107 protein-coding genes, 1 tRNA gene, 4 pseudogenes and 2 riboswitches (2 of these 114 cut by a window edge) are annotated in these 113,531 nt (G+C 67.0%); of the genes and pseudogenes, 78 read left to right on the forward strand and 34 right to left on the reverse strand.

Annotated elements, in window-relative coordinates; translation table 11 throughout:
* The 4 genes in view from ACVWZN_RS07420 to ACVWZN_RS07435 are tightly spaced (at most 53 nt apart) and all read left to right on the forward strand, a layout consistent with a single transcriptional unit that may run on beyond the window.
* Positions 1-242, forward strand: the 3' end of a protein-coding gene (locus ACVWZN_RS07420) for a YggS family pyridoxal phosphate-dependent enzyme (protein ID WP_456953249.1). 451 nt of this gene lie to the left of the window's left edge; only the last 242 of its 693 coding nucleotides appear in the window; its start codon lies beyond the left edge, outside the window; the stop codon is at positions 240-242.
* Positions 243-245: 3 nt separating this feature from the next.
* Positions 246-521, forward strand: coding sequence for a hypothetical protein (locus ACVWZN_RS07425; protein ID WP_027083341.1), 276 nt, complete (start codon positions 246-248; stop codon positions 519-521).
* 53 nt (positions 522-574) lie between these two features.
* Positions 575-1,405 (forward strand): pyrroline-5-carboxylate reductase, encoded by an 831-nt coding sequence (gene proC, locus ACVWZN_RS07430; protein ID WP_456953250.1) that lies wholly within the window; start codon positions 575-577, stop codon positions 1,403-1,405.
* A gap of 8 nt (positions 1,406-1,413) precedes the next feature.
* On the forward strand, positions 1,414-1,875 hold the full coding sequence (locus ACVWZN_RS07435; protein WP_456953251.1) for a DUF4426 domain-containing protein: 462 nt from the start codon (positions 1,414-1,416) through the stop codon (positions 1,873-1,875).
* Between the two features lie 3 nt (positions 1,876-1,878).
* Here ACVWZN_RS07435 and ACVWZN_RS07440 read toward each other — a convergent pair whose 3' ends face one another.
* Entirely contained in the window at positions 1,879-2,685 is an 807-nt protein-coding gene (locus ACVWZN_RS07440; protein WP_456953252.1) for an ABC transporter substrate-binding protein, read from the reverse strand.
* On the reverse strand, positions 2,682-3,284 hold the full coding sequence (gene pdxH, locus ACVWZN_RS07445; protein ID WP_456953253.1) for a pyridoxamine 5'-phosphate oxidase: 603 nt from the start codon (positions 3,282-3,284) through the stop codon (positions 2,682-2,684). The genes ACVWZN_RS07440 and pdxH overlap by 4 nt, the downstream gene beginning before the upstream one ends.
* A gap of 17 nt (positions 3,285-3,301) precedes the next feature.
* Between pdxH and ACVWZN_RS07450 the strand changes: the two genes are divergently transcribed.
* From ACVWZN_RS07450 to hemE, 5 genes and pseudogenes are all read left to right on the forward strand, one after another.
* Positions 3,302-4,147, forward strand: coding sequence for a kinase (locus ACVWZN_RS07450; protein ID WP_456953254.1), 846 nt, complete (start codon positions 3,302-3,304; stop codon positions 4,145-4,147).
* Positions 4,144-4,620: pseudogene (locus ACVWZN_RS07455) on the forward strand (shikimate kinase); the annotation flags it as partial. The gene ACVWZN_RS07450 and the pseudogene ACVWZN_RS07455, both read left to right, overlap by 4 nt.
* Before the next feature lie 12 nt (positions 4,621-4,632).
* Positions 4,633-5,772 carry a 3-dehydroquinate synthase gene (gene aroB, locus ACVWZN_RS07460; protein ID WP_456954732.1) on the forward strand — a complete coding sequence of 380 codons (1,140 nt, stop codon included), beginning with the start codon at positions 4,633-4,635 and terminating at the stop codon, positions 5,770-5,772.
* Positions 5,773-5,898: 126 nt separating this feature from the next.
* On the forward strand, positions 5,899-6,150 hold the full coding sequence (locus tag ACVWZN_RS07465; RefSeq protein ID WP_027083336.1) for a WGR domain-containing protein: 252 nt from the start codon (positions 5,899-5,901) through the stop codon (positions 6,148-6,150).
* 196 nt (positions 6,151-6,346) lie between these two features.
* Positions 6,347-7,423 (forward strand): uroporphyrinogen decarboxylase, encoded by a 1,077-nt coding sequence (gene hemE / locus ACVWZN_RS07470; RefSeq protein WP_456953255.1) that lies wholly within the window; start codon positions 6,347-6,349, stop codon positions 7,421-7,423.
* On the opposite strand, the gene ACVWZN_RS07475 is transcribed toward hemE, so the two are convergent.
* Complete coding sequence (locus ACVWZN_RS07475) at positions 7,410-7,829, reverse strand: hypothetical protein (RefSeq protein ID WP_456953256.1); 420 nt, start codon at positions 7,827-7,829, stop codon at positions 7,410-7,412. The two genes, hemE and ACVWZN_RS07475, sit on opposite strands and share 14 nt — an antisense overlap.
* Positions 7,826-11,353, reverse strand: a complete 3,528-nt coding sequence (locus ACVWZN_RS07480; protein ID WP_456953257.1) for a two-component regulator propeller domain-containing protein — start codon at positions 11,351-11,353, stop codon at positions 7,826-7,828. Before ACVWZN_RS07480 ends, ACVWZN_RS07475 begins: the two co-directional genes overlap by 4 nt.
* A 136-nt stretch (positions 11,354-11,489) precedes the next feature.
* Between ACVWZN_RS07480 and ACVWZN_RS07485 the strand changes: the two genes are divergently transcribed.
* The 3 genes from ACVWZN_RS07485 to ACVWZN_RS07495 are packed head-to-tail and all read left to right on the forward strand — an operon-like array spanning position 11,490 to position 13,224.
* The gene (locus tag ACVWZN_RS07485; protein ID WP_456954733.1) at positions 11,490-12,098 is read left to right on the forward strand and encodes a YceI family protein; all 609 of its coding nucleotides are present in this window, start codon (positions 11,490-11,492) and stop codon (positions 12,096-12,098) included.
* Positions 12,095-12,676, forward strand: a complete 582-nt coding sequence (locus ACVWZN_RS07490; protein ID WP_027083332.1) for a cytochrome b — start codon at positions 12,095-12,097, stop codon at positions 12,674-12,676. The genes ACVWZN_RS07485 and ACVWZN_RS07490 overlap by 4 nt, the downstream gene beginning before the upstream one ends.
* The gene (locus ACVWZN_RS07495; protein ID WP_456953258.1) at positions 12,673-13,224 is read left to right on the forward strand and encodes a YceI family protein; all 552 of its coding nucleotides are present in this window, start codon (positions 12,673-12,675) and stop codon (positions 13,222-13,224) included. The genes ACVWZN_RS07490 and ACVWZN_RS07495 overlap by 4 nt, the downstream gene beginning before the upstream one ends.
* 164 nt (positions 13,225-13,388) lie before the next feature.
* Here the strand turns inward: ACVWZN_RS07495 and ACVWZN_RS07500 are convergent, their stop codons facing one another.
* Entirely contained in the window at positions 13,389-13,619 is a 231-nt protein-coding gene (locus tag ACVWZN_RS07500; RefSeq protein WP_456953259.1) for a glutaredoxin family protein, read from the reverse strand.
* A gap of 85 nt (positions 13,620-13,704) precedes the next feature.
* On the opposite strand from ACVWZN_RS07500, the gene ACVWZN_RS07505 reads away from it, so the two are divergent.
* Positions 13,705-15,087 (forward strand): L-serine ammonia-lyase, encoded by a 1,383-nt coding sequence (locus ACVWZN_RS07505; protein ID WP_456953260.1) that lies wholly within the window; start codon positions 13,705-13,707, stop codon positions 15,085-15,087.
* Between the two features lie 90 nt (positions 15,088-15,177).
* On the forward strand, positions 15,178-18,240 hold the full coding sequence (locus ACVWZN_RS07510) for a diguanylate cyclase (RefSeq protein WP_456953261.1): 3,063 nt from the start codon (positions 15,178-15,180) through the stop codon (positions 18,238-18,240).
* Here ACVWZN_RS07510 and ACVWZN_RS07515 read toward each other — a convergent pair whose 3' ends face one another.
* Genes ACVWZN_RS07515 through metX form a run of 3 tightly spaced genes read right to left on the reverse strand, consistent with a single transcriptional unit; the run spans position 18,241 to position 21,556 of the window.
* A complete protein-coding gene (locus tag ACVWZN_RS07515) occupies positions 18,241-19,335 on the reverse strand; it encodes a homoserine dehydrogenase (protein ID WP_456953262.1) in 1,095 nt (364 codons plus the stop codon). It lies immediately after the preceding gene.
* Positions 19,335-20,531, reverse strand: coding sequence for a cystathionine gamma-synthase (metB, locus tag ACVWZN_RS07520; RefSeq protein WP_456953263.1), 1,197 nt, complete (start codon positions 20,529-20,531; stop codon positions 19,335-19,337). Before metB ends, ACVWZN_RS07515 begins: the two co-directional genes overlap by 1 nt.
* Positions 20,528-21,556, reverse strand: coding sequence for a homoserine O-succinyltransferase MetX (gene metX / locus ACVWZN_RS07525; protein WP_456953264.1), 1,029 nt, complete (start codon positions 21,554-21,556; stop codon positions 20,528-20,530). The genes metB and metX overlap by 4 nt, the downstream gene beginning before the upstream one ends.
* Before the next feature lie 65 nt (positions 21,557-21,621).
* Positions 21,622-21,722: riboswitch (SAM riboswitch) on the reverse strand.
* Positions 21,723-21,829: 107 nt separating this feature from the next.
* Here metX and ACVWZN_RS07530 point away from each other — a divergent pair.
* Together ACVWZN_RS07530 and ACVWZN_RS07535 are read left to right on the forward strand one after the other, a co-directional pair.
* Positions 21,830-22,927 (forward strand): phytase, encoded by a 1,098-nt coding sequence (locus tag ACVWZN_RS07530; RefSeq protein WP_456953265.1) that lies wholly within the window; start codon positions 21,830-21,832, stop codon positions 22,925-22,927.
* Positions 22,924-23,841 carry a peptidoglycan DD-metalloendopeptidase family protein gene (locus tag ACVWZN_RS07535; protein WP_456953266.1) on the forward strand — a complete coding sequence of 306 codons (918 nt, stop codon included), beginning with the start codon at positions 22,924-22,926 and terminating at the stop codon, positions 23,839-23,841. The genes ACVWZN_RS07530 and ACVWZN_RS07535 overlap by 4 nt, the downstream gene beginning before the upstream one ends.
* Here ACVWZN_RS07535 and ACVWZN_RS07540 read toward each other — a convergent pair whose 3' ends face one another.
* Positions 23,842-24,930: an HDOD domain-containing protein gene (locus tag ACVWZN_RS07540; RefSeq protein ID WP_027083324.1), complete on the reverse strand. Its 1,089-nt coding sequence runs from the start codon at positions 24,928-24,930 to the stop codon at positions 23,842-23,844. It abuts the gene before it with no gap.
* Between the two features lie 183 nt (positions 24,931-25,113).
* Here ACVWZN_RS07540 and ACVWZN_RS07545 point away from each other — a divergent pair, with 183 nt between their 5' ends.
* From ACVWZN_RS07545 to ACVWZN_RS07560, 4 genes are all read left to right on the forward strand, one after another.
* Complete coding sequence (locus ACVWZN_RS07545) at positions 25,114-26,718, forward strand: peptide chain release factor 3 (protein WP_456953267.1); 1,605 nt, start codon at positions 25,114-25,116, stop codon at positions 26,716-26,718.
* Positions 26,719-26,824: 106 nt separating this feature from the next.
* Complete coding sequence (trhA, locus tag ACVWZN_RS07550) at positions 26,825-27,445, forward strand: PAQR family membrane homeostasis protein TrhA (RefSeq protein WP_456954734.1); 621 nt, start codon at positions 26,825-26,827, stop codon at positions 27,443-27,445.
* 73 nt (positions 27,446-27,518) lie between these two features.
* Complete coding sequence (locus tag ACVWZN_RS07555) at positions 27,519-27,947, forward strand: hypothetical protein (RefSeq protein WP_456953268.1); 429 nt, start codon at positions 27,519-27,521, stop codon at positions 27,945-27,947.
* A gap of 4 nt (positions 27,948-27,951) precedes the next feature.
* Complete coding sequence (locus tag ACVWZN_RS07560) at positions 27,952-29,934, forward strand: AsmA family protein (RefSeq protein ID WP_456953269.1); 1,983 nt, start codon at positions 27,952-27,954, stop codon at positions 29,932-29,934.
* Here the strand turns inward: ACVWZN_RS07560 and ACVWZN_RS07565 are convergent.
* Both ACVWZN_RS07565 and mtgA read right to left on the reverse strand, forming a co-directional pair.
* Positions 29,931-30,881 carry a glycosyltransferase family 2 protein gene (locus ACVWZN_RS07565; protein WP_456953270.1) on the reverse strand — a complete coding sequence of 317 codons (951 nt, stop codon included), beginning with the start codon at positions 30,879-30,881 and terminating at the stop codon, positions 29,931-29,933. The two genes, ACVWZN_RS07560 and ACVWZN_RS07565, sit on opposite strands and share 4 nt — an antisense overlap.
* 30 nt (positions 30,882-30,911) lie before the next feature.
* Complete coding sequence (mtgA, locus tag ACVWZN_RS07570; protein WP_456953271.1) at positions 30,912-31,637, reverse strand: monofunctional biosynthetic peptidoglycan transglycosylase; 726 nt, start codon at positions 31,635-31,637, stop codon at positions 30,912-30,914.
* A 74-nt stretch (positions 31,638-31,711) separates the two neighbouring features.
* On the opposite strand from mtgA, the gene hslO reads away from it, so the two are divergent.
* From hslO to ACVWZN_RS07585, 3 genes are all read left to right on the forward strand, one after another.
* Entirely contained in the window at positions 31,712-32,620 is a 909-nt protein-coding gene (hslO, locus tag ACVWZN_RS07575; protein WP_456953272.1) for an Hsp33 family molecular chaperone HslO, read from the forward strand.
* A gap of 104 nt (positions 32,621-32,724) precedes the next feature.
* Entirely contained in the window at positions 32,725-33,555 is an 831-nt protein-coding gene (locus tag ACVWZN_RS07580; protein ID WP_456953273.1) for an XOO1806 family protein, read from the forward strand.
* A gap of 228 nt (positions 33,556-33,783) precedes the next feature.
* Positions 33,784-36,693, forward strand: coding sequence for a TonB-dependent receptor plug domain-containing protein (locus tag ACVWZN_RS07585; protein ID WP_456953274.1), 2,910 nt, complete (start codon positions 33,784-33,786; stop codon positions 36,691-36,693).
* A gap of 90 nt (positions 36,694-36,783) precedes the next feature.
* On the opposite strand, the gene ACVWZN_RS07590 is transcribed toward ACVWZN_RS07585, so the two are convergent.
* From ACVWZN_RS07590 to ACVWZN_RS07600, 3 genes are all read right to left on the reverse strand, one after another.
* Entirely contained in the window at positions 36,784-38,217 is a 1,434-nt protein-coding gene (locus tag ACVWZN_RS07590) for a sulfotransferase (RefSeq protein ID WP_456953275.1), read from the reverse strand.
* 156 nt (positions 38,218-38,373) lie between these two features.
* Complete coding sequence (locus ACVWZN_RS07595) at positions 38,374-40,173, reverse strand: phosphoenolpyruvate carboxykinase (GTP) (RefSeq protein ID WP_456953276.1); 1,800 nt, start codon at positions 40,171-40,173, stop codon at positions 38,374-38,376.
* Positions 40,174-40,217: 44 nt separating this feature from the next.
* Positions 40,218-40,802 (reverse strand): TetR/AcrR family transcriptional regulator, encoded by a 585-nt coding sequence (locus ACVWZN_RS07600; RefSeq protein WP_027083314.1) that lies wholly within the window; start codon positions 40,800-40,802, stop codon positions 40,218-40,220.
* Positions 40,803-41,008: 206 nt separating this feature from the next.
* On the opposite strand from ACVWZN_RS07600, the gene ACVWZN_RS07605 reads away from it, so the two are divergent.
* The gene (locus ACVWZN_RS07605; RefSeq protein WP_456953277.1) at positions 41,009-43,483 is read left to right on the forward strand and encodes an acyl-CoA dehydrogenase; all 2,475 of its coding nucleotides are present in this window, start codon (positions 41,009-41,011) and stop codon (positions 43,481-43,483) included.
* Between the two features lie 66 nt (positions 43,484-43,549).
* The gene (locus ACVWZN_RS07610; RefSeq protein WP_456953278.1) at positions 43,550-44,023 is read left to right on the forward strand and encodes a hotdog fold domain-containing protein; all 474 of its coding nucleotides are present in this window, start codon (positions 43,550-43,552) and stop codon (positions 44,021-44,023) included.
* Between the two features lie 3 nt (positions 44,024-44,026).
* Here ACVWZN_RS07610 and ACVWZN_RS07615 read toward each other — a convergent pair whose 3' ends face one another.
* Together ACVWZN_RS07615 and ACVWZN_RS07620 are read right to left on the reverse strand one after the other, a co-directional pair.
* Positions 44,027-44,881: a metallophosphoesterase gene (locus ACVWZN_RS07615; RefSeq protein WP_456953279.1), complete on the reverse strand. Its 855-nt coding sequence runs from the start codon at positions 44,879-44,881 to the stop codon at positions 44,027-44,029.
* Positions 44,878-46,185 (reverse strand): NTP/NDP exchange transporter, encoded by a 1,308-nt coding sequence (locus ACVWZN_RS07620; protein ID WP_456953280.1) that lies wholly within the window; start codon positions 46,183-46,185, stop codon positions 44,878-44,880. Before ACVWZN_RS07620 ends, ACVWZN_RS07615 begins: the two co-directional genes overlap by 4 nt.
* A 109-nt stretch (positions 46,186-46,294) precedes the next feature.
* On the opposite strand from ACVWZN_RS07620, the gene ACVWZN_RS07625 reads away from it, so the two are divergent.
* A complete protein-coding gene (locus ACVWZN_RS07625; RefSeq protein WP_456954735.1) occupies positions 46,295-47,890 on the forward strand; it encodes a GMC family oxidoreductase in 1,596 nt (531 codons plus the stop codon).
* 218 nt (positions 47,891-48,108) lie between these two features.
* Entirely contained in the window at positions 48,109-49,464 is a 1,356-nt protein-coding gene (locus ACVWZN_RS07630; protein ID WP_456953281.1) for a serine hydrolase domain-containing protein, read from the forward strand.
* Between the two features lie 696 nt (positions 49,465-50,160).
* Here ACVWZN_RS07630 and ACVWZN_RS07635 read toward each other — a convergent pair.
* The 6 genes from ACVWZN_RS07635 to ACVWZN_RS07660 form a co-directional block, all read right to left on the reverse strand.
* Entirely contained in the window at positions 50,161-50,703 is a 543-nt protein-coding gene (locus ACVWZN_RS07635; protein WP_051235230.1) for a histone H1-like repetitive region-containing protein, read from the reverse strand.
* Positions 50,704-51,570: 867 nt separating this feature from the next.
* On the reverse strand, positions 51,571-51,963 hold the full coding sequence (gene gcvH / locus ACVWZN_RS07640) for a glycine cleavage system protein GcvH (RefSeq protein WP_027083307.1): 393 nt from the start codon (positions 51,961-51,963) through the stop codon (positions 51,571-51,573).
* Positions 51,964-52,073: 110 nt separating this feature from the next.
* Entirely contained in the window at positions 52,074-53,177 is a 1,104-nt protein-coding gene (gene gcvT, locus ACVWZN_RS07645; RefSeq protein ID WP_456953282.1) for a glycine cleavage system aminomethyltransferase GcvT, read from the reverse strand.
* 75 nt (positions 53,178-53,252) lie between these two features.
* The gene (locus tag ACVWZN_RS07650; protein ID WP_456953283.1) at positions 53,253-53,693 is read right to left on the reverse strand and encodes an NfeD family protein; all 441 of its coding nucleotides are present in this window, start codon (positions 53,691-53,693) and stop codon (positions 53,253-53,255) included.
* Positions 53,694-53,703: 10 nt separating this feature from the next.
* The gene (locus tag ACVWZN_RS07655) at positions 53,704-54,648 is read right to left on the reverse strand and encodes an SPFH domain-containing protein (RefSeq protein ID WP_456953284.1); all 945 of its coding nucleotides are present in this window, start codon (positions 54,646-54,648) and stop codon (positions 53,704-53,706) included.
* A 129-nt stretch (positions 54,649-54,777) separates the two neighbouring features.
* Positions 54,778-55,752, reverse strand: coding sequence for an aldo/keto reductase (locus ACVWZN_RS07660; protein WP_456953285.1), 975 nt, complete (start codon positions 55,750-55,752; stop codon positions 54,778-54,780).
* A gap of 287 nt (positions 55,753-56,039) precedes the next feature.
* Between ACVWZN_RS07660 and ACVWZN_RS07665 the strand changes: the two genes are divergently transcribed.
* From ACVWZN_RS07665 to ACVWZN_RS07725, 13 genes are all read left to right on the forward strand, one after another.
* Complete coding sequence (locus ACVWZN_RS07665; protein WP_456953286.1) at positions 56,040-56,603, forward strand: TMEM165/GDT1 family protein; 564 nt, start codon at positions 56,040-56,042, stop codon at positions 56,601-56,603.
* An 86-nt stretch (positions 56,604-56,689) separates the two neighbouring features.
* Positions 56,690-57,967, forward strand: a complete 1,278-nt coding sequence (locus ACVWZN_RS07670; RefSeq protein WP_456953287.1) for a nucleoside permease — start codon at positions 56,690-56,692, stop codon at positions 57,965-57,967.
* Positions 57,968-57,976: 9 nt separating this feature from the next.
* The gene (locus ACVWZN_RS07675; RefSeq protein ID WP_456953288.1) at positions 57,977-58,954 is read left to right on the forward strand and encodes a ribokinase; all 978 of its coding nucleotides are present in this window, start codon (positions 57,977-57,979) and stop codon (positions 58,952-58,954) included.
* Positions 58,955-58,975: 21 nt separating this feature from the next.
* Positions 58,976-59,968: a tRNA dihydrouridine synthase DusB gene (dusB, locus tag ACVWZN_RS07680; RefSeq protein WP_456953289.1), complete on the forward strand. Its 993-nt coding sequence runs from the start codon at positions 58,976-58,978 to the stop codon at positions 59,966-59,968.
* A 55-nt stretch (positions 59,969-60,023) separates the two neighbouring features.
* Positions 60,024-60,863: a class I SAM-dependent methyltransferase gene (locus ACVWZN_RS07685; protein WP_456953290.1), complete on the forward strand. Its 840-nt coding sequence runs from the start codon at positions 60,024-60,026 to the stop codon at positions 60,861-60,863.
* A gap of 107 nt (positions 60,864-60,970) precedes the next feature.
* Positions 60,971-62,182, forward strand: a complete 1,212-nt coding sequence (metK, locus tag ACVWZN_RS07690; RefSeq protein WP_456953291.1) for a methionine adenosyltransferase — start codon at positions 60,971-60,973, stop codon at positions 62,180-62,182.
* A 223-nt stretch (positions 62,183-62,405) separates the two neighbouring features.
* Positions 62,406-64,004, forward strand: a complete 1,599-nt coding sequence (locus ACVWZN_RS07695; protein ID WP_456953292.1) for an SDR family NAD(P)-dependent oxidoreductase — start codon at positions 62,406-62,408, stop codon at positions 64,002-64,004.
* Between the two features lie 55 nt (positions 64,005-64,059).
* Positions 64,060-64,157, forward strand: a riboswitch (S-adenosyl-L-homocysteine riboswitch).
* 43 nt (positions 64,158-64,200) lie between these two features.
* Positions 64,201-65,631, forward strand: coding sequence for an adenosylhomocysteinase (ahcY, locus tag ACVWZN_RS07700; RefSeq protein ID WP_456953293.1), 1,431 nt, complete (start codon positions 64,201-64,203; stop codon positions 65,629-65,631).
* Positions 65,632-65,909: 278 nt separating this feature from the next.
* The gene (locus ACVWZN_RS07705) at positions 65,910-66,602 is read left to right on the forward strand and encodes a hypothetical protein (RefSeq protein ID WP_456953294.1); all 693 of its coding nucleotides are present in this window, start codon (positions 65,910-65,912) and stop codon (positions 66,600-66,602) included.
* A gap of 87 nt (positions 66,603-66,689) precedes the next feature.
* Positions 66,690-67,511 (forward strand): methylenetetrahydrofolate reductase [NAD(P)H], encoded by an 822-nt coding sequence (metF, locus tag ACVWZN_RS07710; protein WP_456953295.1) that lies wholly within the window; start codon positions 66,690-66,692, stop codon positions 67,509-67,511.
* Between the two features lie 118 nt (positions 67,512-67,629).
* Entirely contained in the window at positions 67,630-68,259 is a 630-nt protein-coding gene (locus ACVWZN_RS07715; RefSeq protein WP_456953296.1) for a hypothetical protein, read from the forward strand.
* Positions 68,260-68,305: 46 nt separating this feature from the next.
* Positions 68,306-68,932, forward strand: a complete 627-nt coding sequence (locus tag ACVWZN_RS07720; RefSeq protein WP_456953297.1) for a hypothetical protein — start codon at positions 68,306-68,308, stop codon at positions 68,930-68,932.
* Between the two features lie 55 nt (positions 68,933-68,987).
* The gene (locus ACVWZN_RS07725) at positions 68,988-69,905 is read left to right on the forward strand and encodes a branched-chain amino acid transaminase (RefSeq protein WP_027083291.1); all 918 of its coding nucleotides are present in this window, start codon (positions 68,988-68,990) and stop codon (positions 69,903-69,905) included.
* Positions 69,906-69,941: 36 nt separating this feature from the next.
* On the opposite strand, the pseudogene ACVWZN_RS07730 reads toward ACVWZN_RS07725, so the two are convergent.
* The 7 genes and pseudogenes from ACVWZN_RS07730 to ACVWZN_RS07760 form a co-directional block, all read right to left on the reverse strand.
* Positions 69,942-70,781, reverse strand: a pseudogene (locus ACVWZN_RS07730) (sensor histidine kinase); the annotation flags it as partial.
* A gap of 308 nt (positions 70,782-71,089) precedes the next feature.
* Positions 71,090-71,270, reverse strand: a pseudogene (locus ACVWZN_RS07735) (two-component sensor histidine kinase); the annotation flags it as partial.
* Positions 71,271-71,352: 82 nt separating this feature from the next.
* Complete coding sequence (locus ACVWZN_RS07740) at positions 71,353-72,036, reverse strand: response regulator transcription factor (RefSeq protein ID WP_027083289.1); 684 nt, start codon at positions 72,034-72,036, stop codon at positions 71,353-71,355.
* A 305-nt stretch (positions 72,037-72,341) separates the two neighbouring features.
* Positions 72,342-73,250 (reverse strand): 30S ribosomal protein S6--L-glutamate ligase, encoded by a 909-nt coding sequence (rimK, locus tag ACVWZN_RS07745; RefSeq protein ID WP_456953298.1) that lies wholly within the window; start codon positions 73,248-73,250, stop codon positions 72,342-72,344.
* On the reverse strand, positions 73,247-73,711 hold the full coding sequence (locus ACVWZN_RS07750) for an ATP-dependent zinc protease family protein (RefSeq protein WP_456953299.1): 465 nt from the start codon (positions 73,709-73,711) through the stop codon (positions 73,247-73,249). Before ACVWZN_RS07750 ends, rimK begins: the two co-directional genes overlap by 4 nt.
* Positions 73,712-73,773: 62 nt before the next feature.
* A tRNA-Gly gene (locus tag ACVWZN_RS07755) sits at positions 73,774-73,847 on the reverse strand.
* A 55-nt stretch (positions 73,848-73,902) separates the two neighbouring features.
* Complete coding sequence (locus ACVWZN_RS07760; RefSeq protein WP_456953300.1) at positions 73,903-75,792, reverse strand: autotransporter domain-containing protein; 1,890 nt, start codon at positions 75,790-75,792, stop codon at positions 73,903-73,905.
* A 154-nt stretch (positions 75,793-75,946) separates the two neighbouring features.
* Here ACVWZN_RS07760 and thiS point away from each other — a divergent pair, with 154 nt between their 5' ends.
* The 9 genes from thiS to ACVWZN_RS07805 all read left to right on the forward strand — a co-directional run bounded on the left by thiS (position 75,947) and on the right by ACVWZN_RS07805 (position 82,965).
* Complete coding sequence (thiS, locus tag ACVWZN_RS07765; protein WP_456953301.1) at positions 75,947-76,159, forward strand: sulfur carrier protein ThiS; 213 nt, start codon at positions 75,947-75,949, stop codon at positions 76,157-76,159.
* A 252-nt stretch (positions 76,160-76,411) separates the two neighbouring features.
* Positions 76,412-77,206 carry a thiazole synthase gene (locus ACVWZN_RS07770; RefSeq protein WP_456953302.1) on the forward strand — a complete coding sequence of 265 codons (795 nt, stop codon included), beginning with the start codon at positions 76,412-76,414 and terminating at the stop codon, positions 77,204-77,206.
* Complete coding sequence (gene trmB / locus ACVWZN_RS07775) at positions 77,206-77,928, forward strand: tRNA (guanosine(46)-N7)-methyltransferase TrmB (RefSeq protein ID WP_456953303.1); 723 nt, start codon at positions 77,206-77,208, stop codon at positions 77,926-77,928. Before ACVWZN_RS07770 ends, trmB begins: the two co-directional genes overlap by 1 nt.
* Positions 77,929-77,996: 68 nt before the next feature.
* Positions 77,997-79,838 (forward strand): SLC13 family permease, encoded by a 1,842-nt coding sequence (locus ACVWZN_RS07780; RefSeq protein ID WP_456953304.1) that lies wholly within the window; start codon positions 77,997-77,999, stop codon positions 79,836-79,838.
* A gap of 109 nt (positions 79,839-79,947) precedes the next feature.
* Positions 79,948-80,370, forward strand: coding sequence for a YciI family protein (locus ACVWZN_RS07785; RefSeq protein WP_456953305.1), 423 nt, complete (start codon positions 79,948-79,950; stop codon positions 80,368-80,370).
* A gap of 34 nt (positions 80,371-80,404) precedes the next feature.
* Complete coding sequence (locus tag ACVWZN_RS07790; RefSeq protein WP_456953306.1) at positions 80,405-80,827, forward strand: VOC family protein; 423 nt, start codon at positions 80,405-80,407, stop codon at positions 80,825-80,827.
* A 10-nt stretch (positions 80,828-80,837) separates the two neighbouring features.
* Entirely contained in the window at positions 80,838-81,260 is a 423-nt protein-coding gene (locus tag ACVWZN_RS07795; protein WP_456953307.1) for a VOC family protein, read from the forward strand.
* Positions 81,257-82,537, forward strand: coding sequence for an RNA polymerase sigma factor (locus tag ACVWZN_RS07800; protein WP_456953308.1), 1,281 nt, complete (start codon positions 81,257-81,259; stop codon positions 82,535-82,537). Before ACVWZN_RS07795 ends, ACVWZN_RS07800 begins: the two co-directional genes overlap by 4 nt.
* Before the next feature lie 53 nt (positions 82,538-82,590).
* Positions 82,591-82,965 (forward strand): YciI family protein, encoded by a 375-nt coding sequence (locus ACVWZN_RS07805; RefSeq protein WP_456953309.1) that lies wholly within the window; start codon positions 82,591-82,593, stop codon positions 82,963-82,965.
* Here ACVWZN_RS07805 and ACVWZN_RS07810 read toward each other — a convergent pair.
* Positions 82,962-83,291 carry a Rieske (2Fe-2S) protein gene (locus ACVWZN_RS07810; RefSeq protein ID WP_456953310.1) on the reverse strand — a complete coding sequence of 110 codons (330 nt, stop codon included), beginning with the start codon at positions 83,289-83,291 and terminating at the stop codon, positions 82,962-82,964. The two genes, ACVWZN_RS07805 and ACVWZN_RS07810, sit on opposite strands and share 4 nt — an antisense overlap.
* Positions 83,292-83,367: 76 nt before the next feature.
* Here ACVWZN_RS07810 and ACVWZN_RS07815 point away from each other — a divergent pair, with 76 nt between their 5' ends.
* The 6 genes from ACVWZN_RS07815 (at position 83,368) to ACVWZN_RS07840 (ending at position 89,215) form a co-directional block, all read left to right on the forward strand.
* On the forward strand, positions 83,368-83,673 hold the full coding sequence (locus tag ACVWZN_RS07815; protein ID WP_051235221.1) for a hypothetical protein: 306 nt from the start codon (positions 83,368-83,370) through the stop codon (positions 83,671-83,673).
* Between the two features lie 2 nt (positions 83,674-83,675).
* Complete coding sequence (locus ACVWZN_RS07820; protein WP_456953311.1) at positions 83,676-84,386, forward strand: fumarylacetoacetate hydrolase family protein; 711 nt, start codon at positions 83,676-83,678, stop codon at positions 84,384-84,386.
* A 16-nt stretch (positions 84,387-84,402) separates the two neighbouring features.
* Entirely contained in the window at positions 84,403-84,819 is a 417-nt protein-coding gene (gene mscL, locus ACVWZN_RS07825; RefSeq protein WP_027083275.1) for a large-conductance mechanosensitive channel protein MscL, read from the forward strand.
* A gap of 75 nt (positions 84,820-84,894) precedes the next feature.
* Positions 84,895-86,325: a M28 family peptidase gene (locus ACVWZN_RS07830; RefSeq protein ID WP_456953312.1), complete on the forward strand. Its 1,431-nt coding sequence runs from the start codon at positions 84,895-84,897 to the stop codon at positions 86,323-86,325.
* 61 nt (positions 86,326-86,386) lie between these two features.
* Entirely contained in the window at positions 86,387-88,126 is a 1,740-nt protein-coding gene (locus ACVWZN_RS07835; protein ID WP_456953313.1) for an EAL domain-containing protein, read from the forward strand.
* A 66-nt stretch (positions 88,127-88,192) separates the two neighbouring features.
* Positions 88,193-89,215, forward strand: coding sequence for a sensor domain-containing diguanylate cyclase (locus ACVWZN_RS07840; protein WP_456953314.1), 1,023 nt, complete (start codon positions 88,193-88,195; stop codon positions 89,213-89,215).
* Here ACVWZN_RS07840 and ACVWZN_RS07845 read toward each other — a convergent pair.
* The 4 genes from ACVWZN_RS07845 to flgA all read right to left on the reverse strand — a co-directional run bounded on the left by ACVWZN_RS07845 (position 89,204) and on the right by flgA (position 92,046).
* Positions 89,204-90,400, reverse strand: a complete 1,197-nt coding sequence (locus ACVWZN_RS07845; RefSeq protein ID WP_456953315.1) for an ATP-binding protein — start codon at positions 90,398-90,400, stop codon at positions 89,204-89,206. The genes ACVWZN_RS07840 and ACVWZN_RS07845 overlap by 12 nt on opposite strands.
* Before the next feature lie 50 nt (positions 90,401-90,450).
* Positions 90,451-90,819, reverse strand: coding sequence for a flagellar protein FlgN (locus ACVWZN_RS07850; RefSeq protein WP_051235215.1), 369 nt, complete (start codon positions 90,817-90,819; stop codon positions 90,451-90,453).
* A 3-nt stretch (positions 90,820-90,822) separates the two neighbouring features.
* Entirely contained in the window at positions 90,823-91,137 is a 315-nt protein-coding gene (gene flgM / locus ACVWZN_RS07855) for a flagellar biosynthesis anti-sigma factor FlgM (protein ID WP_027083271.1), read from the reverse strand.
* A 99-nt stretch (positions 91,138-91,236) separates the two neighbouring features.
* Entirely contained in the window at positions 91,237-92,046 is an 810-nt protein-coding gene (flgA, locus tag ACVWZN_RS07860) for a flagellar basal body P-ring formation chaperone FlgA (protein ID WP_456953316.1), read from the reverse strand.
* Between flgA and ACVWZN_RS07865 the strand changes: the two genes are divergently transcribed.
* The 23 genes and pseudogenes from ACVWZN_RS07865 to ACVWZN_RS07975 form a co-directional block, all read left to right on the forward strand.
* Positions 92,014-92,958: a chemotaxis protein gene (locus ACVWZN_RS07865; RefSeq protein WP_456953317.1), complete on the forward strand. Its 945-nt coding sequence runs from the start codon at positions 92,014-92,016 to the stop codon at positions 92,956-92,958. The genes flgA and ACVWZN_RS07865 overlap by 33 nt on opposite strands.
* A 697-nt stretch (positions 92,959-93,655) precedes the next feature.
* The gene (gene flgB / locus ACVWZN_RS07870; protein WP_027083268.1) at positions 93,656-94,024 is read left to right on the forward strand and encodes a flagellar basal body rod protein FlgB; all 369 of its coding nucleotides are present in this window, start codon (positions 93,656-93,658) and stop codon (positions 94,022-94,024) included.
* Positions 94,025-94,034: 10 nt separating this feature from the next.
* Complete coding sequence (flgC, locus tag ACVWZN_RS07875) at positions 94,035-94,442, forward strand: flagellar basal body rod protein FlgC (RefSeq protein ID WP_027083267.1); 408 nt, start codon at positions 94,035-94,037, stop codon at positions 94,440-94,442.
* A gap of 19 nt (positions 94,443-94,461) precedes the next feature.
* Positions 94,462-95,118, forward strand: coding sequence for a flagellar hook capping FlgD N-terminal domain-containing protein (locus ACVWZN_RS07880; protein ID WP_027083266.1), 657 nt, complete (start codon positions 94,462-94,464; stop codon positions 95,116-95,118).
* Between the two features lie 36 nt (positions 95,119-95,154).
* Positions 95,155-96,378 (forward strand): flagellar hook protein FlgE, encoded by a 1,224-nt coding sequence (gene flgE / locus ACVWZN_RS07885; RefSeq protein ID WP_456953318.1) that lies wholly within the window; start codon positions 95,155-95,157, stop codon positions 96,376-96,378.
* A gap of 815 nt (positions 96,379-97,193) precedes the next feature.
* Positions 97,194-97,940 (forward strand): flagellar basal body rod protein FlgF, encoded by a 747-nt coding sequence (locus ACVWZN_RS07890; RefSeq protein ID WP_027083264.1) that lies wholly within the window; start codon positions 97,194-97,196, stop codon positions 97,938-97,940.
* Between the two features lie 12 nt (positions 97,941-97,952).
* Positions 97,953-98,738 carry a flagellar basal-body rod protein FlgG gene (flgG, locus tag ACVWZN_RS07895; protein WP_027083263.1) on the forward strand — a complete coding sequence of 262 codons (786 nt, stop codon included), beginning with the start codon at positions 97,953-97,955 and terminating at the stop codon, positions 98,736-98,738.
* An 8-nt stretch (positions 98,739-98,746) separates the two neighbouring features.
* On the forward strand, positions 98,747-99,520 hold the full coding sequence (locus tag ACVWZN_RS07900) for a flagellar basal body L-ring protein FlgH (RefSeq protein WP_456953319.1): 774 nt from the start codon (positions 98,747-98,749) through the stop codon (positions 99,518-99,520).
* Between the two features lie 175 nt (positions 99,521-99,695).
* Positions 99,696-100,793, forward strand: a complete 1,098-nt coding sequence (locus ACVWZN_RS07905) for a flagellar basal body P-ring protein FlgI (RefSeq protein WP_456954736.1) — start codon at positions 99,696-99,698, stop codon at positions 100,791-100,793.
* A gap of 191 nt (positions 100,794-100,984) precedes the next feature.
* Positions 100,985-101,905 (forward strand): annotated as a pseudogene (gene flgJ, locus ACVWZN_RS07910) (flagellar assembly peptidoglycan hydrolase FlgJ); the annotation flags it as partial.
* Positions 101,906-101,911: 6 nt separating this feature from the next.
* The gene (flgK, locus tag ACVWZN_RS07915) at positions 101,912-103,786 is read left to right on the forward strand and encodes a flagellar hook-associated protein FlgK (protein ID WP_456953320.1); all 1,875 of its coding nucleotides are present in this window, start codon (positions 101,912-101,914) and stop codon (positions 103,784-103,786) included.
* A gap of 17 nt (positions 103,787-103,803) precedes the next feature.
* Positions 103,804-104,994, forward strand: a complete 1,191-nt coding sequence (gene flgL / locus ACVWZN_RS07920; RefSeq protein ID WP_456953321.1) for a flagellar hook-associated protein FlgL — start codon at positions 103,804-103,806, stop codon at positions 104,992-104,994.
* A 63-nt stretch (positions 104,995-105,057) separates the two neighbouring features.
* Entirely contained in the window at positions 105,058-105,813 is a 756-nt protein-coding gene (locus ACVWZN_RS07925) for a flagellar brake protein (RefSeq protein WP_036142039.1), read from the forward strand.
* Positions 105,814-106,272: 459 nt separating this feature from the next.
* On the forward strand, positions 106,273-107,418 hold the full coding sequence (locus tag ACVWZN_RS07930) for a flagellin (protein WP_456953322.1): 1,146 nt from the start codon (positions 106,273-106,275) through the stop codon (positions 107,416-107,418).
* Between the two features lie 65 nt (positions 107,419-107,483).
* Positions 107,484-107,795 carry a flagellar protein FlaG gene (locus ACVWZN_RS07935; protein WP_456953323.1) on the forward strand — a complete coding sequence of 104 codons (312 nt, stop codon included), beginning with the start codon at positions 107,484-107,486 and terminating at the stop codon, positions 107,793-107,795.
* An 82-nt stretch (positions 107,796-107,877) separates the two neighbouring features.
* Positions 107,878-109,209 (forward strand): flagellar filament capping protein FliD, encoded by a 1,332-nt coding sequence (gene fliD, locus ACVWZN_RS07940; RefSeq protein WP_456953324.1) that lies wholly within the window; start codon positions 107,878-107,880, stop codon positions 109,207-109,209.
* A 20-nt stretch (positions 109,210-109,229) separates the two neighbouring features.
* On the forward strand, positions 109,230-109,616 hold the full coding sequence (fliS, locus tag ACVWZN_RS07945; RefSeq protein ID WP_456953325.1) for a flagellar export chaperone FliS: 387 nt from the start codon (positions 109,230-109,232) through the stop codon (positions 109,614-109,616).
* On the forward strand, positions 109,613-109,897 hold the full coding sequence (locus ACVWZN_RS07950) for a hypothetical protein (RefSeq protein ID WP_456953326.1): 285 nt from the start codon (positions 109,613-109,615) through the stop codon (positions 109,895-109,897). Before fliS ends, ACVWZN_RS07950 begins: the two co-directional genes overlap by 4 nt.
* On the forward strand, positions 109,894-110,460 hold the full coding sequence (locus tag ACVWZN_RS07955; RefSeq protein WP_456953327.1) for a PilZ domain-containing protein: 567 nt from the start codon (positions 109,894-109,896) through the stop codon (positions 110,458-110,460). The genes ACVWZN_RS07950 and ACVWZN_RS07955 overlap by 4 nt, the downstream gene beginning before the upstream one ends.
* A 69-nt stretch (positions 110,461-110,529) precedes the next feature.
* Complete coding sequence (locus ACVWZN_RS07960; RefSeq protein ID WP_456953328.1) at positions 110,530-111,186, forward strand: response regulator; 657 nt, start codon at positions 110,530-110,532, stop codon at positions 111,184-111,186.
* Between the two features lie 240 nt (positions 111,187-111,426).
* Positions 111,427-112,836 (forward strand): RNA polymerase factor sigma-54, encoded by a 1,410-nt coding sequence (rpoN, locus tag ACVWZN_RS07965; RefSeq protein WP_456953329.1) that lies wholly within the window; start codon positions 111,427-111,429, stop codon positions 112,834-112,836.
* A gap of 13 nt (positions 112,837-112,849) precedes the next feature.
* Entirely contained in the window at positions 112,850-113,248 is a 399-nt protein-coding gene (locus tag ACVWZN_RS07970; protein WP_027083252.1) for a response regulator, read from the forward strand.
* A protein-coding gene (locus ACVWZN_RS07975) for a sigma-54 dependent transcriptional regulator (RefSeq protein ID WP_456953330.1) crosses the window boundary here: on the forward strand, positions 113,245-113,531 show its 5' portion. The gene runs 1,174 nt beyond the window's last position; 287 of the gene's 1,461 nt are visible here — the first part of the coding sequence; its start codon is at positions 113,245-113,247; its stop codon lies beyond the right edge, outside the window. The genes ACVWZN_RS07970 and ACVWZN_RS07975 overlap by 4 nt, the downstream gene beginning before the upstream one ends.

Consider the following 113,531-nt stretch of genomic DNA (forward strand, 5'->3'; position numbering starts at 1 on the left):
CGCAACCGCGGCTCGCGCTTCGCGGCCTGATGATCATTCCGACGCCACATCCGGACCCGGAAGCACGCCGTCCGGCGTTCCGCACCGCCCGCGAACTGTTCGACGCGTTGCGGGCCAAGCATCCGTCGGTCGATACGCTGTCGATGGGCATGAGCGACGACTACACGCTCGCGATCGCCGAAGGGGCCACCATGGTGCGCGTGGGCTCCGCGCTGTTCGGCGCCCGTCCGACGAAGGCCTGATCCATGACGCACAAGCTGCACCGCATCGTCGTTACGTTCTGGATCGCCGCGGCGTTCGGCGGTGTCGGTCTGCTGGTGCTGATCGCCGCGATCACCGCCGCGTCGATCGGCTTCGGCCAGTGCGGCCCGAGTGCGGTCGACGCGATGGAACCGGGTTGCCGGGCCGGCGCGCGCCTGCTGATGATCGCGTTCGGGATGCTGTCGATCGCGCTGGTGTTCGGCGCGGTCAGCCTGACGATGCTATGGCGCGAACGCCGCCACCGCCGGCAGATGCAGTGATGCGCGCGCATTGCGCCGGCTATCCTGCCGTGGCCCACGAACCGGAGTCGCCGATGACGCACGCGTCCGAAACGCAAACGATCGCCTTCATCGGCGGCGGCAACATGGCGCGCAGCCTGATCGGCGGACTGTTCGCGCAGGGCCGTGACCCGAAGACGATTCGCGTCGCGGAGCCGGTCGATGCGTTGCGTGATGCGCTTGCCCGCGATTTCGGTGTGCATGCCGTCGCCGATGCGAAGGATGCGGTCGACGGCGCATCGACCTGGCTGCTCGCGGTGAAGCCGCAGGTGATGCGCACCGTCTGCGATTCGGTGGCGCACGTCGCTGCGTCGAATCCGTTGGTGATCTCGATCGCCGCTGGGATCAGCGCATCGCAGCTCGACCGCTGGCTCGGCGGCGGACGCGCGATCGTACGCGCGATGCCGAACACGCCGTCGCTGATCGGCCAGGGCGTCACCGGCCTGTTCGCGACGGACGCCGTGTCGCCCGAGCAGCGCGACACCGCCTCCGCCCTGCTCCGCACCGGTGGGCCGACCACGTGGATCGACGACGAATCGCTGATGGACGCGGTGACCGCGGTATCCGGCAGCGGCCCGGCTTACGTGTTTCTACTCGCCGAGGCGATGCAGGCCGCGGCTGAGCGGCAGGGTTTACCGAAGGAAACCGCCGCGCTTCTCGTTCGCCAGACGATTGCCGGCGCGGCCGCGATGCTCGCGCAGCCCGGCGAAACACCGGACGTGCTTCGCGCCCGCGTGACGTCGCCCAACGGCACCACACAGGCGGCGGTCGAGACGCTGCAGGCCGGCGGTTTCGATGCGCTGCTCGACCGCGCGATCGAACGCGCCACCGAACGCGGCCGCGAACTCTCCGCGGCGAACGATTGAGCGACGCCATGCGTAACACAGCTCTCGCCATCGCCCTTCTCGCACTCGCCGCGTGCAGCAGCGACGCACCGCCTGTGACCGCAGCGGCCTCGAGCGCGCCGCAGGAAGCCGAAGCGCGTGTCGGCGACGTCGTCGTGCATGCGAGCGTCGTGCAGACGTCGACGCTCGACGAAGCGGTCGCACGCGAATACGGGCTCGAGCGATCGGATCGCTCCGCGATGCTGCTGGTCAGCGCTCGTGACGCCAAGGGCGACGCACCGTCGTCGAAGGTCGACATCAGCGCGACGGTCGCGCCCGTCGGCGGTGTGGCGCAGCCGATCGATCTGCGCGAAGTGCGCGTCGGCGATCTCGTCGACCACGTCGGCACGGTCGATATCGCGCCACCAGAAGCGCTGAAGTTCGACGTGACCGTGCGCTACGGCAGCGCGACGTCGACGATGTCGTTCACGCGCGACGTCTTTCCGCGCTGACGATCAGGCGCGTTTCGCCGCCCAAGCCTGCACGATGCGCTGGATCTCGCGCACGCCATCCGTGAGCGCGGCGGGGCCGGGCTGAAGAATCAGCGGCGACTTGATCTCGTGCAGTTCGCCGTCGCGCACCGCCGGCACGTCCTGCCAGCCGGGCCGTGCGACGACCCGCTCGGGCCGGAACTTCTTGCCACACCACGAGCCGATGATGATCTCCGGCGCGGCATCGATGATCTCGCGGTCGTCCGCGATGATGCGGTTCTTCGCGAGCGATTCGACCGATCGCGCCGGCAGCAGGTCGATGCCGCCCGCGATGTCGATGAGCTCCGCCACCCAGCGGATGCCGGTGATGATCGGCTCGGCCCACTCTTCGAAATAGACCTTCGGCCGGACCGGTAGCGCACGACCCGCGGCACGGATGTCATCGAGGTCGCGCGCCAGCGAATCGGCATACGCACTCGCGCGATCGCCCACGCCCACCAGCGCGCCGAGCCGGCGAATGTAGTCGAGGATGCCGTCGACGCTGCGATGATTGCTGATCCACACCTCCACGCCGCGACGGATCAGCTCCGCAGCAATATCAGCCTGGATGTCCGAGAACCCGACGACGAAATCCGGCGACAGCGCAAGGATCTCGTCGATCTTCGCACTGGTGAACGCGCTGACCTTCGGCTTCTCCTTGCGCGCTTTCGGCGGCCGCACGGTGAAGCCGCTGATGCCGACGATGCGCTCGTCCTCACCCAGCGCGTACAGCGTTTCGGTCGGTTCTTCGGTCAGGCAGACGATACGGCGCGGACCGCTGCGCACCGTCACGGATAGAGCATCCGCTTGCTCCAGTCGCCGGCGACGTCGCGCTCGTAGAACCAGCGCTCGTGCAGGCGGTACTGCGCGCCGTACCAGAACTCGATGCGGCGCGGCTTGACGCGGAAGCCCGTCCAGCCAGCGGGACGCGGCACGTCGCGGCCGGAGAATTCGCGCTCGACCTGTTGCAGGCGCCCTTCGAACGCTTCGACCGAATCCAGCGTGTCCGATTGCAGCGACGCCCACGCGCCGAGCTGGCTGCCCCGCGCGCGCGAAGCGAAATAGGTATCGGCTTCCTCATCGGCAACGATCGAGACGTCGCCCTCGATCCGCACCTGCACGCCGTTGCGCAGCCGCGGCCAGTGGAACAGCAGCGCCGCCTGCGGGTTGGCCTGCAGTTCGCGGCCCTTGCGGCCTTCGACATGCGTGTAGAACACGAAGCCGCGCGCGTCGTGCGCCTTCAGCAGCACCATGCGCACCGATGGGCGCGCATCGAGCGCGGCGGTCGCCAGCGACATTGCCGTGGGATCGGGCTCGCCGGCCTCCGCGGCCTGCACGAACAGGCGTTCGAAGGTGGCGAGGGCTTCGGCAAGCAGGGCATGCGTTTCCATGGCGCTATTGTGCGGGCATGGCCCATGCGCTGCACGTCGACGGACCGGACCCCGCATTCGTCGAGCGGCTGCTCGATGTGGCGCTCGCATCGCGGGATCGCCTGTTCGCGATCGCGGGCTTGCAGGGCAGCGGTAAGTCGACGCTGGCGGCGCGGATGGTCGACCTCGCGGCGTCGCGCGGACTGCGTGTCGTCGCGTTGTCGCTGGACGACTTCTATCTCGACCGGCCGCAGCGCCTCGCCCTCGCCCGTGATGTGCACCCGCTGCTGGCCACGCGCGGGCCGCCGGGCACGCATGACGTGGAGTTGATGATCGAGACGTTGGATGCGCTTCGTGACGGCCGCGCCGTACGCGTGCCGCGCTTCGACAAGCTCACCGATCGGCGACTGCCGGAAAGCGACTGGCCGCATGTCGACCGTTGCGACCTCGCCATCGTCGAGGGCTGGTGCCTCAAGGTTCCGGCGGAGGATTCGACCACGCTCGCGACGCCACTGAATGCAGTGGAACGGGACGAGGATGCGGACGGCACGTGGCGCGAGTACTGCAACGACGCGCTCGGCCGTGACTATCCGAAGCTGTGGTCGCGGCTGCCGCATCTGCTCTGGCTGGCACCGCCGAGCTTCGATGTCGTGCCCGAATGGCGCTGGCAGCAGGAGTGCGCGTTGCGCGACGCACGGCCGGACGTCGGGGGCATGAGCCGCAGCGAGATCGACCGCTTCGTGCAGTTGTTCGAACGCACGAGCCGCCGGGCCATTGCAACCTTGCCCGGCATCGCGCAACACGTCGTCCATCTCGACGCGCAACGACGCCCCGACCCGGACGACGTCGCCAGGCTGCGGCCTCCGCCTACAATCGACGCATGAACCGTTCGCGCAACTGGGTGCTGGTCGGTCCGACCGGTGCAGGCAAATCGACCGTGGGCGCGCTGTTCGCGGCGCGACGCGGGCTGCGTTTCGTCGACCTGGACGCGCTGATCGAAGCGCAGGCTGGACGCCGCGTTGCCGAGATCTTCGCAACCGACGGAGAGGCCGCGTTCCGCCAGCTCGAATCGAGCGCGCTCGCAGACGCACTAACGAACGATGGCGTGGTCATCGCGACGGGCGGCGGCGTGGTGCTCGACGAAGCGAACCGTCGCCGCATGCGCGAGTCGGCGAGGGTCGTGCATCTACATGCCGAGATCGCGTCGCAGCTTGATCGTCTTCGCGATGCGACCGACCGTCCGTTGCTTGCGCGTGCCGACCGTGACGAAGTGCTGCGCGACATGGCCGCACGTCGCACCCCGCTGTATGCCGGGATCGCGGACCTGCGTATCGACACGGCATTGCTGGATGCGGACGAAGTCGCCGAGTTGCTGCATGCAAGCGCACCGGTCACCGCAAGCGACACCGCGCCGCGCCACGTCGACGTCGAGAGTCCACGCGGCCCCTACCCCATCCACATCGGCGCCGGCCTGCTCGCAGACGGCGCCGCGCTCGCGTCGGCCATCCGCGGCCGGCACGTGCTCGTCGTTACCGATGCAAACGTAGCGCGGCTCTACCTGCCGGTGCTCGATGCAACGCTGCGACGCATCCGGCCCGACGCGCACATCGCAACGCTCGTACTGCCGCCGGGTGAATCGGAAAAGACGCTGGACCGCTGGCGCGAGGCGATCGACGCTCTGGCGAAGTTAGGGGCGACGCGCGATGCCACAGTCGTGGCGCTGGGCGGCGGCGTGATCGGCGATCTCGCCGGCTTCGCCGCCGCGTGCTGGATGCGCGGCGTCGACGTGGTGCAGCTGCCGACGACACTGCTGGCGATGGTCGACTCGTCCGTGGGCGGCAAGACGGCGGTCGACCTGCCGGCCGGCAAGAACCTCGTCGGCGCGTTCCATCCGCCGTCGGCCGTGATCGCCGATACGTCCACGCTGGCGACGCTACCAACGCGCGAGTTGCGCGCAGGACTCGCCGAGGTCGTGAAGTACGGCGCGATCTTCGACGCCGGCTTCCTCGACTGGATCGAAGCGCGCGTCGATCTGCTTCTGTCGGGTGACGCGACGGCGACAGCCGAGGCCGTCGAACGCTCGTGCCGCTACAAGGCCAAGGTGGTCGCCCGCGACCCGTTCGAGCGCGGCGACCGTGCGCTGCTCAACTTCGGCCACACCTTCGGCCACGCGATCGAGACCGAGCAGGGCTACGCGGGCGCGGCCGGCGGTCTGGTGCACGGGGAAGCCGTTGCGGTCGGGATGGTGCTCGCGGCGCGGTTGTCGGCAGCGCTCGGGCGCGCGCCTCTCGCCGATGCGGAACGCCTTGAGCGCCTGCTGGCGTCCCTGGGGCTCCCGACCCGCATCCCGGCCGGGCTCGAACCGCCCGCCCTGCTCGATCGCATGCGTCTGGACAAGAAGGCCGACGCCGCCGGGCTGCGCTTCATCCTCTGGGACGGCGCCGGCCACGGACGGATCGTGCGCGACGTGCCGGATGCCGAGGTGCTGGACGTCCTCGCCGCCGGCTAACCGGACCGTCGCTCGCGCATGGCGAACGCTCGCCATGCGGCTCCGCCCGACGGCCGGGGACGAACCAAAGCGACGTATTCATCCCGTCGGAGCCGAATATCCGGCCGCGCGGCTACAATTCCGCCGATGCGATTGCTCCTGCAACAACGCCCTGAAGGCCGCGAAGCGCCGCGCTTCGTCCAGCTCATGCTCCAGGCCGACCTGCTCGGCGGGTGGACGCTCGTGCGCGAGACCGGCCAGATCGGCGGCAAGAGCACCGTGCGCCGCGAGCAGTACCTCGACCAGCAGTCGGCGATCGCCGCGCTCGAAAATGCACGCGACACCCAGATCAAGCGCGGTTTCCAGTTGATGTTTGCCGAGGGCGCGGCTCCGCGCTGACGGGCTGCATCCGGGCGGGCAGCCGACACGGTGCGCCCGCACGTTCGGTCGGACAGGACAGTCCGAACCGGAAATGCATCGCCGCGAAGGCAGCGTCGATCGGCAGGATGCGACGTCTCGCGTCGCGGCCACGACGGACGCACCCGCTTTACCGTCCCTGTTCCGCCCGACCTTTCCGACTCGAAGCGACGTTTCCATGACCTACGCCCCGCTCCAGAACGATCGCTTCCTCCGCGCGCTGCGCCGCGAATCGGTTGATCGCACGCCCGTGTGGCTGATGCGACAGGCTGGTCGCTACCTCCCGGAATACCGCTCGACCCGCGCCCGCGCTGGCAGCTTCCTCGCGATGGCGAAGAACCCGGAGCTTGCGTGTGAAGTGACACTGCAGCCGCTCGAGCGCTTCCCGCTCGACGCCGCGATCCTCTTCTCCGACATCCTCACCGTGCCGGATGCGATGGGCCTCGGGCTGTACTTCGTCGAAGGCGAAGGCCCGAAGTTCGAGCGCCCGGTGCGCACCGCGGACGACATCGCCAAGCTCGCGGTGCCCGACGTCGGCACCGAATTGCGCTACGTCACCGACGCGGTATCGCTGATCCGTCGCGAGCTCGGCGGCCGCGTTCCGCTGATCGGCTTTTCCGGCAGCCCATGGACGCTGGCCTGCTACATGGTCGAAGGCGGCGGCAGCAAGGACTTCGCGCGGGTCAAGGCGCTCGCGCTGAACGATCCGGCGGCGATGCACCGCCTGCTCGACGTCACCACCGATGCGGTCATCGCCTACCTCGATGCGCAGCGCATCGCCGGCGCGCAGGCACTGCAGGTGTTCGACACCTGGGGCGGCGTGCTATCGCCGGCCATGTATCGCGAGTTCTCGCTGCGTTACCTCGAACGCATCGCCGGCGAACTGCCGCGCGGTGAAGGCGAGGACGCCGCGCCGCTGATCCTGTTCGGCAAGGGCAATGGCGCGTATCTGGAAGACCTCGCCGCGACCGGTGCGGAAGGAGTCGGCGTCGACTGGACCGTGGACCTCTGTGACGCCGCGCGTCGCACGGGTGGCCGCGTCGCGCTACAGGGCAACCTCGATCCGGTGACGTTGTATGCGTCGCCCGACGCGATCCGCGGCGAAGTCGGTCGCGCGCTCGACGCGTACAAGGCCGGCAACGGCGGCTCGCGCGAAGGGCATGTCTTCAATCTCGGTCATGGCATGTCGCCCGACATGAATCCCGAACACGTCGCCGTTCTGGTCGACGCCGTGCACGAGCTCAGCGCGCGCTGAGCAGGCGGACGTAGGGCCAGAACACCAGAGCGCAGCCGACGACGAACAGCGCCAGCGACGCGACCTGCGCGCGGCGCCATGTCGAGAGGAACGTCATCGGCACGCCGGACGCCTGCATGCGGCGGTGTCCGACCTGCGCGGTGAGGACACTGGCCAGTATGGCGACGACGACCAGCGCTACGGCAATCAGCGCGCGGTGGTGCGGGCGCGCCATCGTCAACAACACGTAGCCCACGGCGCCGATCGCGAAGATTGGCAGCAACGCGACCACGGGATTCGGGCCGGCGCGCTCGATCAGCAGCAGCGCATCGCCGTCGAGTCGGCCTCGCGCGCGCGTGATCAGCGCGGTGACCAGCAGCACGCTGGCGAACCACGCGCATAGCCCGATGAGTTGTGTCGTGGTCATGCTGGAATCCCCCTACCCACGCGAGCCAGCGCCGACGCGAGCATCGCGCCGGTAACAGGTTTGCGTACGAAATCGTCGAAGCCGGCATCGCGTGCGCGCGGCTCCGACTCTGCGTCGGCGCGCGCGGTGACCGCGACCAACGGCGCGGTGAACCCATGTGCGCGCAGCTGCCGCGCGAGCGCGAAGCCATCGAGACCCGGAAGATCGAGGTCGAGCAGGCCGACATCGAACGTCGCGACGCGCGCTTCGGTCAGTGCGGCGAGGCCGTGCGGCACGTGCAGGACGCGATGGCCCTGTGCACGCAGAAGGCCGGCGACGACATCGGCAACGATCGGGTCGTCCTCGACCAGCAGGATCGACAGCGCACGCGCCGGCGCGGTGATCGACGTCGCTTCCGGTGCATCGTCCGGCAGCGCTGCTTCCTGCAACGGCAGGTCGAGGTGGAATGTCGACCCGACGCCGGGCGTGCTTTCCAATCCGATTCGCCCGCCCATCGCTTCCGCGAGTTCCGTGCTGATCGCCAGCCCGAGCCCGCTGCCCCCGTAGCGCGCGGTCGTGCGTGCACCATCGGCCTGCTGGAAACGACGGAACAGCTTCGCGCTCTGCTCGGCCGACAGGCCGGGGCCGGTATCGATCACGCTGAAACGCAGGCCGGCGTCGAGTCGCTCGACACGCAACGTCACACCGCCACGTTCGGTGAACTTCTCGGCGTTACCGAGCAGGTTCAACAGGATCTGACGCAGACGGTTGCAGTCGCCCCGTACGCCGCGCGGCACGTCGTCGGCGATGTCGAGTGCGAACGTGCGATCGCGTCGACGCACCAGCGGGCCGACCAGCGACGCCACGTCGTGCAGCACGCGGTGCAGGTCGAACGGCGCGTCGTCGAGTTCGAGTCGGCCCGACTCGATACGCGCGAGGTCGAGTGCGTCGTTGAGCAGCCGCAGGAGGTGTTCGCCGGCGCCACGGATTGCACCGACATAACCGCGCTGCGTACCGTCGAGCGGTGTGTCGAGCAGCAGTTCGGTCATGCCGAGCACGCCCGTCATCGGCGTGCGGACCTCGTGACCGAACGTCGCGAGGAAGCGTGTCTTCGCAGTCGACGATTCTTCCGCCAGCATGCGCTCGTGCTCCATGCGATCGAGCTCATGGCGGCGACGCAGGCGCGCGCGGTAAGTGATCGCGAATGCGACCAGTGCGACGACACCGAGCAGCACGAACACCCCACGCGCGAGCCACGTCTGCCACCACGGCGGACGCACGACGAAGGCGATGTCGCGCGGCGCGGACCAGACCTGGTCGGCGGTGCGCGCGATGATCCGCAGCCGGTAATCGCCCGGCGGAAGCTGCGAGAACACGCGTTCGCCATCGGCGCCTACATCAACCCAGCCGCGGTCGAAACCGAACAGGCGGAAGCGGTAGCCGTTCGCGCCGGCGTTGTTGAACGCCATCAGGCGCGCACGCACGCGCAGGTCGCGGTCGTCGTGCGCGATGCGGATTCGGCTGTTCGGATCGAGCGCAACGCGGCTGCCGCCGTGGTTCACATCGACGACTTCGAGCTGCAAACGCGGCGCGCGCGTTTCGGGCCGGACGACGGCGGGATCGAACACGACCAGACCTTCCGGCGAGCCCACGAGGATGCGGCCATCGCCGGGACGCGCGATCGGCGCACCGGCGAATTCCTGACTGGGCAATCCGTCGTGCACGCCGTAGACGCGCGTGCGGCGCGCGACGGGATCGACACGCACCAGGCCGCGCACTGTCGTCGCCCAGATGTGACCCGCGGTGTCGACCACCAGCCCGCTCGGCGCGATGCGTGGAAAACCGACGTCCGCGCCCAGCGTGTCGACGCGCACGAGGCGCGCACCGTCGACGCGGTAGTGCTCGACCGCACCGAAGCGCGCGAGCCACGGCTCGCCGGCCGCATCGAACGCTACGCCGTGTACTTCCGATGAGTCGACGCCTGCGACCGGCACGGCTTTCATGCTCGCGCTGTCGATCGAATACAAACCGGCCGACGCCGTGATCCACACGTCGCCCTTCGGCGTGCGAACCAGCCCGTTGACCGTCGTGCCGCGCCCGAGGCCGCGGCCGTCGCCCGGCGCCAGCGTCGCGCGAACACGGCCGTCGGGTTCGCGCGCCTGCACGCCGCCCTCGCCTGCGGTCCAGATCAGGCCGTCGTCGCCCTGCAGCAGCGACGGCGCTTCGCCCGGCAACGCGCCGTCGTGCATGGCCGCGGCCCAGCGCTGGATCGCATGCGTCGCCGGCTCGATTCGCGCGATTCCGTCGTAATAGGTGACCCAAACGCGCCCGTCGCGGTCCTCGATCACGCCGTTGAGGATGACGCCCTGCGCGACATCGCCGAACACGTGCTGGACGGCGCCGGTCTCGCTGTCGAAACGATCGAGCACGCCACCGCTGCCGACCAGCCAGATGGAACCGTCGCGCGATGGCGCAATGCCGTTGACCTGCGCGTTCGCCAGCGACTTCGGATCATCCAGCCGACGCGCGAGCACCGAGAACTGGCGCCAGCGCGGCGGCAGGTACCAGAGCCCGTTCGTATTGCTGGCGAACCAAAGGCCGCCTTCGTGATCTTCGCGCGCGTCGACCCATGCGGGCCGCACCAGGCCCTGCGATGCTGCGCTGTACAACGCGACCGGCGCGACCGCGCTTTCTCCTTCGACCCCGAGTCCCTGCGGAATGTCGAACCAGTGCGTGCCCGCGCGATCGCGCAGAAGCATCTGCAGCAGCTGGCCACCCGTCGATGTCCATGTCGGCGCGACGATCCGGCCCCGCGCATCACGTTCGACAAGCCCATGCGGCGTACCGATCCACAGGCCGCCGTCGCGATCGGGCGTCATGCCATTGATGACGGGCGACGGCAGCGACGATGCATCGTCGCGCTCGAAGTCGCGGCCGGTCCATCGCGCAATGCCATTGCTCGTGCCGACCCAGAGCGTGGAGCGCTGCACGACGAGTTTGTGGATGTCCGGCGCCGGCAGGCTGCGCGCATTGCCCGGCACCGGCATGAAACGTTCGATGCGGCCGTCGTGCAGGCGATGCAGGCCAGCGTCCGCGGTGCCGAACCAGACGCTGCCGTCGGGCGTGGATTCGATCGCCCATATCTCGACGCCGCCGACGTTCGGCGTGCGTCGGTCGTACCAGGTAAAGTGCTCCCGCGAGGCGTCGAGCATGGCGAGCCCGGCCGTGCGCGTGCCGATCCAGACGCGGTCCTGCGCATCGACATGCACCGCCCAGACGAAGTTGTCGTGCAGGCCCTGTTCGACGCGCCAGACGCGGAAACCCACGCCGTCGAAGCGCGCGAGTCCGTCGCTCGTCGCGATCCACAGATAACCGGCGCGGTCCTGCGCGATGCCATTAATGCGGTTCGACGGCAGCCCATCGGCGACGGTGTACTGCCGCGGTCGCGGTGTTTCAGGCAGTCCCGCCTGCGCGGCGCCGGTCCATAGCGTCGCCGTAATCCCGACGAGCAGGCCCGCGGCCACGGTGATCCATCCAGTGCGCATCCTGCATCTCCCCGGCATCCCCGGCCGTAAGGCTCCACGATCACGCCCGCGCGGGCAACCGGCGTGGAACATCCCGTTGCGCCGGCCTCCACGGCCGCTCACGCGCCGCGTGCCTAGAATCGTCGCGACACCGAGGATCGCCATGCACCGTCGCCTGCTGCTTGCCGTGCTGTTCGTGCCGACGCTCGCGTCCGCCGAGCAGTTCGCGATCGATCCCGTGCATACGCGCGTGATGGTGGCCGCGTCGCACGCCGGTTTCTCGCAGGCGATCGGCGTGGCATCGGACGCGACGGGTCGCGTCGATTTCGACGACGGCTGGTCGAACGCGAAAGTCGACGTGACCGTGCCGCTGCGCAAGCTCGACTACGGCGACCCGGGCTGGACACGCGCCGTGCAGGGCCTGCTCGATACCGACAAATTCGCCGACGCGCACTTCGTCTCCGATCACGTAACGCCGCGCGACGCCACGCATGCCGAGATCTGCGGAACGCTCAAGCTGCACGGCGTGTCCAAACCGCTGTGCATGGACGCGACGCTCAACGCGCTGAAGCGCCACCCGATGCCGCCGTTCCGACGCACCGCCGGATTCTCCGCAACCGCGAAGCTCGATCGCTTCGACTACGGCATCGAGAAGTGGCCAACGGTGATCGGCCGCGATATCGAACTGCGCATCGAGATCGAAGCCAGCCGCGGTATCGGCGCGCCTTCCACCGACACGAAACCTGACGAGACCCCAACCCCATGAGTCGAACGCCGTCGCTGTTGCCCGAACGCTGGGGCGCGGTCAGCCAGCTGTTTCATTGGACCTGCGCCGCGCTGATCATCGCGCTCGGCTCGATCGGCCTGTACATGACGGAGCTGACCAGCCCGCTGTCGAAGATCCGCATCTATGCGCTGCACAAGTCGCTGGGCCTGACGCTGCTCGGACTCGTGCTGCTGCGCCTGCTATGGCGCTGGACGCACAAAGTGCCCGGCCCGATTCCCGGCACCGCGCGCCATCTCAAACTGGCTGCCGACGGCATGCACGGTGTGCTGTACGCAATGATGATCGCGATGCCGCTCACCGGATGGCTGATCAATTCGACGTCCGGTTATCCGCTGAAGTGGTTCGGTCTGGTCAGCGTGCCGGCGATCGCTTCGAAGAGCGAGCCGCTCAACGCGATCGCGAAAAACCTGCACGAATACGGATTCTGGCTGCTGGTCGTGCTCGTGTGCGGGCATGTACTCGCCGCGCTCTACCACCACATCTTCCTGCGCGACTCGACGCTGCATCGCATGATCCCGTCGCGTCGCCGCACCACGCTTCCGGAGAACCACCCATGATCCGTTCGCTCGCACTGTGCGCCGCGCTGCTACTACCGGGCGCAGTCCTCGCCGCCGACTACGTGCAGGCGCCGGGTTCCACGCTCACGTTCGCAACGCAGTACGACGGCGAAGCAGTCGCCGGCCGTTTCCCGGTGTTTGCCACGCATCTGCGTTTCGATCCGGCGAAGCCCGACGGCTCGCGGCTCGACGTCGTGATTCCGCTCGGCGCCACAACCATCGCCGACAAGGATCGCGACACCACGCTGCGCAGCCCGGACTTCCTGGACGTCGCCAAATTCCCGCAGGCGCGTTTCACGTCGACGAAATTCCGCGCGCTGGGCGGCGGTCGCTTCGCCGCGGATGGACAACTCGCGCTGCGCGGCGTCACGCGCCCGGTCACGCTGGTCTTTACCTGGACGCCCGGTGCGCAGCCGGTATTGAACGGCAGCGCGACGGTGAAGCGTTTGGACTTCGGCATCGGCGGTGGTGACTGGGCAAAGCCGACCCTCATCCCGAACGAGGTTCGGGTGAATACGAAGGTCGTGTTCTCGCCTGCGGCAAAATAGCGGGATCAAGCCAGCAAGGATGCTGACGATGCATGTTCCGAATCGAAGTCCCATGCGCCGTCGTCTGCGACGTGGGCGTGTCGCCGTCCGCATTCTGCTTCTGGCTGCGGTGACAGCACTGCTCTCGATGGCGGCATCGCGCGGCGGCGGCTGAACTGAAGTCGCTAGCGTCCGACCAACGCCGTCACCGCGGCCACGTCGAACGGCCAATCGAGCTCGGTTCCCGCGTCCGAATCGCGCAGCACCGGCACGCGCGCGCCGTACTCGGCTTCCAGCGCATCGTCGTCATCGATGAAGACGCTTTCGAAGTCGGGCAGGCGCGCGGCGGCGAGCACCTCGAGCGCGAGGTCGCAGAGGTGGCAGTCGTCGCGCTGGAAAAGGATGAACCGGCTCATTCGGATGCGCTGCAGTACGGAAATGCCGTGGGCGGTACGGCCGTAGAATAGCGGTCTCCCCTTATCGCACTGCGCTGGAGCCACGGTGGCCGTCAGCACCTTCGACCTGTTCAAGATCGGCATCGGGCCGAGTTCGTCGCATACCGTCGGGCCGATGCGGGCGGCGGCGCGCTTCGTCGAGCGCTGGCTGGTCGAGAACGGCGAGCTGCAGCGCACGGCGCGCGTTCGGGCGGAAGTGTTCGGGTCGCTGGCGCTGACCGGCCGAGGGCATGGGACCGACAAGGCGGTGCTGATGGGCCTCGAAGGCCATTGGCCGAACCAGATCGACCCGGACGTCATCCCGGCGGCGCTGGAACGCATACGCGCGACCAAGCGCATCCTGCTGCACGGCCAGCACGAGATCGGCTTCGACGAGAAGCACGACCTCATCATGAACAAGCGCCAGAAGCTGCCGTTCCACACCAACGGCATGCGCTTCACCGCGTACGACGCGCAGGGCGAAGTGATCGCGACGCGCGATTACTACTCGGTGGGCGGCGGCTTCGTCGTCAACCAGGACGAGGCCGCGGAAGACCGCATCGTCGCCGACGAAACGGACCTGCCGTATCCGTTCTCGACCGGCGACGAACTGCTCGCGCAGTGCGAGCGCACCGGCATGTCGATCGCGCAGCTGATGTTGGCGAACGAGCAGGTCTGGCGCTCGCCGACCGAGATCGAAGCCGCGCTCGATGAGATCTGGGCGGCGATGCAGAGCTGCGTGGCGCGCGGCATTCGCGAGAGCGGCACGCTGCCGGGCGGCCTGCATGTCGCGCGTCGTGCTCCGGCGCTGCATGCGGAGTTGTCGGGCAAGCCGGAAGCAGCGATGCGCGACCCGCTCACCACGCTCGACTGGGTGAACCTCTACGCGCTCGCGGTGAACGAGGAAAACGCAGCCGGTGGTCGCGTGGTCACGGCACCTACGAACGGCGCGGCCGGCATCATCCCGTCGGTGCTGCACTACTACGACCGCTTCATTCCCGGCGCGAACATCGCCGGCGTGCGCACCTTCCTGCTGACGGCGTCGGCAGTCGGCATCCTCTACAAGGAAAACGCGTCGATTAGCGGCGCGGAAGTCGGCTGCCAGGGTGAGGTCGGCGTGGCGTGTTCGATGGCTGCCGCTGGCCTGACCGCCGCGCTCGGGGCGACGCCTGGCCAGATCGAGAACGCGGCCGAGATCGGCATGGAGCACAACCTTGGCCTGACCTGCGACCCGATCGGCGGACTGGTGCAGATCCCGTGCATCGAGCGCAACGCGATGGGCGCGGTGAAGGCGATCAACGCCAGCCGCATGGCGATGCGCGGCGACGGCAAGCACAAGGTCTCGCTGGACAAGGTCATCAAGACCATGCGCGAAACCGGCCGCGACATGCAGGACAAGTACAAGGAAACCAGCCGCGGCGGCCTCGCGGTCAACGTGATCGAGTGCTGAGAAACGCGACGCACGTCGCCCTCAGCCCTGCGCGGGCGTGCCGATAAGACCTCTAGCGGGATGCCCGCCCGAGGGGAAACGGCCGTCGTAATGCGCCTTCTCACGCTTCTTCTGCTGATGATCGGCCTGGTCTTCGCGCCGGCCGCGGGCGCGCTCGAACCGGGCAAGGCGTTCCATCACTACGTCCGCGATGACTGGTCGATCCAGCAGGGGCTGCCGCAGATCAGCGTGCTGGCGCTGACGCAGGACCGCACCGGTTACCTGTGGGTCGGCACGCAGTCCGGCCTCGCCCGCTTCGACGGCATCGAATTCCACGTCTACACGCCCGACAACACGCCCGGCCTGCCCGGCCCGTGGATCCGCGCGCTGCTGACCGGCCGCGACGGCCGCGTCTGGATCGGCACCTACAAGGGCCTGTCGGTCTACGACGGCCACGGCTTCACCGCCATCCCCGCACCGAACGGCGCGCCGCAGCTCGACATCACGGGCCTCGCGACCGACGCGCAGGGCGGCATCTGGGTGACGTCGATGTCGGGCGTGTTCCGCGTGATCCGCGACCGGCTCGAACCCGTCGCGGGTGCGCCGCAACCGGCGCAGGCGCCGCTGCCGCGCGACGACGGCCTATGGGTCGGCGGTCGCGGCGCCGTCTGGCATCGCCTGCCGACCAGCCGGTGGGAACGCCTCGCCCTGCCCGATTCGGCATCGGATGCGCAGGTCAATCGGCTGATCGCGTCGCAGGGGTCGCTATGGGCGGCGACGTCGCGCGGCCTGTTCCGGCGCGTCGCCGACGGCTGGGTTGCCTACGACGAGGACGCCACGCTCGCGCATGTTCCGGTCGACATGCTGTTCGAGGATCGCGACGGGAATCTGTGGGTCGGCGGCGACTTCGGCCTGGCGCGGCTGCGCGATGGGCACGTCGCGGAAATGATTCCGGTCGGCGCGCCCGGCGGCTTCCCCGGCCTGCGTTCGGCATTCGAGGATCGCGAAGGCAACCTGTGGCTGGGCAGCCAGTGGGAAGGCCTGGTGCGCGTCTGGAGTTCGTGGACGCGGCGCTACAGCACCGCCGAAGGTCTGACCGACCGCATTGTCTGGTCGGTGTCGAAGGATCCGGACGGCCGCGGCCTGTGGGTCGGCGGCAACGACGGCGTCAGCCTGCTGACCGGCGGCCACTTCACACATGTGGTCGCGCCGGGCGACCTGCCGCATCCGCATGCCTACAACCTGCTCGCCGAACACGGCCGGCTGTGGATCGGCACGCGCGGCGGCCTTCGTGTTCTCGACGCCGCCGACGTCAAACCAAAGGCACTGCCGGCCCTCGCAGCGATCGGCGGCGCGCAGATCAACGCACTCGTTCGCGCGCACGATGGCGCGCTGTGGATCGGCACGCCGGAAGGCCTGTTCCGCTGGAATAACGAGCAGCTGCAGCGCTTCGACGAGCGCAACGGCTTGAGTGACGCGCGCGTGCGTTTCGTCGTCGACGAACCCGCCGGTCTGCTGGTCGGCACGCAGAACGGCCTGTTCGTGCAGCGCGGCGACAGCTTCGTGCGCGATCGCGACCCCGGCCTGCCGCAGGCGCTCGACGTCACCGCGATCCATCGACTCGCCGACGGCCGCCTCGTCATCGGCACGCTCAACGAAACCACGTACGTCAAGGACGGCCACCGCTGGCACGATCTCGGCGTAGCGCACGGCGAACCCGCCAACGCGCCGTTCTTCTTCGCCGAGGACGACGGCTATCTCTGGACCGCCGGCCTGCGTGGCATCAGCCGTGTACTCGCGACCGACATCGCCGACTACGTGACCGGCCGTGCGCCGCGCGTGCGTGGCGAGATGCTGCTCAACGAACGCGGCGATCGTCTCGCCGGACAGCAGGGCTATTGCTGCAATGGCGCCGGCACGTCGAAGGGCGTGCTCGACGGCAACACGCTCTGGCTTCCGACGCGCGATGGCGTGGTGTCGATGGACACGCGTGCGATCCACAAGAACCCGGTGGCGCCCGGTGTCGCGATCGAGCGCGTGCAGATCGGCGACAACTGGCGCGACGCCTGGCAACTGCAGGGCCGCGCGTTCCCCGACGGCGCGCGCGACGCCACGTTCGAATTCACCGCGACGTCGTTCGTCGACCCCAAGAGCGTGCAGCTGCGCTATCGACTGCGCGGCTACGACCCCAACTGGGTCGACGCCGACGTTGGCGTGCGCCGCGCGCGCTACACCAACCTGCCGCCGGGCCAGTACGTATTCGAAGTGACGGGCAGCAACAACGCCGGCGTGTGGGCGAAATCACCGGCGACGTTGATGTTCTCGGTGCCGCCGCGCTTCGTCGAAACCGGCTGGTTCATCGCACTTTGCGGGCTCGGCCTCGCGTTGCTGGTGTTCGTCGGCTATCGCATCCAGCGCTATCGCTTCCAGCGCCGCCAGCAGGAACTCGAAGACATCGTCCTGCAGCGCACCGAAGCGCTCGCGCAAGCGAACCGCCAGCTCGAGGAAGCGAGCCACACCGATCCGCTCACTGGCCTGCGCAATCGACGCTACATCGGTGCGCAGCTGCCGGCCGACCTCTCGTTCTACGACCGCCAGATCGACAACGGTCCGGTGAACGACAAGGCGATGCTGTTCGCACTGGTCGACATCGACCACTTCAAGCAGGTGAACGATCGCTACGGCCATCGCGCGGGCGATCTCGTGCTGCAGCAGCTCGCCGAAGTGCTGTCGAGCCTCGTGCGCACCGGCGATTACGTCGCGCGCTGGGGTGGTGAAGAGTTCCTGCTCGTGTTCCGCCCCATGCCCGAACGCAACGTGTCGACCATCGGCGAACGCATCCAGCAGGCGGTCGCCACGCATCCGTTCGACCTGGGCAACGGCATGGTGTTGCCGGTCACGTGCTCCGTCGGTCTGTCGCAATACCCGATCGTGCGCACCGACGATGGCGCGCGCTTCGGCTGGGAGGCGATGATCGAACTCGCCGACCAGGCGCTGTATTACGTCAAGACGAATGGCCGCAATGGCTGGGCCTCGTTCCGCCCCACGCCGCTGACCGACCTGCGCGAACTTGTCGACAACATGCATCGCGACCTGTCGGCGATGCTCAATCGCGATGCGTTGCGCATCATCGGTCGCATCGCGGGACGCCCGGTCGGCGCAACGATCGAATGATCACGTGCTGCGGACGATCCGCAGCACGTCGTCGAGCAAGGCCGCTGCCGTAACGCCCGCGCCAGCGCCGGGCCCTTGGATGACCAGCGGTTGCGCGTCGTAACGGTCGCAGCGAATCGCGACGCGGTTGTCGGTGCCCTGCCCTGCAGCGAGCGGATCGTCAGGCGCGAGCGATTCGACGCCGACTCGCGCACACACGCGGCCGTCGACGACTTGGAACCGCGCGACGTGGCGCAATTTCTCCCGGTTTTTGTACGCGTGCTGGTAGCGCTCGCGCAGTGGTGCGTCGAGCGCGTCGAGCGCGTCGTCGACTTCGTCGGCTGTACAGCGCGCAAGCACGTCGGGCACCAGCGATTCGACCTGCACATCCTCCGAATCCAACGCGAGTCCGGCGGCGCGCGCGAGGATCAGCAGCTTGCGGCGTACGTCCTCGCCCGAAAGGTCCTCGCGCGGATCCGGCTCGGTGTAGCCGGCGTCGCGCGCCTGTCGCACAAAACCGGAAAACGGTCGCAGCCCGTCATAGGCGCCGAACAGCCACGCCATCGAGCCCGAGAGCACGCCCGCGATGCCGGTGATCGCGTCGCCGCCGTCGCGCAACGCTCGCAGGCTCCGCAGCAGCGGCAGGCCCGCACCGACCGTCGCGGCGTCACCGTACTGCGTGCGCCCGGCGCGGCAGGCGGACTGGATCGCCTGCCAGCGCGCGAGCGACACGCCCTGCCCGAGCTTGCTCGCGGTCACCACGTGCACGCCTTGCGCGAGCCAGTCGGCGTGGCGTGCCGCGACCGATTCGCTGCCGGTTGCGTCAATGACGATCGCGGGGGATGCGCCGTCAAAGACGTCGAGTACAGCGTGGTGATGTGTCGATGCTGCTGTGACAAGGCGATCGCGCGCAGTCGACGCCTCGAAACCCTCCGCGTCGGAGATCGACCGTCGCGAATTTGCCACATGTACGAGCCGCAGCGACGGCAGCGTGTCTCGCAAACGATCGATCCGCTGCAACAGCGCGCTACCGACCGTGCCGACACCCAGCAACGCGATCTCCGCCGCCGCCTCGCGTTTTCGCGGCGCCGCGATCGGTCGTGCCAGCGCTTCCATCAGGCGGCCGCCGTTTCGCGTCGACAGGCATGGCGCACGCGCGCCAACCCGGCTTCGATGTCGTCGAGCAGATCGTCCACATGCTCGATGCCGACCGACAGTCGAACCAGACCATCACCGATACCTGCGGCGCGGCGCGCTTCGGGCGACATCGCCGCATGCGTCATCGTCGCCGGATGCGCGACCAGGCTTTCGACGCCGCCCAGGGACTCGGCGAGCGTGAAGCACTGCAGTCCGTCGAGAAACGCGCGCACGCCGGCTTCGCCGCCCTGGAGTTCGACGCTGAGCATTGCACCGAACCCGGTCTGCTGACGCACCGCGAGCGCATGGCCCGGATGCGACGCAAGCCCCGGGTAATACACGGTGCGCACCGCATCGTCATCCGCAAGTCGTGCGACCAGAGCCTCTGTGTTTTCCTGATGGATGCGCAGCCGCGCATCGAGGGTGCGCAGGCCGCGGAGCGTCAGGAAGCTGTCGAACGGGGCGCCGGTCAGGCCGAGCGCGTTCGCCCACCAAGTCAGTCGCTCATGCACCGCGGCGTCGCGAGCGACCACCGCACCGCCGACGACGTCGCTGTGACCATTGATGTACTTGGTCGTCGAGTGCACGACGACGTCGGCACCGAACGCAGTTGGCTGCTGCAGCGCGGGCGACAGGAAAGTGTTGTCGACCACCGCGAGTGCGCCGGCCGCATGCGCGGCGTCGATCGTCGCGCGCAGGTCCGTGATGCGCAGCAGCGGGTTCGACGGCGTTTCAATCCACACGATGGCCGCGCCGTCGGCCAGTGCGGCATCACGCGACTCCGCGCGCGTCAGGTCGGCGGTCACCAGTTCGAACACGCCTTTCGCGGCGAGCGCGTTGAACAGCCGCCAGCTTCCGCCGTAGGCATCGTGCGGAACGATCACCCGTCCACCTGCGGGCACCAGCGCGTGCAGCACCAGCGTGATCGCCGACATGCCGGTCGAGGTGATCGTGCCGCCAACGCCGCCTTCAAGTTCCGCCAGCGCTTCACCCAGCAGGTCGCGCGTCGGATTGCCACTGCGCGTGTAGTCGTACGCGCGTTTTTCATTGAAGCCGGCGAAGGAGAAGTTCGATGACAGCACCAGTGGCGGCGTCACTGCACCGAACGCGGTGTCGCGATCGATGCCTGCGCGTACGGCGACGGTCGCGCGACGGGTGGGGCGTGACGCGCTCATGCCAGCGCCTCCGCAGCCAGCGCTTCGTCGAGGATGGCGGCGATCGCCTCGGGTTCCTTCAGGAACGCGTCGTGGCCGTACCGCGAGCGCAGTACACGGAGCCGCGTTTCACCTCTTAGGCGTTGCGCGAGTGCATACGCATCCGCGAGCGGAACAAGGCGATCCTGCTCGACGGCGACCAGCGTCACCGGCGCGGCGATCGATTCCGGGGAAACGTCCTGCAGATCGATCGATTCGGAGAGTCGCAGGAACGCAGTGACCGGCGTGCGCGACGCATACGCCTGGCCCGCGTAGTCGAGATAGTCCTCGGCCGGCACGTGTACGCGACCATCGACAACGCGCGCTGCGCCGAAACGTTCGTCGAATTCTTCCGGCGTGCGATAGCTCAGCAGCGCGAGCTGACGCGCCAGCACCAACCCGTCGACGCCATCGCATTGCACCGCACCGAGTTGCACGGCGCGCCGTTGCAGTGCGCGCCACGCGCTCGAGAACGGGTGCGCGCGATGCACGCCGCTGATCGCGACGAGGCGCTGCACGCGCGCGGGATGCCGCGCCGCCAGCTGCAGCCCGACCATCGCGCCATACGAACTGCCGACGAACGCGTGCAGCCGGCGGACATACAGATGATCCAGCAGCGCGGCGATCGCATCGGCCTGATCGGCAGGATCGATCGGCGCATCCAGTGTGCCGTCCGCGCCGAGCCAGTCGAACGACACGACGCAATGCAGGGTGGGATCGATCGCGCGGTCGACACCGGCCTGCGCGTCCCACCAGCCACGCGCCGGGTCAGCACTATTCGCAGCGACATGGCGATGCGCGGAAATACCGCCGGCAACGAACACGGCGGGAAGCGATGTATCGCCGGCCACCTCGTAGCGCAGCCGCACGCGGCGCGCGCCGGCATGACGCAGCACGAGGTCAGCATCGAACTCGCCGCGGCGGGCGGCGGGCAACGTGGAGAAAAGTTCGGATTCGGCGGCCTGAAGCGGCGCGTCCGCGATACAGAAATTCGAAACAAGGCTCATGACGGGGCTCCGGACGAAACGGGGCCATCGAGCCTGCGAGCGCCCGCCTTGCGGCAGGAACTGCACGACCATCTTCCGGCTGACGCCGCAGGAGTTGGCACCTGGCACTTGCGTGCTGGTTGCCCCGGCATCAAAGGGCCTGTCCCTCCGCCGGTCTCGATGGATGGCCGAAGTCTGCCAATCGATTTCCGGACTGTCAATCGCTTCATGCCGATGAAGCGATGGACGGCGTGGTCAGCGGGCGGCCGGGTTGCGGCCCTTACACTCCCGGCCATGCGATCCCTTGCCCTCGCCGCGCTGCTCGCGGCCCTGGCCGGCTGCGCGATGACGCGCCCCGCCCCGCCCGTTTCCACGCCTGTCGCCGTCGAGCCCGGCCCGGCGGCGACCGTCGTGCCGGAGCATTTCGTCTCCGCCGAAAGCGTCGAGGACGAGCTCGATTCGCCCGCCACGTGGACGACGGAAGACGGCCGCACCTGGGTGATCGTCACCGCCAAATCGACGCATCGCCTCGTGGTGTTCGACGGCGACAGCGGCGAGCGCCTGCGTGAGGTCGGCAGCCGTGGTGATGCACCCGGGCAGTTCAACCGGCCGAACGGCATCGCGGTGCAAGGGGATCTGGCCTTCGTCGTCGAGCGCGACAACCATCGTGTGCAGGTTCTTTCGCTGCCCGACTTCAAGTCCGTCGCAATGTTCGGTGCATCCGACCTGCGCAGCCCGTACGGCGTGTGGATAGACGAGACCGAACCCGGCGATCTCGATGTCTACGTCACCGACAACTACATGGACGGTCCGAAGTTCGACCGCGTGCCGCCGACGCCGCAACTCGCGCAACGCGTGAAGCGTTTCCGTGTCGAAGTCGATGGCGACGGCCGCGTGCAGGCGAGGCTTGCGAACACGTTCGGCGATACGTCGGACGCGGCTTCCTTGCATATCGTCGAGTCCGTCGCGGGCGATCCGGGCCACGATCGCCTGCTCATCGCCGACGAGGACACCACGCATCCGTCGACCCTGCGCGAGTACACGTTCGAAGGCCGCTACACCGGGCGTTCGACGCCCGCAGGCACGTTCGCGGCGCAGGCCGAAGGCGTCGCGCTGTGGTCCTGCGACGCCGATGTCGCTTACTGGATCGGCGTCGACCAGCTTGCGCCGCGCACGATCTTCCATGTGTTCGATCGCAGCACGCTCGCGCTGGTCGGATCGTTCGAAGGCAAAGTCACCTCGCATACCGATGGCATCGCGCTGCATGCTGCGGCCACGCCGAGCTTCCCGTACGGCGTGATGTACGCCGTGCATGACGATCGCGCCGTCGCCGCGTTCGACCTGCGCGACGTCGCCAAGGCGCTGCATCTTTCCGACCGGTGCGTGCAGTGAGTGCGCGTCGCAGCCTGTTGATCGCGGCATTGCTGTTCGTCGCGTTGCCCGCGGCGTATGCCGGCAAGGTCTATCGCTGGGTCGATTCGCGCGGCGTCGTGCATTACGGCGATCACGTGCCGGATCCGAACGTGGCGCCGCAGTCGGGCGTGCGGGTGATTCCGGTCGTCGCCGAGCCGTCGGCGATCGCGTCGCTGCGCACGCAGCAGGTCGGGCGCGGCTTCCAGGCGATCGCCGACAACCATCTCGCGGGCCCCGTTGAAGTGCGCATGGATTTCTCGCGCGCGGACAACGTGCACGGCGAGCCCGACCTGCCGACGCGCGCCGTCGTGCCACCGCAGGGCCACACGGTGGTGACCTACCTCGACATGGTCGACACCACGCGCCCCGGCAACTTCGAGCTGCGCATGGACGTCGTGCCGGGCGACCCGAAGGCGCGGCCGCAGGATGTCGAATACGTGCTGCCTCTGCGCATGGCCGGCTGGCACATCGACCAGGGCTTCGGCGGCAGCTTCAGCCACGACGACGAACAGAACCGCTACGCGATCGACCTCGCCGCGCCGATCGGCACGCCGGTGCTCGCGGCGCGCGATGGCGTAGTCATGGAAGTCGAATCGGATTTCTCGAAAGCCGGGCTCGATCGCGAGCGTTATGCGGGCCGCGCGAACCTGATCCGCGTACTGCATGACGACGGCACGATGGCCGTGTACGCGCATCTCAAGCTCGACGGGATGCTCGTGCGCGTCGGCCAGCATGTGCGTGCGGGCCAGCAGATCGCGTTGTCGGGCAATACTGGGTTCACCACCGGGCCGCACCTGCACTTCGCCGTGCAGGTGAATCGCGGCATGCGGCTCGAGTCGATCCGCTTCCGCATGCGCGGCCCGCAGGGGCCGCTCAACATCAGCGGCGGCTGATCAGGCCGGAAGCGCCGCGAGTTTCTCGGCCTTTTCGCGCCATTCCGGCAAGCGATCGAGCTGGAACGTCGAGCGCAGGTATTCCTCGTCGAGCGGCAGATCGGACACGAGCGCGCAGGCAACGTGCACCGCGCCCGGCACCCAGAAGCCGGACATGCGCACCGCGCCCGGGCGATGGTGATAAGCCACCGCTTCGACGATCGGCATCGGCAGGCCCCACAAACCGAGCAGATAGGCGCCGGCTTCCGCGTAATGCGGGCCGGTGTCGTCCGGTCGGCCATGGCTCACGCCCGGCAGCAGCTTGCCGACTTCGGCGAGCAACGCAGCGGTCGCCGCCAGTTCCGCGCTCGGGCCGGTGAGCAACTGCCCAGCGAGACGCGACGTGCGCAACGCGCGCTCCTGCATCGCCTCGCGCTCGCTCGGCGTCATCGTGCCGGTGCCCAGCGCTTCGGTGGTCAACACGAGGCGCTGAAGGATCTTGGTGCCGAGGCGCGTCACCGCGGTGCGCATGTCGGTGATCGCGCGGCCGGCCGAGAAGTACGCGGAATTGCAGAGCCGCAGCACCTTGGCGACCACCGCCGGGTCCTGCGAGATCAGCGTCGCGATCTCCGCGGCGCTGACGTCCGGGTCTTGCATCAGGCGGTCGAGTTCGAGGTAGAGCTTGGGCGGCGGCGGCAAAGAGCCCACGCGCCCGATCGTCTGCACAAGTGTCGGGTTGGTCAGAAGATCGCGCAGTTCCTGCACGCTCTCGACCGCCTCGATCAGCTCGCTGGCGTCCAGCGGTTTGCGCAGGAAGCGATGCGCGACGTCCAGCGCCTGCATCGCATCGCTGCCGTGGTTGCGGTCGAGCAACAGGATGCGCGCGGCTTCCGGGTGCAGCGTGCGCACCTGCTCGAGCAGCGCGGCGCCCTGTACGCGCCCCACCTGCATATCGCTGACGACGACGTCGATGCGTCGATCCGCCGGCAGCGTGACGGCATCGCCAGACGCGGTGAGCCAGTCGACTGTCCAGTCCAGGCCGAAATCCTGCAGCGCGAGCTGGAGCTCGCCTGCCCGGCCACCTTCCTCACCGACGATCACGATGTACACCGACATTCCCTCGACGCTTGTGCTCTGGACGCGGTAACGGCACGACGGCCGCGTTCTTCACGTACCTGAGCCGCGCGATGCAGGGATTGCGACGTGCCGCGCGTTTCCGCGGCCCGCGCGGCCGTGGCGGCTATAATCGCGGCCTCCCCGATCCTGCTGCCGCGCGCCGAGCGCGCCGACGCCATGTCCGATGTTTCCCTAGAGGCGCTGCGCCGCCGCACCTTCGCCATCATTTCGCATCCCGACGCCGGCAAGACGACGTTGACGGAGAAGCTGCTGTTGTTCGGCGGCGCGATCCAGATGGCCGGCTCGGTCAAGGGCCGCAAGGCCGCGCGCCATGCCACGTCCGACTGGATGGCGCTGGAAAAAGAGCGCGGCATCTCCGTGACGTCGTCGGTGATGCAGTTCCCGTACGAAGACCGCATCGTCAACCTGCTCGACACGCCCGGCCACGCCGACTTCGGCGAGGACACCTACCGCGTGCTCACCGCGGTCGACAGCGCGCTGATGGTCATCGACGTCGCCAAGGGCGTCGAGGAACGCACGATCAAGCTGATGGAGGTCTGTCGCCTGCGCGACACGCCGATCATGACCTTCATCAACAAGCTCGACCGCGAAGGCAAGAGCCCGATCGACTTGCTCGACGAAGTCGAGAGCGTGCTGAAGATCCAGTGCGCGCCGGTGACGTGGCCGATCGGCATGGGCCAGCGCCTGAAGGGCGTCGTGCATCTGCTGACCGGCGAAGTGCACCTGTACGAACAGGGCCGCAACTTCACGCGACAGGATTCAACGATCTTCGCGTCCATCGACGACCCGGCGCTCGAAGCACGAATCGGCACGCAGATGCTTCAGGAAGTGCGCGACGAGCTCGAACTCGTCGAGGGCGCGTCGCATCCGTTCGATGTCGACGCCTACCTGCGCGGCGAACAGACGCCGGTGTTCTTTGGCTCGGCGGTCAACAACTTCGGCGTGCAGCTGCTGCTCGACTTCTTCGTCGAGAACGCGCCGTCGCCGAAGCCGCGCGCGACGACCGGTCGCCCGGTCGAACCCGTGGAAAACAAACTCACTGGCTTCGTGTTCAAGATCCAGGCGAACATGGACCCGATGCATCGCGACCGCGTCGCGTTCATGCGCATCTGCTCGGGCGAGTTCAAGGCCGGCATGAAGGCGTTCCACGTGCGCAGCGGCAAGGAGCTCAAACTCGCCAACGCACTGACCTTCATGGCCAGCGACCGCGAGATCGCCGAAGCCGCGTATCCCGGCGACGTCATCGGCATCCACAACCACGGGACGATCTCGATCGGCGACAGCTTCACCGAGGGCGAGCCGCTGAGCTTCACCGGCATTCCGAACTTCGCCCCGGAACTGTTCCGCCGCGCGCGCCTGCGCGATCCGCTCAAGCTCAAGCAGTTGCAGAAGGGCCTGGCGCAGTTGTCGGAAGAAGGCGCGACGCAGTTCTTCCGCCCGCTGATGAGCAACGACCTGATCCTCGGTGCGGTCGGCATGCTGCAGTTCGACGTCGTCGCATATCGATTGAAGGACGAATACGGCGTCGACGCGAGCTTCGAGCAGGTGCAGGTCGCGACCGCGCGCTGGATCCGCTGCGACGACGCGAAGAAGCTCGAGGAGTTTCGCGAGAAGAACGCGATGAACCTGTCGATCGATGCCGCGGGCCAGCTCGTCTACCTCGCGCCGACGCGCGTGAACCTGCAGCTGGCGCAGGAACGCGCGCCGTCCGTGCAGTTCCTCGCGACGCGCGAACACGCGCATGCGGTGAGCGTCGACTGACCGACCGCCGGCGTGAAATCCATGCGCATCCGTACAGTAGGATGCGGTCATGGACGCTTCCACCGGCCTCGACCCCCGCTCGGCCGCCGCACCCCGCGACAACGGGATGCGCACCGCGACACATGAACTCGCGAACGCGTTGACGCATGGCGTCGGCGCGATCGCGGCGCTCGCCGCCGGCTCGGTGCTTGTGACGCTCGCGGCGGTGCACGGCGATGGATGGCAGCTCACCGGCGCGATCGTCTTCGGCATCTGCCTGCTGCTGCTCTACCTCGCGTCGACGCTCTATCACGCGGCGAAGAACCCGGTCGCCAAGGCGCGACTGAAGGTGCTCGACCACTGCGCGATCTATCTGCTAATCGCGGGCACGTACACACCGTTCACCCTGATCGACCTTCGCGGCCCGCTGGGCTGGGGTCTGTTCGCGGCGATCTGGACGCTCGCCATCGCCGGCATCATCTTCAAGCTGTACTTCACCGGGCGCTTCAAGCGCTTGTCGACCGCGCTCTACATCGCGATGGGCTGGGCCGCGATCGTCGCGATCCGCCCGATGATGCATGCGGTCGACGCGACCACGCTGGGCTGGCTGCTCGCGGGCGGGCTCGCCTACACGCTCGGCACCGTGTTCTACCTGCGCACTTCACGGTACGCGCACGCCGTCTGGCACCTGTTCTGCGTCGCCGGCAGCGTCTGCCATTACGTGGCTGTGCTGCGTCAGGTCGTCTGAACCGTCCGCAACCAATTCACCGGTGCTTGACCACCGGGCAGAGAAGGTGCGGCCAGTTCAGTTGGACGTCCCCATGCCCACATCGGTGCCCCGCCTCATCTCCGTGGCCGCGCTCGTCCTCGCGCTGGCCGCGTGCTCGCAGGAAAAGCGCAGCGGCGAGCCGCTGAAGCCCGCGGACGAGCCGGAGGCTGCAGAGCACCAGACGGGCATTTCCGCGTCGGAGGGTTACCAGGCGCAGGGCGCGGCGGTGAAGCCGTCCGACATCGCCGATGCGCCGAACCCGCGCGCGACGGCATCATTCACCTGCGACAACGGAAGCAAGGTCGAGATCGGCGATCTGGTCGCGGTGGTGACGCTGAAGGACGGCCGCACCGTGCAGATCGCGCGTGATCCGGACAACGCGTTCCAGTTCAAGGGTGAGGCGCTGGCGTTCCGCATGAAGGATGGCCGGGGCGACCTGAGCCAGGACGAAGCCGGCACCACCCACTGCGCGGGCGGCTGACGACATGTCGACGACCGAAACGCCGACCGCTGACGCGCCGCCGCCCGATCACGGGAAGTCGCCGCTGGGCGCGGTGCTGCGTCATCCGTTCCGCACGGTGCTCGCGTTGCTCGCCATCGCGATCATCCTGCTCATCATCTTCTGGGACTGGAACTGGTTCCGTCGCCCGGTCGAAAAGCTCGTGCACGCGAAGACCGGTCGCGAGCTGCGCATCAACGGCAACCTCGACGTCAAACTCGGTTGGGTGCCGACCATCTCCGCCGAGCGCATCACGTTCTCGAATGCGGCTTGGGCGAAACGCCCGCTGATGGGACAGAGCGACAAACTCACGTTCCGCCTCGAACTCAAACCGCTTTTCAAGGGGCAGGTGCACATCCCCGCCCTGTGGCTGGAAAAGCCCGTCGTCAATCTCGAGACCGGCACGCACGGCGGCAATTGGGTATTCGACAAGAAATCGCCGAGCAACACGAAGGTCCAGTTCCGCAACCTCTGGGTCAACGGCGGCCACTTCGAATTCCTCGACCCGCCCAAGCGCACCGATGTCAGCATTAGCGTGCAGAGCGAAGCGCCGAAGGGAAACCGTCCGCCGCCGTTCACCGCGAAGGGCACGGGTCACTGGCAGGGCAATCCGTTCACGCTCAACGGTCGCGCCGAATCGCCGCTCGCTCTTGCAAATCGCGAAACGCCGTATCACGTCGACGTGCATGCATCGGCGGGTCGCACGCATGCGCATGCACGCGGCACGCTGCTGGATCCGTTGCGTTTCGCCGACTTCAACCTGCAGCTCGCGCTACAAGGCGAGAACCTCGAAGACCTGTATCCGCTGCTCGGCCTCGCCGCACCGCCGACGCCGCCCTACTCGCTCGACGGCCGACTCACGCGCGAGATCGACGACAACCGCACCACATGGCATTACGACAACTTCAAAGGCCGCGTCGGCGACAGCGACTTGTCCGGCGACGCAACGTTCGTGACCGGTGGCAAGCGCCCGTTCCTGAAGGGACGTTTCGTCTCGCACCGCCTCGACTTCGACGATCTCGCGGGCTTCATCGGTCGCGCACCGACATCGGGCGGTGGCGAAAGCACGAACCCGGAACTTGCCGCGAAGGCCGCGCGCGATGCAGCAAGCCCGCGCGTATTTCCGAACGAGCCGTATCACCTCGACAAGCTGCGTTCGATGGACGCCGACGTGAGCCTGCGCGCGACGCAGATCAGTTCGCTGTCGTTGCCGCTCGACGACATGGACGCCCACCTCAAGCTCGACAACGGGCTGCTGCGCCTCGAACCGCTGAACTTCGGCGTGGCAGGCGGCGACATCCGCTCGACGATCCGAATGGATGCACGCGAGTCGCCGATCCGCACTCGTGCGCAGATCAGCGCCCGCGGGCTGAACCTCGGTCGGCTGATGCCGAAGGCCGAGCTGGTGAAGCAGGCAGTCGGCAAGGTTGGCGGCGAAGCCACACTCGCAGGCACGGGTAATTCGATCGCCGCCATTCTCGGTTCGTCCGACGGCAGCGTCGGCGTTGGCATGGGCGCGGGTCGCATCAGCAACCTGGTGATGGAACTTGCCGGCCTCGATGTACAGGAATCGCTGAAGTTCCTGATCGGCGGCGACAAGCAGATTCCTGTGCGCTGCGCATTCGGCGACTTCAGCGTCAACAACGGCGTCATGAACGCGAAGTCGCTGGCGTTCGACACGACTGACACGATCATCATCGGTGAAGGCAACATCAGCCTGCGCGACGAGACTCTCGATCTGAAGCTGCGACCGCGACCGAAGGATCGAAGCCTGTTCTCGTTCCGTGCTCCGCTTTACGTCACCGGCACGTTCAAGCAACCGCATTTCCGGCCGGACATGGCTCGCGTCGGGCTACGTGCTGCGCTTGCGATCGTGCTCGGCCACATCGCGCCGCCGGCCGCCCTGCTCGCGACGATGGAACTCGGCGGTGGCAAGGACGCGAACTGCGGCGGGCAGTACGCGCGTTAACCGCCGTCGGCGTCGGCCGGGCGGAATTCGTCGACCAGATACAGCGGGCGCCGCTTCGACTCGTCGTAGATGCGCCCGAGGTATTCGCCGATCAGGCCGAGTGCGATCAGCTGCGTGCCGCCGAGGAACAGGATCACGGCCATCATCGTCGGCCAGCCCGCCACCGGGTCGCCCCACATGAAAGCTTTCAGCACGATCCAGACCGCGTACAAGAACGCGAGGATTGCGGTGACCAGACCGATGTAGGTCGCCAGCCGCAACGGCGCGGTCGAGAAGCTGGTGATGCCCTCGATCGCGAAGTTCCAAAGGCGCCAGAAGTTGAACTTGCTGCCGCCCGCGAGGCGCGCATCGCGCTGGTACGGGATCGCGACGCTGCGATAGCCGACCCAGCCGAACAGGCCCTTCATGAAGCGATGCCGCTCGCGCAGCTGGCGCAGCGCGACGAGCGAACGTTGCGATAGCAGGCGGAAGTCGCCGGTGTCCGCGGGAATGGGCGTGCGCGAAAGCCGGCCGATCACGCGATAGAACGCGTGCGCGGTCGTGCGCTTCATCAAGCCTTCGCCGGCGCGAACGGTGCGCGTTCCATGCACGTCGTCGAAGCCTTCGCGCCATTTCGCGACGAAAGTTGGAATGAGTTCCGGCGGGTCCTGTCCGTCCGCATCGAGGATCAACGCGCCGCCTTCATCGACAAGGTCGAGACCCGCGGTGAGCGCGGCCTCCTTGCCGAAGTTGCGCGACAACCGCAGCAGTGACACACGTGCATCGTTGGCGGCGATGTCGCAGAGCACGCGCCATGTGGCGTCAGTGCTGCCGTCGTCGACGTAGAGCACGCGCGCGTCGATCTGCTCGATGCTGCTGCAGGCTGCGACGATGCGCGGATGCAGTAACGGAAGGCTCTCGGCCTCGTTGTAGGCGGCGACGACGACGGTCAGGCGATCGGTGTGCATGCGCGCATCCTACGTCGTCGAAGGCGCATGTCAGTCGAGCCGCTCGAGATAGCCGCGGCCACCGATCATCGCCATCTGGTGTTCGATGGCCCGTGCGCGTCGTGCGACGTACGGCCCGGGTTGCCCCGAGTTATAGCGCTTAGGCGCGGGCAGCACCGCGGCGAGCCGCGCGGATTCGGCGGGCGTCAGGCGCGACGCGTCCTTGCCGAAGAAGTGTCGCGCCGCGGCCTGTGCGCCGTACACGCCGTCGCCGAATTCAACGACGTTCGCATACACCTCGATGATCCGTTGCTTCGGCCACATCGCCTCGATCAGAAGCGTGTACCAGGCTTCGACGCCCTTGCGCACGTAGCTGCGCCCGCCCCACAGGAACAGGTTCTTCGCGAGCTGCTGGCTGATCGTGCTGCCACCGCGCAGCTTGCGACCACGCGAGTTCGCGCGCTCCGCCTTTTCCATCGCCTGGAAATCAAAGCCGAAATGGTCGGCGAAACGCTGGTCTTCGGCGGCGACGAGCGCGACCGGAAGGCTCGGCGACATGCGACCGAGATCGCGCCAGTCGTAGGCGACGCCGAAGCGGAAATCGCCCTCGCCCCAGGCCTCGAACTGGCGGATGGCCATGAAACTCGAGAACCACGGATCGACGAATCGCAGCGTCGCCACCTGCAGCACGGTGAACGCGACGAAGATGACCGGCAGCCAGAGCAGTCGCCGCAACCATCGCCTGCCGCGCGAGCGCCCGCCTTGTGTCGTCGTCATCGCGTCCCCATGTCGTCGCATCGCCTTGCAGCCCCGCTGGGCATTATCGGCCAAGCGCCGCTTCCACGATCCCCATGACCGAATCGACCCTCGACGCCGGACGCGACCGCCTCGTCCGATTCCTTATCGACCGCGCCGGCGTGCGCGGCGTGCACGTGCGCCTCGACGACACCTGGCAGCAGATCCGCTCGCGCGAGGAATACCCCGACGCGGCGATGTCGATGCTCGGCCAGGCCGCCGCCGCGGCCGCACTCTTCACCGGCCACACCAAGGTCGACGGGCGCCTGTCTGTGCAGATGCGCAGCGACGGCGCGATCCGCACGCTGTTCGCCGAATGCACCGCGGTCGGCACGCTGCGCGGCATCGTGCAACTTGCGGAGGAAGCCGAAGGCGTGGTGTCGCCCGACCTGCGCGATCTCGGCTACGGCGGCATCCTCGCGATCACCATCGAAAACCATGGCCCCGACGGCGAACCGGTGCGCTATCAGGGCCTGGTGCCGCTCGAAGCCAGCCGTCTCGATGGCGCGTTCGAAGACTATTTCCGCCAGTCCGAGCAGTTGCCCACCCGACTCCTGCTCGCCGCGAATGGCGACACCGCCGCCGGCCTGATGCTGCAGAAGCTGCCGGGCGACGAGGGCGACGATGACGGCTGGAACCGCGTCGGCGCACTGTTCGACACGCTGCGCGAGGAAGAACTGATCTCCATCGACGGCGACCGCCTGCTCCACCGCCTCTTCCACGAGGATGGCGTCGAGCTGCTGGGCGACCGGGCGCTCGCGTTCGGATGTTCCTGCTCCCGGGCCCGGGTGGAGTCGATGCTGGTCGCGATCGGCCACGAAGAGGCCCGACTTGCCGCCGCGGACGGGGAAGCGATGATCCGCTGCGAGTTCTGCGGCCAGTCGTATATCTTCACGCCGGACGAGATCGAGCAGCTGTTCCAGAACGCCGATCGGGAGTTACAACCGCCTGACCGACCGCAGTGACGGGACGACGAGCGGATTGTTAAAGATTGATAAATCTCCTATAGTTGAACCATCCGTTCACACGCCCGGAACTTTCCGGCACGCACCCGGTCGCACACCCCGTGATGTCCCGAGCCCGCCCATTCCGCAGCTTTCTCGCCGCCGGCCTTCTGGTCGCGTCGGGCATTGCGTCGGCACAGGTCGCCCGGCCCCATCCGCAGGCCTTGCCGGTGTGGAACCAGAACAGCGGCAAGGTCGAAGCGGTTCTTCTGCTCGAACCCGTCTCGACCGCGACCTGGCAGTTCGGCAGCACGCGTCTCGACAGCGCGCTCGGGGTCGGCACCGGCGACACGCTTGGCCTGCTTTGTGATCGCAAGTCAGGGCTCGGCAGCGCGATCGGCACGCTCGCGGACAACTGCCTGCTTGCGTCGCTCGGCAATACGCACGCCAAGCAGACCAGCGCCGGCGCAACCCTGTCGCGCAAGAACGTCCGCGTCGGCGTCGGCCTAAACAACACCCATGACACGCTTCCTGCGTGGCTCACGTCCGGGCACGCGAATTCGCGCGTCAACCAGAACGCGCTCACGCTGATCGGCGAAAAGAACATCGGTCGCGAGGCTACGGTCTCGATCGCCGGCACCATCGCCCGGGCCCGCCTCGTCTCGCCGGACGCGGTGCCTGAGCTCGCCGATCGCTGGGATATCAAGACGCTGAGCGTCGGGACCAGCGTCGGTCGCTTCGGCGCCAACGTGATCGGCCGCGTCGTCGATTCGCCGATGCAGCCCGGCCGCTGGGAAGGCCTCGACCTCGGTCTGAGCTGGCGCACCCCGTGGAGCGGCCAGCTGAGCGTCGGCGCCGAAAACGTCGTGACGCGTGGTCGTAACCCGTTTGCCCCCGGTAACGGCGAGCAGGATGAAGGCGCCGTTCCGTATGTCCGGTATCAGCAGGATCTCTGATCGCTGAGAACCCCGTCCCAGAAGGCCGCCCCACCCGGGCGGCCTTTTTTGTTAACGACACTTTAATTTCTCAAAAGGGGCCGCTACTATCGGGCCGACCTCGCCGGATTGCGTCCTCCAAAGCTCAGCCGGAAAGGTTCCCATGGGAAATACCAGACACACTTGGAGAGAGAGAGAATGACCTTTAAGACCACCAGGCTCCGCGACGCGATTTCAATCGCGATCGCCATGAGCTCCGTTGCGGCGGCCGGTTCGGCCTTCGCGCAGACGACCACAGCGCCGACCGCTGCGCCGCCGACCGGCGACGCCCAGCAGCTCGACCGCATCGAAGTCACCGGTTCGCGTATTCCGCGCGCCGACGTCGAAACTGCACAGCCGATCATCACGCTGAGCCGTGAGCAGATCCAGAACCAGGGCTTCACCTCAGTCGCGGACATCCTGCAGAACCTCACGTCGGCAGGTTCGCCGGCGATCTCGCGCGCTGACGCGCTGGCTTCCGGCGAAGATGTCGGTGGTTACTACATCGACCTGCGCAACCTCGGCGCGCAGCGCACGCTCGTGCTCGTCAACGGTAAGCGTCTCGGCATCTCGACTTCGGGCCTGCAGGATCTCGGCCAGATCCCGGTCTCCGCGATCCAGCGCATCGAAGTCCTGAAGGACGGCGCATCTGCGATCTACGGTTCCGACGCAATCGCGGGCGTCGTCAACATCATCACCCGTCGCAACTTCGACGGGGCGGAAGCTAACGTCTACCTCGGCGGTTACGACAAGGGCGACGGCTTCAAGCAGTCGTACGACGTCACGCTCGGCGCGAGCGGCGACCGTGCAAGCGTCACGCTGAGCGCGGAATACACGAAGGAAGATCCGGTTTTCGCCAAGGACCGCTGGTTCAGCGCGTACGGCAACTCGGGTCCGGACTTCCCGTTCTCCGGCTGGAGCCCGATTAGCCAGAACGGCGTGTGGCTCGGCAATCAGGGCCCGGGCGGCCCGATCATCGATACGGACCCTGACTCCGACACGTACGGTCAGAACATCAACTTTGTTGATCCGACTTGCGCGAGCGGCATGTGCACCGTAAACAAGGGCGCAGATCCGGGCAATCCGGCGAACTATCACAGCCTGACGCCGGCCGAGCGTGCGAACGCAAACCAGCAGATGATGCTGCAGACCGGCATCGAGCGCCGTTCGGTGTTCGTCAGCTCGACGCTGAACATTACCGACGACCTCAAGGCCACGGCGGACATCGGCTACAACCAGCGCACTACTGATCAGCAGATCGCTGGGTATCCGTTCAACTACGGTTTCGGCCTGATTTCCGCGCAGAGCTACTTCAATCCGAATCCGGCTGCTGGTGACGCGTACTTCTACCGCCGTCTGTGGGAAGTGCCGCGCACCACGCGCAGCGTGCTGAACACGCTCCGCGTCAGCCTCGGCCTTGAAGGCGTTCTGAACTTCGGCGACCACCAGTGGGATTGGGACGTCGGCTACCTGTCGAACCGCAACGACAACAACAAGTACGCGCACGGCGACGCCAACACGCTCGCTAGCTCGAAGGCGATCGGTCCGTCGTATTTCAACGCAACCACGGGCCGCGTCGAGTGCGGCAGCGCGGCTGCCCCGATCGCGTACGGCAGCAACTACGGCAACGGCGAGTGCATTCCGTTCAACCCGCTCCTGCCGTACGGCCAGGCCGGCCAGGGCTCGCTCGCGAACCCGGCGCTGCAGGCATACCTGTTCCCCGAGTACCACGATGCCGGCGAAACCACGACCACGATCTACAGCGCGAACATGGGCGGCACGCTCTTCTCGCTGCCGGCCGGTGACATGGGTCTCGCGTTCGGTGTGGAGCACCGCGAAGAGAAGGGTCGCTTCGTTCCGGATGCGTTCGCGCAGGCCGGTCTGAGCACGGGTCTTCCTGCCACGACGACGGCGGGCAGCTATTCGCTGAACGAAGCGTACGTCGAACTCGAAGTACCGGTGCTCGCCGACGTCGCGTTCGCCAAGGAACTGACCTTCAACATCGCGAGCCGTTACTCGGAATACTCGAACTTCGGCAACACGCTCAACAGCAAGTTCTCGATGCGTTGGCGTCCGATGGAAGGCCTGCTGGTTCGCGCGACATATGCGCAGGGCTTCCGCGCGCCCTCGATCTCCGATCTGTTCGGCGGCATCGGTGGCAGCTTCGAGTCGTACACCGACCCGTGCGCGTCGGGTCCCGACCCGCAGGCGGGCGCGGGCGGCCCGGCATGTACCGCCGCGGGCGTTCCGGCTAGCTACGTCCAGCTGGGCCAGGGCAACATCGCTTGCACGACGGTTCCGTGCCAGACCAACTTCCAGTTCCTCAGCGGTTCCAACCCGAATCTTTCGCCCGAGACCGCGACCTCGAAGACGGCCGGTATCGTGTGGAGCCCGAAGTGGGTCCAGGGCTTGGATTTCACGCTGGACTGGTTCGACGTCAAGATCGAAGACACGATCGCCTCGGATTCGGTTGATTCGATCCTCAACGACTGCTATGTGGCGAATATCTCGGCTCGCTGCGCCGGCATCGTGCGTGATCCTGCCACCCATGCCATCACGAACATGTTCTTCGGCCTGACGAACCTCGGCGCCATCCGTACGGAAGGCTACGACTTCGGCGTGAACTACCGTATGCCGGAAACGTCGTTCGGTAAGTTCAACGTGAACTGGCAGTCGACCTACACGAGCAAGTACGACCAGCTCGCCGACAACAGCCCGGAAACGCAGTGGGTGGGCTATGTCGGTACGCCGGGTATTTTCCGTCTTCGCTCGAACCTCGGCCTCGTCTGGGAAAAGGGTGACTACTCGATCGCCTACATGGCTCGCTACTACTCGGGCATGAAGGAAGCGTGTGGCTCGGCTCCGCGTCCGTGTGATGACGCGACGCATCGTGACGTCTACGGCAACCTCGACAAGCAGAATCACGTGGGCTCGAACACGTTCCACGATCTGCAGTTCAACGTGAAGCTGCCTTGGAATGCAACTGCCTCGCTCGGTGCGACGAACATCACGAACCACTACGGTCCGATCATGTTCTCCACCCCGAACAGCGACTTCCCGTACTACGGTGGTTTCGATATCGGTCGTACGCTGTACATGAAGTATCAGCAGCGCTTCTGATCGATAGCTCCACCGCTCCAAATGCCACGGCCCCGAAAGGGGCCGTGGTTTTTTATGGCCGACGCGAATGAAGCGGAGACGCCATGGTTGTTAACGCGTGGCGCTGTCCAGAACCTCGCGAAGGTCTTTCAGCTGCGCCGCGTATGGTCGCCACGCCCCACCCCGCCCCCTCAGGATTCCTTTGCCGAGGTCGGCCGCGCTGGCGGTCGTCGATCTGTGATCGCGGGCTACTTGGTTTTCGGCGACGCGATCGAGGCCGCATGCCTCCAAAAGGCTTCGAGATCCGGCATCGGCGTCGCCTACAAACGACTCGTAGTCGACCTCGACAATCCGGCCCGGCGCCTGCTGGCACCAATGCGCCATCAGGCGTTCGTGGGCGACGTAATAGCGGGCCATGTCGTCCGGGGCATTCGCATACGGCGCAGCACCACGGAAATACGTACGCAGGTTCGAGAAGCACGTATCGATCGGGTCACGGCGCAGGTGGACGATCGTGGCGTCCGGGATCGCACGCAGGATGTACGGGATATTGAGGAAGTTCGACGGAAGCTTCTCCGTCAGCACTCTGCGCTCGCCGACGCGCCAGCGCGCGTAGGTCATGAAGCGCTCGCGTACCTGTGCGAAGTCGACGGCGGCCGCGCGACGCACAAGTTCGAGGTCAATCGGCCCGTGCCCGTCGGAGTCCGCAGCTTCGCGGAACGCCGCGGTGAACTGGTAGGTTTCACCGCCGTCAACGACGTCGGGATGTGAAGTCAGCACGCGCTCAATCAACGATGTCCCGGAACGGAACATCCCGACGATAAAAATCACACGCGGTTCGTCGGGCTGCGGCGCTGCCCCATCGGACTCGACCTGCACATGATGCAACGCATCGAATAGCTGTGTATCGCGTTCGATGTCGTAAGGCTCAAGACGACGCTGTGTGGCCCAGCCCGCTGCCAACTCGTTCCATGCGTCCGGATAGCGCCCAAGGTCGTGCAGGCGCCGGTGAAGCGAATAGCGGAAGTAGGCTTCCGCCTCGGAGCCGGGTACAACGCGGGTCAACGCTTTCCGCATGGCGTCGACGTGTGCGGCCGCCTCCGACGGATCGCTCTGCATCGCGACAAGCCAGTGCGCGTTGCCCATCCGCGGTTCGATCGCGATTGCGCGTTCGAGATGCGCGAGCGAGGTGTCGGGATCGCCGTTGAACATTGCCAGCAGACCGGCGACGTAGTGAGCATTCGGGTCGTTAGGCGCGTCCACCAGCAAGTGGCCGGAGATCCTCGCCGCCTCGTCGAACAATGCAGCCGAACTTGCCAGCACGGCCATCTCGGCAGCGCTCGCAACGGGCCAGCCGACAGGGAACTGCGCCGCGAACAACTTTTCGAGTTCCGATGCCAACTCGAGACGCCTAAGCAAGTGCGCCATACGCACCGCTGCGTGCGAAGCTAAAGGCGCGCGCAGCGCTGCCGTCGCGCGGCGCGCGAGTTCGCATGCTTCTGCATAAGCACCGAAGTGCAACGAGACTTCGGCGGCGAGCGCCAACACGTCGGTAGATGGATCGGCGGCGAGCGCCGGCGCGATTTCGCGCGCGGCATCGGCCCAGCGGTTCGCGGCGACCAGCGCGACGGCGTGCTGATAGAGATCGGCAGTCATCGCGCCACGTTACGCGTGGCGCGAGACGTCGTCATCCAGGCTGAATCAACCGAGCTGCGATGCGATCCGCTGCTGCTCGGCATGCAGCGCCTGCGGCATGCGGGGGCCGTATTCGCGGAGGTAGTCGCCGATGCTGGCGAACTCGGTGCGCCAGCCGTCGTGGTCGAAGCCGAACAGCTTGGCGCGGGCTTCGTCGGAGAGCTGCACGCCGTCGAGGTCGAGGTCCTGCTCGCGCGGTAGTGCGCCGATCGGGGTGTCGGCCGCGTCGGCGGTGCCGTCGACGCGCTTGATCATCCACTCGAGCACGCGGAGGTTGTCCCCGAAGCCCGGCCACAGGAACTTGCCGTCGTCGCCCTTGCGGAACCAGTTGACGTGGAAGACCTTGGGCAGCTTGTTCTGGCCGTTGTCGAACGACAGCCAGTGCGCGAAGTAGTCGGCGAAGTTGTAGCCGCAGAACGGCTTCATCGCCATCGGGTCACGACGCATGACGCCGACTGCGCCTGTCGCCGCAGCCGTCGTCTCCGAACCCATCGCCGCGCCGACCAGCACGCCATGCGTCCAGTCCCGCGCTTCGAATACCAGCGGCACGAGTGACGCGCGACGGCCGCCGAACACGATCGCGGAGATCGGCACGCCGGTCGGATCCTCCGCGTGCACCGAATAGCTTGGGCACTGCTTGGCCGACACGGTGAAGCGCGCATTCGGATGCGCGGCCGGGCCCTTGTTGAAATCGTAGTCATTTCCGCGCCAGTCAAAGGCGGGCTGGCCTTCGTCGAGGCCTTCCCACCACGGCTGGCCATCGGCCGTCAGGCCGACGTTGGTGAAGATGGTGTTGCTGCGGATGGTCGCGAGCGCGTTCGGGTTCGATTTCGCCGACGTGCCCGGCGCGACGCCGAAGAAACCGGCTTCCGGATTGATCGCGTACAGGCGGCCGTCCGGGCCGGGGCGCATCCAGCAGATGTCGTCGCCGACCGTCCACACCTTCCAACCCTGGGCGCGATAACCCTCCGGCGGAATGAGCATGGCGAGGTTGGTCTTGCCGCAGGCGGACGGGAACGCCGCGGCGATGTAATGCGTGTCGCCCTGCGGGTTCTCGATGCCGAGGATCAGCATGTGCTCGGCGAGCCAGCCTTCCTGCCGCGCCTGGTGCGATGCGATGCGCAGCGCGTGGCACTTCTTGCCGAGAAGCGCGTTGCCGCCGTAGCCGGAGCCGTACGACTTGATCGTCAGCTCTTCGGGGAAATGCATGATGAAGCGACGGTTCGGGTCGAGCTCGCCGATCGAATGCAGGCCGCGAACGAAGGTGCCGTCGCGCTCGATGCGCTGCAGCGCCGGCTCGCCCATGCGCGTCATGATCCGCATGTTGGCGACGACGTACGGGCTGTCGGTGATCTCGACACCGCAACGCGAGATCGGCGAATCGATCGGGCCCATGCAGTACGGGATGACGTACATCGTCCGCCCTTCCATGCAGCCGTCGAACAGGCCGTCCATCTGGGCGTGGCCGTCGGCCGGCGACATCCAGTGGTTGTTCGGGCCGGCGTCGTCCTGCTGCGAGGTGCAGACGAAGGTCAGGTGCTCGACGCGCGCGACGTCGTCCGGATGCGAGCGGTGCAGCCAGCTGCCCGGGTTGGTCTGCTCGTTGAGGCGGATCAGCGTGCCGTCCGCTTCCATCTTCGCGACGAGCGCGGCGTTCTCGGCATCGCTGCCGTCGCACCAGTGGATCGCGTCGGGTCGCGTGAGCGCGGCAACGTCTTCGACCCAGCGCGCGAGACTTGCCAGCGTGGTTCCGCGGCCCTGCACCTCGGGGGTGCGTTTGTCGACGTCCTGGACGAGGGCATTCATGCGGAAACCTCCTTACAAAGCGAATGGAAAACGGTGTCGGATCCTCAGGGGATCAGCGTGGCCATCATGTGCTCGACGAATGCCTCGAACTCTTCGCGCGGAAGGCGCGTCTGGTTGAGTTGGAGGTTGAGCTGCAGGAAGCCCACGTAGGCGGCATACGCGAGGCGCGCGCGATTGAGCGCGGCGTGCGGGTCCAGGCCGGCCTGGCGGAACGACGCGGCGAGCCATTCGAGGCGACGCTGCGAGACGCGACCGATGACCGGCGCGACGATCGGGTGGTCCAGCGCTTTCAGCAGCGCCGAATAGATGATGTGCGAGGTGACCTCGTGCGCGACGACGTCGAACAGCTGGCGCAGGCGCTGGCGCGGATCGGCGATCTGTTCGAGCTGGCCGAAGATCGCTTCCTGTTCGGTCTTCTCCCAGCGCTCCAGCGCGGCGACGAGCAGCGACTCGCGCGACGGGAAGTGCCAGTAGAAGCTGCCCTTGGTGACGCCGAGGCGGCGCGCGAGCGGTTCGACCGCCACGGCGGCGACACCCTGCTCGGCGATGAGGTCGAGCGCGGCCTGCGCCCAGTCATCGGCGCTGAGGCGCCCCGTTCGATCGGACTTGGCCGGCGTGTCGGTCGTCATGGATGCAGTGTATCCGTACGGGTCCGGCCGGGACAGTATGCGTTAAGGAATTCGCCCGTCCGGCCGCTGAAAAGTGCGTTGACAGCGGTCCGAAAACGTTACCATACTCGCCCGTATGTCGGGTGTTTCATGCTGCCGTTTGAATCCGGCGCCCGCCCTTGCCATCACCACGAAACCGCGCGGACGCCCGTCCGCTGGAGCGCTCCATGAGCATCGCCGCACCGTTCCTCGTCCTGCTGATCCTTGGCGGCGTGGCCGCCTACCACCGCATGCGCCTCGCGCCGTGGGTCGCGATGTCCGTCGCCGGTCTTGTCGCCTGCTGGCTGCTCGGCGCCAACGCGACCGCCACCATCGTCGCGGCCGTGCTGTTCGCGATCATCGCGGTGCCGCTGCTGGTGCCGGCGCTGCGCCAGACGCTGGTGACGCAGCCGCTCTTCGGCTTCTACAAGAAGATCCTGCCCCCGCTGTCGGAGACCGAGCGCGTCGCGCTGGAGGCCGGCACCGTGGGTTGGGAAGGCGAGCTGTTCTCCGGCAAGCCCGAGTGGAACGTGCTGATGTCGCAGCCGAAGCCGACGCTCAGCGAAGACGAGCAGGCCTTCCTCGACGGCCCGGTCGAAGAGCTGTGCCGCATGGTCGACGACTGGTCGATCACGCACGTGCACGCCGACCTGCAGCCGGAGCTGTGGGACTACATCAAGCGCAACAAGTTCTTCGGCATGATCGTGCCGAAGGAATACGGCGGCCTCGGGTTCACCGCGCTCGGCAACCACAAGGTGATCGAGAAGCTGGCGTCGATCTCGTCGGTGGTGAGCTCGACGGTCGGCGTGCCGAACTCGCTGGGCCCGGCCGAACTGCTGATGCACTACGGCACGACCGAGCAGAAGGATTACTACCTGCCGCGCCTCGCCGACGGTCGCGAAGTGCCGTGCTTCGGCCTCACCGGCCCGTGGGCGGGTTCAGACGCGACGTCGATTCCGGACTACGGCATCGTGACGATGGGCGACTGGAACGGCGCGCGCGTCGTCGGCGTCAAGCTCACCTTCGACAAGCGCTACATCACGCTCGCGCCGGTCGCGACGCTGATCGGCCTGGCCTTCCGCATGTACGACCCGGACCACCTGCTCGGTGAGAAGGAAGACATCGGCATCACCCTCGCGCTTCTGCCGCGCGATACCGACGGCGTGGAGATCGGGCGTCGTGCGATGCCGCTGAACTCGCCGTTCCAGAACGGCCCGATCCGCGGCAAGGACGTCTTCATTCCGCTCAGCCAGCTCATCGGCGGCGAAGCGTACGCGGGCAAGGGCTGGCAGATGCTGGTCGAGTGCCTGTCGATCGGCCGCTCGATCACCCTGCCCTCCACGGCGTCCGGCGGCTCGCGCATGGGCGCTCGCGTGACCGGTGCGTACTCACGCATCCGCAAGCAGTTCGGCCTGTCGGTCGGCCGCTTCGAAGGCGTCGAGGAAGCACTCGCGCGCATCGGCGGCAATGCGTACACGATCACCGCGCTTGCGGAAGCGTCGGCCGCGGCGGTGGCCCGTGGCGAACTACCGGCGGTGCCGTCGACGATCGCCAAGTACCACTGCACCGAGATGGGCCGCGAGGTCATCAAGGACGCGATGGACATCCACGGCGGCAAGGGCATCATCCTCGGCCCGAAGAACTACCTCGGCCGTGCGTGGCAGGCGTCGCCGATCGGCATCACGGTGGAAGGCGCGAACATCATGACGCGCTCGCTGATGATCTTCGGCCAGGGCGCGATCCTCTGCCATCCGTGGGTGCTGAAGGAAATGAAGGCCGCTAACAACCCGGATCGCACGCAGGCGCTGCGTGACTTCGATTCCGCGCTGTTCGGCCACATCGGGTTCGCCATCAGCAACGCCGTGCGCTCGCTGTGGTTCGGCATCACCGGCGCCACCATCGGTGCCGCGCCGGGCGACGACTACACGAAGCGCTACTTCCGCAAGCTCAACCGCTACTCGTCGGTGCTCGCGCTGATGGCGGATACGTCGATGCTGCTGCTCGGCGGCAAGTTGAAGTTCAAGGAGTCGCTGTCGGGTCGCCTGGGCGACGTGCTGAGCCAGCTCTACATCGCCAGCGCGATGCTCAAGCGTTATCACGACCAGGGCGCGCCGGTGGCCGACCAGCCTCTGCTCGCGTGGTCGTTCCACAACTCGATGCACAAGCTCGAGCTGTCACTGTCGGCCGCGCTGCGCAACTTCCCGGTGCGTCCGGTCGGCTGGCTGCTTTGGGCGCTGGTGTTCCCGTTCGGTCGTCGTGCGGTGGCGCCGAGCGATCGTCTGAACCACAAGGTCGCATCGATCCTGATGACGCCGGGCGAAGCGCGCGATCGCCTCGGTCGCGGTGCGTTCCTCACGCCGGGCCCGTTCAACCCGGCCGGTCGCATCGACAGCTACCTGCCGGCGGTGGTCGCGGCGGAGCCTGTGGAGCGCAAGTTCCAGAAGGCGCTCAAGGGCCACGAGGTGGAAGCGCACGACTTCGCATCGCAGCTCGATCTCGCCGTCCGCAATGGCTGGATCACCGCCGACGAGCGCGCCCAGCTCGAAGCACTGCGCGAGATCACCATCGACACGATCAGCGTCGACGACTTCGAGGCCTCCGAGCTGCGTTCGTCGGGCTATGCCGCGGTGACCGGCGAACCGGGCCAGCGCGCAGCGGCCTGATCGATACGCGAAACGTTCTGCACGACGGCGGGCATTGACCCGCCGTCGTCGTATCCGGAGTCCACGATGAACCTGCTTGCCCTGCATCGACGCATGACGCGCTGGCCGCTCGGCCGCTGGCTGTTCGCCCGCGCGGTCTGCTTCAAGGCGCCCTACTTCGGCAGCATCGCGCCGCGTATCGACGCGCTGGAGCCGGGCCGCTGCGTCGTCTCGTTCGCGCATCGGCGCGCGGTGACCAACCACATCGGCACGGTGCACGCGATCGCGCTCTGCAACGCGGCGGAGCTTGCCGCGGGACTCGCGACCGAAGCCGGCCTGCCTGCGTCGATGCGCTGGATTCCGAAGGGCATGCAGGTCGAATACCTGCGCAAGGCCACCGGCCGCATGACCGCGACGGCTCGCGTGCGCGACGACCTGTCGAACCGCGGCGATGCACGCGAAGCGCCGGTCGACGTCGAAGTCACCGATCCCCACGGCGAGGCCGTCTTCCGCGCCGTCGTATCGATGTGGGTCTCGCCGCGGCCGCCGCGCGACGCGTAGTGGTCAGCGCTGCGCGCGCAGCGTCAGACGCGAGATTTCCGGCGGCACGCCGATGCGCATCGGCATGATGCTGGTGCCGATGCCCGGCGAGACGAACAGCGGTCGCGACGCGTCGCCGTAGTAGCCGCGGATGTAACGGTTCTCCGGCTTGCCCCACTGCGCGGGCTGGCCAATGCCCGGCAGCGAGATCTGACCACCGTGCGTGTGGCCCGCCAGCACCAGCGCAGCGCGCGGCGGAATCTGGTCGACGAGCGCGGGGTTGTGCGTCATCACGATCGCCGGCGCGTCGTCGTTGATGCCGGAGAACGCCTTGCGCACGTCGTGCTTCGCGGTCCACAGGTCACCGACGCCCACGATCCACAGCGGACAGCCGCGGATCACGGTACGACGCGACTCGTCTTCCAGCACGACGACGCCTGCGGCCTCCAGCGCGCGTCGCACGCCCGGCCCGCCCTTCCACCAGTCGTGATTGCCGAGAACGGCGTAGACGGGCTTACGCGCCGTCAGCGCGCGCCAGTGCGGTGCGCTGACATCGGCGGGAATGTAATGGCCGCCGAGCACGCTGAGGATCACGTAGTCGCCGGTCATCAGCACCGCGTCGGAATCGCTGGACTCGAGTTGTGCGACCACGCGGTCGAGATTGTCGAGGCCGTTGTTCGGCGAACCGGTGTGCACGTCGCTGACGTGGTCGATGCGCAGCCCTTCGCATGCGGCCGGCCAGCGTGGCAGCGCGATGGTGTAGTCGCGCTCGACCAGGCGGCGCGGCTCGACGAACAGCCCGTAGACCACCGCCACGAACGCCAGCGCCACCCACGCGAAGAACAGCCGTCGCAGCCAGTGCCGGACCTGCGGCCTCATGCGCGCGGCACGTCCTGTCGCACATCACGCACGCGCGACAGTCGCCAGCCGATCGCCGCGGCCGCGCTCGCTGCGGCGAGCCCGATCGACGCGACGCCGCCGACGGTCGCGCCGAGCGCCTTCATGCTGTTCATCGTGAGTGCCACAAGAAGATCACCGAACCGCCAGACCGCCGTGTCGACCGCGTTCTGGCCTTTGTAGCGTTCGCTTCGCGCGACCTGCGTGAACAGCGCATGGCGCGATGGCTCGGCGAGTCCGTAACCCAATGCACGAGTGACGATCGCCGCGAGCGCGACGGCCGGCATCGCGCCAATCAGCGGTGCGTACGCATCCGGCGCGAACACGACGAGTGCGAGCGACGCCATCGCGATTGTTGCCCAGATGATGAGTACGCGGCCTGGGCCGATCATCGGCATCAACCACCAGGTGACGCCCACCTGCAGCAGCATCGTGAGCACGTTCGACGCGAGGTCGACGGTCGCGGCAAATGCCGTGCGCGCTTCGCCGGTCGCGAACGTCGCGCCGCTGTAGTCGGCCAGCAGCGCGTAATTGATGGTGCCGATGCCGTCGGCGAGGATCAGCAACAGCGCCATGTTGCGCATGAACGGGCTGGCGATGACCTGCTTGAGCCCGTCGAGCATGCCGCCACCGAGCGGTGCGTCATCCAGCGTTTCGATGCGTGCGTCGTCGCGTGCCCAACGGCCGAGGATCACGGAAAGCGCCGTCGCGATGGCGAGCAGCGATGCGGACACACCGAGCAGCGGTGCAATGCCGACCACGCCGACCAGCGACTTCGTGATCGCCGGGCCAGCCAATGCGCCCGCCGTCCCCGCGAAACCGATCAACGGGAACAAGCGCCGCGCCTGCACCGGTGACCAGATGTCCGACATGAACACCCAGAACACGGACACCACGAACAGGTTGAACACACTCACCCAGACGAAGAACACGATGCCGAGCGTCCGCGCATCGAGCGCGTCCTGGTGCGCGAAGAACGGCATGAAGCCGAGCAGGCAGGCGACGAACACGCCGTAGACCACGGGCACCATCACGCGGCGACGCCAGCGCGACACCAACGCGGCGAACAGCGGCGTCAGCGCGAGCGTGGTGATGAACGTGGCGAGGTAGAACCACGGCAGCTGCGTCGAACCAACCGCCGCCGACAACTGCTCGCGCACCGGACGGATCACGTAGTACGCGGTGAGCACGCAGAAGAAGTACGCGAGCGAGAGCAGCAGCGCCGGCCACTCGCCGCGACGCACGCGTCCCTGATCTGCCGGGGACTGCTCGGGATGCGCGCTCATCGGTCGCTTCCGGTGGGGGATGCGCACCGTACCGTCCGCGCGGCCGCGCCGCCACCCTCGCCGGCTATGCTGCGGCCGCGACCGCCCGGTCGCCGTGCGCGGGGTGAGCATGTACGACTACGTGATCGTCGGTGCCGGATCCGCGGGCTGTGTGCTGGCCAATCGTCTCAGCGAGGATCCGTCGGTGCGCGTGCTGCTGCTCGAGGCCGGGCCACGCGATCGTCATCCCTTCATCCACATGCCCGCCGGCATCGCGAAGCTGGTCAACGTGCGACGCCTCAACTGGGACTACAACACCGCGCCCGAGCCGGCATTGAACGGACGTCGACTTTGGTGGCCGCGTGGGCGCGTGCTCGGCGGTTCGAGTTCGATCAATGCGATGTGCTACATCCGCGGCAACCCGGCCGATTACGACGACTCGGCTGATGCGGGCGCGACCGGTTGGTCATGGCGCGACATGCTGCCCTACTTCATCCGCAGCGAGAACAACGTGCGCGGTGCGGATGAATTGCATGGCGACGCGGGGCCGCTGCATGTCGCCGACCTGCGCCACGTGAATCCGCTGTCGCGCGTTTTCATCAACGCTGGCGAACAACTGGGCTTCGCACGCAACGATGATTTCAACGGTGCGACGCAGACCGGCTTCGGGCTGTACCAGGTCACGCAGAAGGATGGTGCGCGCTGTTCGAGCGCCGTCGCGTACCTGCGTCCCGCGCTTGATCGACCGAACCTCGAGGTGCGCACCGGCGCGCTGACGACGCGCGTGCTGGTCGACGGCTCGCGTGCGAACGGCGTCGAGTACGCGATGGGCCGCGGTCTGCATCGCGTGCACGCGTCACGCGAGGTGCTGCTCTGCGGCGGCGCCATCAACTCGCCGCAGCTGCTGATGCTCTCGGGCATCGGGCCGGCAGACGCGCTGCGACGCCACGGTATTGCCGTGCAGCACGACGCACCCGACGTCGGCAGGAACCTGCAGGACCATCTCGACATCTGCACGCTGCATGGCAGCCGTGTGCCGGTCACCTACGACCGTGCGAGCGATCTGCGCATCGCGTTCGACTACTTCCTGCGCGGACATCGCGGGCCCGGCACGTCGAACATCGCGGAAGGCGGAGCGTTCGTTCGCTCCCCGCTCGCGCCCGACGCTCGCCCCGATATCCAGTTGCACTTCGTCCCCGCGCAGCTCGACGATCACGGCCGCAATCGCCTGCCGGGCGACGGCTACACGATCCATGCGTGCTTCCTGCGACCACGTAGTCGCGGCGCGATCGAACTTGCGTCCTCCGATGCGGCTCAGCCGGCACGCATCGCCGCGAACTACCTGTCGGACGACGACGACTTCGACCTGCGGATGATGCTCGAGTGCGCGCGACTGTCGCGCGAGCTGCTCATGCAACCCGCGTTCGATGCGTATCGCGGCGCGCACGTGCTGCCCGCACGCAACGACCTCACCGATGCGGAGTTGGTCGAGTTCATCCGCGCCAAGGCCGAGTCCGTCTATCACCCGGTCGGCAGTTGCCGCATGGGCAGCGACGACGCGAGCGTGGTCGATCCGCAGCTGCGAGTGCGTGGCGTCGATGGGCTTCGGGTGGTCGATGCATCGGTCATGCCGCGGCTGGTCAGCGGCAATACCAACGCGCCGACGATCGCGATCGCGGAACGTGCAGCCGATCTCATTCGCGAACGACCGCCGCTTCGCGCCTGAACGGACTTTTTACAAACTGCTGACGGATAACGAACGCACGCGGGTCCGCAATGCCTCTCTAGCGGGCATCGACGCGCCGCACGTGAACGATACGCAGTGAAGCGGCCGGCGCTGCGTCACTGTTTTCGAGCAAAAACATGAATATGAATGTCTTTCCTCTGGCGTCACTTGATGACGACGCTATGATCGACCCGTGAATGTTTCGTGGATGCCGCACCATGACTGACGCCGCCCTTCGCTTCCGCCGCCGTGGTTTCCATGTCGGCGCGCTGGCCTTCCTGCTGCCGGTCGCACTCGGTACCGGCGCGGGCGCGCAAACGCCTCCGCCGCCGCGTTGGACGCCGGCAACCACTACGACCATCGCTGCACCGCAGCAGGTCGTGCGCAATCCGTTGCCGATCGCAGCCGACTTCAACGTCGCGCAGATCGAATCGCTGGCGCAGTCGCTCGTCGCGGACCAGAAGGTTCCGGGCCTGGCGATGGCGATCGTGCACAAGGGTCGCATCGTCAGCGTGCGCGGTTACGGCATCACCGACATGTCGGCCGCCGAGCCGGTCGACGCGCACACCGTGTTCCGTCTCGCGTCGCTGTCGAAGGCGTTCGCGGGCACGCTCACCGGCCTGCTCGTCAACGACGGTTCGCTGCGTTGGGACAACAAGGTCACGCAGTACCTGCCGAACTTCCAGCTCAGCGATCCGAACGCCACGCAAGCGGTGACGGTGGCGAACGTGGTGAGCCAGAGCGTCGGCCTGCCGCGCAACTCGCTGGATCGCGATCTCGAGTCCTACGTGCCGTACACGACGCTGACGCAGCGCCTCGCGTCGGTGCCGCTCGCGTGCCAGCCCGGTGCCTGCTACGGCTATCAGAACGTCGCCTTCAGCCTGATCGGTGACGTGGTGTTCGCGGCGACCGGCCAGTTCTACGGTCAGGAAGTGCAGCGCCGCATCTTCAAGCCGCTCGGCATGAACGACGCGAGCATCGGCATGGAAGGCCTGGAGTCGAGCCCGCGCTGGGCGCATCCGCACGTGCACGGCCGCGGTGGTTGGGTGTCGGTCATGCCGAAGACGCCGTACTACCAGGTGCTGCCGGCGGCGGGCGTCAACGCGAGCGCGAGCGACATGGCGCAGTGGCTGGTCGCGCACACCGGTTATCGCCCGGACGTGCTGCCGGCGTCGCTGCTCGCTACGCTGCACACCGCGCGCGTCGACACGCCAAGCGAGATGCGTGCATCGCCGTGGCGCCGCGAGCGCCTGAGCTCGGCGGGCTACGGCATCGGCTGGCGCGTCTACAACTATGCCGGCAACACGCTCGTCTTCCACGGCGGCGCGGTGCAGGGCTATCGCGGCGCGGTGGCAATGCTTCCCGATCGCGACTTCGGCGTCGCACTGCTCTGGAACAGCGAGAGCTCACTGCCGTCCGCAATGATCCCGACCATCCTTGACCGTGCACTCGGCATTCCGGGCAGCCACTGGATGAAGGACGACTTCGACGAGCCGACGCAGTTCGTGCAGAACGACGAAGACGGCCAGCAGGCGGGCACGAGCGCCGCGAAGTCGACCGCAGCGCCGCACTGAGTTTCGTCTAGCGGGAAGAAGGCGGCCGGCATATTTGTCGGCCGTTTTCGTTTGTGGGAATGCCGCGGGCATCGTGCGGCGCCAGGTTCGAATGCCGGGCGGCAATGCGACGCCGGGCGCTGCGTGCATCGTGCTAACGCGCGTCGTTCGATCGCGGCCGGCCGCCACAGCTATCGTCGCGCCCCGACCTCAGACGCGCTGCGTCGCATCGGGTCGCTCGCTGGGATCTCTTCGCGACTCGCGGAGCATGCGCGGAAACGACGAGCACGTAGCACGTCGGACGCGCAACGATCGAAGCGACTGCTCACGCTGCGTGGTGCGATGCGTACGCGGCCGCGCAGCGGTCGCCTCGACATCGGCGCCGCGCCCGCGATCGTGCGACGCCACCGCTCGCCCTCGCCATCACTCGCTGACGGCTGCTAGACCGATGGGTCTTTGGAGCCGGCACCTCGACGTCGCTCATCGGTCGCTGACGCGGAGCACAGCTCCGCAGTACCCATTGCGCTGCCGTAATGTCCGATCGCGACGAGTCGTCACTGCGGGCGTCACGTCGCGCTAGGGGCACGCTTCGCAACAACCCGCAGTCGCGGCGTCGCCGTCGCCGTCGCCATCACCACCCTCGGTCCAAAAAAAAACTCTCCCCCGCCTGGGCTGCGGGAGAGAGTCGGGTGTTGCGGTAATCGGGTATTTTTTTTCTTAGATCATCGGTGCCGGAGTAGCCGGCATCGTCATCGGGGCATCAGCTCGGCGACGGGTCGCCTTACGGGCGCCGCCCTTCTTCGCTGCGGTCTTGCGCGCGCCGCCGGCCTTCTTGGCCGTCTTGCGGGCGCCGCCCTTCTTGGCTGCGGTCTTGCGAGCGCCGGCCTTCTTGGCGGTGGTCTTGCGAGCGCCAGCCTTCTTGGCAGTGGCCTTGCGAGCGCCAGCCTTCTTGGCCGTTGCCTTGCGAGCGCCCTTCTTGGCTGCAGTCTTGCGAGCGCCGCCCTTCTTGGCTGCGGTCTTGCGAGCGCCGCCCTTCTTGGCTGCAGTCTTGCGAGCGCCCTTCTTGGCTGCGGTCTTGCGAGCGCCGCCCTTCTTGGCTGCAGTCTTGCGAGCGCCGGCCTTCTTGGCGGTGGTCTTGCGCGCGCCCTTCTTGGCGGCGGTCTTGCGGGCGGTCGACTTCTTCGACGCGGCCTTCTTGCCAGCAGCCTTCTTCGTGGCCTTCTTGGCGGTGGACTTCTTGGTGGCTTTCTTCGTGGCCATGGGGTGGCTCCTCGTTTAGTGGTCTATCGGGGTGTTGCCCAGTTCAAGACAACGTCGCGGGAACAGCCCAGCGACTGACCGCCACACCCTGGAACCGATGTGGCGGAAGCAGCGGCGAAACGCGGATGCGTCCACCGAATTCGACAGCACCTGTCTGGTTTGTACATTCCGCTGGGGCATGAAAAAGCCCGGACCGCCAGCTGCGGATCGGGCTGCTTCGGAATGCGGAATGTGTTTTCGCGAGGGAAACGGATCCTGCGTCCACCGGTTTGATGTCCCGGGCGGAGGTCCGTTTTGTGGTGCGCGTTGTCGCGTCTGTTTTGATCACTCGCATTCGCAGGTTAGCTGCTGGGGCGAAACCTAATCACCGATTTTTTTGATGTCAACAACCTGGGCGAAATTTTTTTTCCCAAGTCCGCGCCCCGCTTGGGTTTCGGGTCCGCATCGAGCACCTCCGACGTAACTCGCGGATGCGCATCGAATCGTTCGCATCATTTTCTACGCGCAACGAAACCCCTACGTTTCAAGCGTTTCCGCGCAGCACTTCGATTTACTTCGATGCATTCGTCGACGTCGTGCGACGCGTTCGGAGAACCCGAACGGAACCTCAACGCCGCGCGTCGGCGGCGTGTGCGCGATGCGAAGACGACGTCGCGATCTGGCGCCGCACAACCCGATTTGCGCGAAAGTGCGCGAGCTTTCGAACGCTCTCGACACGTCCGCATCGACCGTTTCGACGACGGCGATCGCGTGTTGCGCACCGCTCGCGCGTCGTCGTCGTCGCGCACCGACCGTCGCTTCGCATCGTCCGAAACGAAGAAGGCCGCGGATGTCCGCGGCCTTCGGTGACTGCTTCGCGACTGCGAATCAGTGGTCGTCTTCCAGCTGCTCGGCGTAGTCGTCGGGATCGAGCAGTTCGTTGAGCTGCTCCGCGTCCTCGATCTCGAGCTGGTACAGCCAGCCTTCGCCGTAGGCGTCTTCGTTGATCGTTTCCGGCTTGTCGGCGAGCGCCGAATTGACCGCGACGATCTTGCCGGTGAGCGGTGCGTACACGTCCGACGCAGCCTTGACCGACTCGACGACGGCGCATGCGTTGCCCGCTTCGACGCGGTCGCCAACGGTAGGCAGTTCGACGTACACGAGGTCGCCGAGAAGTCCCTGCGCGTGGTCGGAAATGCCGACGGTGACTTTGCCGTCGCCTTCGACGCGGGCCCACTCGTGGGTCTTGAGGAACTTCAGGTCGCCAGGGATCTCGCTCATGGGGGCTCCGGTGCGTCGTGGGTCGCGTGCGTTGATGGGTGGATTCGATGCGTCGCTAGTTTAGCCATGCGATGCGGACGGGACAGCCGCTCGTCCGCACGATGTTTCGATCAGGCGTCGGGGACGAGGTTCGCGCCTTCGCGCACGAACGGATACTTGACGACGCGCACGGGAATTTCGCGGCCGCGGATGTCGACGCGCACGTCGCCGGGTTCGCCAGCGGGAATGCGCGCGAGCGCGATCGCCTTGCCGATGGTCGGCGAGAACGTGCCCGACAGGATCTCGCCCTCGCCCGCCGCGGTGATGACTTTCTGCCCGTGGCGCAGCACGCCCTTCTCGTCCATGACGAGCCCGACCATCTGTCGCGCGCTGCCGTTCGCGAGCTGCTGCTCGAGTGCGGCGCGTCCGATGAAGTCGCGGCCTTCGTCCATCGCCACGGTCCATGCGAGGCCGGCTTCGTACGGCGACACGTCTTCGTCCATGTCCTGGCCGTACAGATTCATGCCGGCTTCGAGGCGCAGCGTGTCGCGCGCGCCGAGTCCCGCCGGCTTGACGCCCGCCTGCACGAGTCGATCCCACACGCGCACGGTCTGGTCGGCCGGCACGAGCACTTCGAAACCGTCTTCGCCGGTGTAGCCGGTGCGCGCGACGAACAGTTCGAGGCCGTCGTCGGTGACGCCCGTCGCCGCGGCGAAGCGACCGACCTTCTCGACTGCGGCACGATCGGATTCGCGCAGCAGGCCGATGACCTTGGCGCGCGCGTTCGGACCCTGCACCGCGATCATTCCGTAGTCGTCGCGCTCGGTAACGGTGACGTCGAACGCGATCGCCTGGCCGCGGATCCACGCGAGGTCCTTGTCGCGGGTGGCCGCGTTGACCACGAGGCGGAAGAACGAGTCGTCGAGGAAATAGACGATGAGGTCGTCGATGACGCCGCCGCGCTCGTTGAGCATGCACGTGTACAGCGCCTTGCCCGGCTTCTTGAGCTTGTCGACCGAGTTGGCGACCAGCATGCGCAGGAAGTCGCGGACGCGCGCGCCGCGCAGGTCGACCACCGTCATGTGCGAGACGTCGAACATGCCGGCGTCGCGACGCACCTGGTGGTGCTCGTCGATCTGCGAGCCGTAGTGGATGGGCATGTCCCATCCGCCGAAGTCGACCATCTTGGCGCCGTGGGCGCGGTGGGTGTCGTTGAGGACGGTCTTGCTCGTCATGGCGGGATCACGGCGTGGGGTGAGCCCGTGATTATCGCGGATACGCGCCGGCGGGTCAGACGCCGGCGGATGGACTCAGTCCTGCGGCCGCACTTCCAGCGTCATGCCACGCACGCCGACCACGCGAACGCGCGCGCCCAGCGGCAGGTCGGGGCCTTCGACATCCCAGATCGCGTCGGCGATCTGCACGCGGCCGTGGCCGTCGATGATCGGCGCCATCAGCGGCACCACGCGGCCGACCATCTGTTCGGCGCGACGGTTGAGCGACGGCCGGTCGCTGTCGCGTCCGTGCGTCCGGAAGAAGCGCAGGTAGACGAAGACCGACAGCACGCTCAGCAGCGCGAACGCGATCATCTGCCAGACGAGCGCGACGCCGGGCATCGCGACGACCAGCACGCACGTCGCCGCGGCGGCGATGCCGAGCCACAGCATGAAAGCGCCGGGTGCGATGATCTCGGCCGCGATCAGCACCAGCGCGACGAGCGCCCAGACGGTTGCGGTGAACGTCCAGTGCATGGCGTCGCCCTCAGCGCGGAAGCGCGGGTGGCTTCGGTGCGTTCGGGCGGTCCAGCGCTTCCTTCGCCAGTTCCGCAATGCCGCCCAGCGAACCGATCACGCCGGACGCCTCCATCGGCATCAGCACGAACTTCTGGTTCGGCGCTTCGGCCAGCGACTTGAACGCCTCGATGTACTTCTGCGCGACGAAGTAGTTGATCGCCTGCACGTTGCCCTGCGAGATCGCGTCGGACACCAGCTGCGTCGCCTTGGCTTCCGCTTCGGCCGAACGCTCGCGCGCTTCTGCGGCACGGAACGCGGCTTCGCGCTGACCCTCGGCCTCGAGGATCACCGATTGCTTCTCGCCCTCGGCCTTGAGGATCGCCGCCTGACGGAAGCCTTCGGCCTCGAGAATGTTCGCGCGCTTCTCGCGCTCGGCCTTCATCTGCCGCGCCATCGAATCGATCAGGTCGCGCGGTGGCGCGATGTCCTTGAGCTCGATGCGATTGACCTTGATGCCCCACGGATGCGTCGCCTGGTCGACGGCCACCAGCACCTTCGTATTGATCTCGTCGCGCTTGGACAGCGACTCGTCGAGGTCCATCGAACCGATCGCGGTACGGATGTTGGTCATGACCAGGTTGAGGATGGCGATCTCGAGCGTCGCGACTTCGTACGCCGCCTTCGCCGCATCGAGCACCTGGAAGAACACGATGCCGTCGACCTTGACGACCGCGTTGTCCTTGGTGATCACGTCCTGGCTCGGGACTTCGAGCACCTGCTCCATCATGTTGATCTTGCGGCCGACGCCGTAGACGATCGGGAACAGGAAATGCAGACCCGGTTCGAGCGTGTGCGTGTAGCGCCCGAAGCGCTCGACCGTCCACTGGTAACCCTGCGGGACCATGCGCACGGTCTTGAAGATCGCGATCACCACGACGAATGCGATGACCAACCCGACAAGCGAAATGCCCATGTGTCCCCTCCCCTGGTGGATGCGGCGAGTATAGGCCTCGCAGACGGCTGCAACCGGGCGTCGTACGACGCGACGACGGACGCGCTTCCGCCCGTGCATCGCGCGATCGCACTCTCTCTATATATATGTCTACGCCGCAGCGGCCTCGAGCTGCTGCCACTGCACCTCGTCGAGCGCACTGGCGAGTTCGAGCGCCTGCAGGTTCTGCAGCAGTTGTTCGACGCGGCTCGCGCCGAGGATCACGCTCGACACGTGCGGGTTGCGCAGGCACCAGGCGATGGCGAGCGTGGCCGGTGGATGGCCGATCAACTTCGCCGCTTCGGCGAACCGACTCGCACGTTCGACGCGTCGCTGGCTTTCGTCACCGACGACGATGCGCTTGAGCCAACCGAGTTCCTCGCGTTCAAGTCGCGCCGGTTCGTCCTTCGACGCATTCGCGTACTTGCCGGTAAGCAGGCCGGATGCGAGCGGCGAGAACGTCGTCGTGCCGAGCCCGAGTTCCGCATACAGCGGCGCGTATTCGAGTTCGACGCGCTCGCGATGCAGCAGGTTGTACTGCGGCTGCTCCATCACCGGCGCGTGCAGGTGGTGCGACTTCGCGACGCGGTGCGCCTCGCGGATCAGCGTGGCCGGCCATTCCGACGTGCCCCAGTACAGCGCCTTGCCCTGGCGGATCAGCGCGTCCATCGCCCACACGGTTTCCTCGACCGGCGTGTCCGGATCGGGACGATGGCAATAGAAGAGATCGAGCGCGTCGACGCGCAGGCGCTTGAGCGCCGCATGGCAGGCGTCGTGCACATGCTTCTTCGACAGGCCGCGTTGCGTCGGCCGCGGATCTTCCGCCGCGCCGAAGAACACCTTGCTCGACACGCAGAAGCCGTCGCGCGGGAGGCGCAGGTCGGCGATGACGTCGCCCATCACCGACTCCGCGCTGCCCTGCGCATAGCTCTCGGCGTTGTCGAAGAAGTTGATGCCGTGGTCCCACGCTGCGGCAACGAGGTTGCGGCATTCGCTGCGCGGCACCTGGTTGCCGAAAGTGAGCCACGCACCGAACGACAACGCGGACAGCTGCAGGCCGGACGATCCGAGGCGGCGGTAGTGCATGGTCAGCTCCGTGATGGACGAGGCATCGTAACCGCGCAACACGTGACGCACGTCCGGTAATCGATTGCACCGGCGCGCGTTCACCGCAGCGCGCGTGCCCATCGGTACAATGCGCGCTCCTCTCGGGGAGTAGTCCGCCGTCGTATCGACGGCCCGCGCGTCAACACACTCGGCCAGCCGGCCGTGGTGCGCGGAGGATCGCAATGCGGTCCGGGGCAAGACCGAAGGCGTTACGCGTCCAGCCGGGCCGCGTTGCGCCTTCGTGCATGCCCGGCATCGGACCCCCAATGAACGCACTCCTCATTTCGACCGGTACGGTCGCGCTCGCCGAAATCGGCGACAAGACGCAGCTGCTCGCGCTGATGCTGGCCGCGCGCTATCGCAAGCCGTGGCCCATCGTCGGCGGCATCGTCATCGCGACGGTGTTGAACCACTCGCTCGCCGCCGCGCTCGGCGACTGGCTGTCGTCGCTGCTCACGCCCGACGTGCTGCGCTGGATCGTCGCCGGCAGCTTCATCGCGGTCGCACTGTGGACGCTCAAGCCGGACAAGCTCGACGACGGCGACGATCGCCTGTCGAAGTACGGCGCGCTGGTCGCCACCACGATCGCGTTCTTCCTCGCCGAGATCGGCGACAAGACGCAGGTCGCGACCGTCCTCCTCGCCGCGCGATTCCACGATTTCGTGCCGGTGGTGATGGGTACGACGCTCGGCATGCTGCTGGCGAACGTGCCGGTGGTGCTGCTCGGAAGCCGCTTCGCCGATCGCCTGCCGCTGAAGGCCGCGCGCCTCACCGCCGCCGCCGTGTTTGCCGCGCTGGGCATCTGGGCGCTGGTCCGCGGGCTGGGCTAGTCAGGTAGCCGGCCACCGGCCGGCTTCACCACGGCTGCTTTTGCCTCTACGCTGCGGCGACTTCCGCGCCTCACCCAGGACCGCCCGTGAATCTCAAGCTGCGCCTCACGCTGATGAACTTCCTCCAGTTCTTCGTCTGGGGGGCGTGGCTGCTCACGGTCGGCGCGTACTGGTTCCAGAACCGACAGTGGTCCGGCACGAGTTTCGGTCAGATCTTTTCGACGATGGGCATCTCGGCGTTGTTCATGCCGTCGCTGATGGGCATCGTCGCCGACCGCTGGATCAACGCCGAACGCCTCTACGGCATCCTGCACATCCTCGGCGGCGTGTTCCTCTGCATGCTCCCGCGCGCAGCGAATCCCGACCAGTTCTACGCCTACATCCTGGCGACGATGCTCTGCTACATGCCGACCATCTCGCTGGCGATCGCGGTGGCCTACAACGCGCTCAAGGGCGAGGGACTCGACGTCGTGCGCGACTACCCGCCGATCCGCGTCTGGGGAACGGTCGGCTTCATCGCCGCGACGTGGACCACGAGCTGGCTCGGTTTCGAATCTTCGGCGAACCAGTTCTACGTCGCCGCTGCCGGATCGTTCCTGCTGGGCGTGTACGGCTTCACCCTGCCCGCCGCACCGCCGCGTCTCGGTCGTGACGAAAACCGCTCGTTCATCGATGCACTCGGCCTCACGTCGTTCCGCCTGTTTCGCGATCGCAACATGGCGGTGTTCTTCGTCTTTGCGATGCTACTCGGCGCGGCGCTGCAGCTCACGAATGCGTACGGCGTGACCTTCCTCAAGGACTTCGAGTCGCTGCCGCAGTTCAAGGATGCGTTCGGTGTCCGCCATGCGGCGGTGATCGTCTCGATCTCGCAGATCTCCGAAACGCTCTTCATCCTCACCATCCCGTTCTTCCTGAAGCGCTTCGGCATCAAGACGGTGATGACGATCTCGATGATCGCGTGGTTCCTGCGCTTCGGCCTGTTCGCCTACGGTGATCCGGGCCCGGGCCTGTGGATGATCGTGCTCAGCTGCATCGTGTACGGCATGGCCTTCGACTTCTTCAACATCTCCGGCTCGCTGTTCGTCGAACAGCAGAGCGATCCGCGCATCCGTGCATCGGCACAGGGCCTCTTCATGCTGATGACCAACGGCATCGGCGCGGTACTCGGCAGCTCGATCAGCGGCTGGATGATCGATCGCTTCTTCACTGCTCCCGGCGGCGCGAAGGACTGGCACGGCATCTGGACGACGTTCGCGCTGTACTCGCTCGCGATGGCGATCCTGTTCGTACCGCTGTTCCGTCATCGCCATACCGCGTCCGCAGCGGTTGCGGGCCACGGCACCGCCGACGTCAACAATCCCTGAGTCGTCGCGATGACGCCGATGGTGACCGTGGTCGGCAGCTTCAATGTCGACCACATCTGGATGCTCGACGCCCTGCCCGCTCCGGGCGAAACGCGTTCATCGCGCTACATGAGCGGACCGGGCGGCAAGGGGTTCAATCAGGCGGTGGCGTCGGCGCGTTCCGGCGTGTCGACGCGCTTCGTCTGTGCGCTCGGTGACGACGCGGGCGGTGTGTATGCGCGCGCGCTCGCGGTCGCGGATGGCATCGATCTTCGCGACGCAGCCAGCGAGGCGCCGACCGGTTCGGCGGGCATCTTCGTCGATGCGAACGGACGCAATTCGATTGCAGTTGCTGGCGGTGCGAACGACACGCTTACTGCATCCCATGTTCGCGATGCGCTGAGCACGGATGCGTCGGCGGTCGTGCTCGTGCAGCTCGAAACGCCGACCGAAGCCGCGCTCGAAGCGTTCGCGATGGCGCGCGCATCGGGTGCGATTGCGATGCTCAACCCCGCGCCGGCGAACGTACCGGTCGCACCGGCGCTGCTTGCGTCGGCCGACATTCTGACGCCGAACGAGACCGAGTTTGCTGCGCTTGTACGCATGCACCTGAATCGCGACATTGACGCCCGCACGCTTGTCGATACGGACAACGACGACTTGCACGCGCTGTGTCGCGCATTGCTGCCGAACGGCACCGTCGTCATCACGCTCGGTGCTGCGGGTGCGTTCGTCTCGCATCCTGATGCCTCCATGCGTGGCGATAGCGAATCGCACTACCGCCTCCCCGCGCGAACAGTGAGCGTCGTCGACACCACCGGCGCCGGCGACGCATTCAACGGCGCGCTGGCCTCATCGCTCGCAGCACAACCGGCGCTCGCGTTCACCGCCCATGCGCGCTACGCGATCGCCTACGCCAGCATGTCGACCGAGCGTCCCGGCGCCGCGCCATCAATGCCGTCGCGCGACGACGTTCAGGCCCGCTTCCCTGACGCCACCGCCGCCTGAACCGCCGCGTAGAATGGCGGCATGCGCATCGGCCCACATGAGATCGCGCCCCGCGTGATCCTCGCGCCCATGGCGGGCGTTACCGACAAACCATTCCGGCTGCTCTGCAAGCAGCTGGGCGCCGGGCTGTGCGTGTCGGAAATGACGACGTCGGACCCGCGCTTCTGGAACACGTCGAAGTCGCGGCACCGCATGGACCACGTCGACGAGCCCGCGCCAATCAGCGTGCAGATCGCCGGCACGGTGCCCGAGGTGATGGCCGAGGCCGCGCGCTACAACATCGAACACGGCGCGCAGATCATCGACATCAACATGGGTTGCCCGGCGAAGAAGGTCTGCAACGCTTGGGCGGGCTCGGCACTGATGCGCGATGAGGCGCTGGTCGGGCGGATCCTGGAAGCAGTGGTCAACACGGTCGACGTGCCGGTGACGCTGAAGATCCGTACCGGCTGGGCGGCGGATGCCAAGAACGCGCTGACCATCGCCCGCATCGCCGAAAGCGCGGGCATCGCATCGCTCGCGGTGCACGGCCGCACTCGCGACCAGCAGTACACCGGCTTCGCCGAGTACGACACGATCGCCGCGGTGAAGGCGGCGCTGTCGATTCCGGTCGTCGCCAATGGCGACATCGACTCGCCACGCAAGGCCGCCGAAGTGCTGGCCTACACCGGCTGCGACGCGGTGATGATCGGCCGTGCCGCGCAGGGCCGTCCGTGGATCTTTCGCGAAGTGGCGCATTACCTCGCGACGGGCGAAGAGCTGCCGCCACCGTCGCTGCACGAGGTGCGCGACGTGCTGCTCGGCCATCTCGAAGCGCTGCATGCGTTCTACGGCGAGCTGTCCGGCGTGCGCATCGCGCGCAAGCATCTGGGCTGGTACGCGAAGGACCGGCCGGAGAACGCGGCGTTCCGCGCCGTGGTCAACCGCGCCGAGACGGCCGAGGCACAGTTGCGCCTCACCCGCGATTACTTCGACGCGCTGATCGCCGGCGTGCCGGTGCGCGAAGCCGCCTGACCTCACGGGGGCTTTCCGCGGCGTCGCGACAATCGCGCCGATACGGAGATCCGCCATGACCGACGCCGCAACCGACCCCAACGCCGACCAGGTCTACCTGCACGGCTTCTCGCGCACCGAGCAGGCGCGCCTCATGCGCCAGGCGCGCATCGCCGAGTCGACGATCTTCAAGCACATCGACTATTCGGGGACGCGCCGCGTGCTCGAGGTCGGCAGCGGCGTCGGTGCGCAAACCGAGATCCTGCTGCGACGCTTTCCCGACCTGCACGTCACCTGCATCGACTACAGCGAGGCGCAACTTGCCACGGCGCGCGCGCATCTCGGCGCCATGTCCTGGCTCGACGGCCGCTACGACCTGCAGCAGGCCGACGCCACCGACCTTCCGTTCGAGCCGCGTAGTTTCGACGGTGCGTTCCTGTGCTGGGTGCTCGAGCACGTGCCCTCGCCCGCGCGCGTGCTCAACGAAGTGCGCCGCGTGCTGATGCCCGGCTTGCCGGTCTACATCACCGAGGTGATGAATTCCTCATTCTTCCTCGACCCGTATTCGCCGAACGTCTGGCGCTACTGGATGGCCTTCAACGATTTCCAGCATGAGCACGGCGGCGACCCGTTCGTGGGCGCCAAGCTCGGCAACCTGCTGCTCGCCGGCGGCTATCGCGACGTGTCGACCGAAGTGAAGACGTTCTACTTCGACAACCGCGAGCCGGCGCGTCGGAAGGTCATGATCGCGTTCTGGGAAGAACTGCTGCTGTCGGCGGCCAACAACCTGATCGAAGCCGGCGCGGTCACGCAGGAGATCGTCGACGGCATGCGCCGCGAGATGCACCAGGTGCAGAACGATCCGAACGCGGTGTTCTTCTATTCGTTCCTGCAGGCGCGCGCGACCGTGTTCTGAACGAACGTTGACCCCGTCCGCGCGTGGACCGGCGCAGAATGCGCGGTCGGCCCCGAGCCTGTATCATGCGCGGCCATCTTTCTATCCGAATACAAGGATATAACCCGATGTCCAGCTACCTCTTCACCTCGGAATCGGTCTCGGAAGGCCATCCGGACAAGATCGCCGACCAGATCTCCGACGCCGTCCTCGACGCGATCCTCGCGCAGGACAAGCGCGCCCGCGTGGCCTGCGAGACGATGGTGAAGACCGGCGCCGCGATCGTCGCCGGCGAAGTCACGACGTCGGCGTGGGTCGATATCGAGTCGCTCGCCCGCAACGTGATCAACGCGATCGGCTACGACAACTCGAACGTCGGCTTCGACGGCCACACCTGCGCGATCATCAACATGCTCGGCAAGCAGTCGCCGGACATCGCCGCGGGCGTGGATCGCACGTCGCCCGAAGAACAGGGCGCGGGCGACCAGGGCCTGATGTTCGGCTTCGCCTGCGACGAAGCGCCGGAATTCATGCCGGCGCCGCTGTACTACAGCCACCGTCTCGTCGAGCAGCAGGCCAAGGTTCGCAAGAACGGCACGCTGAACTGGCTGCGCCCGGACGCGAAGTCCCAGGTCACCCTGCGCTATGACGCGAACCACAAGGTGCTCGGCCTCGACGCAGTGGTGCTGTCGACGCAGCACGATCCGGACATCGCGCAGAAGGACCTCGTCGAGGCCGTCTACGAAGAGATCCTGAAGCCGGTGCTGCCAGCCGAGTGGCTGTCCGCGCTGCCGAAGCACAAGGTGCACATCAACCCGACGGGCATCTTCGTGATCGGCGGCCCGGTAGGCGATTGCGGCCTGACCGGTCGCAAGATCATCGTCGACAGCTACGGCGGCATGGCCCGCCACGGTGGCGGCGCGTTCTCCGGCAAGGATCCGTCGAAGGTCGACCGCTCGGCCGCGTACGCCGCGCGTTACGTCGCCAAGAACATCGTTGCGGCCGGCCTTGCCGAGCGCTGCGAAGTGCAGGTGTCGTACGCGATCGGCGTCGCCGAGCCGACCTCGATCTCGGTCACCACGTTCGGCACCGGCAAGATCTCGGACGAGAAGATCGAGCAGCTGATCCGCGCGCACTTCGACCTGCGCCCGTACGGCATCGTCAAGATGCTCGACCTGATCCACCCGGTGTACCAGCCGACCGCCGCCTACGGCCACTTCGGTCGCGCGCCGTACGAGCTGACCTACACCGGCCAGAACGGCGAGTCGGAAACGGCAACGGCCTTCTCGTGGGAGAAGACCGACCGCGCCGACGCACTGCGCAAGGAAGCGGGCATCTAAGCCGCTGCGAATGCTTCACCGGACGGGCCGCGAAAGCGGCCCGTTTCGTTTGGCGAGTCCCGTCAGCGCACGGCCGCTGCGTTAACGGCGTCACGCTGCCGGGCGCGCATCTCGTCGACGAAGCCGGCTTCGCCGGGCCATTGGTGCGAAAATGCGCCCGCGCCGGCCTGCCCGGCCTTCCACGACCGCCGACTCTCGACGGCTCGCTGACTTCGGTACTCCTATGAACGCTTCCCACGCCGCCGACGCCGTCGCGGCCGATCCCGCCGCGTCCGACCTCGCCGAGCGCGTGCGTGAAGCGACCGCGCTGCTCGCCCGCGTCGCAGCCGATCGCACCATCCTCGACGCGGTGCCACCCGAGGATCGCGCCCAACTGCATGCGGTCGTCGCGCAGGTCTACCACCCGGATCCGCGCGCGCGCCGGCAGCGACTGAAGGCGCGCGAGCGCGAGCGCAATGCCGAGAACATCCGTCGCACGGAAACGCTGCTGGATTCGACCGGCATCCGCGAGCTGCGTCGCAAGCCGGTGTTCACCACGCCGAACTACTTCCCGCCGAGCGCAGCCGGCCAGCCGATGCTCGAAGCACCGGCGCCGCATGTCGCGTCGCCGGATCGCGAATCGCCTGAACTGCTGCACTGCTACGTCTGCAAGCAGAAGTACACGCAGGTGCATCACTTCTACGACCAGCTCTGCCCGTCGTGCGCGGACTTCAATTACTTCAAGCGCACGGAGCTCGCCGACCTGACGGGTCGCACCGCGCTGTTGACCGGTGGCCGCGTCAAGATCGGTTACCAGGCCGGCATGAAGCTGCTGCGCGCCGGTGCACGGCTCATCGTCACCACACGTTTTCCGCGCGACTCCGCCATGCGCTACGCGCAGGAACCGGACTTTGCCGACTGGGCGCATCGCCTCGAGATTTTCGGCCTCGACCTGCGTCACACGCCGAGTGTCGAAGCGTTCTGCACCGAGCTGCTGCGCACGCACGACCGCCTCGACTTCATCATCAACAACGCCTGCCAGACGGTGCGTCGCCCGCCGGAGTTCTACGCGCACATGATGGCCGGCGAGACGGCCGCACTGCACGAGGCGCCCGAGGAAATCCGTCGACTCATCGGCCGTTACGAAGGCCTGCGCAGCTACACGATGCTGCCGGAAGGCGATGCGTCGCAGTCGCTGCTGTCGACGGATGCGAAGGCATTGCGCGATGCCGCGGGACTCACGCGTGCAGCCGAACTTTCGCAGGTGCCGTTGCTCGCCGAAGAACTGCTCGGCCAGAAGCATCTGTTCCCCGAAGGCCAGCTCGACCAGGACCTGCAGCAGATCGACCTGCGCGGTCGCAATTCGTGGCGCCTGCTGATGCACGAAGTGCCGGCGGTCGAACTGCTGGAGACGCAGCTCGTCAATGCGGTTGCGCCCTTCATCATCAATGCGCGCCTGAAGCCACTAATGCTGCGCACGCCGGAGCGTGACAAGCACATCGTCAACGTGTCGGCAGTCGAAGGTCAGTTCTATCGCAACTTCAAGACGACGCGTCATCCGCACACGAACATGGCGAAGGCCGCGCTCAACATGATGACGCGCACCGCCGCCGCGGATTACCAGGCCGACGGCATCCACATGAACTCCGTCGACACCGGCTGGGTGACGGACGAGGATCCGGTGGAGATCGCGGCGCGCAAGGTCGTGGAAGAGCGCTTCCACCCGCCGCTCGACATCCTCGACGGCGCGGCGCGAATCGTCGACCCGATCATCCACGGGCTCAACACCGGCGAGCACGTGTGGGGCCAGTTCCTCAAGGACTACAAGCCGACCGACTGGTAACGAGCGGCGGTACCGGCATCCGTCGGCCATCCGCTGCCTTGATACAATGCCGGCGCCCACCGAGGGGCGCTGCGACCGTTCGCAAGCGACCGTGCACTGCACGACGCCGACGGCCAGGCTCGGTGGCGATCTTCCAAACGGCGCCCGTGCAGGAATCCCGTCACACGCGGATTCCCTCACGACCACGGAGCTACCAATGAACGCTATGCCCAAGACCTTCTCCACGGAAGGTGATTACAAGGTTGCCGATATCTCGCTGGCCGACTGGGGCCGCAAGGAACTCGACATCGCCGAGCAGGAAATGCCGGGCCTGATGTCGATCCGCGCGAAGTACGCGCCGTCGAGCCCGCTGAAGGACGTCCGCGTCACCGGCTCGCTGCACATGACCATCCAGACCGGCGTGCTGATCGAGACGCTGAAGGATCTCGGCGCCGACGTGCGCTGGGCTTCGTGCAACATCTTCTCGACGCAGGACCATGCTGCCGCCGCGATCGCCGCAAAGGGCACGCCGGTGTTCGCGTGGAAGGGCGAGTCGCTCGAGGAATACTGGGACTGCACGCTCGACGCGCTGACGTTCCCGGGTGGCCTCGGCCCGCAGCTCGTCGTCGACGACGGCGGCGACGTCACCCTGCTGATCCACAAGGGCTTCGAGCTCGAGAAGGGTTCGAAGTGGGTCGACGAGCCGGCTTCGTCGCACGAAGAACAGGTCATCAAGAACCTGCTCAAGCGCGTGGCCAAGGAGCGTCCGGGTTTCTGGCACAAGGTCGTTGCCGACTGGAAGGGCGTCTCCGAAGAGACGACCACCGGCGTGCACCGCCTCTACAAGCTCGCCGAAACGGGTGAGCTGCTGGTGCCGGCGATCAACGTCAACGACTCGGTCACCAAGTCGAAGTTCGACAACCTCTACGGCTGCCGCGAGTCGCTGGCCGATGGCCTGAAGCGCGCGATGGACGTGATGCTTGCCGGCAAGGTCGCGGTGGTCTGCGGCTACGGCGACGTCGGCAAGGGTTCGGCGCATTCGCTGCGTGCCTACGGCGCGCGCGTCGTCGTCACCGAGATCGATCCGATTAACGCCCTGCAGGCCGCGATGGAAGGCTTCGAGGTCAACACGATCGAAGCGACGCTCGGCCGCGGCGACATCTACGTGACGACGACCGGCAACAAGGACGTCATCACGCTCGAGCACATGAGCCGCATGAAGGACCAGGCGATCGTCTGCAACATCGGCCACTTCGACAACGAGATCCAGGTCGACGCGCTGAATCAGTCCGACGCCGTGCGCCTGAACATCAAGCCGCAGGTCGACAAGTACACGTTCGCGAACGGCAACTCGATCTTCCTGCTGGCCGAAGGCCGCCTGGTGAACCTCGGTTGCGCCACCGGCCACCCGAGCTTCGTCATGTCGAACTCGTTCTCCAACCAGACGCTCGCGCAGCTGGACCTGTGGGCGCGCAAGGACGAGTACGAAGCGAAGGTCTACATCCTCCCGAAGAAGCTCGACGAGGAAGTCGCTCGCCTGCACCTCGAGAAGATCGGCGTGAAGCTGACCGTGCTCACCGACGACCAGGCCTCGTACCTCGGCGTCGACAAGGACGGCCCGTACAAGCCGGATCACTACCGCTACTGATCGCTCGCGATCGGCAGTAACGGAACGGGCGCTTCGGCGCCCGTTTTGTTTGGCGCGAGCGCGGGAAACGGCTACGGCCGGTTGTCGATACTGATTCGGCGTAGTGCTGAGCACGGTCCAGCACGGCTAATGTGAGTGCGTTGTGAACCGCCGCCGTGAAACTGCGGACTCGTGCACATTCAGTTGCCATGTTCACGCTGCTTCTGCGACGAACGGCACGGAGCGATGTGATGGTTGCGCGACGATGAGCCTCGGGGATTCCGAACGGTCGCACGTCAGTGAAGCGCATTCTTGTCGCAGCAAGTGTCGCCCTCCTTGTGGTCACGGGCGCGGTTCGCGCGGCCGATGTGCCGGATGTCGACACCGATAACGCCACCGTCGAAGTGGTCGCGAACGAGCATGCGCTGCGCATCAGCGGCGTCATCGGCCAGCGGTTCGAAAACGATGTCCGCGCGGCTCTGGACCGCAATCCGCACACGCAACGACTGATCGTCAGCGGTCCCGGTGGAATGCGCGCGCAGGCGCTGCGCGTTGCCGACCTCGCCAACGCGCGCGGCATCGCGGTACGCGTCACCGGTCGCTGCGCGAGTGCATGCGCGCTGATGTGGGCGGCGGCCACGACACGCGAAATGACCTACGACTCGGGCCTCGGACTGCATCGCAGCGCGCTCGATCCGTCGCTCGCCCTGCCCGACCTGCTGCGCCAGAAGATCATGGCGCGCAACGATCGCCAGACCGACGACGTGCTGCGCAAGGCCGGGTTTCCGGAACGCGTGATCGCCGCGGGCGCGTCGACGCCCGCATCGTCGATGAGCTGGTTCAGCCCTTACGAACTGAAGACCGGGGGCGTTCCGTTCGTGCTGCTCGATACGTCGGGCCAGCTCGCATCAATGGACGCAAAGACCGGGCGGCTGGTCCACGCCTCGGCTTCCCCATCGGCGTCGACGAGCGGGTCGCGTACGACGCAGTAAGCGGTGCGGCTGATCCGCGAGCGCCCAGCCGTTTCGTTCCATCGCGATAGAAAGATAGAATGCGCCCACTTCCTCGCTGGGCGCGTCATGGTTCCCGTCAGCTTCGAGTTCTACCCCCCGAAGACGCCCGAGCAGCACGCGCAGCTCGACAAGACCGTCGCCAAGCTCCGTAGCGCGGGCCCCGAGTACGTCAGCGTGACCTTCGGCGCGGGTGGCTCCACGCTCAGCCACACGCCGGAGACGATCCAGAAGCTGCGTACCGACGGCTTCGACGCGGCGCCGCACATCACCTGCATGGGCGGTTCGCGCGAAGAAATCCGTGGCCTGCTCAAGCTCTATCGCGCGCTCGGCGCGAAGCGGCTGGTGGCACTGCGCGGCGACCTGCCGTCCGGCATGGTCAGCGCCGGCGAGTTCCGCTACGCCGACGAACTGGTGAAGTTCATCCGCGAGGAAACCGGCGATCACTTCCACGTTGAAGTCGCCGCGTATCCGGAAATGCATCCGCAGGCGCGCGATTCGCAGGCCGACCTTCGCAACTTCATCGGCAAGGTGCGCGCCGGTGCGAACGGCGCGATCACGCAGTACTTCTACAACGCCGACGCGTATTTCCGTTTCGTCGACGACGTGCGTCGCGCCGGCATCGATATCCCGGTCGTGCCCGGCATCATGCCGATCGCGAACTTCAGCCAGATCCGTCGTTTCTCGGAACTGTGCGGCGCGGAAATCCCGCGCTGGGTCGCGCAACGCATGCTCGCGTACGCGGATGACGCCGACAGCGTGCGCGCGTTCGGTGCCGAGGTCGTCGGACAACTCTGCCGCCGCTTGATCGAAGGCGGCGCACCGTCGCTTCACTTCTACACGTTGAATCTGTCGAAACCGACTCTGAACGTTTTGGCGCAAATGCGCTGATTTTCCGGATCAGTTCGCTAGCGGTTCAGTTCCAGGGCGTCTGTCACACTTCGCGTTGACATACGCGTTTCGACCATGCACGCACCGAAGTCTGCAGGTGCGTGCCATGAAAGTCCCGATGTCCTTGCTCACGTTCGCGCTGGGTCTTGGACTCACGTTGCCGGTCGCGCCCGACGTGCATGCCGCGTACACCGGCATCCAGCGTTGCCGCGCGCCGGACGGCACGTCCGTCTATACCGACAAGCCCTGCGGTGCGTTCGGTGCGACGCCCGCGCCGGTTTCCGAAGATCTCGGCATGCGCCTGATGAGCGAAGCATCGCGCGAGCCGGAGGCGTATGCCGATGCGTCGCAGAGCAACGCGATCGCACCGTCGTCGAATGTCGGGCGTCGTTCGCTTGCGGATGGTTGCGCACGCACGCCGACGCAGCTCGCGATGGACATCCAAGGCTCGATGGTGATGCGCGACGTCAATCGTCTCGCCGAAAGCTGGCAGTGGGCGGGCATGACGAAGCAGCAGGCGACGCCGGTGATGGCGCACCTCGAAAGGCTGACGCACGAGCAGCTCGTGTCGACGCAGTATTTCGACGCACAGATGGGTCTCGGCGCGCAGCTCGCATCCGCCGATAACGCGTCGCCGGGCGACGGCCGCGCGGGCATTCTGCAGATGTCGATGGTCGGCAAGAACGTTCCGCAGTCGATGGAACTGAACGTCGAGCGCTACGCGGGCTGCTATTTCGTCCACTTCTGACGTCCGAGAGGGCGACGTCGCACCGCGGCGGCTTTAGGCTTGGCGGGTGCGACGCCATGCCCTGCTCCTGATCGTCCTGATCCTCTGCGCATTCCCGCTTGCCGGGTTCGCGCAGGTGCGCCATTGCGTGATGCCGAACGGCACCGAGGTCTATACCGACCAGCGCTGCGATGCGATCGGCGCGCAGGAGCGCGTGGCCACGCCAAACCCCGCTGGTTCGACGCCGCAACTGCGCAGTTACCGCCCGGCTTGTCCGCGCACGCTGCGCGACCTGGCCTACGAGGTGACGTCGTCCGTCGAGGCCCACGACGTCAATCGGCTAGCGTCGGTCTATCTCTGGAGCGGCACCGGCACGCGCGAGGCCTATGCGCTGATGGATCGCCTGCAGGCCGTCGTCGATCGTCCGCTGGTCGACCTGCAGCCGGTCTGGCCGGACGGCGAGCCCTACCCGTCCTCCGTGCCGCCCACGCACCCGCCGATCGCGCTGCGGCTCGAGCAGACCTCCGCCAAAGGCAGCACGCCCATCCGCGCGGTGTTCGGGCTGCGCAAGTACCTGGACTGCTGGTGGATCGTCGAGGGCGGCGCGCGACGGACACCTGCGGCCGCGTCTGCAACGCCTCCTGTGCCCGTCACGGACGCCCCGCCACTACCGGACGCACCGCCCGTCGACTGACGGCGTCCTGCCGGCTCAGGGCACAATACGCGCTTCCTTGCACCGGACGTCGCGCATGCACTACCCCGAATGGATCTGGCACAACGGCGCGATCAAGCCGTGGGCCGAGGCGACCACGCACGTGATGTCGCATGCGCTGCACTACGGCTCGTCCGTGTTCGAGGGCATCCGCTGCTACGAGACGCCGAACGGCCCGGCGATCTTCCGCCTGACGGAGCACAACCGCCGCCTGTACGCCTCGGCGCGCATCTACGAGATGGCCATCCCCTACTCGCTCGACGAGATCAACGCGGCTTGCCGCGAGGTGATCCTGCGCAACGGCCTGACGCGCGCCTACCTGCGCCCGCTCGCCTACCGCGGCCTCGGCGGGTTCGGCCTGTCGGCGGAAACGCCGGTCGATGTGTCGGTCGCCTCCTGGTTCATGGGACCGTACCTGGGCGAAGGCGTGCTCGAGCAGGGCATCGACGCCTGCGTATCCAGCTGGCAGCGCTTCGCACCGAACACGATTCCCGCGGGCGCGAAGGCCGGCGGCAATTACCTGTCCGGCCAGCTGATCGCGCGCGAAGCGCGTCGTCTCGGCTTCGGCGAAGGCATCGCGCTGGCGTCGACCGGCCTGCTCAGCGAAGGCGCCGGCGAGAACCTGTTCCTCGTGTTCGATGGCGTGCTGCACACCACGCCGGTCAGCGCCGCGCTGCTCAACGGCATCACGCGCAACACGATCATGACGCTCGCGCGCGACAACGGCATCACCGTGATCGAGCGCGACATCCCGCGCGAATACCTCTACCTCTGCGACGAACTCTTCATGTGCGGCACGGCGGCAGAGATCACACCAATCCGTTCGGTCGACGGTCGCCAGATCGGCGCAGGCAAGACGGGGCCGCTGACCAAGCGCATCCAGGACCTCTTCTTCGGTCTGTTCGAAGGCACGACGCCGGACCGCTACGGCTGGCTTGAACCGCTGGAAGGCTGATGGACCAGGCGCGACGCTGATTCGGCGTCGCGCCTTTCAACCGAACGTCAGCGTCGCCACCACACCGCGTTCTGCGCCCGGCTTCACCTGCACTTGCCAGCCGTAGAGTTCGCACAGGCGTCGCACGATCGACAGCCCGATGCCGCCGCCCTGCGAATGCCCGGCGTGCGTGCCGCGATAGCCACGCTCGAACAGGCGTGCCGCGTCTTCCGGGCTAAGCCCCGGCCCCGAATCGACGACATCGACCGCGAGCGGCTTCAGCCGCACGACGACGGCGCCTTCCGCGGTGTACTTCACCGCGTTGCCGATCAGGTTGTTGAGCGCAACGGTGACCGCCGATTCCGGCGCGTCGACGACGAGCCCGCGCTGACCCTCGATGCTCAACGTCACAGGCTTCCCACCGAGCTGCGCGCGATGCGCATCGAGTAATTGCTCGGCGACCTTGGCCACGTCGGTGCTGCCCGATCCGCGTTCGTTGCGCGACAACAGCAACAGCGCACTGATCAGGTCGGTGCACTGCTGTTCCGCGCGTTGGATCCGCATCATCCTGCTCAGCGTCTTCTCGTCGACACCATCGCGCGCAAGCATCAACTCCACGGCACCGCGGATCACGGCGAGTGGCGTGCGCAGTTCGTGGCTGACGTCCGCGTTGAATTCGCGATCGCGCTGCACGACGTGGGTGAGGCGCGTGGAGTATTCGTCGAGTGCAGCGGCCAGCTGCCCAACTTCGTCGTCGGCGAAATCATTTGCGAGTGGCTCGTTCAGGCCAGCACGCGAGCGTTTAAGGCGCTTCGCGAGTTCGAGTACCGGGCTCATGACGCGGGAAGCCGACCACCAACCCAAAAGAAACGACAGCAGAGTGAATGCGAACACCGAAACGATCACGCCTTGTCGCAGCTTCGATGCAGTCTCCGCCGCACCGGTAACGTCGTATCGAATCAGGCTGGTGAAGGGTTCGCCGTCGTTGAGCACGCCCTTCCGGACGGCGACCTTGTAGTCATGCCATTCACCGTTGGGCGCGAGCTGGCGAACGTCGTGGATGCCCGGCGAAAGATCCCGATAGTGAGGGTCGACGGTGTAGGCCTTGCGATCGCTCCACGTCCGCGCATCGAATGTCAGGAAGAACTTCGGCGCGGTCGGATCGGCTTCGACCTGACGCGTCAGGCTGCTGACTTCGCGCATCAGCGTGCGCTCGACGAGTTGGCTCTCGAGCCGATCACGCAACGCGAGCGTCGCAACCGCAAACAGCGCGGTCAGGCTAAAACCCAGCAACACGAAACCGAGAATGATTCGGCTGCGCAGCCTGCGGCGGTAGCGAGTGCGGATTCGGGCACGCGGGGACGCGGCCGGGCTGGCGGACGCCATGAGTCGTCGGCTCTGCGGAGTTGGCGCAGTCTATGCGTTCGCGCGGCCGCTCACGAGGCCGCGCGACGCACTGCGTCTTGGATCAGACGCCGCCGTCGGGCGCGGCGATGCGATAGCCGATGCCGTGGCGGGTCTGGATCAGCGGCACGCCGAACGGCTTGTCGACCACCGCACGCAGGCCGTGGATGTGCACGCGCAGCGAATCGGAATCCGGAAGCTCTTCGCCCCAGACGCGCGTTTCGAGCTCCTGTCGCGTCACTACTGCCGGGGATGCTTCCATCAGCGCCTGCAGGATTTTCAGCGCGGTGGGGTTGAGCTGCAGCAGCTTGCCCTGACGTCGCACCTCGAGCGTATCGAGGTTGTATTCGAGGTCGGCGGTGTTGAGCACGCGCGTCTGCACGCCGCGTCCGCGACGCGACAGCGCGGCGAGCCGCACTTCGACTTCCTGCAGCGCGAACGGCTTGATCAGGTAGTCGTCGGCGCCGGAGTCGAAGCCTGCGAGCTTGTTGTCGAGCGAATCGCGCGCGGTGAGCATCAGCACCGGCGTCTGCTTGCGCGCTTCGTTGCGCAGCTTGCGACAGACCTCGAGGCCGTCGAGGCCCGGAAGGTTGAGGTCCAGCACGATGGCGTCGAAGTCGTGCACGACTGCGAGATGGAGGCCGGTGATGCCGTCGGCGGCGAAATCGACGGTGTGGCCGCGGTCTTCGAGGAAGTCGCCGAGATTCGCGGCGATGTCCTGGTTGTCCTCGATGACAAGGATGCGCATGGAGGTTTCCTGAGGCTGGAGCCGGCTACCCGAAACCATCGGATTCGGGGCATGGGAAGCGCGGGGATCGGAGGTTCGCGTATGCATCGCTCGATTGTGTCAGACGGCTGTTCATGCACGGTGTTCACATCTGACCGGCGGCACCAAAAAAAGTGCCCGGACGCGAGCGCCCGGGCAAAAAGTGTTACCCCGATTACCGCGGCCCGCCGAGGAGCCACCCCGGGATGAGCTGCGGTCGGGGCACGCTACGCCCGAAACCCTTAAACGATGGTTAAGGGCGTACCGGTTTTTTCGTAAAGGAATCGTTATTTCTTACGGGCGGTCCGCGCCGGCTTCGCCGGTGGGCACGCGCGTGCAACAAAGCGGACGATTTCACCCGCAACGTCCTTTCCGGAGGCCTTTTCGATGCCCTCCAGCCCGGGGGAGGCGTTCACCTCGAGGACCAGCGGACCGCGGTCGGAACGGATCAGGTCGACACCGGCGACGCCCAGGCCGAGGACCTCGGTCGCCCGTACAGCGACCTCGACCTCGGCCTTGGTCGGCTTGACCCCGACCGCCGTGCCGCCGCGGTGCAGGTTCGAGCGGAATTCGCCGGCCGGAGCCTGCCGCCGCATTGCGGCGATGACCTTGTCGCCCACGACGAAGCAGCGCAGATCGGCGCCCTTCGCCTCGGCGATGAATTCCTGCACCAGGAAGTTCGCGTACAGGCCGCGCAGCGCTTCCGTGATGCCGCGCGAGGCCGACAGCTTCTCTGCGAGGATCACGCCCGTGCCCTGCGAACTCTCGGTGAGTTTGATGACGTGCGGCGACGCGCCGAGCAGGTTGAGCAGGTCGCTGGTGTCGTCGGGGTTGTCGCCGAACACCGTCACCGGCATGCGAATGCCTTCGGCCGCCAGCAGCTGGTGCGCGCGCAGCTTGTCGCGCGCACGCAGGATGGCGTCCGACGGATTCGGCGTGTACGTGCCCATCAGTTCGAACTGGCGCAGCACCGCCGAGCCATAGCGCGTGACCGACGCACCGACGCGCGGCACCACCGCTTCGAAACCGGTGAGCGCCTTGCCCTTGTAGTGCATCGCGAAGCCTTCCGACGCGATGCGCATGTAGCAGCGCAGCGGATCGAGCACGCGGACGGTGTGGCCTTCTTCGCGCGCGGCCTCGACGAGGCGGCGCGTGGAATACAGCGAGCTGTTGCGCGAGAGGATCGCGAGTTTCATGGGGAAGGCGTCGGCAAGGGGGAACGGCGCGCGGCGCGGCCGTGCACGTAGGATCGTGACGGATCGACCGTAAAAATTCCGGATAGCGCGGTACGGCCGATCAGCATGGGAAACCGCATGTCGCGACGGTCGGCGAGGTTCACTTCGATCTCGCGTTCCACGCCGCCCAAGGACATCCGCATACGCAGGAAGATACGCGTGGTGCGATGGCCGCCGGAGTCGACGACGTCGCGTTCGTCGTGGATGGGCGCTTCGAGTTCGACGGTGCGACGCGTGCTCGGGCTCATGCGGAAGCCGACCCACGACGCGCCGTCGCGCTCGAACCGCCACTGCGTGTCCACGTGCACGGCGGACGTGCGCGCGCCGGTGTCGATCTTCGCGCGCACCGCGGCCAGGCCGAGGTCCGGCAGGGCCACGCGCTCACGCCAGCCGACCACGATCGGGGACGACGGGATGTCCACTGGCTTTCCCCTGGCGAAAACGAAAACGGCGGCCAGTGTGACTGGTCGCCGTTTCGTTTATGTGGAGCGGGTGATGGGAATCGAACCCACGCTAGCAGCTTGGGAAGCTGCAGTTCTACCATTGAACTACACCCGCGAGGCCTGAAGTCTAGGCCGCGCGCGCGCCGCTTGGCAACGCGCGCGGCGGTCGATCAGAACCCGCTGCCGACGGTCAGGAACACCGACGCGTCGTTGCCGCCCTTCTGCATCTCGGTCAGGCTCGCACCGATGTTGGTGTCGAGGCCGAACGCCTTGGTGCGCACGCCGAACGCCAGCGTCGAGTACGTGTCGTCGAGCTGGACGCCCGGCACCGCGTAGTCACCCGTGGTCGACAGCGACTGCGAACGCGCGAATGCCTGGTCCGGCTGGTCCTCGAACTCGCGGTCGAAGGTCAGGCGGGCATACGGCATCACGACGCCGGCGTCGTAATGCGCCTGCCAACCGATCTTGCCGATCAGCGAATCGAACGACTGGTCCGGATAGGCAAGCGAGGTGGACAGCGTCGCCTGGTCTTCCTCGAAGCCGTCGATGTCGATGTGCTGCGACAGCACGCCGATCACGGGGCCGTGCTTGAACGCGCCGGTGCCGAACTCCCAACCGCCTTCGGCGCCGAGCGTCAGCGTGTTGCCGTTGGTGCCGCCGCGGTGGATGCGCTCGGCGTTGCCCAGCTGCACATGGCGGTCGGTGTCGTAGTTGGTGCGCGTGTAGCTCAGCTGGCCGTCGACCCATGCCGCGTCGCTGTGCCAGGCGATGTAGCCGCCAAGCGTCGCGTCGTGCTGGTCGAACTCGCCGCCGTTGTTGCCCCAGTCGAACGAGCTGCGGCCGAAGCCACCGAAGCCGCCGTACACGACATTGCCAGACTTCCAGTCGACGCCGCCGGTCAGCGACGGACCGGTGCCGTCATACAGGTCGCCCTTGCCGTAACGCTGGAAGTCGCCGCGGGCGTTCGCCCACCAGCGCATGCCTTCGCCGTCGGCGATCGAACGCGCCATCGCCTCGCCACCAACGACTTCGGCGCGCGAGCGGTTGATGACCGACGTGGTGTGCGTCAGCAGCTGCACCTGGCGCGGCGCCTCGAGGATCGAGATCGCGTAGTCGCCCATGATCTGGTGGCCGGCGAGCGTCGGGTGGACGCCGTCGGCGAACAGATAGGTGTACGGCGCGTTTGCGTTGATGTACGTCGTCGGATTACATGTCAGCGACTGCGCCGTGATCTGCGGCTGGCAGGCTGTATGCGTAACGTCGGCGATACCGAACTGCGCGGGATTCGCGATGACCTCGCCCAACAGATGGAACGTGTCGAGCGGGATTACGTTAGCGCTGCCGGCGGCCAGGCCGCTGAAAAGCGTGTTGTTGTACAGCGTCGACAACTGCGTACCCTGCGTCGTCGTGTGCTGTGCGGCAGCGGACGGCGTCGCACCGATGTCTGGAACGGTGGCCACGACGATGTACCGGGCGCCCGCGTTGCTCAGCTGATTGACGATCGCGACCTGGGCAGTCGCCGCAGCGCCCACTGCAGCGCCTGCGGCCGTCGGCGAACTCGTTGGCGCATTGAAGATGTCGTTCGCACCACCCCAGACGGTATACAACGCATTCGGATCCGCGCGGCCGCCGTTATTGGCGAGGTACGTATTGACCTGTGTCTGCAGGGAGGCCACCGGCGGCGCGATCGCTGCCGGCAGAGTCGGGGCAAACGGATTCGGCGCGTCCACAGCGACACGAGCGCCACCGATCGCGAAATCCGTGCCGCTCGGGTTCGTCGTCCGCGCCGTAGGCGTGTTCGGCAACCCGTACTGGTAGTACGGCGTCGCGCTGGTGCCGTAGAAGTCGGCCAGATACTCGGCCCAGATCAGAGCCGGGTTCGTGGTGAAGCGACCCGCGATGGCGGCGGATGGACCGGCCTGCGCGACCAGTGCCGGACGAAGCGCGCCTGTATCGGTCAGCGAGTCGCCGAAGAACACGGTCTGGGAATAGGTCTGCGCGAAGGCGGGCATCGCGGCAAGAGCGAGCGCGGCGGCCAGCGCGGTACGAACAGGTTTCATCGTTGCGTCCTTGAAAACGGTGGGACCGCCGCGTACGCGGGCGGATGGCCGGCATCGAAGCACGTGAAGGTCCCGTTACGCAAGCGGCGTCCGACATAGGCCAAACCGCTTCACGAAGGGATGCGAGGGCCGCCCGGCGGGGCGACAATGGGCCATGGAATCGAGCCTCAACCTCCAGCTCAACGGCGAGCCCCGCAGCGTGCCCGCCTCCACCGACCTGCTTCGCCTGCTGGAACGCGAGGGCCTCGGCGAACGCCGGGTGGCGGTCGAGATCAACGGCGAGATCGTCCCGCGCAGCCGGCATGCGGGGCATGCGCTGCACGACGGCGACCGGGTCGAGATCGTGCATGCGTTGGGAGGTGGGTGAGAGCGGGCCGCTAACGCGGCACCACCGGGTGGCCTGTTCGAACGCCGGCGCCGCGAGCGCCGACCGGGTGAGCGGTGCGCGACCGGGTGCCGCAGCGAAAGACCAACGTGGCGCGACGCGTGGCCGACCGCGCTGCCCCGTGATTCCTGGACCGCCGCCGACGCCGCCCGGACAACGCGCTACGGAAGTCGCCCGCCACCACGACTCGCCCACCCAATCCGCTCCCACCACTCACGATGCGATAATCCACCGATGATCGATTTCGCCTCGTCCGACCCGCTCGTCATCGCGGGTGTCACCTATTCCTCGCGCCTTCTGACCGGCACCGGCAAGTTCGCCGATCTCGACGAGACGCGCCGCGCCACCGACGCCGCCGGCGCGCAGATCGTCACCGTCGCGATCCGCCGCACCAACATCGGCCAGAACCCCGGCGAGCCGAACCTGCTCGACGTGCTGCCGCCCGAGCGCTTCACCATCCTTCCGAACACCGCCGGCTGCTACACCGCCGACGACGCGGTGCGCACCTGCCGCCTTGCGCGCGAGCTGCTCGACGGCCACAAGCTGGTCAAGCTCGAAGTGCTCGGCGACCAGCGCACGCTGTATCCCGACGTGGTGCAGACGCTCGCCGCCGCGGAAACGCTCGTCGCCGACGGCTTCGACGTGATGGTCTACACCAGCGACGACCCAATCCTCGCCAAGCGACTCGAAGAGATCGGCTGCGTGGCGGTGATGCCGCTCGCCGCGCCGATCGGCTCCGGCCTCGGCATCCAGAACAAGTACAACCTGATCGAGATCATCGAGCAGGCGAAGGTGCCGATCATCGTCGACGCCGGCGTCGGCACTGCATCCGACGCGAGCATTGCGATGGAGCTCGGCTGCGACGGCGTGCTGATGAACACCGCGATCGCCGGCGCAAAGGATCCGGTGCTGATGGCGCATGCGATGAAGCTCGCAGTGGAAGCTGGCCGCGCCGCGTTCAAGGCCGGCCGCATCCCGCGCAAGCGCTTCGCGAGCGCGTCGTCCCCGGTGGACGGACTGATCGGCTGATGACGGAGCCGCACGTCCCGCAGGCGAAACCCTTCACCGTCGAAGAAGGCCACCGTCGCATCCGCAGTTTCGTGCTGCGGCAGGGGCGCTTCAGCGACGCGCAACAGCGTGCGTTCGACGACCAGTGGCCGCGCTACGGCCTTGACTACACCGCGCAGCCGCGCGATTTCGACGCCGCCTTCGGCCGACATGCGCCGCGCGTGCTCGAGGTCGGCTTCGGCAACGGCGAGGCGTTTCGTTTCGCGTCGACGAACGACCCGGCACGCGACTACGTCGGCATCGAAGTGCATGCGCCGGGCGTTGGTCGGCTGCTCAATGCACTCGCTGCCGACGGTACGACGAACGCACGCGTCTATCACCACGACGCCGTCGAAGTGCTCGAGAACGAGATCGCCGACGGCGCGCTGCAGGAAGTTCGCATCTACTTCCCGGACCCGTGGCACAAGTCGAAGCATCACAAGCGACGCCTCGTGCAGCCCGCGTTCGCGCAGCTGCTCGTGCGCAAGCTTGCGCCGGGCGGGTTGCTGCATCTTGCGACCGACTGGGAAGGCTATGCCGAACACATGTGGGACGTGCTCGACGCGACGCCGGGCATCGTCAATCGTGCCGGTCCGCGCGGATTCGTGCCGCGGCCCGAGTGGCGTCCCGAAACGCATTTCGAGAAGCGCGGCCTGAAACTCGGACACGGCGTCTGGGACCTTCTGTACGACCGCGTGGGATGACGCAAACCGTCGCCCTCGCCTGCACCGCCCCACACGCGCACGACGCGCGATCCGGAGCCCGCTGAGCGATGGATGACGTCGCGCTTCCGCTGACGCAGGACATGGTCGTGGTGCTGGCGATCACCGCCTTCACCATGGTGATGTTCCTGTTCGAGCGGATCCGCGCCGACGTCGTCGCGCTGGTCGTGCTGGTGCTGCTCGGCCTCACCGGCATCATCGAGCCCGATGCGTTGTTCAACGGCTTCTCGGGCAACGCCGTCATCTCGATTATCTCGACGATGATCCTCGGCGCCGGGCTCGATCGCACCGGCGCACTCAATCGCCTCGCCGGCTGGCTGCTGCGACGCGCGCATGGCGACGAACAACGCCTGTTCCTGTTGACGACGGGCATCGCCGGCCTCAACTCGTCGTTCATGCAGAACCCGTCGGTGATGGCCTTGTACATGCCCGTTGCCGCGCGCCTGTCATCGCGCACCGGCCTGTCGCTGCCGAAGCTGCTACTGCCGATCGCCGCCGCGATCGTGATGGGTGGCGGGCTGACGATGGTCGGCAACTCGCCACTCATTCTTCTCAACGACCTTCTGGTCGCGGCGAACGCGAACCTGCCGTCCGGTGCGGCGACGCTCGAACCGCTGCACATGTTCCGGCCAATGCCGATCGGCCTGGTGCTGCTCGCCTCCTCGCTCGCCTACTTCCACTTCCGCGGGCTGAAGGCGCTGCCGGACGATGAAGGCAAAGGCGCGACGCCCGGCCGCACCGAAAGCTACTTCGCGCAGGCGCACGGCATCGAAGGCGATGTCTACGAGCTCGAAGTGACCGACGACAGCCCGCTGGTCGGGCTCAGCATCGGCGATGTCGAACGCCTGCACGGCGTGCCCATGCTGCTGGCGCTCAAGACCGGCGACGAAAGCCGCCTCTCGCCCGCGGCCGATGCACGGCTGCTCGCCGGCAGCGTGCTCGGCGTGATGGGCCCGCAGCAGCAGGTGACGGATTTCGCGCAGGCGCAGTTCCTGCGTATCGGCACGCGGCTGCGCAACTTCGCCGACCTGTTCAATCCCGCACGCGCCGGCATTTCCGAAGCGGTAGTGCCGGCGACATCGCGCTACATCGGCAAGACTGCGGGCGAGTTGCAGCTGCGTCGCCGTTACGGCATCTATCTCCTGGCGATCAACCGCGGCCGCGAAGTGATCCGCGACGACGTGCGCGACGTCGCGCTGCGTGCCGGCGACATGCTCGTCTTCCACAGCATCTGGACGGACCTCGCAGAAATCGCGTCGACTCGCGAAGTCGCGATCGTCACCGACTACCCGAAGGCCAAGCAGCGCCCGCACAAGTTCCGCATCGCGATCGTCATCTTCACCGTCGCGATGCTGCTGGCGCTGTCGTCGCGCCTGCCGGTGTCGATCGCGCTGATGACGGGCGTGGCCGGCATGCTGATCGCCGGCGTCATCGACATCGACGAGGCGTACCAGGCGATCAACTGGAAGACGGTCTTCCTGATGGCCTGCCTGATCCCCCTCGGCTGGGCGATGGATTCCAGCGGCGCCGCCGCATGGCTCGCCGGGCACACGGTCGAACGCCTGCCGTCGGGCACGCCGACCTGGCTGCTGCAGATCCTCATCGCGATCGGCACCACGGCGCTTTCGCTGGTGATCAGCCATGTCGGCGCGACGATCGTCGTGGTGCCGCTCGCGATCAACCTGGCGCTCGCCTCGGGTGGCGATCCGACCGCCTTCGCGCTCACCGTCGCGTTGTCGGCATCGAACAACTTCATGACCGCGTCGAACCCGGTCATCTCGATGATCGCCGGCCCCGCGGGCTACAGCCCACGCGACCTCTGGCGCATCGGCGGCCCGCTGTCGCTGATCTATTCGTTCGTCATCGTGGTGATGATCAACATCCTGTTCTGACGCGCGCTCGACCGTTCGTCGGCCGATGCGCTGGCGATGTCGAAATCGATCCGCGCCGTTCGTCGTATCCCATGAAGGCCGGCAATCGCTGGCTTACTGGAGAACGACGATGCGCGTGATGGTGCTGGTGAAAGCGAGCAAGGCGTCCGAAGCGGGCGTGCTGCCCGACCCGTCCCTCTTCGAGGCGATGGGCAAGTTCAACGAAGAGCTGGTCAAGGCCGGCGTGCTGCTGGCGGCGGAAGGGCTGAAGGCGTCGTCCAACGGCGTGCGCATCGGTTTCGACGGCGCGAACCGCTCGATTACCGAAGGCCCGTTTGCCGAGACACGCGAGCTCGTCGCCGGTTTCTGGCTGTGGCAGGTGCGCTCGATGGACGAGGCGATCGAGTGGGCGCGTCGCTGCCCGCCGCCGCATGCAGACGGCGGTGAGCTGGAGATCCGCCCCGTATTCGAAATGGACGACTTCCTGGAACTACTGCCGCCCGAGCTTCGCGACCGCGAAGCGAAGCTGCGCGCGCAGACCGCGACGCCCTGATCACCCGCGCCACGACATCCAAAGGACACAGCACATGCAACTGATCACCTACCTCGCCTTCGACGGCAATTGTCGCGAAGCTTTCGATTTCTACCGCGCGGCGCTCGGCGGCGAGATCGTGTTCCAGATGACGCTCGGCCAGTCGCCGATGGCCGCCGACATGCCGGCGGATCAACATGATCGCCTCATGCACATCCATCTTCAGATCGGCGACGCGGCGTTGATGGGCGCCGATGGACAGGTCGGCTGCGGTAGCGAAATTTCGCAGGGCCGTGGCACCAGCATCAATGTCATGGCCGACAGCGCCGCCGACGCCGAACGCATCTGGGCGAAGCTCTCGGAAGGCGCGGACATCCGCATGCCGCTCGAGAAGACATTCTGGGCCGAACGCTTCGGCATGCTGGTGGATCGTTACGGCAAGGCGTGGATGATCAACTACATGCCGCCGCAAGGTTGAGGAGAACACCATGTCCCGCAAACTGTTCGTCAGCCTGCCCGTCGTCGACGTCGCGCGCAGCCGCAAGTTCTTCGATGCGCTCGGCTTTGCATTCAACCCGAAATTCACCGGCGGCAACGCGGCCTGCATGATCATCAACGACGGCATCCAGGTGATGCTGGTCTCCCGCGAGTTCTATCAGACGCTCACACCCAAACCGATGGGTGACCCGATGACCGCATCGAATGCGCTGCTCGCGCTGTGGCTGGACACGCGCGCCCAAGTCGACGAACTGCACCGCATCGCGCTCGCCAATGGCGCGACCAACGGCGGCGATACCGACGACTACGGCTTCATGTACCAGCGGGGCTTCAACGACCCCGACGGCCATCAATGGGCGCTGTCATGGATCGACGAAGCGCAGATACCGGTGCAGGAACCGTCCGCCGCATGACGGATCAGGTGGCGCGCCAGCTCGACACGCTGTGGCGAATGGAATCGCCACGGCTCGTCGCGCGCGTCACACGCATGACCGGCGATGTCGGCACCGCGGAAGAACTCGTGCAGGACGTATTGCTGCAGGCGTTGCAGCGTTGGCCGGTCGACGGCGTGCCGTCGAATGCTGCCGCATGGCTGATGACCGCGGCCAAGCATCGCGCCATCGACCACCTGCGCCAGCGCGCGCTGCATGGCGAGCGGCAACGGGAGTACGCGGTGGAGCTTGACCTGCACGAGGCGTCGATCGATGGAGGCCCGGCCATGAATGCGGACGACGGCATCGGCGACGACCTGCTGCGACTGATGTTCGTGTCCTGCCATCCGGTGCTGCCGGTCGACGCCCGGGTCGCACTCACGCTGCGCCTGCTCGGCGGCCTCACCGTCGAGGAAATTGCGCGAGCGTTCCTGACGCGCGAGTCGACGATCTCGCAGCGCATCGTGCGCGCCAAACAGAAGCTGCGCGACGCGAAGGTGCCGTTCGAGGTGCCGCGACGCGACGAACTGCCCGAGCGGGTCGATGCGGTGCTGCAAGTCGTCTATCTCGTCTTCAATGAAGGTTATTCGGCGACATCGGGCGACGACCTGGTGCGCCCGGCGTTGTGCGAGGACGCGATGCGTCTCGGCCGCGTGCTCGCCGGCCTGATGCCGGACGAATCCGAAGTGCACGGGCTCGTCGCACTGATGGAACTGCAGGCGTCGCGGCTGAAGGCGCGGACGGATGCGGAGGGCAACGCGATCCTGCTCGCCGACCAGGATCGGCGTCGCTGGGATCGCACGCTGATCCTTCATGGCCTGGCCGCGCTCGATCGCGCCGTCGCGCTCGGCGGCGCGGAGAGTCCGTACTCGCTGCAGGCCGCGATCGCCGCATGCCATGCGCGTGCGACGTCGGCCGATGCGACGGACTGGTCGCGCATCGCGACGCTGTACGCACGGTTGTCGGACGTAACGGGCTCGCCTGTCGTGGAACTCAATCGCGCGGTCGCCGAGTCGATGGCCTTCGGGCCCGAGCGCGCATTGCAACGCGTCGACCGGCTCATCCACGATGGCTCGCTGGCCGACTACGCGCTACTGCCTGCGGTGCGGGCGGACCTGCTGGATCGTCTCGGCCGCAGCGACGAAGCACGCGTCGATTTCGAACGCGCCGCTGCGCTGAGCCGCAACGCACGCGAGCAGCGCGTTCTGCTCGAGCAGCGCGTTCTGCTCGATCGCGCATCGCGCTGCGGGGCGGCGTGACAGCCGCGGCCCGTGCGCGCAGCATGTCGGCGACCGCCGTCCGGACGCCACCCATGCAATTCCTTCTGCTTGTCTACATCGACGAAGCGCGCTTGGCCGAACTTCCGCCCGAGGAGTTCGACCGCCACATGCATCACTGCCTGGTCAACGCGGACGAACTGCGCGAGCAGGGCTGCATGCTTCAGTCGCAACAGCTCGAGCTGCCGTCGACCGCGCGTGCGGTGCGCCATCGCGATGGCGCCGTGCGCATCAGCGACGGCCCGTTCGCGGAAACCAAGGAATACCTCGCCGGCTTCAACCTGATCGAAGCCGCCGACATGGACGAAGCAGTGCGCATCGCCGAGTCGATGCCGTGGACACGCTATGGCGCGATCGAAGTGCGGCCGGTACGCGATATCGACGCCGTTCGGCGTCGCGTCGGCGCCTAGTCGAGCCGGACCTCGCCATCCTCGACGCGCACGTCGACGCGTCGCAGCGAGTCGCCCTTGCACGGCCCGGCCACGCATTCGCCCGAGGGCAGCGCGAACGATGCGCCGTGCGCCGCGCACACCAGCAGGCCATCCTTGCTGAGCAGGAACTTGCCCGGCGCCCAGTCCAGCCGGCGGCCGGCGTGCGGGCAGATGTTGAGGAAGGCGTCCACGCGCTCGCCGGAGCGCACGAGGATCAACGACTCGGCTTCGCCGTCGACGCGCGCTTCGGCTTCGGACGGCTGACCGTCGGCCAACGCGGCCAGCGAAACGAGAACTTGGATCATCTGCTTAACACTTCCCTCACACGACGGCCGGATCAGCGCCGGATACTCCGACGCTCGCAACACCGTCGAGTTTCGCATGCGACTGCACACCCTGCTCCGCTTTTCCGATCTGCTCGGCCGTGCCGAGCGCCCCGTCCGTAGCGTGTTCCGCAGCGTCATCGAGCCGCGCAAGCCGCGTCATCGCGTGCTGCGCGTGGTCCTAGCGCTGCTGGGCCTCGTGCTGCTGGTGGGCTTGGTCGCGGCCGCAGTAGTGCTCGGGGCGGTGATGATCGTTGGTGGCCTCGGCTGGCGCCTGCTGCGTCGCTCGCCGCGCGCCGTGCAAGATCCGCGCGTTCTCGACGGCTCGTATCGCGTCGTCCCGCGCGCGCTGCTCTCGCGCTGAGCATGGCCGACGTCGTTTCCGCACCCGCGCCGGTCCGCATTCCGGTCGACGGCAGCTCCGATCATTTTCCCGTCCGCCGCATCTACTGCGTCGGCCGCAACTTCGCCGACCACGCGCGCGAGATGGGCGCGGCGGTGCCAACGTCGAAGGTCGACCGCGGCACGCCGGTGTTCTTCCTCAAGCCGGCCGACGCCATCGTGCTCGACGGCCAGGTGCCCTACCCGCCCGGTACGAACGATCTGCATCACGAGGTCGAACTCGTCGTCGCGCTGGGCAAGGACGCGCCGCACGGCGTGATCGACCCCGCGAACGCGCTCGACCTCGTGTTCGGCTACGGCGTCGGGCTCGACCTCACGCGTCGCGACCTGCAGGGCAATGCGAAGGCGAAGGGCCTACCGTGGGACATCGGCAAGGCGTTCGACCATTCCGCCCCTGTCAGCTCGCTCGTGCCGGCGGCCCGCGTCGGCGACTACACGCAGCGTTCGATCACGCTCGACATCAACGGCCAGCAGCGCCAGCACGGCGCGCTCACTGATCTGGTGTGGAACGTCGAGGACATCGTGCGCGAGCTGTCCAGGCTGTATGCGTTGAAGGCTGGCGACCTGATCTTCATGGGCACCCCCGCCGGCGTCGCCGCCATGGTGCCCGGCGATACCTTCCACGCGACGTTCGATGACCTCGCGGTGCTGGACGGCCGCATCCTGCCCGCCTGACACCGGAGACCACCGCGTGCGATTCCTCGACGAGTTCAAGGCTTTCATCGCACGCGGCAATGTCGTCGACCTCGCGGTCGGTGTGGTGATCGGCGCGGCCTTTGGGAAGATCGTGAGCGCGCTGGTCGACGGGCTGGTGATGCCGGTGATCGCGATGGCCACCGGCGGCATCAAGGTCGACCAGTGGAAGATGGTGCTCAAGCCCGCGCAGCTCGGCCCCGCAGGCAAGGTTTTGGCGCCCGAGATCGCGCTGAAGTACGGCACGGTGCTGCAGGCCACGATCGACTTCGTGATCATCGCCTTCGTCATCTTCATCGCGCTGCGCGCCTACAACCGCCTGCGTGCGCCCGAGCCTGCCGCACCCGCCCCGCCGGAGGACGTGGTGCTGCTGCGCGAGATCCGCGACCTGCTGAAGGCGAAGCCGGTCACATGACCATGACCATCGTCACGGCCCCGCACGGCTGACGCATTGCTACCCTCCGGGGTTTCCCCCGAGCAGGTCCGACGCATGCGCACCCGGTTGATCGTTGCGGCACTTTCCCTCGGCCTTGCGACGCTGCCCGCGCTCGCCGCGGACGCCTCCAGGCCGGTGCGCATTCCCGACGCCGCGATCGCGCAGTCGACCAAGCTGCGCGAGGCCGCACTGCAGAGCGACCTCGCGTACCGCATCACCGAATCACTGACCACCGAAGTCGGCCCGCGCATGGCCGGCAGCGAGGCCGATGCACGCGCCGTCGAGTGGGCGAAGGCGAAGTTCAAGTCGCTGGGCTACGACAAGGTGTGGACCGAGCCGGTGACGTTCCCGAAGTGGGAGCGTCACAGCGAGAGCGGCATGATCCTCGGCGCGCACTCGCAGCCGATGAAGCTCACCGCGCTCGGCGGCAGCCCGGGCGGCACCGTTGAAGGCGACGTCGTGCGCTTCACCGATCTCGAATCGCTGGAAGCCGCGCCGGCCGCGTCCGTCGCCGGCAAGATCGTCTTCATCGACTTCCAGATGCAGCGCAAGCAGGGCGGCGACGACTACGGCATGGGCTCGCGCATCCGTTCGCGCGGCCCGAACACCGCGGCGATGAAGGGCGCGCTCGGTTACATCATGCATTCGGCTGGTACGGACTCGCATCGCATGCCGCACACCGGCATGACGCGCTTCGACGAAGGCGTCAAGGCGATTCCGGCCGCGGCGCTGTCGTCGCCGGATGCGCAGCAGCTCTCGCGCCTGGTCGCGATGGGCCCGCAGCGCGTGCGCTTTGCGCTGGACTGCGGTTGGAACGGCGAAGCGACGTCGTACAACGTGATCGGCGAGGTGCGCGGCAGCTCGAAGCCCGACGAAGTCGTGGTGATCGGCGGGCATCTCGATTCGTGGGACCTCGGCACCGGCGCGATCGACGACGGCGCGGGCGTCGGCATCAGCATGGCCGCGGGCGCGATGATCGCGAAGCTGCCGAAGCATCCGGCGCGCACGGTGCGCGTGGTCGCGTTCGCGAACGAGGAGCAGGGCCTGCTCGGTGGTCGCGCATATGCGACGAAGCATCTGCCCGACATCACCAAACACCAGATCGGCGCGGAAAGCGATTTCGGTGCGGATCGCATTTACGGTTACGCGAGTTCGCTGACGGGCAACGCAAGCGCAGCCGACGAGCAGATCCTGCAGGCGCTCGCGCCGCTGGGCATCAAGCGCCTTGAACCCGGCAAGGGCGAAGGCCCCAGCTCCGACATCGGGCCGTTCGCGCAGCTCGGCCTTGCGTGGGCGTCGCTCGCGCAGGACGGGACGCAGTACTTCGACCTGCACCACACGCCGGACGACACCTTCGACAAGATCGACCCGGCCGCGATCCAGCAGAACGCAGCGGCGTATGCGGTGTTCGCGTATCTCGCGGCGTCGGCCGACGGCAGCTTCGGCAGCGCGCCCAAGCCGCCCGCACCCGCGGCGGCCCACTGACGACGGCTGCTTCTTCGCACGGGCGCTGCGCGGCGCCCGTGCGACCGCCTAGACTGGGCGCATGAGCCAACGCTACGACGAGTACGGCAGCGTCCCGGTCGACCCGGTGACGGGCATCTACCGCCTCGGCGCGAACGGCCCCAGCCTCGCCACCGCGATCGCGGCGGCCGCGGCGACACGACGCAAGGTCGCGCTGCTGCACATCGACGTCGACATGTTCGGCTCGATCAACAGCAACATGGGTGAAACGGTTGGCGACCAGGTGCTCGCCGCCGTCGCGCAACGCCTGCGCAATGCGATGCCCGCGGATGCATGGCTGTGGCGTCGCGGCACCGACGAATTCGTCGCCGGCCTCGGTTATCGCGAAGGTGAACCCGACGGCGAAGCGTTGGCCGAGCGGCTGCGCGACGCGTTCGAAGTGCCGCTGTCGATCCCGCCGTACACGTTGCCGATCACCATCTCGATCGGCATCGCGGTGTTCCCCGACCACGCGCAGAACGCCGCGGCCTTACTTGCGACGGCCGAGCACGCGTTGCGTCATGCGAAGCAGACCGGCCTCGACAACGTCGGCCTGTATTCGGGACGCCCCGATCGCGGGCCGATCAACGACGGCTTCGCGCAGCGATTCGCCGACGCATTCGATCGCGACGAGTTCCGGCTGTTCTACCAGCCCTTCGTCAACGGACACGACGGCTCGCTCGCGGGCTTCTCTGCGCTGCTGCGCTGGAATTCCGAAGGCAACGGCCTGCTGCGTCCGAACCGATTCCTCGACATCGTCGAGCGCGTCGGTCTTTCGGCGCGTCTGGGTTCGTGGGTTGTGGAAGCGGCGGCGCGACAGCTTGCGCAATGGCGCGACGAAGGCATCGATTACCTCACCATCTCGGTGCATCTGCCGACGACGCTGCTGTCGCAACCCGACTGTCGCGATCGCATCGGTGAACTGCTGCATCGACTCAACCTGCCCGGCCGTGCGCTCGAGTTCGAAGTGCCCGAAGGCGCGTTGTCGCTGGATGCGCGTCATACCTACGAAACGCTGGTCGGCCTGCGTGAACTCGGCGCATGCCTGACGGTGCAGGACTTCGGCCTCGGTGGACTGTCGTTCGCCGCACTCGCGCAGTACCCGCTCGATCGTTTGAAGATCGACCGATCGTTCATCCGAAACGTCACCAGCGATACGCGTTCGGCCGCGATCGTGCGGGGCATCATCGCGATGGGCCATCGCCTGGACATGAAGGTCTGCGCGAAGGGCGTGGAAAGCGAGGCGGAACTCGGCTTCCTGCGCCGCAACCACTGCGATTTCTTCCAAGGCTACATCTTCAACGCGCCGCAGCCGGCCGAAGCGCTGGATGCGCTGATCCGCAAGCGCTTCCTGCTGCCAGAAGCATTCGCGCAGACGCGTCCCGAACGCACGCTGCTGCTGCTCGACGACGAAGAGAACGTGCTGCGTTCGCTGGTGCGCCTGTTCCGTCGCGACGGCTACCACATCCTCACCGCGAACTCGGTGCGCGAAGCGTTCGACCTGCTCGCGAGCAATCGCGTGCAGGTGATCGTTTCCGACCAGCGCATGCCCGACATGAGCGGCACCGAGTTCCTCGCGCGCGTTCGCGACCTGTATCCCGACACCGTGCGCATGGTGCTGTCGGGCTATACCGACCTCGCGACGATCACCGAGGCGATCAATCACGGCGCGATCTATCGCTTCCTCACCAAGCCGTGGAACGACGACGAGTTGCGGGAACACATCCAGGCCGCGTTCCGCGCGCATGAGCGCCGCAATGCGGGTGAGGAAGTCGGCTTCTAGCGCCCTCACCCATGCCTAACGGCGCGACGGTAAGGTCCGGCGTTTCTCGCGTCACCCGCACCGTCCATGGGTCAACGCCTCGCGCATCTGGCTGAACTGGTATCCAGCGCCCGCACGGGTGAGGATCTGGTGCGCCCGCTGCTGCGGCTGCTGGTGCATTCCACCGGCATGACCGCCGCGCTGCTGACCGAGCCGGACGAAGAGCCCGGCATGCAGCGCATCGCCTACGTGCACGACGAAGGCATGGACATCCCGGAAGGCCTGCGCATTCCGTGGAGGGACACGCTGTGCAAGCGCGCCTTCGACGAAGGCCGGCTCTACGTGCAGTGCGCCGGCACGCCGTTCGCCGACCTGTGGCTTGCGCGCGAGTACGGCATCCGCACCTTCGTATCGGTGCCGGTACGCGTGGACGGCACGATGATCGGCACGCTCTGCGCGCTCAGCCCGCACGAAGTCGCGATGACCACGAACGCGGTGTGGACGCCGGAAATCATCGCGCGACTGATCGGTGAGTTCGCCTCGCGCGAGCGGCTGGTGCGCGAGAGCGAAGAAGCACAGGAACGCTTGGCCGCGCTCGCGCACAAGGATCCGCTCACCGGCCTGCCGAATCGCGAGTACGTGCTCGAAACGCTGGGCCGCATGCTGGCGTGGACGCGTCGCGACGGCATGGCGCTGCTGGTCGGCTTCATCGATCTCGACGACTTCAAGGCCGTTAACGACGAACATGGCCATCGCATCGGTGACCTGTTCCTGGTCGCGATGGCGAATCGCCTGCGTGCATCGCTGCGGCGTGCCGACCTTCTGGGCCGCATCGGCGGCGACGAGTTCATCGTGGTTGCGCCGATCTCGAAAGGCGGGCAGGACCGCGCACTCGAAGTGCTGCAGAACTGGCTGACGCGACGCACGATGACGTCGTTCGATCTGTCGGGCATACCCGTGCGCAGCGAAGGCGCGAGCGTCGGGCTGGTGCTTGCGCAGCCCGAGGACGATGTCGAACAGGTGATCGCGCGCGCGGACACGGCGATGTACGAGATCAAGCGTGCGCGACGCGACGTGTCGCCGGGTGCTGCCGCCGCCTCAGGCGGTTGACGCGAGCTCCGGCTGTTTGATCGGCAGCACGACGCGGAAGGTCGTGCCGTGTCCGACCGAGCTGTTCACTTCGATGCGCCCGTGGTGTTTTTCCACGATGCGATACGAGATCGCGAGCCCCAGCCCAGTGCCGCGGCCGATCGGCTTGGTCGTAAAGAACGGGTCGAAGATGCGGCCGAGTGTTTCTTCGGGAATGCCGCAGCCGGTGTCGGCGATGCTCACCCAGGCTTCGTCGTTCTCGACGCCGCAGGCCAGCGTGATGACACCGCGGTCGGCGATGGACTGGCCCGCGTTGATCAGCAGGTTCATGAAGACCTGGTTGATCTCGGAGGCATGGCATTCGACCAGCGGCACCTCGGTGTAGATCTTCTCGAGCTTGACCTTGTACTTGAGGTCGTTCCACACGATGTTGAGCGTGGACTCGAGCCCTTTGATCAGGTCCGACGGACGCATCGTCTCGTTGCGGCCGACGTGCGAGAACTCCTTCAAATCCTGCACGATTCGCGTGACGCGCTCGATGCCTTCGCGCGACTCGTCGAGCAGCTGCGGCAGGTCGCCGAGGATGAAGTCGATGTCGAGCTTCTCGCGATGGGCGCGGATCTCGTTGCGATAGATCAGCGGATCCGGCGCGGCCAGCGCGCTCGCATACGTCTCGATCATCGCGAACAGCGCGGAAACATATTCGCGCAACGTGCCGAGGTTGCTGTGCACGTAGCCGATGGGGTTGTTGATCTCGTGCGCGACGCCGGCGGCGAGCTGGCCGATCGACGCCATCTTTTCCGATTGCAGCAACTGCTCCTGCGCGCCGGACAGTGATCGATATGCGCGTTCGAGTTCGTCGTGGCGCTGCTGCAGTTCGCGCTCGCGCGCGCTGCGCTGGGAGATGTCGGTCAGCGCGACGAAGCGAAGGCCGCTGTTGTCGCCGCTGCCGCAGAAAACTTCGAGCGCGAGGATCACGTCGGGCCGCACCTGCACGTCGCGGCGCGAATGGCCTTGCACGCACGCGATCGCCCAGTCCTGTTCAGTGGCGAGCGTGAGCAGGCGCTTCATCGCATCGTGGTCGCCATGCGAGCCGGGCTCGAGGCGCGATGCGAGGCGTCGTGCGCTTGCGTTGGCGTAGGCGAGTTCGCCGTGCGCGTCGAGAAGCAGCACGGCCATCGGCGCGACATCGGCCGCCCAGTGCATCTGGGCCGACCATAAATTCGAAAGATCGGGTATCGAGGTCTCGTTCGCGCTCATCCCACGCCCAGGCATCGCGACTGCGGGCGAACGCCCGCCTGACCTCCGGCATCGTACACGCCGGAGCTCTCCACGCGACCCAGGTGGCGCAGCGCCCACGTCACTTCACGACGTCGACGCGAAAGCAGGATGCCGTTCGAACGGTTGAGCTCGCTCAGCGCGGTGACGCGCGATGCATCGGCATGACCCGGCTGCAGCGCTTCGGCGCGACGCAGCGCGGTGATCTTTTCCTGTGTGGAGCGCAACAACGCATCGGCGTCGTTGTCGAGCAATGCCTGCCGCTCGTCCTGCAATGCACGTTCGAGCGCGTCGAGCGCTTCACCCACGATGGCAGGCGATGGTGCATGGAAGGCGGCGGCGAGCATGGCTTATCCCCTCATCTGGCGCTCGAGGGCGACCAGTCGATTCGCGATGTCCTGCGGATTGATCTGGTAGCTGCCGTCGTCGAGCGCGGCACGCACGGCGTTGACTTTGGCCATGTCGAGCGGCGCCGACTGGCCGAGCTTGGCTTCCACCGCGGCCTGGAGGCCCGTGGCTTCACCGGTAAGACGCACGCTGTCGGTCGCCGGAGCGGCCGCAACGGGCTTCGAGCGGTCGGTACCCGCGCGCGCCACGCTGGACGACGCCGCGGTGTCTGCGACGCGTGCCGGGGGCGGGCTCAGGCCATCGATCTTGGTGGACATGGCGAACTCCGGGAGTGAGCGGTCATGGCCAGTAACGGCGACCCGTAGCCGGACTTGAGGCCCAGCCCACAGATTTTTGGCGTCGGTTCAGACGGGCGGTCACTGCAGCACTTCCACCACCCCGTCGGCGACCAGCCGCCCCCGCACGATCCGCTTGGATTCCAGGTTTTCGACCGCGACTACCGCGCCGGCCATCGCGCCTCCCAGCGCGCGGCCGCCCATCCGGACTTCGATACCCCCCGCCCGCGACACGATCACCACCGGATCCCCGCGCTTCAGCGCACCCGCGCCGTCGGCGAGATCCCCGGCGGACACCACCGCACCCGCCGGCATGGCGCGACGGGCGATATGCCCGGCGACCTGCGACGGATCCGACATCCCCACTCCACTTCCGTTCCCGACGTCACGACGCTGCACGGCGAGCTGCGCCGCATCGATCGGCACGCCGGCCTGCACGGGAGCAATCAATACGACGACATCCGCATCGCGACGCACGCGCGCCGGCACGGTCAGGCGCCAGCCCGACGGATCGGGGCAGCGGACCTCGGCCATGCGCGGGCCGAGCGCCGTACCCACCAAAGGCTGAGTGCACGCGGGCATGCGCACCGCGGCGTCGACACGTGCTTCTACCTGCGCGCCGTTGCCACCCAGCGCGGCTTCCGCGGCCTTGAGGATGTCGGCCACCGGCGTCACGCCGTCGGCGGCATGCGCCATCAGCATGACGGCAGCCAGCATCGCGAAGATCGCGAAGCGCAGCAGCAGGGAGGTGCGGGCGGAGCGGTTCATGCGGGCACTGAAGCAATCGCCGTGCCGGAGTCGCGACGACCCGCACGCCAAGCCTCTCAAGGATGCGAAAAACCCGCCGACAACGCGGGCATGAGCCGCGACCTCCTCGACCGAATCGACCAACGCACGCGCCTGGCCGGCCACAACCGCCTTGCGCTCCTGCTCTTCCGGCTGGGCTCGCGTCAGCTTTTTGGCGTGAACGTCTTCAAAGTGCAGGAAGTCATCCCGCGCCCGCCCCTGTTCACCCTGCCGCAGCTGCCCCCGGCCTTCGCAGGCGCCGCCGACGTGCGCGGCCGCACCGTGCCCGTGCTCGACCTCGCCCGCGCGGTCGGCCACGCCGCGCCTGCAGGTAGCCAGGAGCCGCCGTACCTGGTCGTCACCGAGTTCAACCGCACGGTGCAGGGCTTCCTGGTCGCCGGCGTCGAACGCATCGTCAACATCGCCGTCGAGGACATCCAGCCGCCGCCGGACCTCGGCAGCGAATGCCACTACCTCACCGGCGTCACCCGCTTCCACGGGGAGCTGATCCAGCTGCTGGACGTGGAAAGCGTGCTGGCCGAAGCCTCGCCGCGGGCCGCGCTCTCCGCTGGCGTGCAGCCGCTGGTCATCACCACCGACATCCCGCGCGAAGTGCTCGTGGTCGACGACTCGCGCGTCGCCCGCAACCAGATCCGCCAGCTCCTCGACCAGCTCGGCCTCGGCGCGACGCTGCTATCCGACGGCCGCCAGGCACTGGAACACCTGCAACAGCTGGCCGACGGCGGCACCCCGCCCGACCGCCGCTACGCCATGGTCATTTCGGACATCGAGATGCCCGCGATGGACGGCTACACCCTGACGACGGAAATCCGGCGCTCCCCGGCGCTGCGGGGCCTGCACGTGCTGCTGCACACCTCGCTGTCCGGCGTGTTCAACCACGCGATGGTCGAGCGGGTGGGCGCGGACGACTTCGTTCCGAAGTATTCGGAGCGGGAGTTGGCGAGTCGGATCGAGGCGAGGATTCAGACGTTGCAGCGTATGCGCGCGGCAGCGTAAGACGCTGTTTCTTCTGGGGTTCTTGTTTAAAGCACAGGCGTTTCGTGCGCTGACGCGCCCGAGTCACTTTTCTTTGCGGGCGCAAAGAAAAGTGACCAAAAGAAAGCGCCTTCCCCGATCAGATCTACAGCTCGCGGCTTGTAAGTCCATACGATCCGCACACTCGCCATCCTGGCTCGGGTGCGGACGGCGGCCATCTATGGCCGCCGCCCTTCGGGTCCCACGATTCGAGTCGCGCGGCCAAATCGTTCTTGCGCTCGCGTGCGCGCGCTTTCGCACCAACAGCCGCCCGAACCGGAAAAACCCCGAAGGGGCGGCCGACAGGACGTCGGCCGTCGCCACCCGAGGCAGGATGCCGAGTGTGGCGATCCCGACAGAGCAACCCGATCGCAGGCTGTAGATCCGTCGAGAAAGGTGCTTTCTTTTGGTTACTTTTCTTTACACCAGCAAAGAAAAGTGACTCGGCCGCTTCAGCGGACGAAACGCTCTTGCTGTCGCCTCCAGCCGACCGCGTCCATTAGCAGGTGGCAAGTGCCGGCCAAGGCGGAACACGGCAGACGTCTGTCGCCGAAGCGGCCGCAGAACATGAAGCGGAGCAGCGGGCTAACGCTCCGCGAGCCCACGGCAAGAGCCGAAACCTGCCGCTGGCACACCCCTTGCCTAACTCCCTCCGACATCCCGCCCCCGGAGGGGCTACATGGCCACCGAATCCTTCCTTGGCATCCACGGCACCGCCCTCGCCCTGCGCGAGCAGCGGCTGCAGTTGCTGTCCGCGAACATCGCGAATGCCGACACGCCCGGGTTCCGGGCGCAGGACATGGACTTCACCAAGGCGCTCAACGCCGCCATGGCGCCCGCTGCCGACGCCGGCACCGACCCGATCAACGCCGCCGCAGCCGGGGCGCAGTTCGACGCGCCCTCCTCGCAGCCCAGCCTCGACGGCAACACCGTCGACGGCGAGCGCGCGAAGGCGGCGTTCGCGCAGGCGTCGCTCGAGTACCGGGCGTCGCTCAACTTCATCGAATCGAAGGTGCGCACCATGCTCACCGCGATCACCGGGCAGTGAGGCGTAACGCATGAGCAACCTGCCTATCTTCGACGTCGCCGGCAGCGCCATGGGCGCGCAGCAGGTTCGACTGTCGACCGTCGCATCCAACCTCGCCAACGCCAACTCGATTTCCGGCAAGGCCGAGGACACCTTCCGCGCCAAGATGCCCGTGTTCGAGGCGACGCCTGTCGAAGGCGATCCCGCGCTTGCGGGCGTCAAGGTGCAGACCGTCACCGAATCGAATGCCGCGCCGCTTAAACGCTACGAGCCGGGCAATCCGATGGCCGACGAGAAAGGCTACGTGTACGCGCCGGACATTGATCCGGTCGCGCAGATGGTCGACATGATCTCCGCGTCGCGCAGCTACCAGGCGAACGTCGAAGTCTTCAACACCGCCAAGGAACTCGCGGTCGCCACGCTCAACATGGGCCGCTGAGGCCTGAAGGATCCATGACATGACCACCGTTAGTTCCGCGACCGACGCACTCTCGCAGTACACCGTCGGCTCGGCGACGAAGAAGTCGCAGCTCGGGCAGGCCGACTTCCTGAAGCTGATGACCGAACAGCTCAAGAACCAGGATCCGCTCAAGCCGCTCGACGGCACGCAGATGCTCGGCCAGCTTGCGCAGTTCTCCACCGTGCAGGGCATCAACGGCATGCAGGACGCGCTTGGCGCGGTCGCGAATGTCATGGAGTCCGACCAGACGCTGCGCGCTGCATCGCTCGTCGGCCACAACGCGCTGGTCGACACCGACACCGTGCAGCTCGACGCCGGCACCGGCATGAGCGGCGAAGTTGTCGCGACGTCGTCGGGAATGATCAACGTCGAGATCGTCGACGCCAGCGGCCAGGTGATCGATCGCGTGCCAGTCGAATCCAACGGCGCGGGCAACGTGGGCTGGAGCTGGGACGGCAAGACGCTCGACGGCCGCACCGCGCCGGCCGGCACCTACACCATCCACGCGACCACCGGCACCGGCGATTCGACACAAGCGCTTTCCACGCGCGTCGCCTCGCATGTCGACAGCGTTTCCATCGAAGCCAGCGGCCTCGTTCTCAATCTTCGCGGCATCGGCCCGCAACCGTTGTCGTCCGTGCGACGCATCGGCTGATCCCACTGACACGTCGCACGCACCAGGAGTGAATCCATGAGCTTCCGCATTTCGCTGAGCGGCATGAACGCGGCCCAGTCCGACCTCAACGTCACGTCGAACAACATCGCGAACTCGAACACGACCGGCTTCAAGCAGTCGCGCGCCGAATTCGCGGACGTGTATCCGACGTCGGCGTATGGCGTATCCCGCGATACCGTCGGCGCCGGCGTGCGACTGCAGCGCGTCGCGCAGCAGTTCTCGCAGGGCACTGTCGAGAACACCGGCAAGGCGCTCGACCTCGCGCTCAACGGCAAGGGCTTTTTCACGCTGTCGGCCAACGGCACGACGGTGTATTCGCGCGCCGGCAACTTCGGCACCGACAAGGACGGCTTCGTCGTAAACCCGTCGGGCCAGCGCCTGCAGGTCTACCAGCCCGACGCCAGCGGCACCGGCTTCGACATGGGCCGCATGTCCGACATCCAGCTCAACTCGGGCGACTCGGCACCGCTCGCGACGACCGCCGTCACCGTCGGCACCAACCTGCCGGCGAACGCGAGCGTGCCGGTGACCGCGACGTTCGATCCGAACGATCCGACCTCGTACAACTACACGACGTCGATGACGGTTTACGACTCGCTGGGCGCCGCGCATAGCCAGTCGATGTACTTCGTCAAGACGGCGAACCCGAACGAATGGCAGGCGAGCACGTTCATCGACGGCACCGCCGTCGGTGGCGCGCAGACGCTGCAGTATTCGAATACCGGCACGCTGAGCTCGCCGGTTGCGCCGGGCAACATCACCCTGCCCGCGTACACGCCGAACACCGGCGCCGCGCCGATGAACATCACGATGAACGTCGGTAACTCGACGCAGTTCGGCAGCAACTTCAGCGTGGCCTCGCTCACGCAGGACGGCCATACCACGGGCCGCCTCACCGGTATCGAAGTCAGCGCCGACGGCATCGTGCAAGCGCGCTACACGAACGGCGTCTCGACGCCGCTCGGCCAGGTCGTCGTCACCAACTTCGCGAATCCGCAGGGCCTGCAGCCGCTGGGCGACAACGCATGGGCGGAGTCGGCGGAATCCGGCCAGCCCCTGCGCGGCGCCGCGGGTACGTCGGAGTTCGGCAACATCCAGGGCGGTGCACTGGAGTCGTCGAACGTCGACCTGACGGAGCAGCTGGTCAACATGATCACGGCGCAGCGCAACTTCCAGGCGAACGCGCAGATGATCACGACGCAGGATCAGATCACGCAGACCGTGATCAACATCCGCTAAGGGACGTTTCCTCGGGGGAGGAGATGGGTCGGTCGCTCTCTTGACTGGGGGCGGCCGATTTTTTTGTTGTTGGTCGGCGTCGTGGTTCTTTTGGAAGCAGGAGCGTTTCGTGCGCTTGCGCGCCCGAGTTACTTTTCTTTGCTGGTGCAAAGAAGAGATAACCAAAAGAAAGCACCTTCCCCGATCCGATCTAAAGCACGCAGGTTGTAGTTCCACACGATCCGCACACTCGCCATCCTGGCTCGGGTGCGGACGGCGGCCATCCATGGCCGCCGCCCTTCGGGTCCCACGATTTAGGTCGCGACACGAAGTTGCACGTGCGCTCGCTGCGCGTCGCGGTGGGTGGGGTCCAAACCTCTCGGCAACGCGTGATCAAGCGGGACGTCCCACTCTCACGGCGAAGCGTCGCCCTGACTGGAGACCGCCTGCTGAGCTAACGATCGGCGTCCGCTTCGCACATTCGCCCCAACAGCCGCCCAAATCGTAAAGACCCCGAAGGGGCGGCCGACAGGACGTCGGCCGTCGCCACCCGAGGCAGGATGCCGAGTGTGGCGATCTCGCAACTCTCTCCGGTCGCGAGCTGTAGATCCGTCGGGGAAAAGTGCTTTCTTTTGGTTACTTTTCTTTGCACGAGCAAAGAAAAGTGACTCGGCCGCTTCAGCGGACGAAACGCCTTCGCCGTACCCACGTCCACGCGCCACGACGCCACCAAGCAGCAGGAAGCGACCCGAACCAGGCGGCCGCAAGCCCCCGTGGCACACACCTTGCCTAGCTACCGCACCGGCCCAGCGCCGCCCGCGCCCTAGCCCCGCATGATCGACAAGTCGCTCTACATCGCCATGACCGGCGCCAGCGCTTCGCTCCGTGCGCAGGCCAGCGTCGCGCAGAACCTTGCGAACACGGACACCGTCGGTTTCCAGCAGCAGCTGGTCGCCACCAAGGCGATGCCGGTGCTGGGCGAAGGCCTGTCCTCGCGCGTCGCCACCGCTCCGGTGATGGCCGGCGTCAGCGGTGCGGCCGGGCAGCTCATCAATACGGGTAACGATCTCGACGTCGCGCTGCACCAGGATCGCTGGCTTGCGGTGCAGGCGCCGGACGGCAGCACCGCGTACACGCGCGCCGGTGACCTCAAGCTCACCGAGAACGGTCTGCTCACCACATCGAACGGCCTGCCGGTGCTCGACTCCGGCGGTGCGCCGCTGTCGATTCCGCCGTACCAGACGATCACGATCGCCGGTGACGGCACGATCTCGATCGTTCCGCAGGGCCAGCCCGCGTCGACGATCACCGAAGCCGGTCGCATCAAGGTGGTCGAAGCGAAAACCGCGGACCTCGTTCGCGGTGACGACGGCCTGATGCGCGCCAAGCCCGGTGCAGACGACCCCCCGCAGGCCGCGGGCCCGTCGCTGGTCAGCGGCGCGGTGGAAGGCAGCAACGTCAATCCGACCGACATGCTCGTGTCGATGATCCAGTACAGCCGCCAGTTCGAGATGCAGGTACGCGTCTTGCAGACCGGTGACGAGAACGCACGCAGCGGCAATTCGCTGCTCTCTTCGAAGTAATCGGGAACCGCCATGACACAGGCTTTGTGGATCGCCAAGACCGGCCTCGACGCGCAGCAGACGCGCATGTCGGTCATCTCCAACAACCTCGCCAACGTGAACACGGCCGGCTTCAAGCGCGACCGCGCGAACTTCGAGGACCTGCTCTATCAGACCGTGCGCCAGCCCGGTGGCTCGACGTCCGAACAGACGCAGCTTCCGAGCGGCCTGCAGATCGGTACCGGCGTGCGCGTTGCCTCGACCGCGAAGAACTTCGCGCAGGGCAATCTTTCGAACACGGGCAATGCACTCGACGTCGCGGTGAACGGCCGCGGCTTCTTCGAAGTGCTGATGCCCGACGGCTCGTCCGCGTACACGCGCGACGGCTCGTTCCAGATCAACTCGCAGGGCGAGATGGTCACCAACGAAGGCTATCCGGTGCAGCCCGGCCTGCAGTTCCCGCAGGGTACGCAGAGCGTGACCATCGGCTCGGACGGCACGGTCAGCGCGCAGGTGAGCGGGCAGACCGATCCGGTGCAGGTGGGTTCGCTCACGCTCGTCGACTTCGTCAATCCCGCCGGCCTGCAGGCCAAGGGCGAAAACCTCTACGCCGAAACCGGTGCGAGCGGTCCTGCACAGCAGGGCGCGCCGGGCACGAGCGGCCTGGGCACGCTGGTGCAGGGCTCGGTCGAAGGCTCGAACGTCAATGTCGTCGAAGAGCTGGTGTCGATGATCGAAACGCAGCGCGCATACGAAACGAATGCGAAGGCGATTTCGACCGTCGACAACATGCTCGGCTACCTCAACCAGAACCTGTAACGGCCGCCATGAAGACGCTCGCCCTGCTCTGCGCCCTTGCCGCCTCCGTGTCCGGTTGCGCCACCGCCATGGGCGATGCACGCACGTTCCAGCAGGACCCGAGCGTTCCCACGCCCGCGCAGATCCACGCGCAGATGGCCGCGCAAACCGCGATGCGTGCGCAAGCCGCGCAGCAGCCGGTGATGCAGCCCGTTGCGATGGTGACGTCGGCCGGCGACGGCGGCGGCTCGATCTACGCAAGCGCGGGCAGCAGCGGCGCGAAGCCGATGCGCCTGTTCCAGGACAACAAGGCGCGCGACGTCGGTGATCTTCTGACGATCATCCTCGTCGAGACGACCAGCGCGTCGACCAAGGCGACCACCGCGATCAACAAGCAGTCGAGCATCGATCTTTCGGCGCCGACGATCGCGGGCCAGTCGGTCACATACAAGGGCAAGAACATCCTGCAGGTCGGTGTCGACGGCAAGCGCGGTTTCAACGGCGCAGGCGACACCAAGCAGAGCAATTCGCTGGATGGCACGGTGTCGGTCACCGTCGTGCAGGACCTCGGCAACGGCAACCTGCTGGTGTCCGGCGAGAAGAAGATCCGCCTGAACCAAGGCGACGAAGTGGTGCAGTTCCAGGGCGTAGTGCGCACGGCGGACATCGCGGCCGACAACACCGTCAGCTCCGAGCGCGTGGCCGACGCGAAGATCGTCTACGGCGGTCGCGGGCCGGTGTCGCGTTCCAACGCGATGGGCTGGCTCGACCGCTTCTTCAACTCCGCGCTGATGCCGTACTGAGGCTTCCGACATGCGCCTGTTCCGATTCCGCAACCTCGCCAAGGCATCGCGTTCGTTCTTCCGACGCTTCGCCACGCCGCGCCCGTTCCAGCTCGATGCCGAGCGCGATGCCGAGTTCGGCGTGCAGCGCGAGCCGATCGAGATCGTTCCGCGCGTCGGCACGCGCAGCACGCGCATGTCGACGCTGCAGTCGGTGTTCGTCGTCGCCGCGATGCTGTCGGTCGGCGCGAACGCGCATGCCGAACGCATCAAGGACCTCGCGCAGATCGCGGGCGTTCGTGGCAACCCGCTGGTGGGTTACGGCCTCGTCGTCGGTCTCGACGGCTCGGGTGACCGCACCTCGCAGACGCAGTTCACCGTGCAGTCGTTGAAGTCGATGCTCGACCAGCTCGGCGTCACCATTCCGCCGGGCGTGAACCCGCAGCTCAAGAACGTCGCCGCGGTCGCGATCAGCGCCGAGCTCCCGCCGTATGCGAAGCCGGGCCAGAACATCGACGTCACGGTGTCGTCGATCGGCAACGCGGGTTCGCTTCGCGGCGGCACGCTGCTGATGGCGCCGCTGAAAGGTGCCGATGGACAGGTGTACGCCGTCGCGCAGGGCTCGTTGATCATCAGCGGCTTCGGTGCGGGCGGTAAGGACGGTTCGCGCATCCAGGTCAACGCGACCAATGCCGGCACGATTCCCAACGGCGCGATCGTCGAACGCGCCGTTCCCGGTGCTCCGCAGGGCGGCGCGGTCACGCTGAACCTCAACGATTCCGACTTCACCACCGCTGCGCGCATCGTGTCGGCGATCGACAAGACCTTCGGCCCGGGCCATGCGCGCGCGGTCGACGGCGTTACCATCGAAATCGCGCCGCCGGCGATGGACCGCATCGCGTTCCTCGCGCAGCTCGAATCGCTCGATGTTTCGCCTGGCGAAGCCGCGGCCAAGGTCATCGTCAACGCACGCACCGGCACGGTGGTGATGGGCGGCAACGTCAGCGTGCTGCCGGCGGCGGTGTCGCACGGCTCGCTCACGGTGTCGATCACCGAATCCGCGCAGGTCAGCCAACCGAATGCGTTCGCTGGTGGCGGCACGGCCGTGGTGCCGCAGTCGACCATCCAGGCCACGCAGACCGGCGGCCGCATGTTCAAGTTCGAAGGCGGCACATCGCTCGATGCGATCGTGCGCGCCGTGAATGCGGTTGGCGCCGCGCCGGGCGACATCGTCGCGATCCTCGAAGCGCTCAAGCGCGCCGGCGCCCTCAAGGCCGAGCTCGAGGTCATTTAAGACCTTCGCCGCCGGGCCGTTACCGGCGTCGAGAGACCTTTTCCGCACGCAGACACCGCGAGCCGCCCCGCCCGAGTACCGCCCTTTCGCCGCCCGCTGGGCACAGCCTTTGCATCGGTCCCGACATGCGCCTGCAGACCGCCATCGCCCTGGATCACGCCGCGACGACCTCGACGTCGCGCCCTGCAATGGAAAAGGCCTCGAAGGAACTGGAAACCCAGTTCGCGAGCATGCTGATCAAGTCGATGCGCTCGACCACCAGCGGCGATCCGCTGTCCGGCGGCGATACCACCTATCGCGAGATGTACGACGGCCAGCTCGCCAAGGAATTGACCAAGGGGCGCGGCCTCGGCCTCGCGCCGATGATCATGCGGCAGCTGCAGCAGAGCACCGGTCAGTCCGCCACACCCGCCGCGCCGCAAGGCCCGCTTCCGCTCGCCCGTCCCGCCGCCAGCGCATTGCCGCTGTCCGCGCCCTCGGGCATCGCACCGATGAAGCTCGGCGATTCGCTGCAGCTCGCACCGTCGAGCAATGGCGTGTCGATGAGCACATTGTCCGCGCCGGCAGCGCCGATCGCGCCGGCCACCGCATCCACGAGTACCGAAGCCTGCGGCCCGCTGACGCCGATGGACTGCAGCAGCCCGGAAGCGTTCGTCAAATCACTGTGGCCGCATGCGAAGAAGGTCGCGGCCGAACTTGGCGTGTCGGCCAAGGCGCTGGTCGCGCAGGCCGCGCTCGAAACCGGTTGGGGACGTCGACTCGTCGGCGGCAACGGCCAGGTGTCGCACAACCTGTTCGGCATCAAGGCCGGCGGCAGCTGGGGCGGCAACACCGTCAATGCGGCGACGCATGAATACGTGGCCGGCGTGCGCCAGGGCCAGCGCGCGAATTTCCGTTCCTACGGCACGCCTGCCGACAGCTTCGCGGACTACGCGCGACTTCTCAGCGGCAGCCGCTATGCGAATGCACGCGGCACCGGCGAGGACGCGCACCAGTTCGCATCCGCGCTGCAGCACGCGGGCTATGCGACCGATCCGTCCTATGCCAGCAAGATCACCGCGATCGCGAACGGCGCCACCATGCGCCGCGCACTCGCATCGCTGGGGAGTGCGTAACCGATGAGCGTTCTCTCCACCGGCTCCAGTGCCCTGCTCGCCTTCCAGCGCGCGCTCGGCACCGTCAGCCACAACGTCGCCAACGTCAACACCGAAGGTTATTCGCGCCAGCGCGTCGACCTCGAAGCGCGCGTCGGCCAGAACACCGGTGCCGGTTATGTCGGCGCCGGCGTGTCGATCCAGAAACTGCAGCGCCTCGCCGATGGTTTGAACTTCGCGCGACAGGCCGACAGCAGCGGCGAACTCGGTCGCCTTACTCAACTCAGTTCCTACGCGGATCGACTCGACGGCCTCTTCAGCAATACGTCGACGGGTCTTGCAGCGCCCTGGTCGAATTTCTACGGCGCGGTGAAGGGCGTCGTTTCCGAGCCCGGCTCAAGCATCGCGCGACAGTCCATGCTCAGCGCCGGCGACCAGCTCGCATCGCGCTTCCGCGCGATGGATTCCCAGCTCACGTCGATGGGCACCGAGGCCGATACGCGGCTGACCGCGCAGGTCGACGTCGCCAACCAGCTCGCGAACGAAATCGCGAAACTCAACGACCAGATCTCGTCATCCGGCTCGAATGCGAGCCCCGACCTCATCGACCAGCGCGACCTGCGCATCGACAAGCTCGCCTCGCTCACCGGCGCGCAGGTCGTGCCGCAGGACGATGGTTCGCTGAATGTATTCAGTGGCGGCCAGGCGCTGGTGCTGGGCGCGCGCGCCGGGAAACTGACGCTGGCGCCCGATCCGTACAGCGCGGATCGCAAGGTGCTGTCGCTCGATACGCCGGGCGGCGCGGTGAAGCTGCCGTCGGGTTCGCTCTCGGGCGAGATCGGTGGCCTGCTCGAATTCCGCGACCGCGTACTCGATCCCGCGCGTGCCGACCTCGGTCGTATGGCCACCGCATTCGCCACCACGATGAATGCGCAGAACCGCGCGGGCGTCGACTACAACGGCGATCCCGGCGGCGATCTGTTCTCGATCCCGGCGCCGCAGGTGAACGCCAACGTCGCGAACACCGGCACCGCAGCATTCACTGCAAGCATTTCCGATGTGGCCGCGCTCAAGGGCCCGAACATCGAAATGCGCTATGCCGGCGGGAGCTGGAGCGCGGTGCGCTCGGGCACCGGCGAACCGCTGACGATGAGCGGCGCCGGCACGGCTGCGAATCCCTTCGTGGTCGAAGGCGTGTCACTGGTGATGAGTGGCGCGGCCGCGAACGGAGACAAATTCACGCTGCGCCCGACGTCGGAAGCCGCTGGCGCGCTGCAGATGATTCAGAAGGATCCGAACAAGATCGCCGCCGCGTCTCCGCTCACCGCGAAGGTCGATCCGACCAATCTCGGCAACGCGAAGCCCGGCGCTATGCAGGTGACGAACGCGACGCAATTCGCATCGTTCACCACCGCGCAGGTCGACTTCATCGACGCCACGCATTACACGATCGACGGCGGCGCACCGCAGGTGTTCACCGCGGGCCAGCCGATCGCCGGCAACGGTTGGTCGATGGCCATCGACGGCACGCCGGGCGCTGGCGATTCGTTCACGCTCGGACGCACCGGACCGAAGTCGACCGACAACAGCAACGCGCGCCTGCTCTCCGCGCTCGACGACAAGACCGTGCTCGATGGCGGCACCACCGGCATGACGACGGGCCTGTCGCGCATCACCGCGAAGATCGGCACCGAGTCGTCCAACGCGCAGATGAACCTCGACGCGCAGCAGGTGCTGCACGACCAGGTCGTCGCCGAACGCGATTCGGTGAGCGGCGTGAACCTCGACGAAGAAGCGGCGGACATGCTGCGCTACCAGCAGGCCTACCAGGCCGCGGCGCAGGTCATCTCCACCGCCGACAACATGTTCCAGACGCTGCTCGGCGCCGTGCGCGGCTGATCCGGAGACCCGAACCCATGCGCATCTCCACCGCCGGCCTCTATCAGCAGGGACTCACGGCGCTCATGCGTCGTCAGACCGACGTCGCCAAGACGCAGCAGCAATTGGCGACCGGCAACAAGCTCACGCGCGCGGCGGACGATCCGGCGGGCGCCGCGCAGGCGCAGCGCATCGACTACGCCGTGTCGCAGCTCGACCAGTACGACAAGGGCGCGGGCCTTCTGCAGAACCGACTCGAAGCGCAGGAAAACGCGCTCAGCGATGCGAACGATTACATGACGCGCGCGCGCGAACTCACGGTGCAGGCGAACAACGGCACGATGTCCGCAGCCGATCGTTCGACCGTTGCCGCCGAGATCCGCCACCTTCGCAGCAGCCTGCTCGAAGTCGCGAATCGCACCGACGGCAACGGGCGTTCGCTGTTCGCCGGCCAGCGCAACGACGTCACGCCGTTCTCCGATACCGCAGGCGCGGTGACCTACAACGGTGACGACGGCCAGAACGCCATCGACGTCGCGCCGGACATGACGTTGTCCGACGCTGATCCCGGCAGCGAAGTCTTCATGCGCGCACTCACCGGCGACGGCACGATTCGCGGCCGCGCGACGGCGTCGAACACCGGCACCGGCGTGCTCGCGGCGACCAGCGTCACCGATCCGTCGGCATGGGGCGGCCGCACGCTCATGCTCGAATTCACCTCGCCCACCGCCTATCGCGTGCTCGATGGCGCCACGGTGGTGAGCAGCGGCACGTATGCCGACGGCGACACGTTGCAGGCCGGCGGCGTGCAGACGCGGCTGACCGGCGCGCCCGCCACCGGCGATACGTTCACCCTGCAGCCCGCGCCGCGCCAGGACGTGTTCGCCACGCTGCAGAACCTCGCCGACGCGCTGGACGCACCGGCCACCACGCCGGCGCAGAAGGCGCAGTTGTCGAACGCGCTCGCCGGCTCGCTGTCGGACGTGACCTCCGCGCAGGAACACTTCCTCTCGATCCGCTCGAGCACCGGCAGCCGGCTGGCATCGCTGTCGCAGTCCGCCGACGACCGCTCGGGCACGGCACTGTCGCTCAAGCAGACGCTGTCCGGCCTGCGCGACACCGATTACGCCGAGGCCAGCACCCGGCTCAGCCTGCAGATGACCGCCATCGAAGCCGCGCAGAAGACGATGCTGCGGGTACAGTCGCTGTCCCTCTTCGACAAGTTGTAAAGTCGGCCGCATGCCCAACCCGAACCCGCGGCAACCCGACGCCGCCCCCCGGAACGCGCACGCATGAGCGAGCCACGACCCGTCGCCCACGTCGAAGGGGAAAGCCTGTACGAGAAGTACATGCTTCACCACCCCGCCGACATCCGCGGCTGCCTGCGCCAGCTCGTCGACAAACGCTGCGTGCTGCTCGTGCATGCAGCGGGTACGGAGAACGCGGTGTCCGCCGCACTCGGTGTCGACGGCGGTTCGTTCTGGATCGACGTGCCGCGCGATGCCGCGCTGACCGAGCAACTGCTCGCCGCCGATCGGCTGCGTTTCGAAAGCTCGATCGACCGCATCACCGTGCGCTTCGCCACCGGCGCGGCGCGCACCGGCATCCACGAAGGCCTGCCCGCGCTCGAGGTTCCGGTGCCGGTCAAGGTGATGCACCTGCAGCGTCGCGAATATGTGCGTCGCGAACCGCCGGGCACGCTGTCCTGCATCCTGCCCGTGCATTCCGATGGCGGCGCACGCCGCACCGTTCGCGCGACGATCGCGGACATCGGCGGTGGTGGCCTTGCGGTGCTGACGAGCGATGACCACAGCGTCGAGATCAACACCGGCGACCTGTTTCCCGGCGTCATGCTCGAACTTCCCGAGCAGGAACCGATGCTGGTGACCTTGCGCGTGCAGCATGCCGCGCACATCGATCAGCGCGGACGTCGCGTGGTGCGCGCGGGTTGCTGCTTCGTCGACCTCACCGTGCAGGACCAGGCGCGGCTGCTGCGCTACGTCATGCAACTCGACCGCATGCACCTGGCGCGGATGCGCGACGACTGACGCGCACTGCACATCGACATACAAAACAGACGCGACGCTTCGGTGTCGCGTTTTTCATTGCGCGTTCGAAATCGGTTGGGACATGACGCGACGTGCTGCGACGCAATGTCGTGCGATGCTCGCTATCGAAACCGCGAAACCCGCGAAAAACCCCGCGAAATTCAAGTTTTCGCGTACTTCGCCGATAACGTTGCCCCTGGGATGCAAAGACGCGACGTGACGCGTTCACCCACGGCCGCTCAAGTTTTTCGCATCGCCGCCGAACGCGCATGCGCAGCCGGCGTGCCGTGCATCACAAGTCGAGCAAAAACGTCTTGACGCACGCAAGCGGCCTAAAGCCCGGGACTGGATTGCCGTTACTCACCACAGCAGCGGCGAAGGCAATCCCGCCGAACCCTGCAGAAACCGGCCCGCAAGGCTTTCGCCGCCCCGCCGGATCCTCACCAGGAGAGAAGTGAAATGGCAGCAATCAATACCAACGTGATGTCGCTGAATGCTCAGCGCAACCTGACCACCAGCGGCGCCAGCCTTGCCACCAGCATCCAGCGCCTGTCGTCGGGCCTGCGCATCAACAGCGCGAAGGACGACGCCGCCGGCCTCTCGATCTCCGAGCGCATGACCTCGCAGATCCGCGGCCTCGACCAGGCTGCCCGTAACGCCAACGACGGCGTGTCGCTCGCCCAGACGGCGGAAGGCGCCCTCGGCGAAGTCGGCAACAACCTGCAGCGTATCCGCGAGCTGGCCGTGCAGGCCTCGAACGGCACGAACTCGCAGTCGGACCGTGACGCGCTGAACGCCGAAGTCACGCAGCTGCAGTCGGAAATCCAGCGCGTGTCGTCGACCACCAAGTTCAACGGCGTGAACCTGCTCGACGGTTCGTTCGCCGGCGTCGCCTTCCAGGTCGGCGCGAACTCGGGCGAGACGATCACCGTCGCCTCGATCGCCAACGTTCAGACCTCGGCCCTCGGCGGCGCGGTGACGCGTTACTCCGGTTCGGTCGGCGCTTCGGCGGTCACCGGCTTCGCCACGGCGATCGCCGCGGGCGGCGTGAAGATCAACGGTACCGACATCGGCGCAGTCGCCGCCGCCGGTAGTGCCCAGGAGCGCGTCGGCCAGCTCGCCGAAGCGATCAACCGCGTCTCGGCGCAGACGGGCGTCGGCGCTTCGTACGACCAGTCCTCGGGCCAGCTGACGCTGTCGTCGTCCGCCGCGATCACGATCACCGGCACCACTAATGACGCGACCGTCGCCGGCTTCGCCAACGCGTTCTCGGCGACCTCGTCGACCACCACCGGTATCGGCAACGTCAACGTGTCGTCCTTCGCCGGTGCGCAGATGGCGATCGACGTCGCCGACGCGGCTCTGAAGTCGGTCAACACCTCGCGTGCAAACCTCGGCGCACTGCAGAACCGCTTCAGCTCGGTCGTCTCGAACCTCAACACGACCTCCGAGAACCTGTCCGCTTCGCGCAGCCGTATCCGCGACGCCGACTACGCCAAGGAAACCGCCGAGCTGTCGCGCACGCAGATCCTGCAGCAGGCTGGTACGGCGATGCTCGCCCAGGCCAACCAGGCGACGCAGGGCGTCCTCAGCCTCCTGCGCTGATCGACAACCGGCTGGAAACGAAGCCCGGGGCGTTCGCGCCCCGGGTTTCGCACATGTGAGTCGCCATGTCCGACATCGCGTCCGTCAAACCCGTATCGCCTTCCGCCTCGACGCACGCCGCCGGGGTTTCGTCGTTCGCGCATGCGCCGGCGCCTGCGGTGCCTCGCACGCCCGCCGCATTGCAGAAACAGCTCGACCGGTTGATCGCCGACAGTGATACCTCGCTGCGCTTCCGGGTCGACTCGCAGTCCCATCGGATCGTCGTCTCCGTGCTCGACCAGCAAGGCGCCGTCATCCTCCAGATTCCGGACGAAGCCGCGCTCGACGTCGCGCGCCGCCTCACCCTCACCGGCGCGCTGCTCGACAGCCGCGCCTGAATGCCACGGCCGCTAAAGCAGCGGCTCGCAACGCCGTTAACGACTCCGGGAACGCGCCGCACCGCGGCGCACCGGAGGCTTCATGGCAGGTATCTCCAGCGCCGGCGGATCGATCGACGTCAGCACGCTCGTCAGCCAGCTGATCGCGGCCGAGCGCGCGCCGACCGACAGGCGTTTCGACACGGTCCAGTCCACCGCGCAGACGCAGATCTCCGCGTTCGGGCAGATCACCAGCGCGATGTCGAGCCTGCAGAGCACGATCAAGCGCTACGACGGCGACGGCGCCCTGCCCGGCCGCAAGGCCACGGTCGCGACCGACGCCGGCTTCACCGCCAGCGCGACGTCGTCCGCCAAGCTCGGCACTTATTCGATCAGCGTCGAGCGCCTCGCCACCGCGCACAAGCTGCAGAGCGCGCCCGTCGCCGCGACCACGCAGGTCGGCTACGGCCGGCTCAGCCTGCAGGTCGGCACCGGTACGCAGATCGACGTCGACATCGCGCAGGACAGCGGCACGCTCGCCAACATCCGCGATGCGATCAACGCGAAGGTGGGCGACAAGGGCCTCACCGCCAGCATCGTGCACGGCGACGGCGGCGACGTGCTGACCATCGCCGCGACCAAGACCGGCACCGCGGGCCAGATCACCATCACGACGACCGGCGGTGACGGCGGCCTCGGCGTGCTCGCAACTACCGGCGGCACGCTCACGCAGGTCGCGCCCGCGCAGGACGCACAGGTGAAGATCGACGGCGTGCTGCGCACGTCGAGCTCGAACACGATCAGCGACGGCCTCGACGGTGTGTCCGTCACGCTCACGAAAGCCGCGCCGGGCACGCCGTTTTCGCTTGACGTCAACACCGATGCCAGTGCGCTGAAAGCATCGATGCTGGTGTTCGTCAGCTCGTACAACACCGCGCTCAGCCAGATGCGTTCGCTGAGCCAGGCCGGCTCGAGTTCGCAGTCGGCCGGCGCACTGGTCGGCGACGCGACGCCGCGCTCGATCATGCAGAACATGCGTTCGATGGTGTCGGGCGCGTACGGCGATCTGTCGAAGCTCGGCTTCAAGACCGCCGTCGACGGTTCGCTCACGCTAGACGGCGCGAAGTTCGATACCGCGATCACCGCGGACCCGGCGGCCGTCAGCAAGTTGTTCGGACCGAGCGCGCCGCTCGGCAAGCAATTGCGCAGTTCGATGGATTCATGGGTCGGCGCCGGCAGCGTTCTGAGCAGCCGTACCGATAGCCTCAATAAAAAGCTCAAGGATTTGCAGAAGCAGCGCGATAACTACCAGGTACACATCGACCAGCTCACCACGCAGTACCGCACGCAGTTCTCCGCGCTCGATGCCCTGGTGACCAAGATGCAATCGACCAGCACCTACCTGTCGCAGCAGCTCGCTTCGCTGCCCTCCTGATCGGAACACCGAGCACCGCCATGAGCTACCACGCACTCGCCAGCCAGTATCGACAGACCGCAGTGTCCAGCGCCGTGCTCGAGGCCGATCCGCATCGCCTCGTCGCGCTGATGTTCGCCGGCCTTCGCGAACGCCTGCAGCTCGCGGCCGCGTGCATCGACGCCGGCAACATCGCGCGCAAGGGCCAGGCGATCAGCGAATCGTCGACGATCGTCGGTGCGCTGGCGGGTTCGCTGAACATGGATGCGGGCGGCGAGATCGCGCAGAACCTGCTCGCGCTCTACGACTACGTGCAGCGTCGCCTGCTCGAAGCGAACGTCGGCAACGACACCGCAGCGCTTCGCGAATGCGATGGTCTGATCGCCGACATCGAATCGGCATGGACCGCGATCGGAGCGGCCGCGTGACCCTCGCGTTGCCCACCGACGCGATCCGCACCTGCATCGCCAACAACGATTTCGATGGCGCGCATGCGCTGATCGTCGAACACGAGAACTCGCTGCGCGCCACGTTCGAGACCGGCACCGCCGCCGAGAAGAGCTGCCGCGAATCCTGGCTCGAACTCCTCGCCGCGCAGCGCGCGATGATCGACGAACTGCGCGATGCACGCGACGACGCCGCACGTTCGCTGGAACGCCTCGGCCGCGACGGTCGCGCGGTGAAGGCCTACCTGCAGGGCGGCGGGTGAGCGTCGACGCTGCGCGGGACTCGCTGTTCGGCGACGCGATCGCCAGCGAGGACGCGCGGCCGCTCGCCATCCTTCCACCGCTTTCCGACGCCGCCCAACGCGCCGCACTCGCGCGTGCCGAAGCGCTGATGCGCGCGCTTTCGCTGGTCGACGACGCACGCACGGACGAAGGCGACGAACCGGGCGCGGATCCTGCGATCCGCCGACTCGAAGCCAAGGTCGACCTGCTGGTCGGACTGGTCGGCGCGCTCATGCAGCGCGATCAACCGGTCGATCCGCTGCGTCCCCTCGACTGGTCCGCACGCGGCGCGGCCATCGCAATGAACGACGACGACGCCGCGCTCGCGATCGGCGATGCCGTCGTACTGCGCCTGCAACCCTCCGACACGCTGCCCGAAGCACTGCTGCTTCCCGCGCACGTGCTCGCGATCGAAACCATCGACAGTGGAACCCGCGCCTGGCTTCGCTTCGACCCGCTTCCCGCGGGCCTGGAAGCGCTGCTCGAACGTCATCTGTTCCGCCTTCACCGCCGCGCGGTGGCCGAGCGACGGCGTCATCGCTGAGTCCGCTCGTCTTGGCGGCGCTACGCCCGCTCGGCTAAGGTGCGGACGACTTCCTTCGACACGAGCCGCGTGCGCGTCCTGATCTGCGACGACCACACCCTGATCCGTGCCGGCCTTCGCCGGCTCGTCGAGTCGTTCGACGGGATCGAGGTGGTCGGCGATGCGGCCAGCGGCGACGAAGCGGTGATGCGCACGCGCGAACTGCATCCGCACGTCGTGCTGCTCGATCTTTCCATGCCCGGTCGCAACGGCTTCGACACGCTTGAGGAACTGCGTCGCGTCGCGCCGGACACCGCGGTCGTGATCATGTCGATGCACGACGATGGCCAGCACGTGCGCGAAGCACTCGCGCGTGGTGCGAGCGGATTCGTCGTCAAGGAAGCCGCGCCTGCCGAACTCGATATTGCGCTGCGTGCCGCGTTCGCGGGACAGGTCTTCCTGAGTCCGCAGGTTTCATCCGCAATGCTGGGCGACGCCGCGACGCGGCCACGCAAGGGCGCAGATCCGTCGACGCTTCCGCCGCGCCAACGCGAGATCCTCGCCGCGCTCGGCGCGGGCCGCACCACCAAGCAGATCGCCGCGGACCTCGGCATCTCGATCAAGACGGTGGAAACCCATCGTGCACGGCTGATGGAAGCGCTGGGCTGCCGCAATGCGGTCGAGCTGGTGCGTACCGCTGTGCAGTGGAGCGCAAGGGTGCCGTCGAAGGACGTCGCACCGCGCTAAACGCGCGTGGCCGTTCGTCGGCTCACTGTTCATCTACCCGACCCGAGCGGCCGCGCATTTTCGGAGGCCCGCACAGTTCGCGTCGGAATGTCGACGCCGTCGTCGGGGTTTCCCCTACCGCCCCCACCTGACCCGTGCCCGCCGGGTCGGGATTGCCCCTATGCGGGCTCTGGCACGAGTCCTGCACGATGCGCTGCAGGATTCATGCCGTACTAACGAACGCAACGGGGGGAGGCTCGCATGAAGGCGTCGGTTCGCGCACAGATGTCGCAGTCGCTCAACCTGACGCCGCAGCTGCTGCAGTCGATCCGTCTGCTGCAGCTGACCGCGCCGCAGCTCGAGATGGAGCTGCGCCAGGCGCTGGACCGCAACCCGATGCTGGAGCTGGACGAAGGCGACGAGGTCGGGGAGACCGACGCCGACGGCCACGACGCGGAATCCGACGAGGCCTCGTACGAGGCGGCGGCCTGGGACGAACTTCCCGAGCCGCAGTTCCTGGCGGGCAGCAGTGGCGGCGTCACCGTGGGGGATGACGACGCCACCGCCCGCATCATGGACGGCGAGTCCAGCGACTGGCGCCTGCGCCTGCTGAAGGAACTGCGCCTCGACTGGTCGATGGCCGACCTCGCGATCGCCGCGTGGTGGCTCGACCGCACCGCCGACTCCGGGCTGCTCGAAGGCGAACGCGATTCGCTGGCCGCCGAAGGCGCCGCGGACCTCGGCGTGTCGCTGAAGGCGATGGAGATCGTCCGCCTTCGCCTGCTCAACGGCGACTGGGCCGGCCTGTGCGCGGTCGACGCGAGCGAGTGCCTGTGCGCGCAGCTCGATCGTCGACCCGCCTGCGACGAACGCGACCTCGCGCGCCGCATCGTGCGTGATCACCTCGCCACCCTCGCCCGCCATGACGGCCGCGCACTCGCGTCCGCGCTCGACTGCAGCATCGCGTCCGCGGATGCGGCGGTCGCACTCATTCTTTCGCTCGACGCCTGCCCGGTGCCCGAGCCGTCGAACGACGACGACGCGCACATCGTTCCCGACGTCGTGGTGCGCAAGCTCGGCGGCACGTGGCGCGTAAACCTCAACGGTCGCACGTTGCCGAAGGTTCGTATCTCGGCGCACTGCGAGTCGGGCCTGTCGCGCGCATCCGGGGATGTCAGCGCACTGCGCGGCCTGCTCGACGAAGCGCGCTGGCTGGTGCGCGGCATCGCGATGCGCAACGACACGCTGCTGCGCACCACGCGGGTTCTCGTCGAACGCCAGCAGGCGTTCCTGGAACAGGGCGAGGAAGCGATCGCGCCACTGACCCTGCGCGAAGTCGCCGACGCGATCGGCATGCACGAGTCGACGGTGTCGCGCATCACGACCGGCAAGTACATCCAGACGCCGCGCGGTACGTTCGAGCTCAAGCGCTTGTTCGCGGTTCGCCTGGAGGGCGCGGAAGTGTCCGGCGCCGCGGTGAAGGCGATGGTCAAGCGCCTCATCGACGCCGAACCGCCGCACGCCCCGCTCGCCGACGAGACGATCGCCGGCCTCCTGGCCCGACAGGGGATACGCATCGCACGGCGTACGGTGGCAAAGTACCGGGACCAGCTGGACATCGCCCCCGCACGGGTGCGCCAGCGCCCCGCGGCCGCGGTCGCGGCCCGGTGAGGGAACCAGGGAGATCCGAATGCTGAGCGTCCTGTTGGTCGACGACCACGAAGGCTTTATCAACGCGGCCGTGCGCCACCTTCGTCGACTCGACTGGGTGAACATCGTCGGTTCCGCCGGCAACGGCATCGAGGCGATCGCGCAATGCGAGGCGCTGCGGCCCGACGTCGTGCTGATGGACCTCGCCATGCCCGAGATGGGCGGCCTGCAGGCCACGCGCCTGATCAAGGCGCAGGACGCCCCGCCCTACGTCGTCATCGCGAGTCATTTCGACGACGCCGAACACCGTGAGCACGCGTTGCGCGCCGGTGCCGACGCGTTCGTCAGCAAGCTCTCCTACATCCACGACGTCATGCCGCTGCTGGAGAAACTGGCCGGCCGCGCGGGCGCGGAGGTCGGAGCCACCGAATGAGCGAGTCGCGCATTCTGGTCGTGGATGGCGACATGGCGCGTGCCGAACGCGTCGCCACCCTGCTGGAATTCATGGACTTCACGCCGCGCCTCGTCGCCGATGCGGCCGACCTCGACCTGTCGCGCGCGAAAGCAAGCGACTGGGTCGCGATCGTCGCCGGTGACGTCGGCGACGCTGATGCGTGGACGAAGTTCGTCGACTGGCTGTCGCGTCAACCGCTGCACTCGCCGCTGATGGTGCTGCCCGGCCATGACGAGCGCGCGCCATGGCGTTCGCTCGTGCA

Source organism: Lysobacter sp. HA35, from assembly GCF_054061195.1.

What these genes read in the sequence shown, in the direction of transcription:
- ACVWZN_RS07425 (WP_027083341.1), top strand. Translation starts at nt 246, where the DNA reads ATGACGCACAAGCTGCACCGCATCGTCGTTACGTTCTGGATCGCCGCG.
- proC (WP_456953250.1), top strand. Translation starts at nt 575, where the DNA reads ATGACGCACGCGTCCGAAACGCAAACGATCGCCTTCATCGGCGGCGGC.
- ACVWZN_RS07435 (WP_456953251.1), top strand. Translation starts at nt 1,414, where the DNA reads ATGCGTAACACAGCTCTCGCCATCGCCCTTCTCGCACTCGCCGCGTGC.
- pdxH (WP_456953253.1), bottom strand. Translation starts at nt 3,284, where the DNA reads ATGGAAACGCATGCCCTGCTTGCCGAAGCCCTCGCCACCTTCGAACGC.
- ACVWZN_RS07450 (WP_456953254.1), top strand. Translation starts at nt 3,302, where the DNA reads ATGGCCCATGCGCTGCACGTCGACGGACCGGACCCCGCATTCGTCGAG.
- ACVWZN_RS07465 (WP_027083336.1), top strand. Translation starts at nt 5,899, where the DNA reads ATGCGATTGCTCCTGCAACAACGCCCTGAAGGCCGCGAAGCGCCGCGC.
- hemE (WP_456953255.1), top strand. Translation starts at nt 6,347, where the DNA reads ATGACCTACGCCCCGCTCCAGAACGATCGCTTCCTCCGCGCGCTGCGC.
- ACVWZN_RS07475 (WP_456953256.1), bottom strand. Translation starts at nt 7,829, where the DNA reads ATGACCACGACACAACTCATCGGGCTATGCGCGTGGTTCGCCAGCGTG.
- ACVWZN_RS07480 (WP_456953257.1), bottom strand. Translation starts at nt 11,353, where the DNA reads ATGCGCACTGGATGGATCACCGTGGCCGCGGGCCTGCTCGTCGGGATT.
- ACVWZN_RS07490 (WP_027083332.1), top strand. Translation starts at nt 12,095, where the DNA reads ATGAGTCGAACGCCGTCGCTGTTGCCCGAACGCTGGGGCGCGGTCAGC.
- ACVWZN_RS07495 (WP_456953258.1), top strand. Translation starts at nt 12,673, where the DNA reads ATGATCCGTTCGCTCGCACTGTGCGCCGCGCTGCTACTACCGGGCGCA.
- ACVWZN_RS07500 (WP_456953259.1), bottom strand. Translation starts at nt 13,619, where the DNA reads ATGAGCCGGTTCATCCTTTTCCAGCGCGACGACTGCCACCTCTGCGAC.
- ACVWZN_RS07510 (WP_456953261.1), top strand. Translation starts at nt 15,178, where the DNA reads ATGCGCCTTCTCACGCTTCTTCTGCTGATGATCGGCCTGGTCTTCGCG.
- ACVWZN_RS07515 (WP_456953262.1), bottom strand. Translation starts at nt 19,335, where the DNA reads ATGGAAGCGCTGGCACGACCGATCGCGGCGCCGCGAAAACGCGAGGCG.
- metB (WP_456953263.1), bottom strand. Translation starts at nt 20,531, where the DNA reads ATGAGCGCGTCACGCCCCACCCGTCGCGCGACCGTCGCCGTACGCGCA.
- metX (WP_456953264.1), bottom strand. Translation starts at nt 21,556, where the DNA reads ATGAGCCTTGTTTCGAATTTCTGTATCGCGGACGCGCCGCTTCAGGCC.
- ACVWZN_RS07530 (WP_456953265.1), top strand. Translation starts at nt 21,830, where the DNA reads ATGCGATCCCTTGCCCTCGCCGCGCTGCTCGCGGCCCTGGCCGGCTGC.
- ACVWZN_RS07545 (WP_456953267.1), top strand. Translation starts at nt 25,114, where the DNA reads ATGTCCGATGTTTCCCTAGAGGCGCTGCGCCGCCGCACCTTCGCCATC.
- trhA (WP_456954734.1), top strand. Translation starts at nt 26,825, where the DNA reads ATGCGCACCGCGACACATGAACTCGCGAACGCGTTGACGCATGGCGTC.
- ACVWZN_RS07555 (WP_456953268.1), top strand. Translation starts at nt 27,519, where the DNA reads ATGCCCACATCGGTGCCCCGCCTCATCTCCGTGGCCGCGCTCGTCCTC.
- ACVWZN_RS07560 (WP_456953269.1), top strand. Translation starts at nt 27,952, where the DNA reads ATGTCGACGACCGAAACGCCGACCGCTGACGCGCCGCCGCCCGATCAC.
- ACVWZN_RS07565 (WP_456953270.1), bottom strand. Translation starts at nt 30,881, where the DNA reads ATGCACACCGATCGCCTGACCGTCGTCGTCGCCGCCTACAACGAGGCC.
- mtgA (WP_456953271.1), bottom strand. Translation starts at nt 31,637, where the DNA reads ATGACGACGACACAAGGCGGGCGCTCGCGCGGCAGGCGATGGTTGCGG.
- hslO (WP_456953272.1), top strand. Translation starts at nt 31,712, where the DNA reads ATGACCGAATCGACCCTCGACGCCGGACGCGACCGCCTCGTCCGATTC.
- ACVWZN_RS07580 (WP_456953273.1), top strand. Translation starts at nt 32,725, where the DNA reads ATGTCCCGAGCCCGCCCATTCCGCAGCTTTCTCGCCGCCGGCCTTCTG.
- ACVWZN_RS07585 (WP_456953274.1), top strand. Translation starts at nt 33,784, where the DNA reads ATGAGCTCCGTTGCGGCGGCCGGTTCGGCCTTCGCGCAGACGACCACA.
- ACVWZN_RS07595 (WP_456953276.1), bottom strand. Translation starts at nt 40,173, where the DNA reads ATGAATGCCCTCGTCCAGGACGTCGACAAACGCACCCCCGAGGTGCAG.
- ACVWZN_RS07600 (WP_027083314.1), bottom strand. Translation starts at nt 40,802, where the DNA reads ATGACGACCGACACGCCGGCCAAGTCCGATCGAACGGGGCGCCTCAGC.
- ACVWZN_RS07605 (WP_456953277.1), top strand. Translation starts at nt 41,009, where the DNA reads ATGAGCATCGCCGCACCGTTCCTCGTCCTGCTGATCCTTGGCGGCGTG.
- ACVWZN_RS07610 (WP_456953278.1), top strand. Translation starts at nt 43,550, where the DNA reads ATGAACCTGCTTGCCCTGCATCGACGCATGACGCGCTGGCCGCTCGGC.
- ACVWZN_RS07615 (WP_456953279.1), bottom strand. Translation starts at nt 44,881, where the DNA reads ATGAGGCCGCAGGTCCGGCACTGGCTGCGACGGCTGTTCTTCGCGTGG.
- ACVWZN_RS07620 (WP_456953280.1), bottom strand. Translation starts at nt 46,185, where the DNA reads ATGAGCGCGCATCCCGAGCAGTCCCCGGCAGATCAGGGACGCGTGCGT.
- ACVWZN_RS07625 (WP_456954735.1), top strand. Translation starts at nt 46,295, where the DNA reads ATGTACGACTACGTGATCGTCGGTGCCGGATCCGCGGGCTGTGTGCTG.
- ACVWZN_RS07630 (WP_456953281.1), top strand. Translation starts at nt 48,109, where the DNA reads ATGACTGACGCCGCCCTTCGCTTCCGCCGCCGTGGTTTCCATGTCGGC.
- ACVWZN_RS07635 (WP_051235230.1), bottom strand. Translation starts at nt 50,703, where the DNA reads ATGGCCACGAAGAAAGCCACCAAGAAGTCCACCGCCAAGAAGGCCACG.
- gcvH (WP_027083307.1), bottom strand. Translation starts at nt 51,963, where the DNA reads ATGAGCGAGATCCCTGGCGACCTGAAGTTCCTCAAGACCCACGAGTGG.
- gcvT (WP_456953282.1), bottom strand. Translation starts at nt 53,177, where the DNA reads ATGACGAGCAAGACCGTCCTCAACGACACCCACCGCGCCCACGGCGCC.
- ACVWZN_RS07650 (WP_456953283.1), bottom strand. Translation starts at nt 53,693, where the DNA reads ATGCACTGGACGTTCACCGCAACCGTCTGGGCGCTCGTCGCGCTGGTG.
- ACVWZN_RS07655 (WP_456953284.1), bottom strand. Translation starts at nt 54,648, where the DNA reads ATGGGCATTTCGCTTGTCGGGTTGGTCATCGCATTCGTCGTGGTGATC.
- ACVWZN_RS07660 (WP_456953285.1), bottom strand. Translation starts at nt 55,752, where the DNA reads ATGCACTACCGCCGCCTCGGATCGTCCGGCCTGCAGCTGTCCGCGTTG.
- ACVWZN_RS07665 (WP_456953286.1), top strand. Translation starts at nt 56,040, where the DNA reads ATGAACGCACTCCTCATTTCGACCGGTACGGTCGCGCTCGCCGAAATC.
- ACVWZN_RS07675 (WP_456953288.1), top strand. Translation starts at nt 57,977, where the DNA reads ATGACGCCGATGGTGACCGTGGTCGGCAGCTTCAATGTCGACCACATC.
- dusB (WP_456953289.1), top strand. Translation starts at nt 58,976, where the DNA reads ATGCGCATCGGCCCACATGAGATCGCGCCCCGCGTGATCCTCGCGCCC.
- ACVWZN_RS07685 (WP_456953290.1), top strand. Translation starts at nt 60,024, where the DNA reads ATGACCGACGCCGCAACCGACCCCAACGCCGACCAGGTCTACCTGCAC.
- metK (WP_456953291.1), top strand. Translation starts at nt 60,971, where the DNA reads ATGTCCAGCTACCTCTTCACCTCGGAATCGGTCTCGGAAGGCCATCCG.
- ACVWZN_RS07695 (WP_456953292.1), top strand. Translation starts at nt 62,406, where the DNA reads ATGAACGCTTCCCACGCCGCCGACGCCGTCGCGGCCGATCCCGCCGCG.
- ahcY (WP_456953293.1), top strand. Translation starts at nt 64,201, where the DNA reads ATGAACGCTATGCCCAAGACCTTCTCCACGGAAGGTGATTACAAGGTT.
- metF (WP_456953295.1), top strand. Translation starts at nt 66,690, where the DNA reads ATGGTTCCCGTCAGCTTCGAGTTCTACCCCCCGAAGACGCCCGAGCAG.
- ACVWZN_RS07715 (WP_456953296.1), top strand. Translation starts at nt 67,630, where the DNA reads ATGTCCTTGCTCACGTTCGCGCTGGGTCTTGGACTCACGTTGCCGGTC.
- ACVWZN_RS07725 (WP_027083291.1), top strand. Translation starts at nt 68,988, where the DNA reads ATGCACTACCCCGAATGGATCTGGCACAACGGCGCGATCAAGCCGTGG.
- ACVWZN_RS07740 (WP_027083289.1), bottom strand. Translation starts at nt 72,036, where the DNA reads ATGCGCATCCTTGTCATCGAGGACAACCAGGACATCGCCGCGAATCTC.
- rimK (WP_456953298.1), bottom strand. Translation starts at nt 73,250, where the DNA reads ATGAAACTCGCGATCCTCTCGCGCAACAGCTCGCTGTATTCCACGCGC.
- ACVWZN_RS07760 (WP_456953300.1), bottom strand. Translation starts at nt 75,792, where the DNA reads ATGAAACCTGTTCGTACCGCGCTGGCCGCCGCGCTCGCTCTTGCCGCG.
- thiS (WP_456953301.1), top strand. Translation starts at nt 75,947, where the DNA reads ATGGAATCGAGCCTCAACCTCCAGCTCAACGGCGAGCCCCGCAGCGTG.
- ACVWZN_RS07770 (WP_456953302.1), top strand. Translation starts at nt 76,412, where the DNA reads ATGATCGATTTCGCCTCGTCCGACCCGCTCGTCATCGCGGGTGTCACC.
- trmB (WP_456953303.1), top strand. Translation starts at nt 77,206, where the DNA reads ATGACGGAGCCGCACGTCCCGCAGGCGAAACCCTTCACCGTCGAAGAA.
- ACVWZN_RS07780 (WP_456953304.1), top strand. Translation starts at nt 77,997, where the DNA reads ATGGATGACGTCGCGCTTCCGCTGACGCAGGACATGGTCGTGGTGCTG.
- ACVWZN_RS07785 (WP_456953305.1), top strand. Translation starts at nt 79,948, where the DNA reads ATGCGCGTGATGGTGCTGGTGAAAGCGAGCAAGGCGTCCGAAGCGGGC.
- ACVWZN_RS07790 (WP_456953306.1), top strand. Translation starts at nt 80,405, where the DNA reads ATGCAACTGATCACCTACCTCGCCTTCGACGGCAATTGTCGCGAAGCT.
- ACVWZN_RS07795 (WP_456953307.1), top strand. Translation starts at nt 80,838, where the DNA reads ATGTCCCGCAAACTGTTCGTCAGCCTGCCCGTCGTCGACGTCGCGCGC.
- ACVWZN_RS07800 (WP_456953308.1), top strand. Translation starts at nt 81,257, where the DNA reads ATGACGGATCAGGTGGCGCGCCAGCTCGACACGCTGTGGCGAATGGAA.
- ACVWZN_RS07805 (WP_456953309.1), top strand. Translation starts at nt 82,591, where the DNA reads ATGCAATTCCTTCTGCTTGTCTACATCGACGAAGCGCGCTTGGCCGAA.
- ACVWZN_RS07810 (WP_456953310.1), bottom strand. Translation starts at nt 83,291, where the DNA reads ATGATCCAAGTTCTCGTTTCGCTGGCCGCGTTGGCCGACGGTCAGCCG.
- ACVWZN_RS07815 (WP_051235221.1), top strand. Translation starts at nt 83,368, where the DNA reads ATGCGACTGCACACCCTGCTCCGCTTTTCCGATCTGCTCGGCCGTGCC.
- ACVWZN_RS07820 (WP_456953311.1), top strand. Translation starts at nt 83,676, where the DNA reads ATGGCCGACGTCGTTTCCGCACCCGCGCCGGTCCGCATTCCGGTCGAC.
- ACVWZN_RS07830 (WP_456953312.1), top strand. Translation starts at nt 84,895, where the DNA reads ATGCGCACCCGGTTGATCGTTGCGGCACTTTCCCTCGGCCTTGCGACG.
- ACVWZN_RS07835 (WP_456953313.1), top strand. Translation starts at nt 86,387, where the DNA reads ATGAGCCAACGCTACGACGAGTACGGCAGCGTCCCGGTCGACCCGGTG.
- ACVWZN_RS07840 (WP_456953314.1), top strand. Translation starts at nt 88,193, where the DNA reads ATGGGTCAACGCCTCGCGCATCTGGCTGAACTGGTATCCAGCGCCCGC.
- ACVWZN_RS07845 (WP_456953315.1), bottom strand. Translation starts at nt 90,400, where the DNA reads ATGCACTGGGCGGCCGATGTCGCGCCGATGGCCGTGCTGCTTCTCGAC.
- ACVWZN_RS07850 (WP_051235215.1), bottom strand. Translation starts at nt 90,819, where the DNA reads ATGCTCGCCGCCGCCTTCCATGCACCATCGCCTGCCATCGTGGGTGAA.
- flgM (WP_027083271.1), bottom strand. Translation starts at nt 91,137, where the DNA reads ATGTCCACCAAGATCGATGGCCTGAGCCCGCCCCCGGCACGCGTCGCA.
- ACVWZN_RS07865 (WP_456953317.1), top strand. Translation starts at nt 92,014, where the DNA reads ATGAGCCGCGACCTCCTCGACCGAATCGACCAACGCACGCGCCTGGCC.
- flgB (WP_027083268.1), top strand. Translation starts at nt 93,656, where the DNA reads ATGGCCACCGAATCCTTCCTTGGCATCCACGGCACCGCCCTCGCCCTG.
- flgC (WP_027083267.1), top strand. Translation starts at nt 94,035, where the DNA reads ATGAGCAACCTGCCTATCTTCGACGTCGCCGGCAGCGCCATGGGCGCG.
- ACVWZN_RS07880 (WP_027083266.1), top strand. Translation starts at nt 94,462, where the DNA reads ATGACCACCGTTAGTTCCGCGACCGACGCACTCTCGCAGTACACCGTC.
- flgE (WP_456953318.1), top strand. Translation starts at nt 95,155, where the DNA reads ATGAGCTTCCGCATTTCGCTGAGCGGCATGAACGCGGCCCAGTCCGAC.
- flgG (WP_027083263.1), top strand. Translation starts at nt 97,953, where the DNA reads ATGACACAGGCTTTGTGGATCGCCAAGACCGGCCTCGACGCGCAGCAG.
- ACVWZN_RS07900 (WP_456953319.1), top strand. Translation starts at nt 98,747, where the DNA reads ATGAAGACGCTCGCCCTGCTCTGCGCCCTTGCCGCCTCCGTGTCCGGT.
- ACVWZN_RS07905 (WP_456954736.1), top strand. Translation starts at nt 99,696, where the DNA reads ATGTCGACGCTGCAGTCGGTGTTCGTCGTCGCCGCGATGCTGTCGGTC.
- flgK (WP_456953320.1), top strand. Translation starts at nt 101,912, where the DNA reads ATGAGCGTTCTCTCCACCGGCTCCAGTGCCCTGCTCGCCTTCCAGCGC.
- flgL (WP_456953321.1), top strand. Translation starts at nt 103,804, where the DNA reads ATGCGCATCTCCACCGCCGGCCTCTATCAGCAGGGACTCACGGCGCTC.
- ACVWZN_RS07925 (WP_036142039.1), top strand. Translation starts at nt 105,058, where the DNA reads ATGAGCGAGCCACGACCCGTCGCCCACGTCGAAGGGGAAAGCCTGTAC.
- ACVWZN_RS07930 (WP_456953322.1), top strand. Translation starts at nt 106,273, where the DNA reads ATGGCAGCAATCAATACCAACGTGATGTCGCTGAATGCTCAGCGCAAC.
- ACVWZN_RS07935 (WP_456953323.1), top strand. Translation starts at nt 107,484, where the DNA reads ATGTCCGACATCGCGTCCGTCAAACCCGTATCGCCTTCCGCCTCGACG.
- fliD (WP_456953324.1), top strand. Translation starts at nt 107,878, where the DNA reads ATGGCAGGTATCTCCAGCGCCGGCGGATCGATCGACGTCAGCACGCTC.
- fliS (WP_456953325.1), top strand. Translation starts at nt 109,230, where the DNA reads ATGAGCTACCACGCACTCGCCAGCCAGTATCGACAGACCGCAGTGTCC.
- rpoN (WP_456953329.1), top strand. Translation starts at nt 111,427, where the DNA reads ATGAAGGCGTCGGTTCGCGCACAGATGTCGCAGTCGCTCAACCTGACG.